Source organism: Streptomyces cyanogenus, assembly GCF_017526105.1.
Lineage (GTDB): Bacteria > Actinomycetota > Actinomycetes > Streptomycetales > Streptomycetaceae > Streptomyces > Streptomyces cyanogenus.
In genome coordinates this window covers 6300001-6415343 of record NZ_CP071839.1, presented here as the reverse complement: position 1 = coordinate 6415343, position 115343 = coordinate 6300001, and the positions used below count along the sequence as shown (strand labels likewise).

Annotated in this window: 90 protein-coding genes, 1 tRNA gene and 2 rRNA genes (2 of these 93 only partly in view); 30 read left to right on the top strand and 63 right to left on the bottom strand. The window is 71.5% G+C overall.

Going from position 1 to position 115343, the window contains the following annotated elements; all coding sequences use genetic code 11:
* The 3 genes from S1361_RS28925 to S1361_RS28915 all read right to left on the bottom strand — a co-directional run.
* A protein-coding gene (locus S1361_RS28925; protein WP_208034834.1) for a sensor histidine kinase crosses the window boundary here: on the bottom strand, nt 1-42 show its start. The gene continues 1110 nt to the left of window position 1, outside the view; the window shows 42 of its 1152 coding nt (coding positions 1-42); it begins with the start codon at nt 40-42; its stop codon lies beyond the left edge, outside the window.
* On the bottom strand, nt 39-560 hold the full coding sequence (locus S1361_RS28920; RefSeq protein WP_208034833.1) for a DUF1453 family protein: 522 nt from the start codon (nt 558-560) through the stop codon (nt 39-41). The genes S1361_RS28925 and S1361_RS28920 overlap by 4 nt, the downstream gene beginning before the upstream one ends.
* A 520-nt stretch (nt 561-1080) precedes the next feature.
* Nucleotides 1081-3204 (bottom strand): DNA gyrase/topoisomerase IV subunit B, encoded by a 2124-nt coding sequence (locus S1361_RS28915; protein ID WP_208034832.1) that lies wholly within the window; start codon nt 3202-3204, stop codon nt 1081-1083.
* Nucleotides 3205-3647: 443 nt separating this feature from the next.
* Between S1361_RS28915 and S1361_RS28910 the strand changes: the two genes are divergently transcribed.
* Entirely contained in the window at nt 3648-3878 is a 231-nt protein-coding gene (locus S1361_RS28910) for a DUF7455 domain-containing protein (RefSeq protein ID WP_030342923.1), read from the top strand.
* A 100-nt stretch (nt 3879-3978) separates the two neighbouring features.
* On the opposite strand, the gene S1361_RS28905 is transcribed toward S1361_RS28910, so the two are convergent.
* The 7 genes from S1361_RS28905 to S1361_RS28875 all read right to left on the bottom strand — a co-directional run bounded on the left by S1361_RS28905 (nt 3979) and on the right by S1361_RS28875 (nt 16049).
* Complete coding sequence (locus S1361_RS28905) at nt 3979-4839, bottom strand: serine protease (protein WP_208034831.1); 861 nt, start codon at nt 4837-4839, stop codon at nt 3979-3981.
* Between the two features lie 121 nt (nt 4840-4960).
* Nucleotides 4961-6502, bottom strand: coding sequence for an RNA polymerase sigma factor (locus S1361_RS28900; protein ID WP_208034830.1), 1542 nt, complete (start codon nt 6500-6502; stop codon nt 4961-4963).
* Nucleotides 6503-6946: 444 nt separating this feature from the next.
* A complete protein-coding gene (locus S1361_RS28895) occupies nt 6947-7834 on the bottom strand; it encodes a FadR/GntR family transcriptional regulator (RefSeq protein WP_208034829.1) in 888 nt (295 codons plus the stop codon).
* Between the two features lie 162 nt (nt 7835-7996).
* Nucleotides 7997-10726 (bottom strand): ABC transporter ATP-binding protein, encoded by a 2730-nt coding sequence (locus tag S1361_RS28890; protein WP_208034828.1) that lies wholly within the window; start codon nt 10724-10726, stop codon nt 7997-7999.
* A 160-nt stretch (nt 10727-10886) separates the two neighbouring features.
* On the bottom strand, nt 10887-11645 hold the full coding sequence (locus S1361_RS28885; protein ID WP_208034827.1) for an NUDIX hydrolase: 759 nt from the start codon (nt 11643-11645) through the stop codon (nt 10887-10889).
* A 151-nt stretch (nt 11646-11796) separates the two neighbouring features.
* On the bottom strand, nt 11797-13992 hold the full coding sequence (locus S1361_RS28880) for a glycogen debranching N-terminal domain-containing protein (protein ID WP_243769330.1): 2196 nt from the start codon (nt 13990-13992) through the stop codon (nt 11797-11799).
* 506 nt (nt 13993-14498) lie between these two features.
* Nucleotides 14499-16049: a DUF4192 domain-containing protein gene (locus S1361_RS28875; RefSeq protein ID WP_208034826.1), complete on the bottom strand. Its 1551-nt coding sequence runs from the start codon at nt 16047-16049 to the stop codon at nt 14499-14501.
* Between the two features lie 142 nt (nt 16050-16191).
* Here S1361_RS28875 and S1361_RS28870 point away from each other — a divergent pair, with 142 nt between their 5' ends.
* Together S1361_RS28870 and S1361_RS28865 are read left to right on the top strand one after the other, a co-directional pair.
* Nucleotides 16192-18357, top strand: a complete 2166-nt coding sequence (locus tag S1361_RS28870; protein WP_208034825.1) for a RecQ family ATP-dependent DNA helicase — start codon at nt 16192-16194, stop codon at nt 18355-18357.
* Nucleotides 18358-18695: 338 nt separating this feature from the next.
* Nucleotides 18696-19316, top strand: a complete 621-nt coding sequence (locus S1361_RS28865) for a hypothetical protein (RefSeq protein WP_208034824.1) — start codon at nt 18696-18698, stop codon at nt 19314-19316.
* Between the two features lie 413 nt (nt 19317-19729).
* Here S1361_RS28865 and S1361_RS28860 read toward each other — a convergent pair whose 3' ends face one another.
* The 3 genes from S1361_RS28860 to S1361_RS28850 all read right to left on the bottom strand — a co-directional run bounded on the left by S1361_RS28860 (nt 19730) and on the right by S1361_RS28850 (nt 21837).
* A complete protein-coding gene (locus tag S1361_RS28860; RefSeq protein ID WP_208034823.1) occupies nt 19730-20362 on the bottom strand; it encodes a hypothetical protein in 633 nt (210 codons plus the stop codon).
* Between the two features lie 68 nt (nt 20363-20430).
* A complete protein-coding gene (locus S1361_RS28855; protein ID WP_208034822.1) occupies nt 20431-21132 on the bottom strand; it encodes a ribonuclease HII in 702 nt (233 codons plus the stop codon).
* An 81-nt stretch (nt 21133-21213) separates the two neighbouring features.
* Complete coding sequence (locus S1361_RS28850) at nt 21214-21837, bottom strand: TetR/AcrR family transcriptional regulator (RefSeq protein ID WP_208034821.1); 624 nt, start codon at nt 21835-21837, stop codon at nt 21214-21216.
* 185 nt (nt 21838-22022) lie between these two features.
* Between S1361_RS28850 and S1361_RS28845 the strand changes: the two genes are divergently transcribed.
* Entirely contained in the window at nt 22023-23573 is a 1551-nt protein-coding gene (locus S1361_RS28845; protein WP_208034820.1) for an MFS transporter, read from the top strand.
* 373 nt (nt 23574-23946) lie between these two features.
* Here S1361_RS28845 and S1361_RS28840 read toward each other — a convergent pair whose 3' ends face one another.
* From S1361_RS28840 to S1361_RS28830, 3 genes are all read right to left on the bottom strand, one after another.
* Nucleotides 23947-24852 (bottom strand): ADP-ribosylglycohydrolase family protein, encoded by a 906-nt coding sequence (locus S1361_RS28840; protein ID WP_208034819.1) that lies wholly within the window; start codon nt 24850-24852, stop codon nt 23947-23949.
* A 12-nt stretch (nt 24853-24864) separates the two neighbouring features.
* The gene (locus S1361_RS28835; protein ID WP_208034818.1) at nt 24865-25524 is read right to left on the bottom strand and encodes a histidine phosphatase family protein; all 660 of its coding nucleotides are present in this window, start codon (nt 25522-25524) and stop codon (nt 24865-24867) included.
* A gap of 148 nt (nt 25525-25672) precedes the next feature.
* Nucleotides 25673-26278, bottom strand: a complete 606-nt coding sequence (locus tag S1361_RS28830) for a YdbC family protein (RefSeq protein ID WP_208034817.1) — start codon at nt 26276-26278, stop codon at nt 25673-25675.
* A gap of 153 nt (nt 26279-26431) precedes the next feature.
* Here S1361_RS28830 and S1361_RS28825 point away from each other — a divergent pair, with 153 nt between their 5' ends.
* Nucleotides 26432-26965: a TerD family protein gene (locus S1361_RS28825; protein ID WP_208034816.1), complete on the top strand. Its 534-nt coding sequence runs from the start codon at nt 26432-26434 to the stop codon at nt 26963-26965.
* A gap of 78 nt (nt 26966-27043) precedes the next feature.
* On the opposite strand, the gene S1361_RS28820 is transcribed toward S1361_RS28825, so the two are convergent.
* Both S1361_RS28820 and nrdR read right to left on the bottom strand, forming a co-directional pair.
* Complete coding sequence (locus S1361_RS28820) at nt 27044-29938, bottom strand: vitamin B12-dependent ribonucleotide reductase (protein WP_208034815.1); 2895 nt, start codon at nt 29936-29938, stop codon at nt 27044-27046.
* A gap of 165 nt (nt 29939-30103) precedes the next feature.
* Nucleotides 30104-30655 carry a transcriptional regulator NrdR gene (gene nrdR, locus S1361_RS28815; RefSeq protein WP_208034814.1) on the bottom strand — a complete coding sequence of 184 codons (552 nt, stop codon included), beginning with the start codon at nt 30653-30655 and terminating at the stop codon, nt 30104-30106.
* A gap of 561 nt (nt 30656-31216) precedes the next feature.
* On the opposite strand from nrdR, the gene lexA reads away from it, so the two are divergent.
* A complete protein-coding gene (gene lexA / locus S1361_RS28810) occupies nt 31217-31996 on the top strand; it encodes a transcriptional repressor LexA (protein WP_030342891.1) in 780 nt (259 codons plus the stop codon).
* A gap of 190 nt (nt 31997-32186) precedes the next feature.
* Here the strand turns inward: lexA and S1361_RS28805 are convergent, their stop codons facing one another.
* From S1361_RS28805 to S1361_RS28790, 4 genes are all read right to left on the bottom strand, one after another.
* Nucleotides 32187-34178, bottom strand: coding sequence for an ATP-dependent DNA helicase (locus S1361_RS28805; RefSeq protein WP_208034813.1), 1992 nt, complete (start codon nt 34176-34178; stop codon nt 32187-32189).
* A gap of 447 nt (nt 34179-34625) precedes the next feature.
* Entirely contained in the window at nt 34626-35396 is a 771-nt protein-coding gene (locus S1361_RS28800) for a GNAT family N-acetyltransferase (protein ID WP_208034812.1), read from the bottom strand.
* Between the two features lie 109 nt (nt 35397-35505).
* The gene (locus S1361_RS28795) at nt 35506-37527 is read right to left on the bottom strand and encodes an IucA/IucC family protein (RefSeq protein ID WP_208034811.1); all 2022 of its coding nucleotides are present in this window, start codon (nt 37525-37527) and stop codon (nt 35506-35508) included.
* Nucleotides 37528-37764: 237 nt separating this feature from the next.
* Nucleotides 37765-39240 (bottom strand): diaminobutyrate--2-oxoglutarate transaminase family protein, encoded by a 1476-nt coding sequence (locus tag S1361_RS28790; protein ID WP_208034810.1) that lies wholly within the window; start codon nt 39238-39240, stop codon nt 37765-37767.
* Nucleotides 39241-39901: 661 nt separating this feature from the next.
* Here S1361_RS28790 and S1361_RS28785 point away from each other — a divergent pair.
* The gene (locus tag S1361_RS28785; protein ID WP_208034809.1) at nt 39902-41125 is read left to right on the top strand and encodes a trypsin-like serine peptidase; all 1224 of its coding nucleotides are present in this window, start codon (nt 39902-39904) and stop codon (nt 41123-41125) included.
* Between the two features lie 91 nt (nt 41126-41216).
* Here S1361_RS28785 and hflX read toward each other — a convergent pair whose 3' ends face one another.
* From hflX to miaA, 6 genes are all read right to left on the bottom strand, one after another.
* A complete protein-coding gene (gene hflX, locus S1361_RS28780; protein ID WP_208034808.1) occupies nt 41217-42707 on the bottom strand; it encodes a GTPase HflX in 1491 nt (496 codons plus the stop codon).
* 163 nt (nt 42708-42870) lie between these two features.
* Complete coding sequence (locus S1361_RS28775) at nt 42871-44400, bottom strand: M1 family metallopeptidase (protein WP_208034807.1); 1530 nt, start codon at nt 44398-44400, stop codon at nt 42871-42873.
* A gap of 82 nt (nt 44401-44482) precedes the next feature.
* A complete protein-coding gene (locus tag S1361_RS28770) occupies nt 44483-46732 on the bottom strand; it encodes a RelA/SpoT family protein (protein WP_208034806.1) in 2250 nt (749 codons plus the stop codon).
* Between the two features lie 187 nt (nt 46733-46919).
* Nucleotides 46920-47789 (bottom strand): diaminopimelate epimerase, encoded by an 870-nt coding sequence (dapF, locus tag S1361_RS28765; RefSeq protein WP_208034805.1) that lies wholly within the window; start codon nt 47787-47789, stop codon nt 46920-46922.
* 47 nt (nt 47790-47836) lie between these two features.
* Complete coding sequence (locus S1361_RS28760; RefSeq protein WP_243769563.1) at nt 47837-48313, bottom strand: hypothetical protein; 477 nt, start codon at nt 48311-48313, stop codon at nt 47837-47839.
* Nucleotides 48314-48669: 356 nt separating this feature from the next.
* Nucleotides 48670-49608, bottom strand: a complete 939-nt coding sequence (miaA, locus tag S1361_RS28755) for a tRNA (adenosine(37)-N6)-dimethylallyltransferase MiaA (protein WP_208034804.1) — start codon at nt 49606-49608, stop codon at nt 48670-48672.
* 183 nt (nt 49609-49791) lie between these two features.
* Between miaA and S1361_RS28750 the strand changes: the two genes are divergently transcribed.
* Entirely contained in the window at nt 49792-50091 is a 300-nt protein-coding gene (locus S1361_RS28750) for a hypothetical protein (RefSeq protein ID WP_208034803.1), read from the top strand.
* A 25-nt stretch (nt 50092-50116) separates the two neighbouring features.
* Entirely contained in the window at nt 50117-50404 is a 288-nt protein-coding gene (locus S1361_RS28745; protein WP_208034802.1) for an antitoxin, read from the top strand.
* A 151-nt stretch (nt 50405-50555) separates the two neighbouring features.
* Here S1361_RS28745 and S1361_RS28740 read toward each other — a convergent pair whose 3' ends face one another.
* The 3 genes from S1361_RS28740 to S1361_RS28730 form a co-directional block, all read right to left on the bottom strand.
* Complete coding sequence (locus tag S1361_RS28740; protein ID WP_208034801.1) at nt 50556-51269, bottom strand: class III extradiol dioxygenase subunit B-like domain-containing protein; 714 nt, start codon at nt 51267-51269, stop codon at nt 50556-50558.
* Nucleotides 51270-51355: 86 nt separating this feature from the next.
* Nucleotides 51356-52882, bottom strand: coding sequence for a tRNA (N6-isopentenyl adenosine(37)-C2)-methylthiotransferase MiaB (miaB, locus tag S1361_RS28735; protein ID WP_208034800.1), 1527 nt, complete (start codon nt 52880-52882; stop codon nt 51356-51358).
* A gap of 285 nt (nt 52883-53167) precedes the next feature.
* The gene (locus tag S1361_RS28730) at nt 53168-54097 is read right to left on the bottom strand and encodes a LysR family transcriptional regulator (protein WP_208034799.1); all 930 of its coding nucleotides are present in this window, start codon (nt 54095-54097) and stop codon (nt 53168-53170) included.
* A gap of 107 nt (nt 54098-54204) precedes the next feature.
* Between S1361_RS28730 and S1361_RS28725 the strand changes: the two genes are divergently transcribed.
* The 3 genes from S1361_RS28725 to S1361_RS28715 all read left to right on the top strand — a co-directional run bounded on the left by S1361_RS28725 (nt 54205) and on the right by S1361_RS28715 (nt 56922).
* Complete coding sequence (locus S1361_RS28725; RefSeq protein ID WP_208034798.1) at nt 54205-55071, top strand: oxidoreductase; 867 nt, start codon at nt 54205-54207, stop codon at nt 55069-55071.
* Between the two features lie 179 nt (nt 55072-55250).
* Nucleotides 55251-55772: a regulator component gene (locus S1361_RS28720; protein ID WP_208034797.1), complete on the top strand. Its 522-nt coding sequence runs from the start codon at nt 55251-55253 to the stop codon at nt 55770-55772.
* On the top strand, nt 55765-56922 hold the full coding sequence (locus tag S1361_RS28715) for an MAB_1171c family putative transporter (protein ID WP_208034796.1): 1158 nt from the start codon (nt 55765-55767) through the stop codon (nt 56920-56922). The genes S1361_RS28720 and S1361_RS28715 overlap by 8 nt, the downstream gene beginning before the upstream one ends.
* 39 nt (nt 56923-56961) lie before the next feature.
* Here the strand turns inward: S1361_RS28715 and S1361_RS28710 are convergent, their stop codons facing one another.
* Nucleotides 56962-57798, bottom strand: a complete 837-nt coding sequence (locus tag S1361_RS28710) for an SDR family NAD(P)-dependent oxidoreductase (RefSeq protein WP_208034795.1) — start codon at nt 57796-57798, stop codon at nt 56962-56964.
* A gap of 509 nt (nt 57799-58307) precedes the next feature.
* On the opposite strand from S1361_RS28710, the gene S1361_RS28705 reads away from it, so the two are divergent.
* Nucleotides 58308-59573 (top strand): cation:proton antiporter, encoded by a 1266-nt coding sequence (locus S1361_RS28705; protein ID WP_208034794.1) that lies wholly within the window; start codon nt 58308-58310, stop codon nt 59571-59573.
* An 18-nt stretch (nt 59574-59591) separates the two neighbouring features.
* On the opposite strand, the gene S1361_RS28700 is transcribed toward S1361_RS28705, so the two are convergent.
* A complete protein-coding gene (locus tag S1361_RS28700) occupies nt 59592-60167 on the bottom strand; it encodes a DUF1697 domain-containing protein (RefSeq protein ID WP_208034793.1) in 576 nt (191 codons plus the stop codon).
* A 120-nt stretch (nt 60168-60287) separates the two neighbouring features.
* On the opposite strand from S1361_RS28700, the gene S1361_RS28695 reads away from it, so the two are divergent.
* From S1361_RS28695 to S1361_RS28685, 3 genes are all read left to right on the top strand, one after another.
* Nucleotides 60288-60647, top strand: coding sequence for a DUF6204 family protein (locus S1361_RS28695; RefSeq protein ID WP_208034792.1), 360 nt, complete (start codon nt 60288-60290; stop codon nt 60645-60647).
* A 61-nt stretch (nt 60648-60708) separates the two neighbouring features.
* Nucleotides 60709-61152, top strand: coding sequence for a MarR family winged helix-turn-helix transcriptional regulator (locus tag S1361_RS28690; RefSeq protein ID WP_208034791.1), 444 nt, complete (start codon nt 60709-60711; stop codon nt 61150-61152).
* Between the two features lie 201 nt (nt 61153-61353).
* Entirely contained in the window at nt 61354-62808 is a 1455-nt protein-coding gene (locus S1361_RS28685; protein ID WP_243769329.1) for a hypothetical protein, read from the top strand.
* Between the two features lie 15 nt (nt 62809-62823).
* On the opposite strand, the gene S1361_RS28680 is transcribed toward S1361_RS28685, so the two are convergent.
* Complete coding sequence (locus S1361_RS28680) at nt 62824-63231, bottom strand: pyrophosphohydrolase domain-containing protein (RefSeq protein WP_208034790.1); 408 nt, start codon at nt 63229-63231, stop codon at nt 62824-62826.
* A gap of 130 nt (nt 63232-63361) precedes the next feature.
* Between S1361_RS28680 and S1361_RS28675 the strand changes: the two genes are divergently transcribed.
* A complete protein-coding gene (locus S1361_RS28675; RefSeq protein WP_208034789.1) occupies nt 63362-64360 on the top strand; it encodes a TAXI family TRAP transporter solute-binding subunit in 999 nt (332 codons plus the stop codon).
* Between the two features lie 194 nt (nt 64361-64554).
* Here S1361_RS28675 and S1361_RS28670 read toward each other — a convergent pair whose 3' ends face one another.
* Nucleotides 64555-65985 (bottom strand): sensor histidine kinase, encoded by a 1431-nt coding sequence (locus S1361_RS28670; RefSeq protein ID WP_208034788.1) that lies wholly within the window; start codon nt 65983-65985, stop codon nt 64555-64557.
* Between the two features lie 9 nt (nt 65986-65994).
* A complete protein-coding gene (locus tag S1361_RS28665) occupies nt 65995-66681 on the bottom strand; it encodes a response regulator transcription factor (RefSeq protein WP_208036810.1) in 687 nt (228 codons plus the stop codon).
* A gap of 296 nt (nt 66682-66977) precedes the next feature.
* On the opposite strand from S1361_RS28665, the gene S1361_RS28660 reads away from it, so the two are divergent.
* From S1361_RS28660 to S1361_RS28645, 4 genes are all read left to right on the top strand, one after another.
* Entirely contained in the window at nt 66978-67754 is a 777-nt protein-coding gene (locus S1361_RS28660; RefSeq protein WP_208034787.1) for an amino acid ABC transporter ATP-binding protein, read from the top strand.
* 75 nt (nt 67755-67829) lie between these two features.
* Nucleotides 67830-68747, top strand: a complete 918-nt coding sequence (locus tag S1361_RS28655; protein ID WP_208034786.1) for a glutamate ABC transporter substrate-binding protein — start codon at nt 67830-67832, stop codon at nt 68745-68747.
* Between the two features lie 165 nt (nt 68748-68912).
* A complete protein-coding gene (locus S1361_RS28650; RefSeq protein ID WP_208034785.1) occupies nt 68913-69560 on the top strand; it encodes an amino acid ABC transporter permease in 648 nt (215 codons plus the stop codon).
* Nucleotides 69557-70495 carry an amino acid ABC transporter permease gene (locus S1361_RS28645; RefSeq protein ID WP_208034784.1) on the top strand — a complete coding sequence of 313 codons (939 nt, stop codon included), beginning with the start codon at nt 69557-69559 and terminating at the stop codon, nt 70493-70495. Before S1361_RS28650 ends, S1361_RS28645 begins: the two co-directional genes overlap by 4 nt.
* Nucleotides 70496-70518: 23 nt before the next feature.
* Here S1361_RS28645 and S1361_RS28640 read toward each other — a convergent pair whose 3' ends face one another.
* The 5 genes from S1361_RS28640 to S1361_RS28620 all read right to left on the bottom strand — a co-directional run bounded on the left by S1361_RS28640 (nt 70519) and on the right by S1361_RS28620 (nt 74381).
* Nucleotides 70519-70986, bottom strand: coding sequence for a S26 family signal peptidase (locus tag S1361_RS28640; RefSeq protein ID WP_208034783.1), 468 nt, complete (start codon nt 70984-70986; stop codon nt 70519-70521).
* Nucleotides 70987-71046: 60 nt separating this feature from the next.
* Nucleotides 71047-72915, bottom strand: a complete 1869-nt coding sequence (locus tag S1361_RS28635; protein WP_208034782.1) for an ABC transporter ATP-binding protein — start codon at nt 72913-72915, stop codon at nt 71047-71049.
* A 25-nt stretch (nt 72916-72940) separates the two neighbouring features.
* Nucleotides 72941-73426 carry a redoxin family protein gene (locus tag S1361_RS28630; RefSeq protein ID WP_208034781.1) on the bottom strand — a complete coding sequence of 162 codons (486 nt, stop codon included), beginning with the start codon at nt 73424-73426 and terminating at the stop codon, nt 72941-72943.
* Between the two features lie 79 nt (nt 73427-73505).
* Nucleotides 73506-74045: a MauE/DoxX family redox-associated membrane protein gene (locus tag S1361_RS28625; RefSeq protein WP_341829353.1), complete on the bottom strand. Its 540-nt coding sequence runs from the start codon at nt 74043-74045 to the stop codon at nt 73506-73508.
* Nucleotides 74046-74153: 108 nt separating this feature from the next.
* A complete protein-coding gene (locus S1361_RS28620; protein WP_208034779.1) occupies nt 74154-74381 on the bottom strand; it encodes a hypothetical protein in 228 nt (75 codons plus the stop codon).
* 474 nt (nt 74382-74855) lie between these two features.
* On the opposite strand from S1361_RS28620, the gene S1361_RS28615 reads away from it, so the two are divergent.
* The 4 genes from S1361_RS28615 (at nt 74856) to S1361_RS28605 (ending at nt 77823) form a co-directional block, all read left to right on the top strand.
* Nucleotides 74856-76487, top strand: a complete 1632-nt coding sequence (locus tag S1361_RS28615) for an FAD-dependent monooxygenase (protein ID WP_208034778.1) — start codon at nt 74856-74858, stop codon at nt 76485-76487.
* A gap of 2 nt (nt 76488-76489) precedes the next feature.
* Complete coding sequence (locus tag S1361_RS40380; RefSeq protein WP_425087450.1) at nt 76490-76750, top strand: putative leader peptide; 261 nt, start codon at nt 76490-76492, stop codon at nt 76748-76750.
* Between the two features lie 63 nt (nt 76751-76813).
* Nucleotides 76814-77365, top strand: coding sequence for a cupin domain-containing protein (locus tag S1361_RS28610; protein ID WP_208034777.1), 552 nt, complete (start codon nt 76814-76816; stop codon nt 77363-77365).
* A 20-nt stretch (nt 77366-77385) separates the two neighbouring features.
* Nucleotides 77386-77823 carry a rhodanese-like domain-containing protein gene (locus S1361_RS28605; RefSeq protein ID WP_243769561.1) on the top strand — a complete coding sequence of 146 codons (438 nt, stop codon included), beginning with the start codon at nt 77386-77388 and terminating at the stop codon, nt 77821-77823.
* An 85-nt stretch (nt 77824-77908) separates the two neighbouring features.
* Here the strand turns inward: S1361_RS28605 and S1361_RS28600 are convergent, their stop codons facing one another.
* The 5 genes from S1361_RS28600 to S1361_RS28580 form a co-directional block, all read right to left on the bottom strand.
* A complete protein-coding gene (locus S1361_RS28600) occupies nt 77909-80437 on the bottom strand; it encodes an ABC transporter permease (RefSeq protein ID WP_208034776.1) in 2529 nt (842 codons plus the stop codon).
* A 218-nt stretch (nt 80438-80655) separates the two neighbouring features.
* Nucleotides 80656-81468 carry a recombination regulator RecX gene (gene recX, locus S1361_RS28595; RefSeq protein WP_208034775.1) on the bottom strand — a complete coding sequence of 271 codons (813 nt, stop codon included), beginning with the start codon at nt 81466-81468 and terminating at the stop codon, nt 80656-80658.
* 3 nt (nt 81469-81471) lie between these two features.
* A complete protein-coding gene (gene recA, locus S1361_RS28590; protein ID WP_208034774.1) occupies nt 81472-82599 on the bottom strand; it encodes a recombinase RecA in 1128 nt (375 codons plus the stop codon).
* Between the two features lie 226 nt (nt 82600-82825).
* The gene (locus tag S1361_RS28585) at nt 82826-83965 is read right to left on the bottom strand and encodes an AI-2E family transporter (protein WP_425088076.1); all 1140 of its coding nucleotides are present in this window, start codon (nt 83963-83965) and stop codon (nt 82826-82828) included.
* Between the two features lie 249 nt (nt 83966-84214).
* Nucleotides 84215-84409 (bottom strand): DUF3046 domain-containing protein, encoded by a 195-nt coding sequence (locus S1361_RS28580; RefSeq protein ID WP_208034773.1) that lies wholly within the window; start codon nt 84407-84409, stop codon nt 84215-84217.
* A gap of 80 nt (nt 84410-84489) precedes the next feature.
* Between S1361_RS28580 and S1361_RS28575 the strand changes: the two genes are divergently transcribed.
* Nucleotides 84490-85434: a hypothetical protein gene (locus S1361_RS28575; RefSeq protein WP_208034772.1), complete on the top strand. Its 945-nt coding sequence runs from the start codon at nt 84490-84492 to the stop codon at nt 85432-85434.
* 42 nt (nt 85435-85476) lie between these two features.
* On the opposite strand, the gene S1361_RS28570 is transcribed toward S1361_RS28575, so the two are convergent.
* From S1361_RS28570 to S1361_RS28560, 3 genes are read right to left on the bottom strand one after another with little or no spacing between them, the layout of a single operon-like run.
* Nucleotides 85477-85785 (bottom strand): AzlD domain-containing protein, encoded by a 309-nt coding sequence (locus tag S1361_RS28570; RefSeq protein ID WP_030342831.1) that lies wholly within the window; start codon nt 85783-85785, stop codon nt 85477-85479.
* Entirely contained in the window at nt 85782-86516 is a 735-nt protein-coding gene (locus S1361_RS28565; RefSeq protein ID WP_208036807.1) for an AzlC family ABC transporter permease, read from the bottom strand. Before S1361_RS28565 ends, S1361_RS28570 begins: the two co-directional genes overlap by 4 nt.
* 44 nt (nt 86517-86560) lie before the next feature.
* Nucleotides 86561-87418, bottom strand: a complete 858-nt coding sequence (locus tag S1361_RS28560; RefSeq protein ID WP_208034771.1) for an AraC family transcriptional regulator — start codon at nt 87416-87418, stop codon at nt 86561-86563.
* A gap of 326 nt (nt 87419-87744) precedes the next feature.
* Here S1361_RS28560 and S1361_RS28555 point away from each other — a divergent pair, with 326 nt between their 5' ends.
* From S1361_RS28555 to S1361_RS28545, 3 genes are all read left to right on the top strand, one after another.
* The gene (locus tag S1361_RS28555; protein WP_208034770.1) at nt 87745-92781 is read left to right on the top strand and encodes an ATP-dependent helicase; all 5037 of its coding nucleotides are present in this window, start codon (nt 87745-87747) and stop codon (nt 92779-92781) included.
* Nucleotides 92782-93100: 319 nt separating this feature from the next.
* On the top strand, nt 93101-93946 hold the full coding sequence (locus tag S1361_RS28550; protein WP_208034769.1) for an Fpg/Nei family DNA glycosylase: 846 nt from the start codon (nt 93101-93103) through the stop codon (nt 93944-93946).
* A 99-nt stretch (nt 93947-94045) separates the two neighbouring features.
* Nucleotides 94046-94810, top strand: coding sequence for an SDR family NAD(P)-dependent oxidoreductase (locus S1361_RS28545; RefSeq protein ID WP_208034768.1), 765 nt, complete (start codon nt 94046-94048; stop codon nt 94808-94810).
* On the opposite strand, the gene S1361_RS28540 is transcribed toward S1361_RS28545, so the two are convergent.
* From S1361_RS28540 to S1361_RS28495, 10 genes are all read right to left on the bottom strand, one after another.
* Nucleotides 94758-95036, bottom strand: coding sequence for a hypothetical protein (locus S1361_RS28540; protein ID WP_208034767.1), 279 nt, complete (start codon nt 95034-95036; stop codon nt 94758-94760). The genes S1361_RS28545 and S1361_RS28540 overlap by 53 nt on opposite strands.
* Nucleotides 95037-95163: 127 nt before the next feature.
* Nucleotides 95164-95634 carry a Dps family protein gene (locus S1361_RS28535; protein ID WP_208036806.1) on the bottom strand — a complete coding sequence of 157 codons (471 nt, stop codon included), beginning with the start codon at nt 95632-95634 and terminating at the stop codon, nt 95164-95166.
* Between the two features lie 182 nt (nt 95635-95816).
* On the bottom strand, nt 95817-96191 hold the full coding sequence (locus tag S1361_RS28530) for a helix-turn-helix domain-containing protein (protein ID WP_014675397.1): 375 nt from the start codon (nt 96189-96191) through the stop codon (nt 95817-95819).
* Between the two features lie 109 nt (nt 96192-96300).
* Nucleotides 96301-96846 carry a CinA family protein gene (locus S1361_RS28525; RefSeq protein ID WP_208034766.1) on the bottom strand — a complete coding sequence of 182 codons (546 nt, stop codon included), beginning with the start codon at nt 96844-96846 and terminating at the stop codon, nt 96301-96303.
* Nucleotides 96843-97610 carry a CDP-diacylglycerol--glycerol-3-phosphate 3-phosphatidyltransferase gene (gene pgsA / locus S1361_RS28520; protein ID WP_208034765.1) on the bottom strand — a complete coding sequence of 256 codons (768 nt, stop codon included), beginning with the start codon at nt 97608-97610 and terminating at the stop codon, nt 96843-96845. The genes S1361_RS28525 and pgsA overlap by 4 nt, the downstream gene beginning before the upstream one ends.
* A complete protein-coding gene (gene rimO, locus S1361_RS28515; protein ID WP_208034764.1) occupies nt 97607-99079 on the bottom strand; it encodes a 30S ribosomal protein S12 methylthiotransferase RimO in 1473 nt (490 codons plus the stop codon). The genes pgsA and rimO overlap by 4 nt, the downstream gene beginning before the upstream one ends.
* A 90-nt stretch (nt 99080-99169) precedes the next feature.
* Nucleotides 99170-100012, bottom strand: coding sequence for a helix-turn-helix domain-containing protein (locus S1361_RS28510; protein WP_208034763.1), 843 nt, complete (start codon nt 100010-100012; stop codon nt 99170-99172).
* A gap of 281 nt (nt 100013-100293) precedes the next feature.
* Complete coding sequence (locus S1361_RS28505; protein ID WP_208034762.1) at nt 100294-103038, bottom strand: DNA translocase FtsK; 2745 nt, start codon at nt 103036-103038, stop codon at nt 100294-100296.
* Between the two features lie 124 nt (nt 103039-103162).
* Nucleotides 103163-103843: a response regulator gene (locus S1361_RS28500; protein ID WP_208034761.1), complete on the bottom strand. Its 681-nt coding sequence runs from the start codon at nt 103841-103843 to the stop codon at nt 103163-103165.
* Between the two features lie 282 nt (nt 103844-104125).
* Nucleotides 104126-109588 carry a HAMP domain-containing protein gene (locus S1361_RS28495; RefSeq protein ID WP_208034760.1) on the bottom strand — a complete coding sequence of 1821 codons (5463 nt, stop codon included), beginning with the start codon at nt 109586-109588 and terminating at the stop codon, nt 104126-104128.
* Between the two features lie 411 nt (nt 109589-109999).
* Here S1361_RS28495 and S1361_RS28490 point away from each other — a divergent pair, with 411 nt between their 5' ends.
* On the top strand, nt 110000-112759 hold the full coding sequence (locus S1361_RS28490) for a SpoIIE family protein phosphatase (RefSeq protein ID WP_208034759.1): 2760 nt from the start codon (nt 110000-110002) through the stop codon (nt 112757-112759).
* Nucleotides 112760-112805: 46 nt separating this feature from the next.
* Here S1361_RS28490 and S1361_RS28485 read toward each other — a convergent pair.
* The 4 genes from S1361_RS28485 to S1361_RS28470 form a co-directional block, all read right to left on the bottom strand.
* A tRNA-Thr gene (locus tag S1361_RS28485) sits at nt 112806-112878 on the bottom strand.
* Between the two features lie 84 nt (nt 112879-112962).
* Nucleotides 112963-113625 (bottom strand): DegT/DnrJ/EryC1/StrS family aminotransferase, encoded by a 663-nt coding sequence (locus S1361_RS28480; protein WP_208036805.1) that lies wholly within the window; start codon nt 113623-113625, stop codon nt 112963-112965.
* A gap of 113 nt (nt 113626-113738) precedes the next feature.
* Nucleotides 113739-113855 (bottom strand): 5S ribosomal RNA (rrf, locus tag S1361_RS28475).
* 70 nt (nt 113856-113925) lie between these two features.
* A 23S ribosomal RNA gene (locus S1361_RS28470) occupies nt 113926-115343 on the bottom strand (it continues 1703 nt past the right edge of the window).

The following is a 115343-nucleotide window of genomic DNA, read 5'->3' as shown; positions in this document are numbered from 1 at the left end:
CGCTTCCCGCGACGGCCAGCGTGTCCAGGCGTTCTCCGTCACACGCGCTCCTTCCAGGCCGACCGCGCGGCGTCACCGTACGCCGGGGTGGGGCGGTCCACGACGCCGGCGGACCGGACCCGCCAGGCCAGGATGCCGTCACGCACCAGCAGGGTGCCGGCGAGGCCCAGCATCAGTGCGGAGCTGTCCTGGCGCAGGCCGAGTGCGGCGCCGAGGGCGAAGACGCCGGCCCGCAGGGCTATGCCCACGGCCCATACGCCGACGCTCGCCTTCGTGCTCTTGGTCCATACGACGCCGTCCGGCGCCGTCCAGATGCGGGTGGTCCAGCCCCAGCCGACGCCGGTTGCCAGCCCGATGAGCAGTTCCACCGCGAGCAGGGCGGCGGAACCGACGCGGTGGTGGGCATCGAGGATGCCGGGCTCGTGCAGCGCGATGGCGGCGAGCACCACGGGCAACAGCCACCAGCGCCGGTCCGTGTCGACCGCCTGGGCGCGGAACTGCCGTGCGATCACCACCGCGGCGACGGCCACGATCACCAGCGCGTTGACGAGCCCGGACATCGGAACCCCCGTGAGCGTGAAGGCGGTGCCGGAAGCGAGTGCTGCCGACGCCTTCGACGCTACGGACATCGGCCGGCCGGGAGATCGGAGCCGGGGTGGATCAAGGGTGGAACCTCGAAGTGGCTGCCCTCCATCCACGGGTGGAGAGATCGTCCGGCCGTGGGCGAGACCCGCTCAGACGGAGGCCCCAGTGCCACGCCCATCCTCAGGGCCCGGTCCGCCCTCGGCCGACGGGCACGACGGCCGGCCCGCTCCCGTGGCACGACGGCCGGCAGTCGGCAGCGAGCGGCCGGCGGCCGGCTGGCACGAGCAGGGCGGCAGGCCCCGGCAGGAAACCGTCGGCAAGCAGCCCGGCTCGCGGCCACCGGGGCGGAACCCGCTCATCCCGGCAGAGACGCGGTCGGCCGTTCTTCCAGGCCCCGCCTCCCCCACCGGCCCTCCGCAACGCCCGCGCACCCGAGGCACGCCTCCCGGCGAGCCCCGGGCCCCCACTCCCGTCGGCCGAGGCCCAGCGCAGCGGCTAGGCGTCGATACGCGACCGGTCCAGCGTCGCCGCCGAGCTGGAGATGAACTCCTTGCGCGGTGCCACGTCGTTGCCCATCAGCAGGTCGAAGACCTGTTCGGCGGCTTCCAGGTCGGACAGGTTGATCCGGCGCAGCGTGCGGTGGCGCGGGTCCATCGTGGTCTCGGCCAGCTGGTCGGCGTCCATCTCGCCCAGACCCTTGTAGCGCTGGATGGAGTCCTTGTACCGGATGCCCTTGCTCTGGAACTCCATGAGCTTGTCGCGCAGCTCGCGGTCCGAGTACGTGTAGACGTACTTGTCCTGGCCCTTCTTCGGCTGGACGATCTCGATCCGGTGCAGCGGCGGCACCGCGGCGAAGACCCGGCCGGCCTCGACCATCGGCCGCATGTAGCGCTGGAACAGCGTGAGCAGCAGGCAGCGGATGTGGGAGCCGTCCACGTCGGCGTCGGTCATCATGATGATCTTGCCGTAGCGGGCCTGGTCGATGTCGAAGGTGCGGCCGGAGCCCGCTCCTATGACCTGGATGATCGCGCCGCACTCGGCGTTCTTGAGCATGTCGGTCACCGACGACCGCTGCACGTTGAGGATCTTGCCGCGGATCGGCAGCAGGGCCTGGAACTCGGAGTTCCGCGCCAGCTTGGCCGTTCCCAGCGCGGAGTCGCCCTCGACGATGAACAGCTCGCTGCGGTCGACGTCATCGCTGCGACAGTCGGCCAGCTTGGCCGGCAGGGACGAGGACTCCAGGGCGGTCTTGCGGCGCTGGGCGTCCTTGTGCTGGCGGGCCGCGACCCGGGTGCGGGCGGCCGCGACCACCTTCTCCATGACGACCCGGGCCTGGGCGGCGGCGTCACGCTTGGTCGCCGTCAGGAACGCCTTCAGTTCCTTGCTGACCACGTTGTTCACGATGCGGCGGGCCGCCGAGGTGCCGAGGACCTCCTTGGTCTGTCCCTCGAACTGCGGCTCGGCCAGACGGACCGTGACGACGGCGGTGAGGCCCTCCAGGGCGTCGTCCTTGACGATGTTGTCCTCGGCCACGCGGAGCATCTTCTTGGCACGGAGCACATCGTTCATCGTCTGGGTGAGCGCCTGCTCGAAGCCGGCGACGTGGGTGCCGCCCTTGGGCGTGGCGATGATGTTGACGAACGACCGGACGGTCGTGTCGTAGCCGGTGCCCCAGCGCAGCGCGACGTCGACGCCCAGCTCACGGGTGACCTCGGTGGGGGTCATCTGGCCGTGCTCGTCCAGGACGGGAACGGTCTCCTTGAAGGTGCCCTTGCCGGAGAAGCGGAGGACGTCGCAGACCGCCTTGTCGTTCGCCAGGTACTCGCAGAACTCGCTGATGCCGCCGTCGAAGCGGAAGGACTCCTCGCCCTTGCTGCCGCCCTCGCCCAGGCCGTACTCGTCGCGCACGACGATCGTCAGGCCCGGCACCAGGAAGGCGGTCTGCCGGGCGCGCTGGTGCAGGTTCTCCAGGGACAGCTTGGCGTCCTTGAGGAAGATCTGCCGGTCTGCCCAGTACCGCACGCGCGTGCCGGTGCGCGTCTTGGGGATCTTCCTGGTCTTGCGCAGACCGCTCTTCGCCTCGAACTTCGCGTCCGCGCCGTCGGCGACGAAGGCGCCGGGCACGCCGCGCCGGAAGCTGATGGCGTGAGTGTGGCCGCCGCGGTCGACCTCGACGTCGAGACGGGCGGACAGGGCGTTGACCACGGAGGCGCCGACGCCGTGCAGACCGCCGGAGGCGGCGTAGGAGCCGCCGCCGAACTTGCCGCCCGCGTGGAGCTTGGTCATGACGACCTCGACGCCGGACAGGCCGGTCTTCGGCTCCACGTCCACGGGGATGCCACGGCCGTTGTCGCGCACCTCGACGGAGCCGTCGTCGTGAAGGACGACCTCGATGTGGTCGCAGTAGCCGCCGAGGGCCTCGTCCACCGAGTTGTCGATGATCTCCCACAGGCAGTGCATCAGACCGCGGCTGTCGGTCGAGCCGATGTACATGCCAGGGCGCTTGCGCACGGCCTCCAGACCCTCGAGGACGAGCAGGTGCCGCGCGGTGTAGTTGGAACCGTCGCGGTCTGCTCCTGCCAGCAGCGCTGTGGACGGCACGGACGTATCGGCGGTCACGCGGTTCGCTCCTCGCTGAATTTCAGGTGGCCCCCTTTTGGGTAAGGGGGCGGCTTCGGTCGCCGCTCAGAGGGTACCGAGCCCTGGTAGAGCCGGTGTAACGCCACCCTCGTCGACGACTCACCCTAGTCCACACTCGCATACACGTTCGATCCCTCGATGGGGTGAAGTACACATCACGTTCCCTTCGAGGCATGAACCATTTAGGCTCCGGGCACGTCCTCATGAACAACCGGCAACCCGGCCGGGAGGACCGAGACAGCAAGACAGCGCGAACCCGTACGCACACAAGAGACGCAATACGGCACATTCGCCGCCAACCGGCAGCAGACAGCCGCGCCCCGGAAAGATTTTTTCGAGGAAAAGCCACGAGCGGGAACGTTTTCGGGCTGGTTGGATGTTGACCCTGGTACGACAGCTCGTCGAGCTAGAGAAGAGGCGACGTGACTACTGTTCTGACCCCCGCGAGCCCGCTGACGGCCGCCGATCGCTGCGACCGCTGCGGCGCCCAGGCATACCTGCGCGTCGTCCTGCTGAGCGGCGGAGAACTGCTCTTCTGCGCCCACCACGGTCGCAAGTTCGAGCCGGAACTCAAGAAGATCGCCGCTGAGATACAGGACGAGACGGAGCGGCTGACCTCCGTTCCGAACACCGTTTCGGAAGAAGAGCGCTGAATCTCGCACCCACGACGAGCCAGCCCCGGCACAGGCCGGTGAACGGGCGGCCGCTCCTCACCAGGGAGCGGCCGCCCGTGCTCATGCCCTCGCACGGCCCTCACGCGTGCGTGGAAGGCCGCGCCCGGGCCGACGTGGCCGGGTGCAGCGCCCGTACGACCTCGGAGACGCGCGTGTAGACGCCCGGGAGCCCCGGCCGTCCGCAGCCGCTCCCCCATGACACGAGGCCGATCAGCCGTCCCTCGGCCACCAGTGGTCCTCCGCTGTCGCCCTGGCAGCCGTCGGGGCCTCCGGCGGGCTCACCGGCGCACAGCATGGTGCGGGCCCGGTAGGTGCCGTCTGGACCACCCGGATAGGCGCGGGCACACAGATCGTCGGGCAGGACGCGCACGCGTGCGGCGCGGAGCCGGCGCGCGTACCGTCCGGCGCCGGTCGTGTCACCCCATCCCGACACCACGGCCTCGGTGCCCGGCGCGTAAGCCGGGTCGCCCGGGCCCGCCATCGCGACCACCGCGCTCTGCGGCAGGGAACCGGCGAGTCCGAGGACCGCGAAGTCGCCCGAGTTGGTCGTGACGTCGTAGGCGGGATTGACCCTGATCTCCCGTACGGCGATCTCCTGGCCCTGTCCCGACAGCAGGTCCGTGCGCCCCGCGATGACCTTGAGGTCGCGGAGACCGTCCGGGGGTGCCCCGAGGACCTCTTCGGCCAGGCAGTGGGCCGCTGTGACCACTGTGCTGCGGCCGATGGCGACAGCGCCGCAGAACTGGCCCGCCCGCGTTCCTCCGAACAGGTCACGACTGGCCAGCGCCACCGTCCACGGAGCCTCGGAAACATCTATCGGAAAGCCTCCGACCACCACGCTGTCGGCGACAGCGGGAGGGGTGCTCCCCAGGGGTATCGCGGTCACGGTGGCTGCCAGGGCCAGCGGCCGGATCAGTGCCCGGGCAATGGAACGGCGCATGCATGCTCCTCACTCGCGGTGCTCGCGGGACACCCAGAGTGATCCACCCGGCGCACGCGCGCAGCACGAAGGCCCGGCCCCCGCCAGGGGGACCGGGCCTTCGCCGTCGTGGACGCGCGACCTAGTCGAGGTAGTCGCGGAGCACCTGCGAACGCGACGGGTGGCGCAGCTTCGACATGGTCTTGGACTCGATCTGGCGGATCCGCTCGCGCGTGACGCCGTACACCTTGCCGATCTCGTCGAGGGTCTTCGGCTGACCGTCGGTGAGACCGAAGCGCATGGAGACGACGCCCGCCTCACGCTCGGACAGGGTGTCCAGAACGGAGTGCAGCTGCTCCTGCAGGAGCGTGAAGCTGACCGCGTCGGCCGGGACGACGGCCTCGGAGTCCTCGATGAGGTCACCGAACTCGCTGTCGCCGTCCTCGCCGAGCGGGGTGTGCAGCGAGATGGGCTCACGGCCGTACTTCTGGACCTCGATGACCTTCTCCGGGGTCATGTCGAGCTCCTTGGCCAGCTCTTCCGGGGTGGGCTCGCGGCCCAGGTCCTGGAGCATCTGGCGCTGCACACGGGCGAGCTTGTTGATGACCTCGACCATGTGCACCGGGATACGGATGGTGCGGGCCTGGTCGGCCATGGCGCGGGTGATCGCCTGACGGATCCACCAGGTGGCGTACGTGGAGAACTTGTAGCCCTTGGTGTAGTCGAACTTCTCGACGGCACGGATCAGGCCGAGGTTGCCTTCCTGGATGAGGTCCAGGAAGAGCATGCCGCGGCCGGTGTAGCGCTTGGCCAGGGAGACCACCAGACGGAGGTTGGCCTCCAGCAGGTGGTTCTTGGCGCGGCGGCCGTCCTCGGCGATGATCTCCAGCTCACGCTTGAGCTTGGGGGCGAGCTTGTCGGAGTTCGCCAGCTTGTCCTCGGCGAACAGACCCGCCTCGATGCGCTTGGCGAGCTCGACCTCCTGCTCGGCGTTGAGCAGGGGGACCTTGCCGATCTGCTTCAGGTAGTCCTTGACCGGGTCGGCGGTGGCGCCGGCCGCGGCGACCTGCTGCGCGGGCGCGTCGTCCTCGTCCTCGTCGGACAGGACGAAGCCGGCGCTCTCGGCACCCTCGGGCTCGTCGGCGACCTTGGTGTCCTCGAGGACCTCTTCCTCGAGGAGCTCGACGTCGTCCTTCTTGGCTGTGGTCTTCTTGGCGGCCGTCTTCTTCGCTACGGCCTTCTTGGCGACCGTCTTCTTCGCGGTCGTCTTCTTGGCGGCGGCCTTCTTGGCGGGTGCGGCTTCCTCGGCGGACTCGGCGACGGCCGGCGTGGCGGGCGCCGCGGGGGCGGCCGTGCTGGCCGTGGCCTTCCTGGTGGTCACCGTCTTCGCCGCGACCGTCTTGGTGGCGGTGCGCTTGGCCGGGCTCTTCGCTGCGACGCTCTTGCGGGTGCGCTTGGGCTCTGCGGCACTGACCATCAGCGTCACACCCTCTTCCTCAAGAATCTGGTTGAGGCTGCGCAGTACGTTCTTCCACTGAGTGGCCGGAATCTGGTCAGCTTCGAAGGCCCGACGCACATCGTCGCCGGCGATCTGCCCCTCAGCCTTTCCCCGCTCAATGAGAGCCATGACAGAGACGGACTCGGCGATCTCCGGCGGGAGCGTACGGGATGTGCTGGCCGACACGAACAACCTCTCGGAACGTTGGAAAACGGCTTCCGGCACCGTCCACTGCGGACAGGAGCCGACCACCGGCCTGGGGATGGGCCGACGGCGCGGGCGGGGGCCGGGAAGATGCACAGCGCCTGGTACGGCGTCCGTATTCCTTCCGCGGCTATCACCTCTTAGGTCATCGCGCTGTCACCACGAGCGTTACGCCCAATCTACGTGGCCCGAGTCACACCCCGTAAGCGGTCAAAAGCGGTCAGACGTGTACAGATAGCAACATCATCGCCCCTATCCCGACGCCAACCACCACCAGGTCCTGTCGTCGCATCGTCGGACCCGCCGGGCCCGCCGGACTCCAGAAGGTCCGGCGGGGTCCGGCGACGGCCGGCACCCGTGGCCCGGCGCCGCCGTGAGCACCACGAGCACACCGCTCACCGGCGACCGCACCGCGCCCTCGCGGGGTCAGTGCTCGCGGGGGGCGGGCACCACACGCTCCACCTCGGGGTGGACCGTGAGCAGCTGGCGCATGGCCGCCTCCGCCGCCGTACCGTCGCCGGTGCCGAGCGCGTCCACGATGCGCGCGTGCTGGGCCAGGGACGCCTCGCTCGGCCGGTCACAGGCCGTGACCGGGCCACCGGAGACCTGGAGGGCCGCCGAGACGATGCCGGAGAGGTGCTCCAGCATGCGGTTGCCCGCGATCTGGATGAGCAGCGCGTGGAACTCGGTGTCGGCGCGCGAGTAGGTGAGCGCGTCGCCCTGCGCCATGGCGTGGCTCATGATCTCGACCATGTCGCACAGGCGCTGCTGCACCTCCTCGCGCCCGTGTCCGGCGGCGAGACGGGCGGCGAGGGGCTCGATCGTCCAGCGCAGCTCGCTCAGCTCCCGGCGCTGGTCGTCGCGCTGCGGCCCGAAGGCCCGCCACTCGATGATGTCCGGATCGAGCAGGTTCCAGTCGCTGACGGGCCGTACGCGGGTGCCGACGTTCGGACGGGCGCTGACCAGGCCCTTGGCCTCGAGGACGCGGAGGGACTCGCGGACGACGGTGCGGGACACCTCGAAACGCTGGCCGATCTCCTCCGGCACCAGCGGGCGGTCCGCCCCCAGGTCGCCGGAGACGATCATCTGCCCCAGCTGCTGTACGAGTTGGCCGTGCAGCCCGCGTCCGCGGCTGCCCGCGGCCCGCCGGCCGACACGGCCCAGCTCAGGCTCCCCGGTGTCCCAGGCGGGTGCGCCGACGCGGTCGGCCACCGGGGCCTCGGCGTAGGGGTAGCGGTCGAGTTCACCCGGGCCGGCCAGACCGGAGTCTGCGGAGCGGGCGGCGGTCATCATGGTGTGCGCAAGGGTACTCACGGATCCTTTGTCGGCGTCGCCTCCAACTCCCTTGAGGTCTTTGGTGAAAAGCACACGAAAGGGTGATCGCTCACGCCGTCGCAATTGACGCCTTATCGGAAAGAAATGGGCTTTCTGCGGGGAGTTGCGTGCACATCGAAACCGAGAGTGTACGGAGGGTAGTCATCGAAGGCGGGCGCGCAGTGCCGTGAGCAGATAGGCGCAGAGCAGCGCCGCGAGCGACAACGCCAGTGCGCCGCCCACGGGTTGGGCGAGGACCCGTGCGGCCGCGAGCAGGTACCGCTCCCCTCCGAACGGCCACTGCAGCAGATGGACCGCCCGCAACCGCACGGGGAAGTCGGCCGCCATCCGCACGGCGGGGCCGCGCAGGGCCTCGTGCACGAGGGGAACGGCGAGGACGGGCACGGCGAGGACGGCGGCCAGTCCGGCCGTCGTGGACCGGAACACCCCGGCCGCCAGTACACCGGCCCAGGCGCAGCCGACAACCAGCCCGAACCAACTCGCGGTGAGCGAAAGCCAGTCCGCGGGAACTTTCGCCAGTTCCCGTCCGTATACGACATAGAGCACTTCGGCGTCGCAGCCCACGGTGAGGAAGGCCAGCAGTACCGCGGTGGCTCCGGAGACGAGCAGTTTCGCGGTGAGCAGCCCCAGCCGGCGGGGGACGGTGCCGCGGTCCGCCGCCAGGGCGGGGTGGCGGAACTCGTCCCCGAAGGCCAGTGCGCCGAGCAGCCCTGCCGCGAGCGCCGCGGGCGGCAGGGGCAGCTCCCGCGGCCATGCCGCGAACAGCCGCTCCTGCGGGGTGTGCCCGAACCGCGCCAGGAGTACGGCGGTGAGCGCGGACATCACCAGCACGGCACCGCAGGTGAGGAAGCCGGTGCCGATTCCGGTGGCGCGCCGGATCTCGTAGCGAAAGGGGCGCAGGGGGCTGCGGGCGGGGCGGACGGAGATAGGGGGTGGGAGGGGGGAGGGAGCGGCGAGCAGGCGGACACCGTCGGGGCGGGCGGCTCCGGCCTGCGCCTGCCGGGCGTCGGGGTTTCTGGCTCCGGGGAGGAGAGTGCGGGTGCCGGTGACGGTGTCGGCCGGGGTGCGGGCACTGCCGGCCTGCGACTGGGAGGCTGTCACCACTGCACCGGGGCCGGTGTCCGGACTGGTCGACGGGTCACCGGACCGGTGGGTGACGGCCCTGGCGGGCCTCAGTCCAGGGCCGCCAGCGGTCCTGCCCTTCTCACCGGGCGCGGTCGCGCTGTGCGACGTGCCGTCCTCCGGCGAGGCTGTCGCGGCCGGTGAGGCGTCGCGGGCCGGCGCGCCGGAGTGGGCCAGCGGACGGTCCGGCGCGGTCCCCCGATCAACGGCTTGGCCTGGTGCGGACCACTCCCTGTCGGCGGTCCGCACGCGCACCGGCGCGGAAAGGCCGGTTCCCGGTCCCGCCTCGCCGGCCGGGGCGAGGCTGGCCGCGGACCGGTCGGATTCCGGCGCCGACCGGTCGGCCGGAGTGCGGTCCCGCCGTCCCCGCACACGCTCGGAGGCTGTGGCGTTCCATGCCGGGAGTCCCGGCGCCGGGGTGTCCGGATCCGGCGCGGACCGGTCGAGGGCAGCGGTACGGGCTTCGGCCGCTGCCGGGCCGTGCGTCATGGCGCCGGATTCCGCTGTCCGCCTCGCGGTGTGCGCTTCCGCCACCGCAGAGCCAGCCGTCGTGGGCTCCTGCGCCACCTCCGGCCTTGCATGAGCGGGTGACGGCGGGAAGTCGTCCACGGCCCGGCCCGGGTCCACCGGTGAGCCGCCGAACGCTGCCGGGCCGGATTCCGCCGCGGAGACACGGGGTGCCATGCGTTCGCCACCCGCCCGCGTGCGGCCGGCCGGGGCGTGCTCCGGCTCGGCGCGCGGGTTGTCGAGAGCTGCCGGATCGCGTTCCGCCGGGTCGCCTTCCGGAGAGGCGGCACGGTCCGCCGGCGCGTCATGGGCGGACTGCCGGGGCTCGGCGGAGCACTTCCCGTCGTCACCCTCGGCACCGGCGCCCGGCCCCATGTCACCCACCTCGTCGGCCAGTTGGTGGACGAGGATGCCGTGGCGGAACGCGATCTCGCCGACGTCGGCGGTCGTCGTGCCGTACACCGACAGGCGGTTGCCGCCCTCGCGCACGACTTCGACAGACCGGCGGGTGGTGCGGGCGTCCTTGGTGAGCAGGGCCGCGAGGCGGGCGGCGTGGGGGCTGCGGACGGCCACGCGCGGGCGCAGCCGGGTGCGGGCGAAGGCCCTGGCCTCCTGGTCGGCGACGACCCTGCCGCCGTCGAGCGTGACGACCCGGTCGGCGATGCGTGCAGCCTCCTTGGGGTCGGCCGTGGTGAAGAGCACCGTGCCGCCCTGGGCGGCGTGCGCCCGCAGCATGCTGTGCAGCCATTGGGCCTCACGGACGGAGAGACCGTCCGTGGGTTCGTCCAGGACGAGCGTGTGCGGGTCGGGCAGCAGTGCGCAGGCCAGGCCGAGTCTGCGATCCATGCCACGGGACAGCGTGCCGAGGCGCTCTTCACGGAGGCTGACGAGACCGACGACTTCGAGGACCTCGTCTGCGCGTCGGGCGGAAACTCCCGCCGCGGCGCACAGCATGCGCAGGTGCCCGCGGACCGTGCGGGCCCGGTGTCCCGGCACGTCACCGAGGAGTACGCCGACTTCCCGCGAAGGATGCGCGATCAGGTGCAGGGGCCGGCCTTTGAAGTAGGTGATGCCGCGCCCTGGCTGGAGCTCAAGCATCAGTTTGAGCGCCGTCGTCTTGCCCGCGCCGGCGCTCCCGAGGAGCGCGGTGACATGACCGGCGCGCGCTTCGAAGGAGACGTCGTCGACGGCGGGCGGATGCGCCTTGCGGGGGTTGCTGGTCAGTCCGAAGGCCTGGATCACCTGCAGCAAGATAGCGCGACATATCCGGTTTTTCCGGTATAAGGCGCTTTACGAACATATGCCGCGCGGTCTGTCACCTCATCTGTCCGCCGTTCGATGGAGCTCGCGCCCGGCAGGGGTGACCGCCCGCCGGTCGTGCGGCAGGCTCGCCGCTGGTCTCTCAGACCTCGGGGCGCAGCATCGGCGGGTTCAGCAGGGTGGCGCCGCCGGCACGGAAGAGCTGGGCCGGCCTGCCGCCCTGGCGGGTGGTCGTACCGCCCGTGGGGACGAGGAACCCGGGCGTCCCCGTGACCTTGCGGTGGAAGTTGCGCGGGTCGAGTGCCACGCCCCACACCGCCTCGTACACCCGGCGCAGCTCTCCGACGGTGAACTCCGGCGGGCAGAAGGCGGTGGCCAGCGAGGAGTACTCGATCTTGGAGCGGGCGCGTTCCACTCCGTCGGCCAGGATCTGGGCGTGGTCGAAGGCGAGCGGTGCGACCGGCTCGCCGTCCCGGCCGTAACCACCCTGTTGGAGCAACTCCTCGACCGGGGCCCAGCGGGCGTTGCTGGCGTCGCCTCCGGCTCGCGGTGCGGGCAGGTCGGGGGCGAGCGCGAGGTGCGCGACGCTGACCACGCGCATGCGCGGGTCGCGCTTGGGGTCGCCGTAGGTGGCCAGCTGCTCCAGGTGGGCCCCGTTGTCCTGGGCCGGGACCGAGGGGTCGTGGGCGCACAGCCCGGTCTCCTCGGCCAGCTCGCGCGCCGCCGCCTGGGACAGGTCCTCGTCGGCCCGTACGAAGCCGCCGGGCAGCGCCCAGCGCCCCTGGAAGGGAGGCTCGCCCCGGCGGACCGCCAGCGCGCACAGGGCATGGCGGCGCACGGTCAGCACGACCAGGTCCACGGTGACGGCGAAGGGCGGAAAGGCTGACGGGTCGTAGGGCATGCCGCGATCATAGTCGTCTTCCTGACGATAAACACGCCCTTCACCGGCCGCACCGGTGGTGGTTCCGCTTCGTTCCGGTATGGCGCGCAGGACCGGCTCCCGGTGGGCCGGTCCGGTGGTGTCGTTCGAGGTCACCAGCCCGGCGGGGAGGTCACGTGCCCAGCTGCAGGCCGTCCGCCGCCTCCTCCACCATGGCCAGTCCCAGTCGGTTGATCCGCACGGCGAAGGGGGCGCCCGCGACGCGCAGTCCGCTGAGGCCGAGTTCGCCTAGCGGGGCGCTCCGCATGGGCCGCAGGGTGACCGTACGGGCCGGGACGTCGGGGCGAATACCGGCCAGGGCGGTGAGCAGCAGGATCACGGAGGCCGCGGCGGTGGCCGCCGGGCGGCAGGCGGCGGGGTGCGGGAGGGGCGCGGTGCCGGCGGACCGCTGTGCGCCGGCGAACATCTCCGGCAGCCGGTGACCGAAGTGTTCCGCCGCTTCCAGCAGCCCTTTCAGCAGGCCTGCCGCCTCCTTCTCGTAGCCGGCCGCCGCCAGTCCCGCGACGGCGAGTGCGGTCTCATGGACCCGCACGGCTCCGGTCCGGTGTCCGAACGGGTTGTGTCCCGCCTCCTTGGCACCCAGGCCGCGCAGTCCCCAGCCCGCGTCCATGGCGGGGGTGCCGAGCAGCCGGGCGAGGTGTTCGGTGTGCACCTTGTCGAGCAGGCCGGTGGCCGGTCGGCCCCCGCCGAGCAGGCCGGTGTCGAGGAGGTGGACGGCGGTGGCGGCCAGATGGGGCACGGGTCGGCCGTCGGGGGCCAGGGCCGCGGCCGGGCGCCCACCACCGGGGTCCTCCACCCAGAAATCGGCTTGGAAGGCCGTCCGCAGGGACTGTGCCCACTGGTGCAATTCCGTGGCGCCCGGTCTGCCATAGGCGTCGAGGAGGTCGGCGCCTATCAGGGCGGCACGATGGGCGTGGGCCTGTGTTTCGCAGCGGGCCGGGCCCGCGGGGTGCGGGTCGGTGAGGTAGGTGCTGTCGCCGACGGTGGTGCGCAGCCAGGTCAGGCAGCGCTCCGCCGCGGGCAGCAGTTCCTCTGTCTGCTGGTCGGGCAGCCCCCACCGGCGGGCTTCGGCGAGCAGGACGGGGAAGAGCAGGGTGGCCTCCGTTCCGCTGCAGCTCGGCGGGAGGTGCGGGCCGGCATCGCGCCGGGGTCCCGGGATCATTCCGGCCTGGGGGCCCGGGCCCCGGAGCTGGGTACGGGCCAGGGCGCGCAGGGTGCCCGCGGCTAGGCGGGTGCCAAGTGGGAGCGTCATGCGGGCGGCGGCGAGCGCCTCGGCGGGGGCCAGTCCGCAGCGCCAAGGGGCGCCTGCGGCCAGATAGGTGTCGGAGGGGTGTGCCGGGTCGCGCAGGAGCAGTGCCCGGAGGTCGGCGACGGCCGAGTGCAGCAGCGGGGCCACCCGGGGGTCGTCGCCCGCCGCCCGCGCGGGGGCCAGGGGGCTGGTGGCCGCGTGTCCCGCTGGTCGCAGGGGTCCTGTTCCTTCGGGCCGCACCCGCAGTTCCACCGTTACGGTCCCGGCCGGTGGTAGATCCAGTTCCCAGCGCAGCAGTCCTGCGGATGCCAGGGCGTCGGCGGGCGGTGGGTCCGCGGTGACGCAGGCGGCTGCTTCGGCCGTGGCCCAGCGCAGGCCCGAGTCGTGCACGGTGGCCAGGAGTTCGGGTGTTGCGGTGCCGGCGGCGATGGTGGCGAGCTCCGCCAGGTCGGTGCCGAGGGCGACCTCGACGGGCAGGCGCAGTGGGCGCAGGGCGGCGTTGCGAAGCGTGATGCGTTCGGTGCCGTGGGCGTGGCGGGTTCGTTCGACGACGACATCGGGGTCGGGGCCGACGGCCGGGGAAGAGCGCAGCGTCCCCACGAAGCGGGCACTGTCGGCTCCGCTCATCCTGGCCTGCACGGGCAGCGGTTCGCGGCCCGCCACGCGGATCTGGCACCGGGAGAGCAGCCGCCTGCCGCCTCGGTAGAACCCGTCCAGGCCCTGGCCGGTCAGCTGGCCCAGCTCGCCGGAGACGACGAGGCCGGGCAGAGCCACACAGATCAGCGCGGTGTGTGTGGGCGGCAGCTCGGGCGCCGGGCGGCCGGCAGGGGGTGTGCGTGGCGTCGGGGCCGTGGCGGGACGGCGAGGCCGGGTGTTGGTGAGGGACGGACGGCTCCCCCGGGTGACCGGGGAGGGACGTGGGTCCGCGGACGACGGCGATGGTGGATCCGTGGCCGCCGCCGGTGTGCCGGGGCGGGCGCCTGCTGTCGGGAACGGCTCGTGCCCGCTCCAGGGCGGACGTTCGCCGGCGGTGGAGGGCGGAGTCGGCTGTTGGTGCATGGGGTCGCTTCTTCTGCGCTCGGTGCGCCTCGGACGTGCTGGGCGGCTGGTGGGTCGCCCCAGAGGGCAGGGGGTGTGCGGCGGCAGGGCCCGTCCAGGCGTTCCGCCACTCAGGTGAACGGAAGCGGACTTCTCCGGGTCACGGCTCGCCTGGCGGATGCCGACCGAATGGCGGTGTGACCGGTCGGCTGGGACTGCTGTCGAGGGGCGCCCCTCCTGTCGGCCCCGGCTCCGCACCGGGAGCGCACTGCGCTGACGTGCGGTGCCGCCTCCGATGTCCGCCGCTGGTGTGATGGCCGTTCCGGTGAGGGACGACGCCTGTCCGGGCACGCACCGCCGACGCTCATCCGTCCCCCTCGGGCCACGGGAGCCGGCCGACCGACAAGGCACCACCGGCCCGTCTGCGTGCTCGTGAGGCTCGGGCCGCGAACCCCCGGCCCGGCGGCATCGACCGGTGACGGCCGTTCCGGTGAGGGCCCGCGTCTGCCGGAGGTACAGGCCATCGCTCATCCGTCCGCCTCGGACTGCCGGCTGTCCGACGGGACGCCGCCGCGCGTGGCGTCGCCTGGGGCCGCCGCACGCGTGCGCGTGCCGGCTGGGCCGCGGGTGCCGGGCCCGGTGGGGTCTGTCATGGGCGTTCGGGGGCGGGAATCGGCCGGCCTGCGTCGGTCTCGCTTCGCCCGGGCCGTGTGACGCCCGTCTTCCTCGTCGCTGCGTGCACGGCGCCGTCGCTGCCCGCCCTTCCGGGGACCGGGTTCCGCACGCTGGTCGCTCTTCTGGGGGTGGGACCCAGGACGCAGAGACGGGGTCTGCTGGGGCGGGGCGAGAGCGGTCCGAGGTGCCGGTGTTGCCCGTTCCGCCGGCTGTGCCGGCGTACGCCCCACCCTTTCCGCGCGCAGGCAGCGGCGGACCGCCTCGGGGTCGAGTCCTTCGTTGCAGGCCTGGTGCAGCAGGCGGGCGAAGAGGTAGTCGGGGTCTGCGGCCAGCGCCATGGCCAGGGCCTCCCGCGCCTCCAGTTCGTCCCCCGTGGACCAGGCGACCCAGCCCGCGAGAGTCAGCGGTGCGGCGGCGTGCTCGCCGTAGGGTCCGACACAGCGGCGGGCCAGGGCACGCCAGAGGCGGAGCGCCGGACCGGCCTCGTCCCCTTCCATCCAGGCGGCGGCCTTGTCACGGGTCGTGCGGTCCTGGAGCCCGAGGATCAGGGTCGCCGCCTCGTCGTCCGCGAGGAGGTCGTCGTCGCGTACGTCCGCGGGGTGGGTGCCGGTGACCGGTGCCGCCGTGGCGTAGCGGCGGATGATCCGCTCGGCGAGGGCGATGGTCTCCTCCGCCACCTCCAGACGGCCCGTGGCGTCCAGCATCCGGGGCACCAGGTTCATGCCGACCGTGTCCAGGGCGATCTCCTGTTCCAGTGCCGCGCTGGTCTCCCAGGGCTGCAGCCTGGCGCGCAGTTCCCGCAGGGTGCCGCGCACCTGGATGCCGGCGTAGGTGGCCGCCGCCGCGAGCACGGAGGTACCGGGAAGGCCCATCGGCGAGCCGTCCTCGGGGCAGCAGCCCTCGACCGGGCAGCAGTACGACCAGAAACGGCCGTCCGAGATGCACAGGGCCTCGATGACCGGCACGTCGAGGTTGCCGCACTCGGTGCGCATCAGCTGAGCCAGCCTCTCCAGCCGCCGTTTGACGTCCCGGCCGGACTCCCCGGGGCCCGGCTCCTGGCAGACGTAGGCCACCATGCGCTCGGGCCGGCCGTCGCGCCGCTCGCTGCCGGTCACCAGCCCACGGGCCAGCTGCCGGGCGGCGGCCTCCCAGTCCTCGGCGTTCGCGGGGATGCCGAGCCGGGCCCGGCCGCCGAACCTGCCGCGGCCTGCGTGGTCGTGCAGGGCGACGAGGACCATGCTGTCCTCGGGTCGGTAGCCGAGCAGGTAGGGGAGGGCGTCGGCCAGCTCGGCCGGGGTGCGCAGAGTGACCTGCGTGGCGTGCTCGGTCGGTCCGGTCGGCGGCTCCTGCCCCGAGATGTCGTTGCTTTCGAAGGGTCCGGTGGTTTCGCTGTGATTCGTCATGCGCCGACGATCTCGCGGATCTTGCGGTTCCGGTTGAGCCTGTGGATAAGTCGAATCAGGGACACGACAAGACCGTTGTCGTTGTCCACAGTCCCTGCCCGGGCCCACCCGGTTGTCGGTCCCGTCCTGTTGTATGGGACGCATGGAGCACACGAGCAACGCGGAACTCCGCACGCAGGCCGACGCCGTCCTCGCCCGTCTCGTCGGGGATGCCACCGGCGCCGCCCGGCTGCGCGAGGACCAGTGGCGGGCGATCGAGGCCCTGGTCGCCGAGCGGCGCCGGGCCCTGGTCGTGCAGCGCACCGGATGGGGCAAGTCCGCGGTGTACTTCGTGGCGACGTCGCTGCTGCGGGCCAGAGGAAGCGGGCCCACGGTGATCGTCTCACCGCTGCTCGCGCTCATGCGGAACCAGGTGGAGGCCGCGGGCCGGGCCGGCATCCACGCCCGGACGATCAACTCCGCCAACACCGAGGAGTGGGAGGCCGTCCAGGCCGAGATCACGGCGGGCGACGTCGACGTGCTGCTCGTCTCGCCGGAGCGGCTGAACAACCCCGACTTCCGTGACCAGGTACTGCCCGAGCTGTCCGCCGCCACCGGCCTGCTGGTCGTGGACGAGGCGCACTGCATCTCCGACTGGGGCCACGACTTCCGCCCCGACTACCGCCGCCTGCGCACGATGCTCGGCGACCTCCCGCCCGGCGTCCCCGTGCTGGCCACCACCGCCACGGCCAACGCGCGGGTGACGGCGGACGTCGCCGAGCAGCTCGGTACGGGCGGCACCTCCGACGCGCTCGTCCTGCGCGGGCCCCTCGACCGGGAGAGTCTGAGCCTCGGCGTGCTGCGCCTGCCGGACGCCGCGCACCGGATGGCCTGGCTCGCGGACCATCTCGACGACCTGCCGGGCTCCGGCATCGTCTACACGCTCACCGTCGCCGCCGCCGAGGAGGTCACCGCGTTCCTGCGGCAGCGCGGGCACTCCGTCGCCTCGTACACGGGCAAGACGGAGAACGCCGACCGGCAGCAGGCGGAGGACGACCTGATCGCCAACCGTGTCAAAGCCCTCGTCGCCACCTCCGCGCTCGGCATGGGCTTCGACAAGCCGGATCTCGGCTTCGTGGTCCATCTCGGTTCGCCCTCCTCCCCCATCGCCTACTACCAGCAGGTCGGCAGGGCCGGCCGCGGCGTCGACCACGCCGAGGTACTGCTGCTGCCGGGCAAGGAGGACGAGGCGATCTGGGAGTACTTCGCCTCGCTGGCCTTCCCCTCCGAGGACCTCGTGCGGCGCACGCTGGACGTCCTCGCCCGGGCGGACAGACCCCTGTCGCTGCCCGCCCTGGAACCGCTGGTCGAGCTGCGCCGCTCCCGTCTGGAGACCATGCTGAAGGTCCTCGACGTGGACGGAGCGGTGCGCCGCGTCAAGGGCGGCTGGATCGCGACCGGACAGCCATGGACGTACGACGCCGAGCGCTACGCGTGGGTGGCTCGGCAGCGCGCGGTCGAGCAGCAGGCGATGCGCGAGTACGCGACCACCACCGACTGCCGGATGGAGTTCCTGCAGCGCCACCTGGACGACGAGGGTGCCAAGCCCTGTGGCCGCTGCGACAACTGCGCGACCCCCCGCTTCACCTCCGGTCTGTCCACGGCGGCGCTGGACGCGGCGCGGAGCGACCTGGGGCGCGCGGGGGTGGAGGTCGAGCCCCGCCGCATGTGGCCGACCGGCCTCCCGGCCATCGGCATCGACCTCAAGGGACGAATCCCGGCCGGGGAACAGGCCTCACCGGGGCGGGCTCTGGGGCGCCTGTCGGACATCGGCTGGGGCAACCGGCTGCGACCGCTGCTCGCGCCCCAGGCACCGGACACCGCGGTGCCGGACGACGTGGCGCAAGCCGTGGTCGGTGTCCTCGCCGACTGGGCCCGGGGTCCCGGCGGCTGGGCCTCCGGTGCCTCCGACGCCCCGCCCCGGCCGGTGGGCGTGGTCACCGTGGCCTCGCACAGCCGGCCCCGGCTGATCCACTCCCTCGGTGCGCGGATCGCCGAGATCGGCCGGCTCCCGCTGCTGGGCTCGGTGGAGTACGCCGGAGACGCGCCCCGTTCGCCGCGCAGCAACAGCGCGCAGCGGCTGAAGGCCCTCGACGGCGCGTTGGCGGTGCCGCCCGCCCTGGCGTCGGCGCTCGCCGAGGCGCAGGGCCCGGTGCTGCTGGTCGACGACTTCACGGAGACGGGCTGGACCCTTGCCATCGCCGCACGCCTGCTCCGGAAGTCCGGCGCGAGCGGCGTGTTGCCTCTCGTCCTCGCCGTTCAGGGGTGACCGGCACGTCGAAACTGCGCCGCCCGGGACCGAGCCGTGTGTTGCGGCTGGTCCTCGCAGGTTCGGCGTTGACCGCGCGGCCGCTCGCGGCGGGCCGCCGGAGGCTGACGGGACACCCAGGCGTCGTCAACCGACCCTTTGGGTAGGGATATAAGCCACGCACCACCTGATAACAGTCGGTGGCCCCAATTGCTCGTTGCCGCAACCAAGTTCGCCAGGAAGAATTGAGATCCGCTCCCCGCACGGCTCGTCCGTGATCCGGTTGGGCTCCGCTGCGGTGCGCGCTCCCCCGAATCCGACCTCGCCCGCAGTATGGGCGCGTAGCCGAAGGGAGGAACGTGACCTTCGGATTCGCCGCGTCCTCGGCGGCCTCGTTGTCGACGTCCGCATCCGCCGCTTCCGCCAGCCGCCTGCTCGAGCCGGCCGAGTGGGCCGCCGCCGGAATCCCTCTGCTGCGCAACCCCCGTGAGGTCGTCAGCGGGCTGCACGCCCGCCACCACCCGAAGCCGCTCACGGCGATCGTGGCGGTCCTCGACCCGGACGAGCGGCTGCGGGCCAGTGCCTCGTTCAGGCGCCGTCCGGCCCCGGCCGACGGCTGGATGTTCCGCAACGCGCTGCTGGCCCAGCTGCGCCGGGTGATCCCCCACGACCTGCGTCGCCGCACCCCTGTGCGCACGGCCGTCCTGCTCTACTGCCGGGAGGGCGACGCGCATTGGACCGAGGAGGACGGCGCCTGGATGTGGGGGCTGCGCGATGCCTGCACACTGCACGGCCTGCGGTGCGGGGCGTACATCACGCTGACGCACGAAGGCTGGCAGGTGCTCGGCGAGGGCCGCGGCGGACGCCGGCCCAACGCGCACTCGGCACCGGAGCCCGTCGCCACCGCCGAGGCTCCGCCGCTCGTGCCGCGCACCGGCGGCCCGGTCTCCGACGTGCTGCGCCGGGCGGCGGCACGCTGACGGGAGTGGGAGCGGCGCCACGACGGACTCGTGCCGCCCGTCAGCGGCAACGAGCGGCGTACTGGCCGACGGGCGGTGCCTGGAACGAGCCGGACGGGCCCGTGTCACCGCGCCGACGAGCACAGACTCACGGCTGAAGTTCCGGCCCCAGGTCGGCTCCGCACGCGCCCCGGCGCGGTCGTCCGGAGCACGACTGCCAGGCCGGCCGCAGACTCGGTCCTGGGATGCGCCACCCCGGCGAGCTGGATCAGGGCCGTCGGACCGCACCCGCACCGCTCCCCCAGGCATCCAGGGGGCAGCTTCACCACCGACACGACAGCCGCCCGTCATCCGGGCATGCCAAAAGCCGCACCGTGCGGATTCCGCCGGAGCGGCTCCTTCGGCACCCCGATGTCCCGAGGGCCGGGCCCGGCTCAGACGCCGGCGCCCAGCACCGAGTTGATCTGCTGCGGGTCGCCGCAGACGATCAGCAGTGCACCGGCTCGGGAGTGCGCCAGCGGAAGGGCGGTGGCAGCGGCGGAAGCGGGACCTCCGTTGACGGCCACGACGACCACCGGGCGCGAAGCGGCGCGGGAGGCGACGGCGGCGTCCGCATAGAACACGTCGTCACCGGCGTCGTGCTGCGCCCAGTAGGAGGTGTCACCGAAGGACAGCTCGTGCTCGGCCCACGGGTGCTGCGCACCAGTGGTGATCACCAGCACGTCGCCGGGGGCACGGCCCGAGTCCAGGAGCAGGTCCACCGCCTCTTCGGCGGCATCGAGCGCACCCTCGGCCGAGGCCGGGATCAGCTGGATCTGCGGGCTCGCCGCGGTGGCGGTGGGAGCGGCCTGGCCGGAGGGGCCGGGCTTGGCCGGAGCCACGTCACGCGGCGTGCGCTGCACCGGCGGCGTGGGCCGCAGAGGGCCGGGACGACCGGGGCGGGACGGAGCCGCGGGGCGGGGGCCGGGTACGGGGCGGGGGGTCGGCGCGGTACGGCCGCTGGCCGGAGTGGCGCGGGGACCCTGGGCACTCTCGTGAATCTGAGGCTCCTCGGGAATGAGAGGCATGAGCTGATATTTATCAAACGTTGGTGCGGCGCGGATGACCGGGTGGCACATCAGTGCGAGCGGAACCGTCAGAAATCGAAGCCGAGCTGACCCTCAATTTCCGGAACGCTTCCGTCCGCCCAGCTGCGGACCTTCTTGAGGTGCCGCCACTGAGGCAACGCATCAAGATACGCCCACGACAAGCGGTGGTGAGGGGTGGGCCCCCACTCCGCCAGTGCGGCCTTGTGCACGGGCGACGGATACCCGGCGTTGTCCGCAAACCCGAAGTGTGCATGGTCGATACCCAGTTCGGCCATCATTTTGTCGCGCTGAACCTTGGCGATCACCGACGCCGCCGCCACGGCCACGCACGACCGGTCACCCTTGATCACCGTGCGCACCTGCCAGGGGGCACCGAGGTAGTTGTGCTTCCCGTCGAGGATCACGGCTTCGGGACGGACCGGCAGAGCGTCCAGCGCACGGACCGCGGCCAGCCGCAGCGCGGCCGTCATCCCCAGGTCGTCGATCTCCTCGGGGGAAGCATGCCCCAGCGCGTAGGCCGTCACCCACGACTGCAGGGTCCGGGCGAGTTCCGTACGCCGCTTGAGGGTCAGCAGCTTGGAGTCGGTCAGCCCCTCGGGCGGGCGGCGCAGTCCGGTGATCGCCGCGCAGACGGTGACGGGCCCGGCCCAGGCGCCGCGCCCCACCTCGTCGACACCGGCAATGACCTTCGCTCCGGTCGTGGCGCGCAGGGAGCGCTCGACGGTGTGAGTAGGTGGTTCGTACGGCATGGCGCCCTTAGCGTACGCCGACGGTATCGCCGCGCGACACCCCGGTCACCCGCCTCACGCGAGGAGCGCCGGCGCGGGCGATCAGGCGCCCTGGGGCCGCAGCAGCGGGAGCATCAGCTGGTCGATCATCTCCGCGAGATCCTGGTCGCTCCATTCGCTGGCGCACATTTTCGATCGGTACATCATCATGGCCGGGATGACGTCGAAGACGTATCCGTTGGCCGCGTCCGAGCGGACCTCTCCGCGCTCTATTCCACGGCTGATGACCTCGCGAAGCAGCTCGACGGTCGGCTCCACGACGCTCCCGAAGATGACCTTTTCAAAACGCGCAACCTGCACGTGATCGCATTCGTGAATGACTGAACGGAGTGCGACGCCGGGGCGCGAGTACATGATCTCCCGCACTTGCCGGCACAGGACGAGCAGGTCTTCGCGCACGCTGCCGAGGTCCGGGGCCTTCTCCACCCGGGGCAGTCCGGACACCAGGGCATCCGCAACGAGATCCTCTTTGGAGGGCCAGCGGCGATAGACCGCGGCCTTTCCGGTCTGGGCGCCGGCCGCGACGCCCTCCATGGTCAGCCCCTTCCAGCCGACCGTACTGAGTTGCTCCAGCGCGGCGTTCAGGATCGCGCGCTCCAGCACCGCACCGCGCCGACGAGGGGAAGCCGTGCGAGCGGGCGCGGCCGTCCAGCGCGAGGTAGCCATCTATGTTTCTCCAGCATGCAGGGGAAGCGGGGATTCCGGGGCCAGTGGCGCCGCGCTGCAGCAAAGGGGGGACGCAGGGCGCGACGCACTATTAAGTGAACGCTTGCGTTCACTGTTGGGGACTCACTACCGTGGACGCGACAGTGAACGCAAGCGTTCACTAATGCCTTTATGGGGGACCCATAGTGACGACCTCTCAGCTGCTCAAGGACGATCGAAAACCGGGCGTTGCCCGCCGGGAGGGGCATCCCGGCATCGCACTCACCGTCATCGCGGCCTGCCAACTCATGGTGGTACTCGACGCGACGATTGTGAATATCGCACTCCCGCACATTCAAGACGCTCTCAAGTTCAGCACCACCGACCTGACTTGGGTGGTCAGCGCCTACACGCTCACCTTCGGCGGCCTGCTGCTGCTCGGTGCGCGGGCCGGTGACATCCTCGGCCGCCGCCGGGTGTTCATGGCCGGCATCCTGCTGTTCACCTTCGCCTCCCTGCTGGGCGGTCTGGCCCAGGAACCCTGGCAGCTGCTGGCCGCACGGGCCCTGCAGGGCGTGGGTGGCGCGATCGCGTCGCCCACGTCGCTGGCACTGATCACCACCACCTTCCCCGAAGGCCCGGAACGCAACCGCGCCTTCGGGGTGTTCGCCGCCGTGTCCGCGGGCGGCGGTGCCATCGGCCTCCTTGCGGGGGGCATGCTCACCGACTGGCTCGACTGGCGCTGGGTGCTGTTCGTCAACGTACCCATCGGTGTGCTGATCGCTTCGCTCGCGCCGCTGTACATCAACGAGTCCGAGCGGCACCCGGGTCGCTTCGACATCACCGGCGCCCTGACCTCCACCGTCGGCATGGCCTCGCTGGTGTACGGCTTCATCCGCGCCGCCGAGGAGGGCTGGCGGGACGGGCTCACCCTCGGCTCCTTCGGGGCTGCCGTGGTGCTGCTGTTCGCGTTCGTCGTCACCGAGATGCGGGCGAAGGAGCCGATCACCCCGCTCAGCATGTTCACCGACCGCAACCGCTGGGGCACGTACGCCATCATGCTGTGCCTGGCCGCGGCGATGTTCGGCATGTTCTTCTACATCGTGCTGTTCGTGCAGAACGTGCTCGGCTACAGCGCCATCGAGGCCGGTGTCGCCTTCCTTCCCGTGACCGTCGCGATCGCGGTGGGTGCGGGTCTGTCGCAGCGCTTCCTGCCCGTGCTCGGCCCCAAGCCGTTCATGATGGGCGGCTCGGCGCTCGTGGTGATCGGGCTGGTGTGGCAGACGTTCATCCGGCCGGACAGCACCTACGTGGGCGGAGTACTGGGCCCCATGCTGGTGTTCGGCTTCGGCATGGGCCTGAACTTCGTCACGGCCACCGTCACCGCCGTGTCCGGTGTCGCCCAGCACGAGGCGGGCGCGGCTTCCGGGTTGCTCAACGCCATGCAGCAGGTCGGGGGTTCGCTCGGGCTGTCCATCCTGACGACCGTCTTCGGTTCGGCCAGCACGGACGAGGCGAAGAAGCAGCTGCCGAAGTTCCTCGCCGGCGCCTCGCCGGAACAGAAGGCGCGGTTCGCCGAGACGCACCAGCTGCCCGCGCCCTGGGGGCACGAGGTGCTCGCCCATGGCATCTCCACCGCCTTCATACCGGCCGCCGCCATGGCCGCTCTCGCCTTCCTCACCGCCTGGCTCGTGCTGAGGGTCCGCAAGAGCGACCTCGACTCCCTCTCGGGCACGGCGGGTCCGCACCTCGGCTGATCCAGACCGGGCCGCGCGGAGCCACGGCCGGCCGGACCGCTGCCGGGGGACGGACGGCGCACGCGGCGGTCCGGTCGGCCGTACCACGGCCACCAGCGCGCACGACAGAGCGAGGAACAAGGCCAGGAACAGGGCCGGGGCCAGGCGTGGCACCGGTGCCGACGCAGGCACAGGAAGACGCACGGGCGAGAACATCGCCATCTCGCACCCTCCGTCCCTCGTCGCTGCCGGCTCCGCCTTCGGCCCTCGCCCCATGGGCGCGAAGCACGGCGGATACGGGAAGAACGGGCGGCGGTCACGCACAGTTCCCGGTGCGCACGCAGAGTTTTGGACTCGTCCGGGCGCAGGTCCGTCGCCGGGCCGGCGGAAGCCGTCAGGCGCCCGTGGGCACCCAGTCCGGCAGCGCCTCGGTGCGCCGCACCCACTCGGCGGGCGGTGTCCCGGCCTTGCCGGCGGCGAGCACGCCGCCCACGATGGCGCAGGTGGTGTCGACGTCCCCGCCCACCTGTGCGGTCGTCCAGAACGCCCTCTCGTAGTCGTCGAGGGCCCGCGCGGCGGACCAGAGGGCGAAGGGCACGGTGTCGTGGGCCGTCGTACGACGTCCGCAGCCGAGGACGGCCGCGACGGTGGCCGGGTCGTCGTAGTCGAGCATGTCCCGGGCGCGGCGCAGGCCCTGACCGACCGCGCTCTTCGGTACGAGTGCGACGACGCCGTCGAGGAGAGCCTCGGGGGTGGGCGGGCCGTCCGGCGAGCCGGCCAGTGCCGCCGCGGCGGCCACGGCCATGGCCCCGACCACGGCTTCCCGGTGCTGGTGGGTGGGGTAGGCCGAGATCTCCGCCTGGTGGGTCGCCTGCTCGGGATCGTCCGCGTACCAGGCGCCCAGGGGCGCGATCCGCATGGCGGCGCCGTTGCCCCAGGACCCCTGTCCCTTGAAGAGGCCGGCGGCCAGCTCCCGCCAGTCCCCGCCCTCCCGGACCAGGCGCAGCAGCCGGTTGACCGCGGGGCCGTAGCCTCGGTCGAAGTCGTGGTGCTCGGCGAAGGAGCGGGCGAGCGCGTCCTGGTCGATGCGGTGGTGGGCGGCGAGGACGGCGACCACGGAGCAGGCCATCTCGGTGTCGTCCGTCCACTGCCAGGGGCCCGCGGGCAGCTCACGGCGCTTGAGCAGGGGGTAGTGCACCGGAACGAAGAACTGGGAGCCCAGCGCGTCCCCCACGGCCAGGCCACGCAGGCTCGTCAGCGCGCGCTCCAGGCGCCCGAGGGAAGAGGAGTCAGCGGTCATCGCCCTGCCACTCTATCCGGTCACCCAGTACGGGTCAGGCTCCCGCCAGCGCTCGAAGGGCCGGTCGAGCGTGTACTTGCCGTCGTCTCCCAGAACGAGCACCCGCATCTCGGCGTTCCCGGGGTTGGACAGGGACTCGAATTCCGCGACCGTCCAGTGGAACCAGCGCATGCAGAACAGCCGCATCGCGAGCCCGTGCGTCACCAGCAGGACGTTCGGCGGGTGGTCCGGCGCCTCGAAGCTGCGGAACAGGCTCTCCAGGAAGCCCCCGACCCGGTCGTACACGTCGGCGCCGGACTCGCCCTGGGGGAACCTGAAGAAGAAGTGGCCGTACGCGTCGCGGTAGGCCTTCTGCAGGCGTACGTCGTCGCGGTCCTGCCAGTTGCCCCAGTCCTGCTCGCGCAGTCGGGGTTCCTCCCGGACGCGTATGAGGTCGGGGTCGAGGTGGAAGGCGCGGAGCGTCTCGTGGGTGCGGCGGTACGGGGAGACGTACACGCTCACGCGTTCCCGGCCGAAGAGCTCGCGGAGCCGCTCGCCGGTCTCCTCGGCCTGCCGCCGGCCGCGCTCGGTCAGCGCGAGGGCGTGGTCGGGCTCGCGTTCGTACACGGAGTCGTCGACGTTGCCCGTTGACTCGCCGTGTCGGACAAGGACGATGCGCCGTGGTCGTGCCATGCCAAAACCCTAGATCGAACGGCGGGAAGTCGAGCACTCGTACGGCCCCTATACCGCGTAGGTCACATGTTTCACGGATCCGGAACCGTCCGGGCCTGCCGTGCGACGGCTCATCCCAGTGCGTCCTTTCTTCACGCCAAGGGACCGCTCAGACCGTCCAGGACGGCTCCAGATCCACGATGTCACCGGAGAGCGCCGCGACGTCCGCCTCGGTCTGGGCACGCAGCGCGAGGCGTTCCACACGCTCCGTGCGGTACTTGCCGTGCTCGGCCGCCGACCGCCACATGGACAGGATCAGGAACTCCTGCTCGGGTGCCTCGGCGAACATGCCGCGGATCATGCCGGGCGAGCCGGCCATCGCGGGGTTCCAGACCTTCTCCTGCATGAGCGTGAAGTGCTCGACGCGCTCCGGGTGGATGCGGCACAGGGCCACGCGGATCAGATCGGCGTCGGTGAACCGCGGCTCGAAGCCCGTCTTCACGTCGAAGCGGTACTCGAACAGTCGGGCCTGGGCGTCCTTGAAAGTGCCGGACTGGGCGGTGGCCAGACGGTCGTGGGAACGGGCCATGAAGGAGTCGTAGAAGGCACGGCTCTCCCAGAAGGCGAAGACGTGCGCCACCCCCGGTCGCTGCCGGCTCCAGCCCCCGCCCTGTCCCCGAAAACCCGGCTCCCCCAGAAGCCCCGCCCATTTCCGCTGCCCCCGCTCGAACCCGCGGCGGTCCACCACGGTGCAGCGAATCCACTTGACCAGCACCGCGCCATCGTAAGGCCACGGGGCGTGGCGTCGGTCACGCTCCGGCGGAGATCACCCGCGCATGCGCCCCCGCGCGCGTGGCACGATGGGCAAGGAACCCCGACGGATGGGGAGTTGGGGTCGTGCGAGCCGCAGGGGGAAGGGAAGAGCCTGGTGACCGGCTTCAGCAAGGGAATCCGCAAGGTCGAGGTCGCGCTCAAGTGGGACCCCAGTCCGGCAGGTCGGCCACCGACCGATCTCGACATCGTCGCCGCCACCTTCTTGTCCGGTGCGCCGTACGGGGCACCGGCCTATCTGGTGCACTTCGACAGCCGTTCGCCGGACGGCACGATCCTCCTCAACCGTGACAGCACCGACGGCAGGGGTTTCGGCTGGGACGAGGTGATGACGCTCGAACTGGACCGCCTGAACGACCGCTACGCGCGCGTGGTGGTGGGTGTCGTCATCCAGCAGCGGTCCGGACCCCGGACGTTCGCCCACGTGCTCAATCCCGCCGTACGCGTCCGTGAGGGCTACACCGTGCTCGCCGAGGACGACTTCGGCTCGGTCCTCGGGTCGACGGCCGCCACGATCGCCGAGTTCGTCCGGGACGACTCCGCCGACTGGACCTTCCGTCCCGGCGTGCGCGGCTTCGACGAGGACCCGGCGACCTTCACACAGGTGATGGGCCGGGCGCACCGGTCCTGACGTCTTTCTCCGGTACGGGTTACGAGTAAGGGGCGCCGGCAATGGGCCGGCGCCCCTTACTTCACGAACGGCGTGTCATCAGCTGCAGCCGCTGGTCGAGCCGCAGCCCTCGCAGATGTAGCAGGAACCGGCCCGCTGCATCTTCGTACCGCACGAGAAGCACAGCGGGGCGTCCGCCTGGATGCCCAGCTGCATCTCCACCAGCTCGGCGCTGGTGTGCGCCTGCCGCGGGGCGGGCTTGGCCGTCTCGGACTCGGCCTTCGGCGTGGCGACGGCCTTCAGCTCCTGGGCCCGCGGGGCCGACTGGGCCAGCCCCTCGACGTCGACCTCGTCCTCAGCCGGCTCGTAGGAGCCGGTCTCCAGGTGACGCTGGCGCTCTTCGGCGGAGTGGATGCCGAGCGCGGAGCGGGTCTCGAAGGGCAGGAAGTCCAGCGCCAGGCGGCGGAAGATGTAGTCGACGATCGACTGCGCCATCCGCACGTCCGGGTCGTCCGTCATACCGGCCGGCTCGAAGCGCATGTTGGTGAACTTCGAGACGTAGGTCTCCAGCGGAACGCCGTACTGCAGACCGACGGAGACGGCGATGGAGAAGGCGTCCATCATGCCCGCGAGGGTGGAGCCCTGCTTCGACATCTTCAGGAAGACCTCGCCGAGACCGTCGTCCGGGTAGGAGTTGGCGGTCATGTAGCCCTCGGCGCCGCCGACCGTGAAGGACGTCGTGATGCCGGGGCGGCCCTTCGGGAGCCGCTTGCGGACCGGGCGGTACTCGATGACCTTCTCGACCGTCTCGCGGATGGTCGCCTCGGCCTTCTCGGTGACCTCGGCCTTCTCCTTCTCCTTGGTCTTGGCGGAGAGCGGCTGGCCGACCTTGCAGTTGTCGCGGTAGATCGCGAGCGCCTTGACGCCCAGCTTCCAGGCCTCGAAGTAGATCTCCTCGACCTCCTCGACGGTCGCCGTCTCCGGCATGTTGACCGTCTTGGAGATGGCGCCGGAGATCCACGGCTGGATCGCGGCCATCATGCGGACGTGGCCCATCGGGGAGATGGCGCGCTCGCCCATGGCGCAGTCGAACACCTCGTAGTGCTCGTGCTTGAGGCCGGGGGCGTCGATCACGTTGCCGTGCTCGGCGATGTGGGCGACGATCGCCTCGATCTGCTCCTCCTGGTAGCCCAGGCGGCGCAGGGCCTGCGGGACGGTGCCGTTGACGATCTGCATCGAGCCGCCGCCGACCAGCTTCTTGAACTTCACCAGCGCCAGGTCGGGCTCGACACCGGTGGTGTCGCAGGACATCGCGAGGCCGATGGTGCCGGTCGGCGCGAGGACGGACGCCTGCGAGTTACGGAAACCGTTCTTCTCGCCGAGGCGGACGACGTCCTGCCAGGCCTCCGTGGCCGCGGCCCACACCGGGGTGTCCAGGTCGTCCATGCGGACGGCCTTCCCGTTGGCGTCGGCGTGCTGCTTCATGACGCGGTTGTGGGCGTCGGCGTTGCGGGCGTAGCCGTCGTAGGTGCCGACGACCGCGGCCAGCTCGGCGGAGCGGCGGTAGGCCGTGCCCGTCATCAGGGACGTGATGGCGCCGGCCAGGGCGCGGCCGCCGTCGGAGTCGTAGGCGTGGCCGGTGGCCATCAGCAGGGCGCCGAGGTTGGCGTAGCCGATGCCGAGCTGGCGGAACGCGCGCGTGTTCTCGCCGATCTTCTGGGTCGGGAAGTCCGCGAAGCAGATCGAGATGTCCATCGCGGTGATGACCAGCTCGACGACCTTCTGGAAGCGCTCGGTCTCGAAGGACTGGTTGCCCTTGCCGTCGTCCTTCAGGAACTTCATCAGGTTCAGCGAGGCCAGGTTGCAGGACGTGTTGTCCAGGTGCATGTACTCGCTGCACGGGTTCGACGCGGTGATCCGGCCGGACTCGGGGCAGGTGTGCCAGTTGTTGATGGTGTCGTCGTACTGGATGCCCGGGTCGGCGCAGGCCCAGGCGGCCTCGGCGATCTTGCGGAAGAGGGCCTTCGCCTCGACCTCCTCGATCACCTCGCCGGTCATCCGGGCGCGCAGGCCGAACTTGCCGCCGTTCTCGACCGCCTTCATGAACTCGTCGTTCACACGGACCGAGTTGTTGGCGTTCTGGTACTGGACGGACGTGATGTCGTCGCCGCCCAGGTCCATGTCGAAGCCCGCGTCACGCAGGACGCGGATCTTCTCCTCCTCCTTGACCTTGGTCTCGATGAAGTCCTCGATGTCGGGGTGGTCGACGTCGAGCACGACCATCTTGGCGGCGCGGCGGGTGGCACCACCGGACTTGATGGTGCCGGCGGAGGCGTCGGCGCCACGCATGAAGGAGACCGGGCCGGAGGCGTTGCCGCCGGAGGAGAGCAGCTCCTTGGAGGAGCGGATGCGGGAGAGGTTCAGGCCGGCGCCGGAGCCGCCCTTGAAGATCATGCCCTCTTCCTTGTACCAGTCGAGGATCGACTCCATGGAGTCGTCGACGGACAGGATGAAGCAGGCGGAGACCTGCTGGGGCTGCGGGGTGCCGACGTTGAACCAGACCGGGCTGTTGAAGCTGAAGATCTGGTGCAGGAGGGCGTACGCCAGCTCGTGCTCGAAGATCTCGGCGTCGGCGGGCGAGGCGAAGTACTTGTAGTCCTCACCGGCCTTCCGGTACGTCTTCACGATGCGGTCGATCAGCTGCTTGAGGCTGGTCTCGCGCTGCGGGGTGCCGACGGCACCGCGGAAGTACTTGCTGGTGACGATGTTGACCGCGTTCACCGACCAGAAGTCGGGGAACTCGACGCCACGCTGCTCGAAGTTGACCGAGCCGTCGCGCCAGTTGGTCATGACGACGTCACGGCGCTCCCACGACACCTCGTCATACGGGTGTGCGCCGGGGGTGGTGTGGATGCGCTCGACACGCAGCCCCTTGGTGGTCTTGGCGCCCTTGGCTCGGGAACCTCGTGCCGGACCGCTCGCCGTCTCTGTCATGCCGCCTCCCTGTACGGGCAAAAACGCCCTGAAGTGCCCATTTGTTCCGGTGGACACGTGTTTCTGTCTTGCGTCGCGGGCACCCTCAGCTGCCGCCCGCAACAGGTCTTCGTTCGCCGCCTCCCGACCGGAACCCGGGTCTCCTCCCGGATTCCGGCCCGCCGGTCAGTCGGCGGCGCGAGCGGACACGGGGACCTGAGTGGTCCCGCCGGGCCCGCGGTCGTCTTCCTGGCTCCCCGCCCCCGCGTCGTCCTCGTCCACGGCGGGGCCCCGCGTCGTTTCCCGCAGCTCCGCGATGGCGGCCTCGAAGTCCTCGAGCGAGTCGAACGCCCGGTAGACGGAGGCGAACCGCAGATACGCGACGAGGTCGAGCTCCTGCAACGGGCCGAGTATCGCCAGACCCACGTCGTGGGTGGTCAGCTCGGCGCTTCCGGTCGCGCGCACCGCCTCCTCGACCCGCTGGCCGAGCTGCGCGAGCGCGTCCTCGGTGACAGGCCGCCCCTGGCATGCCTTGCGCACACCGTTGATGACCTTGGTACGGCTGAAAGGCTCGGTGACTCCGGACCGCTTCACCACCATGAGCGAGCACGTCTCCACGGTCGTGAAACGACGGGAGCAGTCAGGGCACTGGCGGCGCCTGCGGATGGACGTGCCATCGTCGGTCGTACGACTGTCGACCACACGGCTGTCGGGGTGCCTGCAGAAGGGGCAGTGCATGTTCTCCAACCCTCCTCACAGCAGACTCATCGGCCCCACGGAACCCAAGGGCCCCGCGAAGCAGCCCTAAGCATAGGCGATCGTGGAGCCGTCTCGGACCCGGGGGACCACAACTTCTGGGCTGCTGCGGCCATCCAACCACTACATCTGGGGCTTGGCCCATACACCTGGGCAGACGCGCGTGTCGCGCGGAGACAGCGGGCCCGAGCACCGACACCGACCAGCGAGGACACGCGGGTGCCGAGCGGTGTCGCCGCGGTGCTTGCGGGGATACCGTGGGCGCCACAGGGAGGAGGCGTGGCACTCCCGCGCAGAAGGGACCCGGATCCCGGACTCGGGGATTCCGGATGGCAGACTGGGGCGCAGCCCACGAGGCGAAGAGTCCCGGCGGTGAAGAGTACAGCAATGGGTGCTTTTGCCCGCCGAGTGTCGCGTCAGCCATACACCCCGACATGGGATCGCGTCAGGCGAAACGCACTTTTTCACTCGAACGTGTGTTTGGCGCAACCTTTCGAAAGCAACTACCGTTGTGCAGCAGGGAGACCATCGAGAGGGGCCGACGTGACCACCACCGCAGACAGTGCCACCATCACTGCCCAGGACCGCTCCCAGGGCCGAGTCGAGCCGGTACACGCGATGAACGAAGCCACGAATCCCGAGGCACACAAGCGCTCCCTGCCGGGGCGACCTCCAGGCATCCGGGCGGACAGCTCCGGGCTCACCGACCGGCAGCGCCGGGTGATCGAGGTCATCAGGGACTCCGTACAGCGGCGCGGCTACCCGCCGTCGATGCGGGAGATCGGCCAGGCCGTGGGCCTGTCCAGCACCTCCTCGGTCGCCCACCAGTTGATGGCGCTGGAGCGCAAGGGATTCCTGCGCCGCGACCCCCACCGCCCGCGCGCGTACGAGGTCCGCGGATCCGACCAGGCCGTCACCGTGCAGCCGACGGACACCGCCGGCAAGCCCGCCGCGTCGTACGTCCCGCTGGTCGGCCGTATCGCGGCCGGTGGCCCGATCCTCGCGGAGGAGTCCGTCGAGGACGTCTTCCCCCTCCCCCGCCAGCTCGTCGGCGACGGCGAACTGTTCGTCCTCAAGGTCGTCGGCGATTCCATGATCGAGGCCGCCATCTGTGACGGCGACTGGGTCACCGTGCGCCGCCAGCCGGTCGCCGAGAACGGCGACATCGTCGCCGCCATGCTCGACGGCGAAGCCACCGTCAAGCGCTTCAAGCGCGAGGACGGCCACGTGTGGCTCCTCCCCCACAACGCGGCCTACGAGCCGATTCCCGGCGACGACGCGACCATCCTCGGCAAGGTCGTCGCGGTGCTGCGCCGCGTGTGACGCCCGCGGCGGGCGGGCGGCCGCTCGCTCCCTGACCGGGCCCCGGAACCCCTGCGCCGGTTCCGGGGCCCTGCACGTGCCTGGCGGACTGCGGGTGTCCAGCGTCCTGGGTGTGTCCGGGGCACCAGGGGTGGCGCCGGGGCCGATTCCACGCGGGTGCCCGGGCGACGCCGGTCGAGCTATCCCGGGATCACTTCGCCCCCGCCGCCTGCGACTCCGCCTGCTTGGCCGCCGCGTCGATCGCCGCGAGCGACTTGCGGACCTGGTTACGGTCCGTCGTGTACCAGAAGTCCGGCAGTGACGCCTTCAGATAGCCGCCGTACCGCGCGGTGGCCAGCCGCTGGTCCAGTACGGCGACCACGCCGCGGTCGCCGGACGCCCGGACGAGACGGCCTGCGCCCTGGGCCATGAGGAGGGCCGCATGGGTGGCGGCCACCGCCATGAAGCCGTTGCCGCCGGCGTCCTCCACCGCCTTCTGGCGTGCGCTCATCAGCGGATCGTCCGGCCGCGGGAACGGGATCTTGTCCATGACGACCAGCTGGCAGCTGGGGCCCGGGACGTCTACGCCCTGCCACAGCGACAGCGTGCCGAACAGGCAGGTCTTCGGATCTGCCGCGAAGTTCTTGATCAGTTCGCCGAGCGTCTCCTCACCCTGGAGCAGGATCGGGAACTCGGGGATCCGGGTGCGCAGCTCCTCGGCGGCGAGCTGGGCGGCCCGCATGGACGAGAACAGACCGAGCGTGCGCCCGCCCGCCGCCTGGATCAGCTCGGTCAGCTCGTCCAGCATGTCGGCGCGCTCACCGTCACGCGCGGGACGCGCCAGGTGCTTCGCGACGTAGAGGATGCCCTGCTTGCGGTAGTCGAAGGGCGAGCCGACGTCGACGCCCTTCCACTGCGGCAGGTCCTCGCCCTCCGTGCCCTCGGGGCCCAGCCCGAGGGAGGCGCCGACTCCGTTGAAGTCGCCGCCCAGCTTGAGCGTCGCCGAGGTGAGGACGACGGCCCGGTCGGCGAACAGCTTCTCCCTGAGCAGGCCGGAGACCGACATGGGGGCGACCCGGAGGGACGCGCCGAAGCGGTCGTGCCGTTCGTACCAGACGACGTCCCACTCCGAGCCGTTCAGGACCCGCTCGGCCACGTCGTGCACCGTCTCCACCGAGGCCAGCGCCTGCTTGCGGACCGCGTCCTCGTCCTGGACGGACTTGTCGCGGGTCGAGCCGATCGCAGTGATCACCGTGCGGGCGGCGTCCCGCAGCGCCATCAGGGCGTAGGCGAGGTCTTCCGGGATCTCCTCCAGGCGGCCCGGCAGCGCGAGCTCCATGAGCCGCTCGAAGCCCTCGGCGGCGGTCTGGAGCTGATCGGCGGCCTTCTCGTTGACCAGCTTGGCGGCCCGGCGCACGGCACGGTTGACCTGCCCGGACGTGAGTTCGCCGGTGGCGACGCCGGTGACCCGTGAGACCAGTTCGTGCGCCTCGTCCACGATCAGCACCTCGTGCTGAGGCAGCACCGGGGCGCCCTCGATGGCGTCGATGGCCAACAGGGCGTGGTTGGTGACCACGACTTCGGCGAGCTTGGCCCGCTCCCGTGCCATCTCGGCGAAGCACTCGGCGCCGTACGCGCACTTCGACGCGCCCAGGCACTCCCGGGACGACACCGACACCTGCGCCCAGGCACGGTCCGAGACGCCCGGGGTGAGATCGTCGCGGTCGCCGCTCTCCGTCTCGTCCGCCCAGTCCCGCAGCCTCAGCAGGTCCTGGCCCAGCTTGCTGGTGGGCGCGGCGGCCTCGAACTGGTCGAACAGGCCCTCCTCCTCGTCCTGCGGCATGCCCTCGTGCAGGCGGTGCAGGCACAAGTAGTTCGACCGGCCCTTGAGCATCGCGAACTCCGGGCGGCGGCGCAGCAGCGGGTGCAGGGCGTCGACCGTGCGCGGCAGGTCCCGCTCCACGAGCTGGCGTTGCAGGGCGAGCGTGGCCGTCGCGACGACCACCCGTTCTCCGTGCGCGAGCGCGGGCACGAGATAGCCGAGCGACTTTCCGGTGCCGGTGCCGGCCTGGACCAGCAGGTGGGATCCGTCGTCGATCGCCTCGGCGACCGCTTCGGCCATGGTCACCTGGCCGGGGCGCTCCGTGCCGCCGACGGCCGAGACGGCGGCATGCAGGAGTTCGGAGAGTGAGGGCTTCGTCATAGCCAGACCACCCTACGGCCCTGCACTGACAAACGGGTGGTCACGGCGGAGGCAGGGGGCGGGATCACGGGGCGGGGCTCCTGGGCGGGATGGGCTGGGGCAGGGGACCGGGGGGCGGGGCTGGACCGGGCCTGGATCAGGGCAGCGCCTGGGCGGCGGGCGACAGTGGTGACGGGCGAGGGCGGGCGGCGGGTGACAGCAGTGAATCGGCGAGGGTAGGGAGCGCCTGGGCGGCGGGTGACACCGGTGACGGGCGGCGGGTGCCGTGGCAGTGCCGGCGCCATGGCAGTGCCGGCCTCGTTGCGGTACCGGCACCGCGGCAGTGCCGGCCCCGGGTCTTCGGCGCGCGCGACGAGCGCGCCGGATGTCCGTCGAACTTTTTTCTTGAGCCGGGAACACCGCAGGCACGCCGTTCGTATCTCATTGTGAGCGCCCGATCACTTGGCGCTACAGAACATCGCGCAGGACTCGGTCCCGGATGACGAGGGCGGCCCGCTTGCCGGGCAGGTCGACCTCCGCCGCGTACCGGAAGCCGGCGCTCAGGAACGCGGCGACGGAGGGGGTGTTGCGAAGATCGGGTTCTGACACGACACGTGCGCACGTGGGACACCGGTCGAGGATCAGGTCGGCCACGGCTCGGAGCAGGGCGGACCCCAGCCCTCGCCCCCGGTCCGCGGCGTCACCGATGAGGAGGTGGATGCCGGTGTCGTGCGGACGGGCCGGGTAGTGGCGGGCCAGCGGATCCAGGTCGGCCCGGTAGATCTCCCAGTAGCTCATCGGGGTGCCGTCGAGCACGCCGAGACACGGCACGCTGCGCCCGTCGCCGTGGAGTTGCGCCCGCAGGTGGTCCTCCGTCCGGTTCCGGGGCCCGGCCAGTTCCCAGAACTCCGCGACGACGGGGTCGTTCATCCACCGGTGGACGAGCGGCAGGTCCTGATCGATGCGTACGGGGACGAGTTGGAAGGAGCCGGCGGGGGTTGTGACCGGACCCCATGTGGCGAGTCGGCTGAGGAGGCCGCCCGGCGCCTCGGCGTAGAGGGCGATGAAGTGGGCCGGCAGGCACAGATCCAGTGTGTCCTCGCTGCCCGGGTCGTCGTCCTCGACGGTGAGCCGGCCGAACCGAGAAAGCTGCGGGCTCGCCGTGTCCGTTCGGCGGCCGGCGCTGTCCGGGTGGGCGGTGACGGGGCCGGTTCCGGCGCTCGCGTCGGTGGGAGGCACGGTGCGCTCCTCTCAGGAGACGAGGTGGGTCATGTTCCTCGGATATGCGGGAGACGGTGCGGCTCGCTGACGGTGCGGTCCGCTCAGGCGGTACGCGAAGGTGCGTCGCTCAGGAAAGAAGGGGGTTGGCGATGGTGACGTAGACGGACTGGGTGTCGACCGGGCCGACTAGTTCGTCGAGGCCGTGCAGCCGGGTCAGCAGGTTGGCCTTGCAGCGCAGGACGGGTGAGTCGAGCAGCCGGCCGGGCAGGGAGGTGCGCAGCGGGGCGGGCCCCGAGGCGAGGTCGGTGAGGAAACGGCGGAAGGCCGCGAGGAGCAGCCGCTCGTCGGCGAGGCGCTGGGAGCCGAAGGCGCCGATCAGGCCGAGCACGTTGTTGACGGCGAGGTAGTAGGCGAAGCGTTCGTCGGTGACCTCGTCCGTGACGAAGGTGTCGCTGTGCTCGCCGATGCCGGGCAGCCGGGCGTCCAGTTCGGCTCGCCGGGACTCGCGGAAGTAGTAGCCCTGGTTGTCCCGGTAACGGCCCCCGGCGGGCCACCCGTCGCCGTCCAGCAGGAGCAGCGTGTTCTGCTGGTGGGCTTCGAGAGCGATGCCGGCCTCGCTGTCCAGCCAGAGGACGGGCCGGACGACCTGCTCCAGGTAGCGCAGGAACCACTCGGCGGCGACGGCTCCGACCGGCCGGCCGGTGCGTGTGGCGAGGCGTCCGACGAGCCGGGCCAGGCGGGACCGCATCGGCCGAGCGACGTGGTGTGGTGGGGTGCTGACGGTCGGCTCGGCGAGCGGGCGGGGTGAGACGAGTCCGGCCACGCAGCCGACGTCGTCGGTCGGGGCGAACGGGTTGTGCCGGATCACCACGTCGAGTCCAGGCACGGGCAGGCCTTCCGGGTCGTCGACGGCGAGCCAGGCCGGATCCCGGACGATGTCGAAGCCGGGGTGTGCCGCCTGCCACTGACGGGCCAGGCCGGTGCGGAGCAGTCGGTGCACCTCGACTCCGCGGTGGAGTTCCTTGCGGAGGTTCTCGCGGCGGGAGTTGGTGATGCACAGGGCCAGCGAGAGCTTGAGCATCGCGGGGGCGCCGGATCGGTGGACGGTTCGTACGGAGGAGGTGGGGTGCCAGGGAGTGCCGAGGGGGCCGAGGTCGCGGAGGAGTCCGGAGTCGGCCAGTGCGCTGACGGATGCGCGGTGGCGTACCTCGCGTGCCTGCCAGGGGTGCAGCGGCAGGGCGGTGTAACCGTCGGGCAGGGGAAGTTCGGCTCCGGCGAGCCGTCGGATGAGGTGGCCTGCGGGAACGGGACGACCGCGCTCGGTCCAGGCCGAGTCGGTCGCGAGGAGAGAGGGGGCGACTGCCAGCCAGTGCAGTGGAAAGGCGCCGCGCAATTCCGGTGAATACCGGTCGGCTTCGGCCTCGGTCAGTCCCTCCCGGCTCTTCGGGATCGGGTGCAGGGGGTGTCCGAGGAGGAGGGCCTGTTCGGCGCTGAGGAAGAGGTCCGGCGGGTCGGCGGGGTGTTCGCGCCGGTGCCGGACGAAGGCCGCGGAACGGCGGAGCGAGTCGGCCACCCTGGCCACGAGGTCGGCGCTGCCGCTGGGGTCGGGGGCGGTGCCGGGGCCGGTGCCGGGGCCGGCAGCGGTGCCGTCGCCGGTGTCGTGGCGGCGCTCGGCGGTGGTGTGCTCCGAGGAGTGGTCGGTGCTGTCCGGATTGCCGGCGGACTCTCTGGCGAGGAGCGCCGCGAGGGTGACGGCGTCGACAGGGGGTGCCGTGTCGGGGGCGCAGGCGAGACGTGGTGGGCCGAAGCGGTGCCAGCCGGTCGGGGACCAGTAGCGAACCGGTGCGATGAGGGCGGTGCCGCTGGCGGGCAGTGGGATGGGGAGGCTGCCGGTCGTGGGAGCGGCGAGGCCGGTCTCGCGGACCCAGCAGCGCAGGAGGTTCTCGACGGCGGCGGCCTGGGCCACGACGCGGGGATCGGGGTCCTCCAGCGGGTCGGCGCCGGGTGCTGTCCGCCGGGCGGGGTCCGTCTCCCGCTTCTTCTGCTGCGGGACCGGCTCGGTGAGGGGTACGGCAGCGGACGGGGCGCCGGAGGCTCCCCGGTCGTCGGGGGCGCCGGAGCGGCCGTCGGGGCTGGGGGCGGCGTTCATGACGGCTCCTCTGGGGGCTGGTGCGGGCTCGGTCCGTCGTCCGCTCTCGCCCGGTCGCCGTCGGTTCGTGACCGAGCGAGAGCGGGGCGGGGACGGTGGAGACGGAAGAGATGTGCGGTTGTCGCCGGCGGTGGGTGTCGGCTCGGGTGCCCGGAAGGGGGCGGAGTGGGGATGGACTGGGGTGTCGGCCTGCAGGCGGGTGCCGGTGCGAGGAGTCGGGTGGGGCGTGTGCGGGGTTCAGCCCGTGCGCTGGGCAGGGTCGGGGTGTCGTTGCTGGTGTGCGCCGTGGGCCTGGTGGTGGCGGGCCACCGCTGTCACCGCGTCGGCCAGGCGGTCGAGTACGGCGGTCGTCTGTTCGTCGCTGATCGTCAGGGGCGGAAGCAGCCGCACCACGGACGTGTGACGGCCGCCGAGTTCGACGATCAGGCCGCGCTGGAGGCACTCCCGCTGCACGGCGGCGGCCAGGTCGGGTGCGGCCGGGCGCGGCGTGCGGGTGGGTTCCGGCGCGGCGGCCGGTACGGCATCGGCGTGGCCGGCCGGGGGTGGCGTGCCGAAGGTGGCGGGGTCGGCGTCCGGGTCCACCAGTTCGATCCCGATCATCAGTCCGCGCCCCCGTACGTCTCCCACGCAGGGGAAGTGGTGGGTGAGTTCCGTGAGTTGGGAGAGCATGCGGGTGCCGAGGGTGGCGGCGCGTTCGGCGAGGGCGTTCTCGCGGACGTGGGCGAGGGTGGCGGTGCCCGCGGCCATGGCGAGCTGGTTGCCGCGGAAGGTGCCGGCGTGGGCGCCGGGTTGCCAGACGTCGAGGTCGTCGCGGTAGACGATCACGGCCAGCGGAAGGCTGCCGCCGATGGCCTTGGACAGGACCATGACGTCGGGGGTGATACCGCTGTGGTCGACGGCCCAGAAGGCGCCTGTGCGGCCGACTCCGGTCTGGACCTCGTCGGCGATCAGCGGGATGGACCGGTCCGCCGTGAGCCGGCGCATACGGCGCAGCCAGTCGTCCGGTGCAGGGATCACGCCGCCTTCGCCCTGGACGGGTTCGAGGATCATGCCGGCCGGCTGGGGTACCCCGGACTTGGGGTCGTCGAGCAGGGACTCGGTCCAGCGGGCGGCGAGTTCTGCGCCGGTCGGGCCGCCGATGCCGAAGGGGCAGCGGTAGTCCTGCGGGTAGGGCAGGCGGGCGACCTGGATGTCGCGGGCGCTGCCGGAGGCGGCCAGGGCGCCGGCGGTCATGCCGTGGTAGGCGCCGGTGAAGGCGAGGATGCCGGAGCGGCCGGTCGCCGCGCGGACCAGTTTGAGGGCGGCCTCGACCGCGTCGGTGCCGGCCGGTCCGCAGAACTGGACGCGGGCATGGTCGGCGAGGCCGGGCGGGAGGGTGTGGAACAGCTCGGTGATGAAGGCGTCCTTGACGGGGGTCGCGAGGTCGAGGACGGAGAGGGGGGCGCCGGAGTCGAGGACGCCGCGGATGGCTTCCAGCACGACCGGGTGGTTGTGGCCGAGAGCGAGGGTGCCGGCGCCGGAGAGGCAGTCCAGGTAGCGGCGGCCGTCGGCGCCCTCGATGGTGAGCCCGCGCGCCCGGACGGGCACGATGGGCAGGGCCCGGGCATAGGTGCGCGCCGAGGACTCCCGCGCCGACTGGCGTCTCAGGATGCCCTCGTGCACGGCCCGCGCGTCCCCGGGCGTGCCTCCTGCGATCGACTCCTTGACGGCCACTGCGCGTTGTCCTCCCGGCTGCTCAAGGGCGAGTTGATCGAGTTGATCCTCGGGGACCGGACACCGACAGCTGGCCCCACCGGCTACAACCGCGGACCGTTCGGGCGGTTACGGGGTCGCCTCGAGTTCCTTGGCGGGACGGTGTGGGGGACGCGTCCCGCGGTCCGGCCGGACGGCACCACCGCACGCCCGGCCGGCAGGGGTCCGCCCGAGCGGCGCACCCGTCAGCGCGGCCTCTCCGGCCGGGGTTCGGGCAGCGGACGCCACGGTTCGCCCGGACGCGCGCGGCCGGCGGAGCACGCGGGGCTCACAGGGAGCCGCCGTCACCGCGCCGGGCGCGCGGGTTCCACCAACCGCTCATGTCGGCAACGGATTTGCGCGGCGGACTCCGACACCCGCACCCCGAGTGCCGGCAGGCCCCGCACGGCCGCCCCCGCGGCACGCCCGGTTCATGTGCCGCACGGCGGCTCGCGCCGCACGCCCCGTTCATGTGCCCTGTGACGGAACCGTTGCCCTCCCGTCAGAACTCCCCCACGGCGACGGCATAGTGTGTGATGCCGTTCCCAGAAGGTCGTGAGACCGGCATGAACCTTCCATGAGTTCGCCGCCGGTGTCGGGGCCGAAGCGCCGAGTGCCTTTCACAGCAAGGGGAGTCAAGAACATGCGATCCATACGGCCGTCGTTCACCGCTCGGCGAGGGAGGGGCGGTCGTCGCACCTCGACCTCGCTGACGGCGGTCGCCCTCGTGTCGGCGCTGGCGCTGACCGCCACCGCCTGCAACGGGGACGGTGACGACAACGCCGACGGCAAGCCGACCGCCACCGCGGCGGGCACCGGCGACGGAAAGATCACGATCCCGGACGACCTCAAGAAGAGGCTCAAGGACCACGGGTTCGACGTCGACAAGTGGAAGAACGGCGCCTGGAAGAACTGGAACAGGCAGGACTGGCTGCGCGAGGCCAACGACTTCATCAACCCGATCATCAAGGGCCTGTGGGACCCGGACCGGATGCGTCACGCCGACGACCCGGACCAGGGCGTCGACGACAACGACATCTCCGGTGACCAGGGCGTGACGGACCCCACGCCGCAGCCGGTGAAGGCGCAGGCGGTCACGCCGCCGTATCACACCAGTGCGGCCACCTCGGGCAAGCTGCTCTTCGACGCCCCCGAGGGCACCATGGTCTGCTCGGCGACGGTCGTGACGGACCCGGCGCACCCGGGCAAGTCCAACCTCGTGTGGACTGCGGGGCACTGTGTGCACGCCGGCAAGAAGGGCGGCTGGTACCGGAACCTCGCCTTCGTGCCGTCGTACAACAACCAGGGCAAGTCGGCGGCCGAGCTGCAGAACGCCAGCCGGGCCGAGGTGGCCCCGTACGGCGTGTGGTGGGCCGACGCGGCGAAGACCTCGCAGCAGTGGATCAGTGAGGGCGGCCAGACGGGCGGCAACGGTGCCTCGTACGACTTCGCCGTCATCCATGTGACGCCGGAGCAGGGCAGCGGCGGCAAGTCGCTGGAGGAGACCGTCGGCGGGGCGCTGCCGGTGAAGTTCGATGCGCCGGCCGTGCCGCAGGTCAAGAGCATCACGGCGTCCGGCTACCCGGCGGCGGCGCCGTACGACGGCCAGCTGCTCTACCAGTGCCAGGACAAGCCGGGCCGGCTCTCCATCGAGCACTCCGACCCGACGATGTACCGGATCGGCTGCACGATGACCGGTGGTTCCTCCGGTGGCGGCTGGGTGGAGACGGGCACCGACGGCAAGCCCGCGCTGGTGTCCAACACGTCCATCGGCCCGGTGAGCGCGGGCTGGCTGGCCGGTCCCCGGCTGGGTGAGGTGGCCAAGGGCGTGTACGAGTCGGTGAGCAAGCAGTTCGCCGGGCGGTGAGCCGGCGATGAGCCGGAGGTCCGCCTGACGCGGTGAGCATGACGGAGGCCCGTCACCCCAGAGGGGTGGCGGGCCTTCGTCGTGGGGCGGTTCAGGCCGCGGAGGCCGGGGTGTACGGCGCCAGGTCCGCCGCCAGCTCCTCGTGCACCCGGACCTTGAGCAGGGTGCCCTCCGCGGTGTGCTCCTCGGAGATCACCTCGCCCTCGGTGTGGGCGCGGGCGACGAGCTTGCCGTGGGTGTACGGCACGAGCGCCTCGATCTCGACCGAGGGGCGGGGCAGCTCGTTGTCGATCAGGGCGAGCAGCTCGTCGAGGCCCTGGCCGGTGCGGGCCGAGACGGCGATCGAACGCTTCTCGACGCGCAGCAGCCGCTGCAGGACCAGCGGGTCGGCCGCGTCCGCCTTGTTGATCACGACGATCTCGGGCACGTCGGTGGCGCCGACGTCCCGGATCACCTCGCGTACGGCGGCGAGCTGCTCCTCCGGGGTGGGGTGCGAGCCGTCCACCACGTGGAGGATCAGGTCGGAGTCGCCGACCTCCTCCATGGTGGAGCGGAACGCCTCGACCAGGTGGTGCGGCAGGTGCCGGACGAAGCCGACGGTGTCCGCCAGCGTGTACAGGCGGCCGGTCGGGGTCTCGGCCCGGCGGACGGTCGGGTCCAGGGTCGCGAACAGGGCGTTCTCGACCAGGACGCCCGCGCCCGTGAGGCGGTTGAGCAGGGAGGACTTGCCGGCGTTGGTGTAGCCCGCGATGGCGACGGACGGCACCTTGTTGCGCCGGCGCTCCTGGCGCTTGATCTCGCGGCCGGTCTTCATGTCCGCGATCTCCCGGCGCATCTTCGCCATCTTCTCGCGGATCCGTCGCCGGTCCGTCTCGATCTTGGTCTCACCGGGGCCACGCGTGGCGAGGCCGCCGCGACCGCCACCCATCTGCCGGGACAGCGACTGACCCCAGCCCCGCAGCCGCGGCAGCATGTACTGCATCTGCGCGAGCGCGACCTGCGCCTTGCCCTCGCGGGACTTGGCGTGCTGGGCGAAGATGTCGAGGATCAGGGCCGTACGGTCGATGACCTTGACCTTGACGATGTCCTCCAGCTGGATCAGCTGGCCGGGGCTCAGCTCACCGTCGCAGATGACGGTGTCCGCGCCCGTTTCGAGGACGATGTCGCGCAGCTCGTTGGCCTTGCCGGAGCCGATGTAGGTGGCCGCGTCGGGCTTGTCGCGGCGCTGGATGACGCCGTCGAGCACGAGCGCGCCCGCGGTCTCCGCGAGGGCGGCCAGCTCCGCGAGGGAGTTCTCGGCGTCCTGGGCGGTGCCGGTGGTCCACACGCCGACGAGCACGACCCGCTCCAGGCGGAGCTGGCGGTACTCGACCTCGGTGACGTCCTCCAGCTCGGTGGAGAGGCCCACGACGCGGCGCAGGGCCGCGCGCTCGGAGCGGTCGAACTGGTCGCCGTCCCGCTCGCCGTCGATCTCGTAGCTCCAGGCGACGTCCTCTTCCATCAGGGCATCGGCCCGAAGACCCTCGGGATAGGTGTGCGCGAGGCGCTTGGTGTCCTGGGAAGGGGAAGAAGAGGAGGTCATTGGATCCTTACGTCGATGGGACTGCCGTTGCGGCGTCGGTACGGCGGTCCGTCGCCCGGGCCGCTCGTCGTGTTCAACGTACGAGTACCCCGGGAGATTCCCGTGTCCCGTGCGTGTGCCGACCCCTAGATGGTCGCACGGTACGACACGTCTCGTCACCGGGTTATCGCCGGGTCAGGGGCGGGGCGGCCTTGTCCTCGGGCAGCTGCTTCCAGCCGGGGTGGCCGGGCATCGGCGGGGTCTTCTCGCCGTACAGCCAGGCCGCGAGGAAGCCGGTGAGGTCGCGGCCGGCCACGGCAGTGGCCAGGCGGACGAAATCGCCGGTGGTGGCGGTGGAGTCACGGTGTTCCTGGACCCACATCCGCTCCAGCCGCTCGAAGGCCGGCCGGCCGATCTCCTGCCGCAGGGCGTAGAGCACGAGGGCGGCGCCCTCGTAGATGTTGGGCCGGAAGATGCCGATCTTCTGGCCGGGTGCGGGCGGCTTGGGCCGGGCGGGCGGGCCGCCGGCCTCGCGCCAGCGGTCGGAGGAGCCGTAGGCGGCCTTCATCCGCTCCTCCATGGACCGGTGCGCCGTCTCCTCGGCGTACAGATCCTCGTACCAGGTGGCGTGGCCCTCGTTCAGCCAGACGTCGGACCAGCTGCGCGGGCTGACGCTGTCCCCGAACCACTGGTGGGCCAGCTCGTGCACCATGACCGACTCGACGTACCACTTCGGGTAGACGCGCCCGGTGAACAGGCTCTTCTCGAAGAGCGAGAGGGTCTGGGTCTCCAGCTCGAAGCCGGTGTCGGCCTGTGCCATGAGCACGCCGTAGGTCTCGAACGGATAGCGGCCGACCTTGCTCTCCATCCAGGCGATCTGGTCGGGTGTCTTCGCGAGCCACGGTTCGAGGGCACGGCGGTCACGGGCGGGCACGACGTCGCGCACGGGCAGCCCGTGCGGGCCCTGGCGGCGCACCACGGCGGAGCGGCCGATGGACACCTGGGCGAGTTCGGTGGCCATGGGGTGCTGGGTGCGGTAGGTCCAGGTGGTGGTGCGGCCGACCCGGTCGGCGCCGTCGGGCAAGCCGTTGGCCACGGCCGTGTAGCTGTTCGGCGCGGTGATCCGGAAGGTGAACATCGCCTTGTCGGACGGGTGGTCGTTGCACGGGAACACCAGGTGGGCGACGTCGGCCTGGTTCGCCATGGCGAGGCCGTCGGAGGTGCGCACCCAGCCGCCCTGCTGGTTCCTGCCGTAGACGGGGTCGCTGGTGTGCCGCACGGTGATCGTCGTCCGGCTGCCCTCGCCGAGGGGGCGCTCGGGGGTGACGACCAGGTCCTCGCCGGCGCTGGTGAAGCCCGCGGGACGTCCGTCGACCTCGACCGACCGGACGGTGCCGTGCGCGAAGTCGAGGTTCAGCCGTTCCAGGTCGTCGGTGGTCCGGGCATCGATGGTGGTGACCGCCTGCAGCGGCCTGTCGTTGGCGCCCGGGTAGGTGAGGGAGATGTCGTACGAGGTGACGTCGTAGCCGGGGTTGCCCAGGTACGGGTAGAGCCGGTCGCCGACGCCGAGCGGCTCGGCCGGAGCCGCGGCGGCGACGAGGCAGACGGAGACGGCGGAGGCGAGCAGGGCCGCCGTCCGGTGCCGGGAGAGCGTGCGCCGCGTCCGGCGCCGGGACGGCGCAGGTTCGGGCCGGGGGCAGGGGGTGAGCAGCATGGACCACCGCTACCAGTGCGGGCCCGCTCTGCGGCGGCGACGCGCACCCGGACCACCCGAACGGGTAAGCCGGGCGCCACCGTCAGGAGGCCGGTGCCTGGTGCTGCGCGCGGCTCACGTCGTACACCCCGGGGACGTCCCGCATGGCGCGCATCAGGGCCGGCAGGTGGGCCGCGTCGGGGAGCTGGAGGGTGTAGGTGTGCCGGACCCGCTGCTGGCTGGGCGGTTCGACGGTGGCGGAGACGATCTCGGCGCCCTGGAGGGCGATCGCCTCGGTGAGGTCGGCCAGGAGATGGGGGCGCCCGAACGATTCGGCGACGAGGGTGACCCGGCATTCGGTGGAGTCCCCCCAGCGCACTCCGATCTCCGCGCGCCCCCTGCTCTTCATGTGTGCCACCGCGGAGCACTCCGCGCGGTGGACGGTCACCACTCCCCCGCGTACCGCGAACCCGGTGATCTCGTCGGGCGGTACGGGCGTACAGCACCCGGCGAGGCGTGCGGCGGCGCCGGGCCGGTCCGCGAGGACGTCGGCGCGCCGCGGGTACGGGGCGGGGGCGCCGTCCGAGGGGCGCGCGGCGGCGGGGGCGGTTCCGGGCTCGGGGGAGGCGGCGTCCCCGTCCCGGGCCGGAGCCGGGTGGGCGGAGCCGGTGGGGGTGCCCGGCTCGGTGGTGCCGGTGCCGCCGCCGGGGTGGGCCGCCAGCCAGCGCTGGATGGCGATGCGGGCGGCCGCCGTATGGGCGTGCTCCAGCCACTCCCGGGAGGGCTCGGAAGCAGGGTCCTGACCCATCAGGAGCTGGACGGTGTCACCGTCGCGCAGGACCGTGCTGAGGGTGGCCAGCCGGCCGTTGACGCGGGCGCCGATGCAGGCGTGGGCGTCCTCGCCGTACTGCGCGTAGGCCGCGTCCACGCAGGTCGCGCCCTCGGGCAGGCCGAGGGTGCCGCCGTCGGGGCGGAAGACGGTGATCTCGCGGTCCTGGGCGAGGTCCTCGCGCAGGGTGGACCAGAAGGTGTCGGGGTCGGGGGCGGCCTGCTGCCAGTCGAGGAGGCGGGAGAGCCAGCCGGGACGCGTGGGGTCGGCGCGCTCGCCGTCGGCCGGGGCGTCGGAGGCGGCGGAGTCGGGGGCGGGGGCGTCGGGGGCGGGGGCGTACGGGTTGCCGAGGGCCACGACACCCGCCTCGGCGACCTTGTGCATCTGGTGGGTGCGGATGAGGACCTCGACGACCTGGCCGTCGGGGCGGGCGACGGCGGTGTGCAGGGACTGGTAGAGGTTGAACTTCGGTACGGCGATGAAGTCCTTGAACTCCGAGACCACCGGCGTCATGCAGGTGTGCAGTTCGCCGAGGACGCCGTAGCAGTCCGCGTCCTCGTTCACCAGCACCAGCAGGCGGCCGAAGTCGGTGCCGCGCAGCTGCCCGCGTTTGCGGGACACGCGGTGGACGGAGACGAAGTGCCGCGGGCGGATGAGGACTTCGGCGGGGATGCCGGCCTCGCGCAGCACCCCGCGCGTCTCTTCGGCGACCTCGGCGAGGGGGTCACCGGGGCGGGCGGCGTTCTCCGCGATGAGTTCTCTGGTGTGCTCGTACTCCTCGGGGTGGAGGATGGCGAAGACCAGGTCCTCCAGCTCGGTCTTCAGGGCCTGCACGCCGAGGCGTTCGGCGAGCGGGATGAGGACGTCGCGGGTGACCTTGGCGATCCGCGCCTGTTTCTCGGGGCGCATCACGCCGAGGGTGCGCATGTTGTGCAAGCGGTCGGCGAGCTTGATCGACATCACGCGCACGTCGTTGCCGGTGGCGACGAGCATCTTGCGGAAGGTCTCCGGTTCGGCGGCGGCTCCGTAGTCGACCTTCTCCAGTTTCGTGACGCCGTCGACCAGATAACGAACCTCCTCGCCGAACTGTTCCCGTACCTGATCCAGTGTCACCTCGGTGTCCTCGACGGTGTCGTGCAGCAGAGAGGCCGTCAAGGTCGTGGTCTCGGCGCCGAGTTCGGCGAGGATCAGGGTGACGGCGAGCGGGTGCGTGATGTACGGCTCGCCGCTCTTGCGCATCTGCCCGCGGTGCGAGGACTCCGCCAGGACGTAGGCGCGGCGCAGGGGTTCGAGGTCGGCGTCGGGGTGGTGGGCCCGGTGCGCCTCCACGACGTGGCTGATCGCGTCGGGCAGTCTGTCGCGGCCGGCTGGGCCGAGCAGCGCTGCCCGGCCCAGCCGGCGCAGGTCGATCCGCGGCCGGGACTTCCTGCGCACCGCCGCGGGCGCCACGGACGCTGTGAGCGCTTGTGGCACTGGGGGCGCTACCGGGCCAGCGGTCGCAGGGTTCGTGGCCTCCGCACTCATGGGCACCTCCGGCTCGTGGACCGGCGGACGGAGCCCCAGGGCATACGCGGCTCAGGGAATGGCGACGTTCCCCCGTCCGTGCCGGTGCTTGATGCTATCGAGCCCGACCCGCGCGACAGACCGCCTCTCGCCGAGCGTGAAACGGATCACCCATTCGAGCGACGGATTCGAGGTTTAGGTTTTCGATTCAGCCGCGCGCGCGGGCCAGCCAGTCGGCGTCGATCTCGCCCTCGGCGACGATGACGGCGGGCCCGGTCATCTCGATCTCGCCGTCGGGCCGCTCGGTGATGACGAGGCGCCCGCCGGGCAGGTCGACGGTGTACGTAGCCGGGGTGCCGGTGACGGCCGGGTCGGTGCCGTCGCGCCGGGCGGTGGCCACGGCGACGGCGCACGCGCCCGTGCCGCAGGAGCGGGTTTCGCCGGAGCCGCGCTCGTGCACGCGCATGGCGACGTGGCGGGGGCCGCGGTCGACGACGAACTCGACGTTCACCCCGTCCGGGTAGGCGGCCGCCGGGCCGACCGGCGGGGCGGTGAACAGGTCGCCGGCGTGCGCGAGGTCGGCGACGAAGGCCACCGCGTGCGGGTTGCCCATGTTCACGTTGCGCGCGGGCCAGCTGCGCTCGCCGACGGTCACCGTGACCTCTCCCTCGGGGAGGCGGGCGCGGCCCATGCCGACGGTGACGTCGCCGTTCTTGGCGAGGTGGACGGTCCTCACGCCCGCGCGCGTGGCGATCGCGAGGTCGCCTCCGGCCACATGTCCGGCGTACTGGAGGTAGCGCGCGAACACACGGACGCCGTTGCCGCACATCTCGGCGATCGAGCCGTCGCCGTTGCGGTAGTCCATGAACCACTCTGCCTCGGCGGCCATCTCCCGGGCCTCCGGGTGTGCCGCGGACCGCACGACGTGCAGCACGCCGTCGCCTCCGATGCCCGCCCGGCGGTCGCACAGGGCGGCGACGGCGGCCGGGGACAGGTCGAGGGCGTTCTCGGGGTCCGGGACGATCACGAAGTCGTTCTCGGTGCCGTGCCCCTTGAGGAAGGCGATCCGTGTGCTCATTCCTCGATCGTACGGCGTGGGTACGACAGTGCCCGTCCCGGCGGGCTCTAGCGGAGCCGGGCCACGCGCCACACCGCTAGCACGACCGCCACGGCGACCAGCAGGACGTAACCGAGGACGACGCGCCAGTCGGGGCGACGGCCGGAGCCGCGCGGGGGCAGGCCGGGCCAGGTGTAGCCCACCCGGCGGGCGGCCATCATGCCCCAGCCCGCCGCGCAGAAGCAGATCAGCAGGCCGAGCATGGCGATGACCGCGCCGCTGTCGCCGAAGTCGAAGGCGAGCGGGAAGGCGAACATCAGGGAGCCGACGGCGGCGAGGCCCACGATGGGGGCGAGCTGCCAGATGCGCAGCCGGCGCTGCGGGCGCAGTTCGACCTCGACCTCGGGGCCGCCCGGGTACATCTCCTCCGGCTCCGGCCCGTCGGCGGTCACCCCGCCCGCGGTGTCGTCGGGACCGTCGTCGGTGAGCCGGTCCCCGGGCAGGGAGTCGTCGGACAGCGAGTCGGACAGCGAGCCGTCGGACAGGGAGTGGCCGACCAGAGGATCATCGGACAAACGGTCGTCGGACAGCGGGCGTCCGGCCAGAAGGCCGTCGGACGGACGCGCGTCGGCCAGGGCGCCGCCGGTCGGGCCGTGGCCGTGCGGACCGCCGTCGGGCAGACCGTTCACCCGCGGACGGTCCTCGCCGGAGCAGAGCTCGTCGCGGCCAGGTTCGTCACCCTCGGTAATGGGGTGCTCGGCACTTTGTGCGGTGTCGCGAGGGCCGGCCTCCATCGCCACGCGCCCTCCCAACTAGGCTCCACTTGGTCGATCGAAGCTCGATGATGGCACGGCACCGCAGGCCGCGATGACAGGCGGCGCATCCCGATGCCATGACGTGATCAGGCTGTAACCGGTCGTTCGACCAACGTCAGGGCCTGCTGCGGAAGTTCCCCGCGGTCCGCGGCGGCCCCGCTCAACCAGTGCACCCGGGGATCGCGCCTGAACCACGAATCCTGGCGGCGCGCGAAGCGCTTGGTGGCCCGCACGGTCTCGGCCCGCGCTTCCGCTTCGCTGCACTCCCCGGCGAGCGCCGCGAGCACCTGCTGGTAGCCGAGCGCGCGCGACGCCGTGCGCCCCTTGCGCAGCCCCTGCGCCTCCAGGGCGCGCACCTCCTCCACGAGGCCCGCGTCCCACATGCGGTCGACGCGCCGCGCGATGCGCTCGTCCAGTTCCGGCCGAGCCACGTCGACACCGATCTGGACGGTGTCGTAGACGGAGTCGTGGCCGGGCAGGTTGGCCGTGAAGGGCTGGCCGGTGATCTCGATCACTTCCAGGGCCCGGACGATACGGCGGCCGTTGCTCGGCAGGATGGCGCGGGCGGCCTCGGGGTCGGCGGCGGCCAGCCGGGCGTGCAGCGCGCCCGAGCCGCGCAGCGCCAGCTCCTCCTCCAGCCGGGCCCGGACCTCCGGGTCGGTGCCGGGGAACTCCAGATTGTCGACGGCACCGCGGACGTACAGCCCGGAGCCGCCGACCAGGATCGGCCAGCGGCCGTCGGCGAGCAGGGCGTCGATCCGTGCGCGGGCCAGCTTCTGGTACTCGGCGACCGAGGCGGTGACCGTCACGTCCCAGATGTCCAGCAGGTGGTGCGGGACGCCGCCGCGCTCCTCGGGCGTCAGCTTGGCGGTACCGATGTCCATCCCTCGGTACAGCTGCATGGAGTCGGCGTTGACGACCTCGCCGCCGAGTTGCTGGGCCAGGAAGACGCCGAGATCGGACTTTCCGGCCGCGGTGGGTCCGACGACGGCGATGACGCGGGGGGCGGGGGGTGCACTGCTCACCGCACCAGTCTCGCAAACCTCCCGGCGAGGTCTCGAACGAGTTACGTGACGGTGCGCTCGCCAGGTCGTTGCCCGTGGCGAGGTGCCGCCCGCCGGGGTGCCCGAGGCGGCGCCCCGGGCGGCGCAACCGTACGCACCGGGCGACGCGGGATTTCGCCCGCACGAGTACCGTATGGAGTGGATATGGGCGTAATTGCACGGCTTTTCGGCAGGTCGAAGGCGGCTCCGGAGAGTTCGGTCGCAGCGGCGGACTCCGGCGCGCGGCCGGAAGGAGCCGGGGCGGAGCAGGACGAGGCGGCGGAGGCGGCGACGGCGCGGGCCGGAACGGCGGGGGCGCAGGACGCGTCCGGGGCCGGGTCCGAGGGCGAGGCCGTACGGTCGGACTCCGGTACGGACGACGCGTCCGAGGGTGCCGGGATCCCCCGGCAGCAGTCCGCCGGCGAGGCCGCCGACAGCGAGGCCGGCGAGGGCGCCCGCAGATGAACTGTCCCGTGAGGGAAGGTGGACCATGGGTCTGATGGACAACATGAAGGCCAAGCTCGGCCCGGCCAAGGACAAGGTGTCGGACCTCGCGCGGCAGCACGGGGGAAAGGTCCAGCACGGGATCGACAAGGCCGCGAAGGCCGTCGACGACCGTACCAAGCACAAGTACAGCGACAAGATCCAGGCGGGCACGGGCAAGGCCAAGCAGGCGATGGACCGCCTCGCGCACAAGAGCGACCCGGGAGCGGCGCCCCACGACGCGCCGACCCCGACCCGCCCGGCTCCTCCGGAGGGCCCCCCACCGACTTCGTGAGGGCGCACCGGCTTCGGGAGGATGCGCCGGCTTCGGCAGAGTCCGCCGGCTTCGTGAGGAGCCGGCGGCCGTTCCGGTGGCTGCGTGCGTGGAGCGTCCCGGGGGTCCGCGGGGCGCCCGGCGATCGTACGGAGAGCCGGGGGTACAGGGCTCAGGACCAGGTCGCGACCATATAGCCCACGCCGTACGGTGCGTCCTCGTACAGCAGGCCGCCGGTGAGGTGCGCGTCCTCGGCCGCGCCGGCCAGGATCTGCCAGGGCGCGCGGCCGGCCGCCTTCAGCTCGCGGGCCGGCCCGGGGTCCAGTGCCCGCAGGGCCGCCGCGTCCGCCGCGCCGAGGGCCCGCGCGACCTCCGCGTCGAAGGGCGCCGCCCGCTCGTCCAGGTAACCCGGTGCCTTCAGCGAGCGGCAGGCGCTGCCGTCCGCCATCACCAGCAGCGCCACCCGCCCGGCCCGGCCGGCCAGCTCCCGCCCGGTCTCCGCGCACTGCTCCGGGTCCAGCGTCTCCGCGACGCCGAGCCCCTCGATCGGGGCGGAGGCCCAGCCGGTCCGCTCCAGCAGCCAGGCCCCGACGGCCAGCGAGGCCGGCAGCTCCCGCTCCGGGGCGGGGTGGGCGGCGGGCCCGAGGCGTACGTCGAGGTCGACCCCGAAGCCGCGGAAGGTGCCCGGGCTGCCCTGCGGGAACACGCCGCGCCGGCCCTGCTCGGCGGTGCCGACGACCACCAGCAGGTCGGGGCGGGCGGCGGCGAGCACGCCGAGCGCGTCCGTGCACGCCGCGCGCGCGGCGTCCAGTTCCGGTGCGGCACCGGCGGCGACCTCGGGTACGAGCAGGGGCGGGCAGGGGCACACGGCGGAGGCGACAAGCATGATCGGCAGGGTAACCCGCCGCGGGCGGGCCCCGGCTCACTCGTCGACCGGCACGTGCTCCTCCCGCTCCGCAGTGTGCCGGGACCTCAGTCGCAGCCGCAGGCGCTCGCCGCCGCCGGCAGCGGGGCCGGGACGCCGATCTTCGGCAGGCCGAGCATGACACCGGCCGGCTTGGCGGCCGCCGCGGCGTTGCGCTTCTCCCAGGCGTCGCCCGCGCGCGTGCGGCGCACACCGAGGACGGAGCCCTCGGCGAGGAGGTGGTGCGGTGCCGCGTACGTCACCTCGACGGTCACGACGTCGCCCGGGCGCACCTCCTGCTCCGGCTTGGTGAAGTGGACCAGGCGGTTGTCGGGAGCGCGGCCGGAGAGGCGGTGGGTGGCGCCGTCCTTGCGGCCCTCGCCCTCGGCGACCATCAGCTCCAGCGTGCGGCCGACCTGCTTCTTGTTCTCCTCCCAGGAGATCTCCTCCTGGAGGGCGACCAGCCGCTCGTAGCGCGCCTGCACGACCTCCTTGGGGATCTGGTCGTCCATGGTCGCGGCCGGGGTGCCGGGGCGCTTGGAGTACTGGAAGGTGAAGGCCTGCGCGAAGCGGGCCTCGCGGACGACGTGCAGGGTCTGCTCGAAGTCCTCCTCGGTCTCGCCGGGGAAGCCCACGATGATGTCCGTGGTGATCGCGGCGTGCGGGATGGCGGCCCGCACCTTCTCGATGATCCCGAGATAGCGGTCCTGCCGGTAGGAGCGGCGCATCGCCTTCAGGACGGTGTCCGAGCCGGACTGCAGCGGCATGTGCAGCTGGGGCATCACGTTGGGCGTCTCGGCCATGGCGGCGATCACGTCGTCGGTGAAGTCGCGGGGGTGCGGGGAGGTGAAGCGGACCCGCTCCAGGCCCTCGATGGTGCCGCAGGCGCGCAGCAGCTTGCTGAAGGCCTCGCGGTCGCCGATGTCACTGCCGTACGCGTTGACGTTCTGGCCGAGCAGGGTGATCTCGGAGACGCCCTCGGCGACCAGGGCCTCGACCTCGGCGAGGATGTCGCCGGGGCGGCGGTCCTTCTCCTTGCCGCGCAGGGCCGGGACGATGCAGAAGGTGCAGGTGTTGTTGCAGCCGACGGAGATCGACACCCAGGCCGCGTACGCGCTCTCGCGCCGGGTCGGCAGCGTGGAGGGGAAGGCCTCCAGGGACTCGGCGATCTCGACCTGCGCCTCCTCCTGGACGCGGGCGCGCTCCAGCAGGACGGGCAGCTTGCCGATGTTGTGCGTGCCGAAGACGACGTCCACCCAGGGCGCCTTCTTCACGATCGTGTCGCGGTCCTTCTGCGCGAGACAGCCGCCGACCGCGATCTGCATGCCGGGACGGCCGGCCTTCTTCGGGGCGAGCCGGCCGAGGTTGCCGTAGAGGCGGTTGTCGGCGTTCTCCCGGACCGCGCAGGTGTTGAAGACGACGACGTCCGCGTCGCCGTCCGAGCCCTCGGGGGCCCGCACGTATCCGGCCTCCTCGAGCAGCCCGGCCAACCGCTCGGAGTCGTGGACGTTCATCTGGCACCCGTAGGTGCGGATCTCGTAACTCTTGGGGGCGGGAACGTCCACTGCCGTGCTCCGGTCGCTGCTGCTGGTCATTCCTCAAGGGTAGGCGCTCCGCGGAAGACCCTGTCCCCGGTTTCCGTGCGGCGGACGCCTCCCGGCGCCTCACCGGCCGCGGCGACTCGGCGAGCCGTCCTCCGTCCGCAGACGGCGGTCTCCGCGGCGGGGCCACGGCCACCCGATGCCGTCGCGCTCCGTGCGTGTGCGAACCGCCGGCCGCGGCGCCCGTCTGCCCGGCCGCCCGGGCGCCCCGGTGTCCATCCGCCCGGCCGCCCGGCTGCCCCGAGAGCACACGCAACCGGTGAGCGTCGGCCTGCGTGGTCACCGCGCTGTGCCCGTGCCCGTGTCCGCGACGTCCGCGACGTCCGCGACGTCCGCGACGAGGTCTCGTACGGTGTCCGCGAACCCCCGGACCAGATCGGTCTCCTCGCCCCGGACCCAGGCCATCGCGACCCGCATGGGCTCGACGTCCAGCAGGGGGACCCAGACGAGGTCGGGACGGGCGTAGTACCGGGCCGTGCCGGCCGGGGCGAAGCAGATGGCCTCCCCGGACGCGACGTGCTCCAGCATCTCCTCGACGTTGTTGTTGACCGGGCCCCAGCGCGGCGACGAACCGTCGGGCCTCGGGTTCACCGCCCACCAGTCCACCCAGGCGCGGGGAGCCCGCTCCGTCCAGGTGAGGGGTTCGTCCTTGACGTCGGCGAGGGTCACCCCGGCGCGCGCGGCCAGCCGGTGCCCCCGGGGCAGGCCGACGACCCTGGGCTCGCAGTGGATCACCTCGGTGTGCAGGTCGGTGAGATCGGCCGGCAGCCAGATGAAGGCGACATCGGCCCGGCCGTCGCGCAGTGCCGTCACCTCCTCGCCCCAGTCGAACCGTCTGGGGTCGACCCGGACGCCGGGCCGGCGACGCGCGAACTCGCTGCGGGCGCGCGTGGTGAGCTCACCGGCGCCACTGGCCTCGAAACCCACACGCAGCACCTGGCTGTGCGACGGCCGGTGGCGCTCGGCGGCCACCCGGATGCGGTCGGCCTGGCGCAGCGTGCGGCGGGCCTCCGCCACGATGTCGTGGCCCGCCGCGGTGGCCGTCACCCCGCCGGCATGCCGGTCGAAGAGCCGTACGCCGAGCTCGGACTCCAAGGCCTTGAGGGCGTAGGAGAGGGAGGGCTGGGTCACATACAGCGTTGCGGCCGCACGCCTCAGGTTCCCCTCGTCCGCGATCGCCACGAGATAGCGCAGCTGACGTAACTCCACCCAGCGATCATAAATCGTCTCTATCGAGTAAGTGATCTTCTGTCTTGGACAGGACACCCCGGCGGCTGACACAACTGGGAGGCGTACCCACCGACTTGGAGGATGTAGTGACCACCGATACCCCTTCGCCCACCCATCGCGCCGAGGGCCGCGTCTGGCTGATCACCGGTGCGTCGTCCGGCTTCGGACAGGCCATTGCGGAGGCCGCGCTGGCGGCGGGGGACACCGTCGTCGCCACCGCCCGCCGGACGGAGACGCTCGACGACCTGATCGCCGCCCACCCGGACCGCGCGGTGGCGGTCCGACTGGACGTCACGGACGACAGCCGTATCGCCGCTGTGGTCGCCGACGCCGTCCGCCGGTACGGACGGATCGACGTACTGGTCAACAACGCGGGCCGCGGCCAGGTGGGCGCGGTCGAGGAAACCACCGACCGCGAGCTGCGCGACCTGATGGACGTGCACTTCTTCGGCCCCACCGCGCTGGTCCGCGCCGTACTGCCGCACATGCGGCGGCAGAAGTCGGGCGCCATCGTGCAGATGAGCAGCTACGGCGGGCAGCTGTCCGTCGCGGGATTCGGCGCCTACTCGGCGACCAAGTTCGCTCTTGAGGGGCTGTCCGAAGCGCTCGCCCAGGAAGTGGCCCCGCTCGGCATCAAGGTGCTCATCGTCGAACCCGGTGCCTTCCGCACCCGGTTCTTCGGCGACGCCCTGCACGAGTCGGTGTCCCTTCCGGCGTACGAGGCGACCGTCGGCCCCACCCGCGCCGGGATCGGCGATGCCCACGGCACGCAGCCCGGCGATCCCGCCAAGGCCGCCGCGGCCATTCTGCGCGCCCTGGACAGCGACAGGACGCCGCTGCGCCTGCCGCTGGGCAGCGATTCCGTGGACGCGCTCAAGGGTCACCTGGACAGCGTCCGCGACGAACTGCTGACCTGGGAGCCGGTCAGCCGGGAGGTCGGCTTCGACGAGTGATCCCCGGACGTCCGTCACCGGTTCACCGGCCCGTCCGCAGGAGGAGGTTTTTTCGCCAAAGGGCGACCGAAAGCCCGGGCAGGCGTGGGCAAGGGGGCGGGCGACCTGCTTAGGTGTGACCCACGGCTTGTCCGCTGGAGCGGGAAGTGCTTTCTCGCCCGAACGGGGTGACACGGCAGGTGAGGAGAACGGGCGAGTACGCCGCGCTACGGCGCCGATGCGCCGCGATTCTGCGCGACCTCGGGGTGCAGCGGTCGCTGTCCCTGGACGCCGTCCGGGCGCGGGTGGAGGAACTCAGAGGCCGTCCGCTCGTACTGAGGGAGCTGCCCGAGGAGGCCGCGGCCACCGGAGCCTGCGGGCTGTGGCTGGGCACCGCCAAAGCCGACTACGTCTTCTACGAGGCCCGGACCGCCCCGCTGCACCGCGAGCACATCATCCTCCACGAGATCGGCCATGTGCTGTGCGACCACCACCGCAGCCTCATGGAGGACGGCGAACAGCCGGACGGCGACCTCCTGGTCGGCCTCCAGCCCCATCTCGTGGCGCGGATGATGGCCAGGACCAGTTACACGAACACCGAGGAACAGGAAGCCGAGATGATCGCCACCCTGATCCAGAGCGCCGGGACGACCGGCCGGGTGGCCGGCCCCCTGGGACGGCTCGGCGCGTTTCTCGGGGTGACGGCGGACGCCGGTGAGTGAGCTGGCGGCGCAGGTCGGACTCGCCAGCGTCCTGGCCCTGTGGTTCGCCCTGGTCTGGCGGGCCCGGTCCGCGCTGCGCCAGCCCCACCTGCGAGGGCTGTGGCTCACCGTGCTGGCCGCGACCACCGCCATCACCCTGTTCCAGCCCCGGATCGTCGGCCGGCTCGCGTCCGCCGGGATCGACGTCCACTCGGTGTCCCTGGCCCGCAACCTGATCGGCGTCCTGAGCGCGGGACTGGTCCTCCTCTTCGTGATCGACTCCAGCCGCACTCCGCGGCTGCGCCTGTCCGTGGCGGCCGGGCTGACCGCGGCCCTGGTCTCGCTGCTCGTCCTGGACCTGCTCCAGGTGGACCAGGCGAGCGGAGGGACGGCGTCCGCGCAGCGGCCCGCGTCCGCGTCGTCCGCCTACTGGCTGATCCTCATCGGCTCCCACCTCGCCGGTGACGCCGTCGCCGTGGTGGTCTGCTGGGCCTACAGCCGGCGCACGACGGAGCGCGACCTCGTCTGGTCACTGCGGCTGTTCGCGGCGGGCAGCGTGCTCGCGCTCGTCTTCTGGTCCGGTTACCTGTTCCATCTCTACGACCCCGACCCGCAACTGCTGCCCTACCTGTCCGTGATCATCGGCGTGCACGGCTTCCTGCGGGCGGCGTCCCTGCTGGTCCCCACCGCGAGCGCCCTGGCCCGGTCGGCCGGCGCGCTGCGCACCATCTGGCGGTTGTGGCCGCTGTGGCGCGACCTGGTGACGGCGGTGCCCCATGTGGCCCTCGCCAGGCCCCGGCGGACCCGGCTCCTGGAGCTGCTCCGGCCGCGCCATCCGCTGGCGCTGCAGGCGCACCGGCAGACCATCGAGACGTACGACGCCCTTCTGACACTCCAGCAGTACGTGCGGCCGGACGCCTACGACAGGGCGCACCGGTACGCCCGGCAGGCGGGGGTGCGCGAGGACCGGCTGGCGTCCGCGGCGCTTGCCGGCGCCGTCGACGAGGCCCGGCGGGCCGTCCTGAGCGGAGCGGAACCGTCCGACCCGCACCCGCTGCCCGGGGTGACGCACGGCAGTCCCGAGACACTGCTGGGCATCGCCCGGATGTGGCCCGCCATGACCGGCGTACTCCCCTGCCCCGACCGGACGTCGCCGGCGCGGCCGCGCTGACGCCCGGTCAGCGCCGGCCCGGCCGCTGCCGAGGCCCGGTCAGCGGGGAGCGACGGAGCCGTTCTCGTCGCCGCGGGGCGCGATGTGGTAGTCGAAGGCCAGGGTCCCGGGATCGAGGGCGGTGGCCCCGCCGTCGACGGTGAGCACGGCCCCGTTGACGTACGACGCCGCCGGGGACAGCAGCCAGCTGATGGCCTCGGCGATCTCGCGCGGCTCACCGGGGCGTCCCTGGGGCAGCAGGCGGGTGGCCTCCTCGTAGGCGGCTTCCATCCCGCCGCCGGGCAGCTGCGCCTCCTCGGCGAAGCGGGCCATGCGCCGGTCGGCCATCTCGGTGCGCACCCAGCCGGGACACACGATGTTCGCGCGCACGCCCTGCCGCCCGTAGTCGACGGCGACGGAGCGGCACAGCTGGAGCAGGGCCGCCTTGGAGGTGGCGTAGGGGGCGTTGCTCGTGCCGTTGCGCAGCGCGGACACCGAGGCGACGGCGACCACGGCGCCCTGGGACTCCAACAGGTGCGGGATGGCGGCGCGGAGCAGGAGCAGCGGACCGGTCAGGTTGGTGCGCATCACCTCGTCCCAGTCCCGCAGGGACATGTCGCCGACGGCTCCGCCGCGTCCGATGCCCGCGTTCAGCACCAGTCCGTCGAGCCGTCCGTAGGCGGCCAGGGCGGCCTGGACGAGCCCCTCGGCCGCGTCGGGGTCCCCGACGTCGGAGGGGTGCGCCAGCGCTCCCGTCTCCTGCGCGAGGCGTTCCAGGGGCTCGGCACGCCGGCCGGAGACGACCACGTGGTGACCCTCCTCGCCCAGCAGCCGGGCCGTGGCCTGCCCGATACCCGAGCCGCCACCGGTCACGACGACAACGCGCTTGTCCTCCACCGCAGTTCAGGCCCCTTCACCGAGATCACCGACTTCGCCTGGGTCGCCAGACGCCTCCGAGCTTAGAGCCCGTTGATCCACTGCAGACGACTTCCGGCCAGCGTCCGCACCGGCCAACCGGGCCGGTCGGCGCGGCCGTCCTGGAACGGCGGCTTCCGGGCCACTCCCGCCGTCCGCCTCCGGTGCCGGTTCCCCCGCGGACCCGGGAGCGCCGCGGACCCGGCGGCCCCCGCCGACGGCGGCCGGAAAGGTACGGGCGGTGGCGGTCAGGGCGGTGACGCGCGCCGGACGGTCACCGGCGTTCTTCCGCGATCACCATATGCGCCCGGTATCCGACTCCGCCGACACATTCCATGTCAAGAGCATTTCCGGCCCCTTATGAGATTCCTGCGTCCGCAAGGTCGCCGTTGACAAGGACCATCTGTACAACGAAGCATGGCGAAGGCACGTCGGCGGCACCTCATGGAATTCCGGGCAACGCCCGCAAAACGACAAAAAGGCAGGGACCGGTGGCCACGAACCAATTGTTCGCGCTCTTTTCCGACCTGGCCCTCATACTCGTCCTCGCGCAGCTCCTGGGTGCCGTGGCACGCAGATTCTCCCAACCCGCGGTCATCGGCGAAGTACTGGCGGGCATCATGCTCGGCCCGACCTTACTGGGGCACAGGGTGTCCGAATTCCTCTTCCCGACCGATATCCGGCCGATGCTCACCGCACTCGCCGACGTCGGAATGGCCGTATTCATGTTCATCGTGGGCCTGGAGCTGGACCGGAAAATCCTGCGCGGCACCGGACGACTGGCGGCCACCGTGTCGCTGTCCTCCATTCTCCTGCCGTTCGCACTCGGCGCTCTGCTCGCCCTGCTGCTGGCCGAGGACAATGCCCCGGATCACCGACTCGGTTTCGTGCTCTTCATGGGCACGGCGATGTCGGTGACCGCCTTTCCGGTGCTGGCCCGCATTCTCACGGACCGGAAGATGCAGCACACCCCGGTCGGCGGCCTGGCACTGGCCTGCGCCGCGATCGGGGACGTGCTCGCCTGGTGCATGCTCGCCGCCGTGGTCGCGCTGGCCGGCGGGGGCGGCAGCCACCAGTGGTATCTGGTGCTGCTCCTGCCGTACACCGGCGTGATGCTCTGGGTCGTGCGCCCGCTGCTGCGCAGGCTGCTCGCCGCGGGTGACGGCACCTCCCGGCTGAGTCCCGCGGCGCTGACGGCCGTGCTCGCCGGTCTGCTCGTGTCGGGCGCGGTCACCGAGAAGATGGGCCTGCACTTCATTTTCGGCGCGTTCTTCTTCGGTGTGGTGATGCCCAAGGAATCCACCGAGCAGCTGCGTGCCGACATCACCGACCGGGTCGGGCATGTCAGCAGTCACCTGCTGCTGCCGGTTTTCTTCATCAGCGTGGGCCTGAAAGTCGACCTGTCGGATCTGGGGCGGTCCGGATGGCTGGACTTCGCCCTCATTCTGCTGGTCGCCGTCAGTGGCAAGTTCCTCGGCGCGTTCCTGAGCGCCCGGGCGCACGGTGTCACGGCACGCCAGTCGGCGGTTCTGGCCACCCTCATGAACACCAGGGGCCTGACCGAGCTGATCATCCTGACCGCCGGTCTGCAACTCGGCGTCCTCAACGAGCGGTTGTACTCCCTGATGGTCGCCATGGCCGTCGTGACCACGGCGATGGCCGGACCGCTCCTGTCGGTGCTCCAGCCGCGTCCCCTCGCCGACCACCACCTCGTCCGGCCGGCCCGCGACGCCCGGCCGCCCGCCGCCAAACGCTGACCCCCGCCGGGTTCCGGCTCAGTCCCCGGCGGCCAGTTCGTGCAGCGCGGTGACCGTCTTCCAGTTGCGGGTGGTGGCCCGCATGCCGAGGCGGCGCTCGATGAAGGCGTTGTTCAGTCTGGTCCTGCCGTACCCGTCGGGGACGTGCAGATGGATCTCGTCGCCGACCAGCGTGAACACGGCCGTCTCCCCGGCCGGCAGCTCCAGGCGGGCGGCCTCCTCGGCGGTCGGCTCCCGGGCGAGGAAGGTGACGTGCAGCTTGGCCGGGTCGTCGTCCCGGCCGGTGTACGGGTTCGCGGCGAGGGTGCGGGCCAGCGAGTCGCCGGTGCGCAGCAGGACCGTGCAGGAGACGCCGAGGTCGTCGGCGATCCGCTTCTCGATGCCCGCGGCGAGGCCGGCGGGGCGCCGCGTGCCCGGGGCGGCGGGGCCGGCGGTGTCCGGGGCGGGGGCGCGGAACACGACGTTCCCGCTCTGCAGATACGTCCGGACGTCCTCGAACCCCATGCCGGCGAACAGCGTACGCAGGTCCTTCATGGCGATCCTGGCGCTGCCGCCGACATTGATCCCGCGCAGCAGCGCGATGTACGTCGTCATGGCTTCAACCTCTCACAGCCGCCGTGCACGGCCACTCCGCCTCGGCGATCCGCGCCCCCGCTCCCTGCAGCCCCGGAAACCCGGTGGAGGACGAAACCCCGCTGTGCCTAGGGTCACGGAATGAGTACACGAACCTTCCGTATCACCGTCCGCGGCGCCTTCGACGCCCTCACCGACGCCCAGCGCGCCGCCCTGCTGGCCGACGCCGCCGAACACGACGTGCTGCGCGCGGCCTTCACTCCCGAGGGGACCCTGACCTACGACATCGCCGCCCGGCCCGCCTTCGTCTTCCGCTTCTCCGCGACGGGAGAGAAGGAGGAGGACATCCTGGAGGCGACGGAGCGGGCCGAGGGGGCGGCGAAGGCCTGGCTGACCGAGCGCGGCTACAGCTTCAAGCACCTTCGGACCACCGCCGAGGACCTTTCCCAGGCACCCCTGGGCAAGCGACAGCGCCGCGCCGCCCGCGGCGCCGGCGCATGAAACCCGCGCATAAACTTGAGTAGTCAAGGACAACTCAAGGGATGGGGAGGAGGCGAGGCGAGTGAGTGACGCCCTGGACACGGCGCTGCGGCTGGTACGGGCCCAGACGGCGCTCGTACGGCGCTTCGACGCCCGGCTGAGCGGGCTGCACGGCGTCAGCCTCGCCGACTTCACCCTGCTGCTCCGGCTCGGGCAGGCGCCCGGCGGCCGGATGCGCCGGGTCGACCTCGCCGAGGCGCTGGGGCTGACCGCCTCCGGGGTCACCCGCGGGCTGGCGCCGCTGGAGCGGATCGGACTGGTGACCCGGGAGCCGGACGCCCGGGACGCGCGCGTGGCGTACGCGGCGCTGACCGCGACGGGCCGGCGGCGGCTGACGGAGATGCTGGCCACGGCGGAGGAGACCGCCGCCGAGATCTTCGCCGGCCCGGCCTGGCCGGCGACGGACGTCGCCGGTCTCGCGGCGCTGCTGACGCGCCTCGGCGGTACGGGGCTGTCCGGACGCTGACCCCTGGCGCGTCGGCCACCACGGCAACTCCCCGTGGCACAGCTCACGTTGGGGGGTGGCCGGATTGTGTGCGGCCTGTGCGCATGCCGTGGCATGCTCATGCTCGTCTCCGAGCTACCGACCGGTTCTACTCACCAGTAGCACCGAGGCCGGTACCTCCCAGCCACCCCCCATCCCACAGGACCCACCTTGCGCAGACGCATGAGGCACAGGCGTGCCCTGCTGCCCGCCTTCGCCGTGACCTCGCTGTTCCTGGCCGCGGCCTGTTCCTCGCCCGCACCGCAGGCCGCCCAGCGGGCGGCCGCCGGACAGGAACAGCAGATCCGGGCCACCCAGCCCGCCGCCGAGGGCACGGACCACTCGCTCACCGTCGCCGCCGCTCCCACCGCCACCGCGACCGCCGTGGCGAGCCCGCGCGGCGGCTCCGGGCAGCGCGCACACAGGACGACGCTCACCGTCAGCTCGTACGACGGCCGCACCCGGCGGGCCGTCATCTCCGAGCACTCCAACGGGAGTTCACCGCACTCGCCCACACCGACCGCGCCGTCCACACCGACCGCGCCGTCCGCACCGTCCACCGGTTCCTCCGCCGCACCGCACCGGACCGCCGTGGGCGACGTGATCGCCAGTGCGCCCGCGCCCGGTGCCCCGCGCGGACTGCTCGCCAAGGTCACCAAGGTGATCGGCGAGACGGACGGCGGCACCGAGGTGCAGACCGAACCGGCCACGCTCAACGCGCTGCTCGGCGACGCGACGGCGAAGGGTGACGTGCCGGTCGACCCGTCGTCCTTCACCGTCGACAAGCTGCTGCCCGACGTGAAGGTGTCCTGGTCGAAAACCGGTGACGTGCACGCCGGCCCCAAGGGCGCGACGGTGCCGCTCGGCAGCCTCCGGCTGGACGTCGGCGCCGAGGTGCCCACCACCGGGGGCTCCGGCGCGTCGGCCACCGCCTCCGTGCACGGCTTCGTCCAGGTCGCCCCGCAGGTCGACTTCGCCTACGGCGGCACCGGCAGCGACGCCCCGCCCGGCTCGGCGTACCTCGGCGTGTCCGGCGACTGGACCTCCGGCTGGGCGGTCAAGGGCCGGGCCGCGGCGGCCACCGGCACCCCGCTGCGCATCCCGTTCGCCAAGCTGCACGCCGACCCCGTCCTGCAGGTCGGCCCGGTGCCCGTCGTCGTCAACCTCGATCTGACCTGCTACCTCCAGATCAGCGCCGAGGGCCGGGCCACGGTCGACGTCGAGCAGAGCCTGAAGGGCGACTTCAAGGCGGGCGGCACCTTCGGCCTGAGCCACGGGTGGACGCCGGTGAGCGCCTCGCACATGACCAGCACCCCCGTGCGCGCCTCCGTCGCCACCGCCGGCAGCGTGAAGACGGCGCTCGGTGCCGAGGCCACGGTCGGCCTCTACGGCACCGTGGGCGTCACCGCCGACCTGGCCCCGTACCTGCGCGGCGAGGCCACCGGCACGCTCACCGCCGCCTCCGACGGCAGTACACCGAAGGCGACGGGTACCTGGGGTGTCTACGGCGGCGTGGACCTGTCCGGCACCCTGCGGCTCCAGCTGTCCGTCTTCGGCACCCCCGTCATCCAGCGGAGCATCCCGCTGGGTGCGCTGCACCGCGAGTGGAAGCTGGCGGGCGGCTCCCTGTCCTCGTAGGCCCGCGCCGAGGCGTCAGGCCGCCCCGCCCGGTATCCAGCCCTGGCGGCGCAGTACGGCCGAGACGTCCGGCGCCCGGTAGTGCTCCCCCTTGAGCACCTTGCCGTCGGCCCGGCGGGCCACCGTCCCGTCCGGGCCGAGCTTGCTCATGTTGGCGCGGTGGATCTCGGCGATCACCTCGTCGAGGTCGATGCCGTGCACCAGGGCCGTGCCGTAGGCGACGTACACCACGTCGGCCAGCTCGTGCGCGAGCCGGTCCAGCGGCCCCTCCACCGCGACCTCGGCGACCTCCGCGGCCTCCTCGGCGAGCAGTTCGCCCCGGTGGGCGGCCAACCGCGGGTCCACCTCGGTCGGCGTGGTGCGGGCGTCGAGGCCGAAGGCGCGGTGGAACTCACGGACGAGGCGGGCGGGCGAAGAGCTCATACGGCGACTCTAACGGCCGCCACCGACAGCGCCCGTCGCCCCGGGCGGACCCCCAGCGTCCGCTTCGCCGCTCCCCGGGAGTGACCCCGGCCCTGGTCAGGGGCGCGCGTCGCCTGGCAGGATCGCCCGCATGTCCAAGGTGTTCCCCCGGCTCGGCAGGCGCCGAGCGCTGCAGGGCGCGGCCGTCGGTGCCGTCGTCCTCGGGCTGCTGCTGTGGTGGCTGCTGCCCCTGGGCGAGAAGCCGCCGAGCGGGACGATCGTGTTCAGCACCGGTACCTCTCGCGGCGTCTACCAGGAGTACGGCGAGCGGCTCCGGACCGAGCTGGGCAGGGACATGCCGGGCCTGAAGGTGAAGCTGCTCAACAGCGCCGGTTCCCAGGAGAACGTCCAGCGGGTGGCGACCGGGCAGGCCGACTTCACCATCGCGGCGGCCGACGCGGTGGCGACCTACGAGCTGCGGCACGGCAGCGGCGCCGGGCGGCTGCGCGGTGTGGCCCGCCTCTACGACGACTACGTGCATCTCGTCGTACCCAGCGACTCGGACATCAGGACCGTCGCCGACCTCAAGCACAAGCGGGTGGCGACCGGGCTGCCCGACTCCGGGGTGCGGCTGATCGCCGACCGGGTGCTGCGGGCCGCCGGCATCGACCCGCGCAAGGACATCACGCCGGTGGCCGACGGCATCGACACCGGACCGGCGCAGCTGCAGAAGGGGAAGATCGACGCCTTCTTCTGGTCCGGCGGACTGCCCACGAAGGGGCTGGTCGCGCTGGCGCAGAAGCGTGACTTCCGGTTCGTGCCGATCGACGAGGACCTCATCACCCGGCTGCACGACCAGGGCGAGGGCGCGCGCTACTACCGGGCCACCAACATCCCCGAGTCGGCGTACCCGAACGTCCAGCAGGGTCTCCAGGTGCCGACGATCGCCGTGTCCAACGTGCTGATGACCCGTACGGACGTCGATCCCCGGCTGACCGAGTGGGTGACCCGCACGGTGATCAAGAGCCGCGACGACATCGGCGCCCACGTCCACTCCGCCCAGCTGGTCGACCTGCGCACCGCCATCTTCACCGACCCCCTCCCCCTCCAGGAGGGCGCCCGGCGCTACTACCGGTCGGTGAAGCCCTAGAGCACGCGGCCAGAGCCCGACCAGGGGGCGGGGCCGGCCGTCTGCACCGTGCCGGGCTCACGGGGCCCCGGCACCGCGCCTCACCGCGTTGTCGCCGGCTTGCCACGACTCCGCCAGGGCGCCCTCCTTCGCGTGGCGCTGCAGGCCCCGAGCCCCACTCGCCGCTCCGGCCCGGTCCGGAAGAAAGCCCCTGGCTAGGAGACGGCGTCCCCGGTGTCCCCGGCGGCCTCCGCATGCCGCGGCACCCGCACCGTCACCCGGAGCCCCCGCGGCTCGTGGTGGGCGTACTCGATCGCGCCGCCGCCCGCTGCGAGCAGGGCACGGCTGATGGACAGGCCCAGACCCGACCCGTTCACGTTCTGGTGCCGGCCGCTGCGCCAGAAACGGTCGCCCACGCGCGCGAGTTCCTCGTCGGTGAGGCCGGGGCCGGTGTCCGTGACGACGACCGTGGTGGTGTCGCCGTCGACGCAGACGGAGACCTCGACCGTGCCGTCCTCGGGGGTGAACTTCACGGCGTTGTCGATCACCGCGTCCAGGGCACTGGACAGGGCGATCGGGTCGGCCCAGGCGGTGGTGGGCGGACACGCGCCGGTCAGCCGCACACCCTTGGCCCGGGCGGCCGGTGCCCACGCGGCCACCCGCTCCTCGGCCAGGGCTCCGATGTCGGTCAGCCGGAGGTCGGCCTCGGCGTGCTCGGCCAGCGCCAGGTCGAGCAGGTCGTCCAGGACCTGTGCGAGGCGCTTGCCCTCGGTGCGGACCGAGGCGATCTCCTCGTTGTCCACCGGCAGTTCGAGGGCGAGCAGTTCGATGCGCAGCAGCAGCGCCGCGAGCGGGTTGCGCAGCTGGTGCGAGGCGTCGGCGACGAAGGCGCGCTGCTGCTCCAGTACGGCCTCGACGTTGTCCGCCATCTCGTTGAACGAGCGGGCCAGCCGTCTGAGTTCCGGCGGCCCGCCCGCGGCCGCGACCCGTGACTTCAGCCGGCCGGTGGCGATGTCGTGGGTGGTGGCGTCCAGGACCCGGACGGGTCTGAGCACCCAGCCGGTCAGCCTGAGCGCGGCGCCGACGGCGAGCAGCATGGCCGCGATCTCGCCGGCCCCGATGAACAGCCAGCCGCGCAGGATCCGGGACCGCAGCTGTCCGGTGGGCGAGTCGGTGACCACGACCGCGACGACGTCCCCGTCCCGGATCACCGGCGAGGCGACGACGAGCCGGCCGCGCTGCCAGGGCCACACCTGACGCGGGTCATGGCTGCGCCGGCTGAGCAGCGCCTCGTCGAACGCCCTGCGGACCTCGCCCGTCTGCGGTACGAACCAGTCGTCGGGCGCGTTGGCCATCGCCGAGCCGTTGCGGTAGAAGACGCCCGCGCTGATGCCGTAGACGCCGTGGTAGCTCTCCAGCTCGCTGCGCAGGCTCGCCCGGCGCTCGTCCGTGGCGGTCTGGCGGGAGCCGCCGGGCGCGTCGGTGACGAACTGGGCGAGCGCCGCGAAGCGTGCCGTGTCGTCGATCCGGTCGACGACGACCCGCTGCTGCTGGGCGGCGGCCACGCTGACGGCCAGCGGGATGCCGAGCGCGAGCAGGACGGCCGCCAGCAGGACGATGAGCAGCGGGAGGAGGCGTGTGCGCACCCGTCCCCGCTAGGCAGCCGGGGCGACGAGCCGGTAGCCGACGCCGCGTACGGTCTCGATCAGCGCGGGCATGCGCAGTTTGGCGCGCAGGGAGGCCACGTGCACCTCCAGGGTGCGGCCGGTCCCCTCCCAGCTGGTGCGCCAGACCTCGCTGATGATCTGTTCGCGCCGGAAGACCACCCCGGGCCGCTGCGCGAGCAGCGCGAGCAGGTCGAACTCCTTGCGGGTCAGCTGGATGACCGCGCCGTCCACGGTGACCTGGCGGGTGGGCAGTTCGATGCGGACCGGGCCGAGGAGCAGCGTGTCCTCGCCGCCGGTCGTGGGGTCCTCGTGGGCGGTGCGCCGGCTGACGGCGTGGATCCGGGCGAGCAGTTCCCCGGTGTCGTACGGCTTGACGACGTAGTCGTCGGCGCCCATGTTGAGCCCGTGGATGCGGGAGCGGACGTCGGAGCGCGCGGTCACCATGATCACCGGGGTGCTGGTGCGCTTGCGGATCTTGCCGCAGACCTCGTAGCCGTCCTGGTCGGGCAGACCGAGGTCGAGCAGGACGACACCGAAGCCGTTGCCCTCGGGGACGAGCGCCTGGAGGGCCTCCTCGCCGCTGCGCGCGTGGGTGACGTGGAAGCCGTGCCGCGCGAGCACGGCCGACAGGGCCGCGGCGACATGGTTGTCGTCCTCGACGAGCAGCAGTCTCATCCCGGCCCCCTCCGGTTCAGCGGTCGTACGGTCTCGGTTTTCGGCGGACTTGTAGATCGCGCCCACGCGCGCGTGCACCATGGCAGTGACGCTGATGGTTAAGGACGGCGTCAAGAGCGTTCGGGTTGCCTGCCACTTCCGTTACCCGGCCGATACGCACGGCGGGCGCATGTACTACGACACGTGTCCGATTGCTATCGGATCGTGATGCTCAGATCTCCCTCAGATGTGATGACGCAGGTCACAGCCCCTCATTACTGTCCTCGGAAACCCGAGGAGGACGGAGCCTGAGAGCGATGACCAAAGTAACGGTGGCCAAGGAGGACGCGGCCACGTCCGACGAACTGGTCGTCCTGAAGAGCGTCAACAAGCACTTCGGCGCGTTGCACGTGCTCCAGGACATCGACCTGACGATCGCCCGCGGCGAGGTCGTCGTGGTCATCGGGCCCTCCGGGTCCGGAAAGTCGACGCTGTGCCGCACCATCAACCGCCTGGAGACGATCGACTCGGGCACGATCACGATCGACGGCAAGCCGCTGCCGCACGAGGGCCGCGAACTGGCCCGGCTGCGCGCCGACGTCGGGATGGTCTTCCAGTCGTTCAACCTCTTCGCGCACAAGACCGTGCTCGAGAACGTGATGCTGGGCCAGGTCAAGGTCCGCAGGGCGGACAAGAAGCAGGCCGAGGAAAAGGCGCGGGCCCTGCTGGACCGGGTCGGCGTGGGCACCCAGGCCGACAAGTACCCCGCCCAGCTGTCCGGCGGCCAGCAGCAGCGCGTCGCGATCGCGCGGGCGCTCGCCATGGGCCCCAAGGTCATGCTGTTCGACGAGCCGACCTCCGCCCTCGACCCCGAGATGATCAACGAGGTCCTGGAGGTCATGCAGCAGCTCGCACGCGAGGGTATGACGATGATCGTGGTCACCCACGAGATGGGCTTCGCGCGATCGGCGGCGAACCGGGTCGTCTTCATGGCGGACGGCCGCATAGTCGAACAGGCGACGCCCGAACAGTTCTTCAGCAACCCGCGCAGCGACCGCGCCAGAGAGTTCCTCTCGAAGATCCTTCATCACTGACCCCGCCGCCGGCGCCCGCCCCGCGAGTGTCCGGTCCGTGCACCACCGAACCCGCCGACTCCAAGGATGTCCACGATGAAGCTCCGCATGGCTGCCTCCGCGGCAGTTCTCACCACCCTGGCCCTGGCCCTGACCGCCTGTGGCGGCGAATCCGGCAACGCCGGGGACCAGACCGCGGGCGACGGCACCCAGAAGAACGCGCCGAAGCTGCCGACGTACTCCGTCGCCACGGGCGTGAAGATCGACTCGTCCACGCTGAAGAAGGCGCAGCAGGCCGGCAAGCTCGTCATCGGCGCCAAGAACGACCAGCCGTACCTCGGCTTCGAGGACACCACCGGCAAGCGGTCCGGCTTCGACATCGAGATCGCCAAGATGGTCGCCGCCGACCTCGGCTTCAAGCCCGAGCAGATCGAGTTCAAGACCGTCGACTCCAACGTCCGTGAGACCACGATCTCCAAGGGAGAGGTGGACCTCTACGTCGGCACGTACACGATCAACGACGAGCGCAAGAAGCAGGTCGGTTTCGCGGGGCCGTACTTCAAGGCCGGCGCGGACCTGCTCGTCCGCAAGGACGAGAAGGGCATCACCGGTCCCGACTCGCTCAAGGGCAAGACGGTCTGCTCCATCAAGGGTTCGACTCCTCTCCAGGAGATCAAGAAGTCCAAGTACGGTGCGAAGACCGTCGAGCTGTCGAAGTACTCCGAGTGCGTCCAGCAGCTGCTCAACAACGAGGTCGACGCCGTCACCACGGACGACGCGATCCTCAAGGGCTACGCGGCCCAGCGCCCCACCAAGCTGAAGGTGGTCGGCAAGCCGTTCACCGAGGAGCCGTACGGCGTGGGCATGAACAAGGACGACAAGGCCCTGCGTGACGCCGTCAACGACGCCTTGGAGAAGCACGAGAAGAACGGCGACTACAAGAAGGCGTACGAGGCGACCCTCGGCCTTTCCGGCTCCCCGTACTCGGAGCCGCCGGCCGTCAACCGTTACTGACGTGCCGCTGAGGCGTCGCCCGCGCGACGCCGCGTGAGCCGACCGCCGCCGACCCCGGTGCCCTGCGGGTCGGCGGCCGCCGGACGGTCCGTCCCGGCGCCGCCGTCCCGCGCACCGCCCCGGGAACGGACTTCCCTGCCCGTACACCGCCACGAGGACCTCCCCGTGAACGTATTGCTCGACCATCTCGCGGACTTCCGCGAGGGGTTCATAGGCACCGTCCTGCTGACCCTCGCCAGCGGGCTCCTCGCGATGATCCTGGGTGTCGTCATCGCCGGGTTCCGCGTCTCCCCGGTACCTCCGCTCAGGATGTTCGGCACCGCGTGGGTCACCCTGTTCCGGAACACCCCTCTGACCCTGCTCTTCCTCATCGCGTGGTTCGTCGTCCCGGTCATCTTCGTGCCCGGTCTGAGCCCCTGGACGAAGGCGCTGCTCGCCCTGGGCTTCTACACCTCGGCCTTCGTCTGCGAGGCGGTGCGCTCGGGTATCAACACGGTTCCCATGGGCCAGGCGGAGGCCGCCCGCTCCCTGGGCATGACCTTCTCGCAGACCCTGCGGCTGATCGTCCTGCCGCAGGCGACGCGCGCCGTGATCGCGCCGCTCAGCTCCATCTTCATCGCGTTGACCAAGAACTCGGCGATCGCGGGCGCGTTCAGCGTCACCGAGCTGTTCGGGGTGCAGAAGCTGCTGAGTGACAAGGGCTTCCCCATCGCGTGGATCTTCCTGTGGGTGGCTCTTGGCTATCTCGTCGTCACGTTCTCGATCAGCGGTCTGTTCCGGCTGCTGGAGCGGCGCCTGGGGGTTGCCCGATGACTGCAAGCGTTCTGTACGACGCTCCGGGCCCGAAGGCCCGCGTGCGCAACCGCATCTACTCGGTGCTCGGCTCACTGGCACTGATCGCCCTGCTCGCCTTCGCCGTGTACCGTCTCGACGCCAAGGGTCAGTTGGATCCGAAGGTCTGGGACATCTTCAACAACGCCGGCGTGCGCACGAACATCCGCGACGGCGTGCTGACCACCCTGAAGGTGTTCGCCGTGGCGGGGGCGCTGTCCCTGGTCCTCGGGCTGCTGCTCGCCGTCGCGCGGCTGTCGGAGCACCGGCCGGTCCGCTGGCTGGCGACCGGCTTCATCGAGCTGTTCCGTGCCGTCCCGCTGCTCATCACGATCTACGCCCTGTGGGTGCTGTTCCTCACCTACAAGACCGACCTCGGCGTGATCGGTGACTACACCGCGTTCTGGGGTCTCGTCATCGGGCTCACCGTCTACAACGGCTCGGTCCAGGCCGAGGTGTTCCGCGCGGGCATCAACGCCGTGCCGAAGGGACAGGTGGAGGCCGCCTACGCGCTCGGCATGCGCAAGTACCAAGTGATGACGATGCTCCTGCTGCCGCAGGCGATCCGCTCCATGCTGCCGACGATGATCAGCCAGCTGGTGGTCACGCTGAAGGACACCTCGCTCGGTTACGTCATCACCTACACGGAGCTTCTGTTCGCCACCCGGACGATGGCCAACAACATCATCGTCAACGGGGACAACCCGTTCACGGCGGTCACCATCGTCGTCGGCGCGATCTACATCGCGATGTGCCTCGCCCTGTCCTCGCTCGCGACCTGGATCGAACGACGAGGGCGCCGTGCGAAGACCGGTGTCGCTGTCGCGGCAGCGGCCGAGCCCGCCGAAGCACCGGGAGTGCTCGACGCTTCAAAGGGGCCGCTGGGTCCCACGACCGACCGTGAGACCCAGGCCTGACGGGGCCGCCGACCAGGACGTCATCATCCCTGAAGGCGCCGCGGAAGCCTGCGGACGACGACGCCCAGCACCTGGTGAGCGGGGCACGGACCGTGCTGCTTCGAGTCCACGCTCACCGGGTTGTCGCCGATCACCATGAGGTGGCCGGCCGGTACCACACCGTCGGCAGGTGCCTGAGATGGATAGCGGTCGCCCCCCAGGGCGACCGCTCGCTTGATGTACCAACGGCTCGAATCCACGTCGCGGCTGATCAGCGGTGTCGTGCCCCAGCCGTTCCTGCGGTCCGGCCGGGCCACCACCACGATGCGGTCTCTGCGCAGCCCTCCCGTGCCCCGTCGGACGAGCACCCGGTCACCCGTGGTGAACGTCGGGCTCATGCTGAGGCCGTTCACCGTCACCGCCACGAGGTTTCGCCGGGCCCAGAAGATGGCCATCGCGACTGCGAATACACCCAGGACAGCAAGCGTCATCAGCCACAGCACCCGCACCACCGCCAGAAACTCGTCGAAAAAGAGGATGAACGGAAGAGGCCGGAGAGCCGACGTCTCCTGTCATTCGGAACTGCCGACGGCGTCCACATAACTCGACGCCTGGAGTGAATACAGCCGCGCGTATTCCCCGTCCTTCCGCAGCAGCTGGCCGTGGGTTCCCTCCTCGACCACCCGTCCGTGCCGCAGGACGACTATGCGGTCGGCCTGCCGGACCGCCCCCAGCCGGTGGGAGATGAGCACGCTGGTGGCGTCGGAGCGGTAGTCCCGCAACGAGTCGTGCACCTCCCGCTCCGCCGCCGGGTCCAGGCCGGAGCTGGGCTCGTCGAGGATGAGCAGATCCCTTCCGGTGCGGACGAAGGCACGAGCGAGCGCGATGCGCTGCCACTGTCCGCCGGACAGGGTCACGCCGTGCTCCGACTCCCCGGACTCGCCCTCCTGGTAGAAGATCCTGGACAGCATGGACCGGTAGCCCCGGGGGAGTTTCTCCACCACGGGGTGGATGCCGGCCTGCTCGGCGGCGGCACGCACCTTCCCCAGGTCGTCCAGGACACGGACGTCACCGATGCCGATGTTCTCCTGCACGGTCAGGTCGTAGGCGGTGAAGTCCTGGAACACCGCGGTGATGCGCTCCCGAAGGTCCGCGACGGCCACCTCCCGGATGTCGACGCCATCCCAGAGGATGCGGCCCTTCGTCGGGTCGTACATGCGGCAGAGCAGTTTCACCAGGGTGCTCTTGCCGGCTCCGTTCAGTCCCACCAGAGCGAGGGAACCACCGAACGGGATGGTCAGTGTGACCCCCCGCAGCACCCACGGGCCTTCGTCCGTGTAGCGGAACCAGACGTCCTCCAGGTGGATGCCGTGCCGCAGCCGGGCCAGGCCGCGCGGCCGGGCGGGCTCCGGCAGGTCGGGTTCCGCGCGGATGACGTCGCGGTAGTGACCGAACAGCAGCAGGGCCTGGTACGCGCTCGTCGCATCGGCCACTGCGCCACCGAGCGAGCCCTGCACACCGGCCACCGCAGCGATGAACGCGGCGACGTCGCCGATGCTGAGTCGGCCCTCGGTCGCCTCGACGACGATCCAGACGAGGCCACCCGCCGCGACCAGGGCACCCAGCACGGAGAGCGGTCCATGGCGTACGACGGTCCGGCGGTCGAGTGCCTCCTCCGCGCGGTTGATCTCCTCGGTCTCCACGCGCATGCGCTCGAGCAGGAACCGGCCCGTCCCGAACAGGCGCGTCTCCTTCACCGCGTCGAGGTCGAACAGCATCCTCTGGTAGAAGAGCTGCCGCCTGCTGCGCGGGCTCATCTCCCACATCATGTCGGACAGCTGACGGCTCATGGACAGCTGGACGAACAGGGCGGGCACGACGGCCGCCACGGTGACGACCGCCATGAGCGGACTGATCGAGACGAGGACGCCCAGGAAGCTGGACACCGTCAACCCGGCCTGGAGCAGCCCGAAACACGAGGCGACCACCTGTTCGGGCGCGGTCGTGGCTGCCTGCTGCGCCATCCGCAACCGGTCGAGGAACTCCGGGCGCTCGAAGCGGGCAAGCCCCTGCAAGCGGCTCACCGCCGAGTACAGCCGGTACTGCACCAAGAGGCTCACACCGCGCTGAAGCCGGGACTTCCAGAACTCCCTGAGGGGCGGAAGCGCCGCCAGGACGGCGCTCAGCACGCCGATCCAGACGACCGCCTGCAAGGGGGTGAGGCCAGGCGCCGCGGGCTTGTCCGGAGCGTCGGCCGAGCCCGCGGCGCCCAGCTGTATGCCGTCGATGAGCCATTTGGTCAGCAAGGCCACAGCCGCGGGCAGGGTGCCTTCCGCCACCGTGATCAACAGGTAGAGGGAAGCGGTGACCGGCCCCGCCTGCCAGGTGAGTCTGAGTGCCTCCAGGCCACGGCGGACCATTTCGCCGGGACCGTTGTGCATGCGTGCGGACACCGTCCTCCGCCCGTCAGATCCCTGAGGTCAGAACACCGCGCGCGGTGCCCGAGCGCACCACGGTGCCGCCGCTGTCGACCTGGACGAACGCCGGGATGCCGGAGATCGAGAACGCCGACGCGACCGGACCGAGCGTGTCCTCCACGATCACCGTGGCCACGCCGTCCAGTTCGGCGGCGTACACGTCGGCCGCCGCTCGGTCGCCTCCCACCACCGCGATGACCTGGTCAGGCTTCAGGCCCTTGCCCTGGGCGTAGCCGATGAGCTGAGGAATGGTCGTCTTGCACGCCGAGCAGCCGGTGTCGTAGAACGCGAAGATCGAGTCCGTTCCCGCCACCGTGTGGGCGGTGACGGGTGTTCCGGAAATGGATTCCCCGTGGAAATCGGGGAGCCGGCTACCGGGTGGAAGTTCCGGGAGATCCGGCTCGGCCAGGTCGGGAGCATTCTGTTTGAGCCGACGGATCACCGCCATAGTGAGGAACAGGTTGAACACGGCCAACGCGCCGATGAGGGCGACGACCGGGACGAGGAATACCATTACAGCATTACTCCAGATTCCGTCGTGCGCGGGCGGCAGATCACCAGTTGCCGCTGAGCAGGTCTGCTATCTCGTCGTAATAGAAGGTGAGAAGCGTGACGACGGCCGCCGCAGTCACCGCCACGCCGGTCCCGCCGGTGTCCCAGGTCCCGCTCCCGGCCTCGGGCAGGAGGAACAGTGCCGAGGCGCCGATGGCGAGCAGGGCGAGGTTGCGCCAGACGTGGCGCCGGCCCAGTGGCGCGCCGGCACGGCCGAAGCAGGCGCAGACGAGCGCGAGCTGTCTGCGCGAGGTGACGACCGCCAGCGCGGTGAACCCCATGAGCAGGCCGATCGCCGCAAGCAGGCCGAGCGCGGTGGTGGCGTCGGAGCCGGGGACGACGAGTGCGAGGCCGGTCGCCACCTCGGTGACGACGAGCGCGCGGGCGGCGGGCCCGGCCCAGTTCTTCCGGGCCGGCCAGAAGGTGCCGAAGAGGCTCTTGCACATCAGAACCGCACCGTCGATGGCACGCGCTTTCGCCAGCCCGGACACAAGGAAAACGCCCGCGAGTGACAGCCTCAATGAAAGGTGCAGATAGGTCATCGTAACGGGCCCTGTTTCACAGAAAAGGCATGACAGGCTGGTCCGGCCGGCCCGTGTTCCCCTCGCCGGGCCGACCGGACCGGGTCAATCAGATGTGATCAGCCGTGCTTACCAGCAGCAGCCGAGCCTCTCCCACGGGCCCTTGCTCGGACCGCCGGTGCTCTCCGCGCACACCTGCCGACGGAACCGGGTGAGACGCGATGCGCCGCCACAGTACGGGAAGGTGCACTTGTACTCCCAGGTGCACTCGAACTGGTCGGCATCCGCGGTGGTGCTGGGAACGAGGCGGCCGAGAAGTCGGTCGCCCAGCTTGTTCGTCATTTCCTTGAGGAGCATGTGCTTCTCCTTTTGGTGTCCGGATGGTCTGTCCGGAAGGCTCGGCCCCGCGTGGTCGAATAGGCAGGGAAGAGCCACCCCGTAGTAGGAACGTCGCGCGACTTCGACCTACTGCGAGTGATCCTATGTAGCAGCTAGAGACATGGCAATGACTTTCTAATGTGCGCACACTCAGCGGACAGGCTCACAACGTTTGCAAACGTTATGTCGAAATGTGGAACGGAAGGGCGGACAGGCCCTCTCCTTACAATCGGTAAGAGAAACGGAATATGACGTACCCTGGGAATTCGCGGACCGCGCCGGACAACGGCCCTGGCCCGCGTCGTCGCCGAACGGTCACACACCGCCCCGCACGCCTCGCTTGACGGAGGCCCCGGCAATAGGTTGCATACGTTCTGTGATCGTTCGCCCTGCTCCCCTAGTGTGTTCACACCAGTCCGTCAAGGCATCGCCGCGAGCAGGGAGCGCCACCTCGTGGACCCGGTGATCATCGTCGGAGCGGGGCCCGTCGGGCTCACGCTCGCCCTGGCGCTGGCGCGTCAGGAGGTGCCGACCGTCGTCCTGGACGAGGGACCCGGCAAGGACGAACCCCGCCCGGCGCGCACCGTCGTCCTGCGCGAGGAGACGGCCGCCCTGCTGGAGCGGCTGACCGGCGTCGCGCTCGCTGAGCACGGCGTGCGCTGGGCCGGATGGCGGTCCCTGCGGCGCCGGCAGGTGGTGAGCGAGATCGTCTTCGACGCGTCCGGACCCGCCCCGCTGCACATCGCGCAGCACTTCCTCACGGGTCTCCTGCGCGGGGCCATCGCCGGGGAGCCCCTCGTGAAGACGGCGGTGGACAGCCGCCTGGACACGATCGAGCAGGACCGTTCCGGCATCACCGCGCACACCCGTGGCCCGAGGGGCACCTGGTGGCGCGGCAGTTACCTGGTCGGCTGCGACGGCCCCCGCTCGACCGTGCGCAAACTCCAGGACATCCGCTTCCCGGGCCGGACGGCGGTGGAACGGCACGCGGTCGCGGCGCTGCGCGTGGAACTTCCGTGGGAGGGCCAGGCGTTGCTCCATCGGATGCCGCCGTGGCGGTCGTCCGGGCCCTCGGCCGGGGAGGTGACCGCCCGCCCCCTCCCGGACGGCGCCTGGCGCCTGGACTGGCTGCTGCCGCCGGGCAAGGACCTGGTCACGCCCGAGGACCTGCTGACCCTGATCCGCGAGACCCTCACGGGCTGGTCGGACGGGCCCACACCGACGTACGACCTGCTCGACACCGGTGTCCACACGGTGCACCACCGCCTCGCCCGCCGGTGGCGCGCCGGCCGGGTCTTCCTCGCCGGGGACGCGGCCCACCTGCTCGGCGCGCTCGGCACCCAGGGGCTCGACGAGGGGCTCAGGGACGCCGAGAACCTGGCCTGGAAGCTGGCCGCGGCCTGGCACCACGGCCCGCACGAGACCCTGCTGGACAGCTACCAGACCGAGCGGCGCGCGGTGGTCGCCGCCCGGCTGCGCGCCGCCGACCAGGTGCTGCCGGTGCTGCGCGGCGGGGGCGGGCTGCGCCAGATCCTGCCGGGCGCGGCCCGCAACCACGACACGCTGCTCAGCGACGGTCACCTGGGACGCGGCCCGCTGGGCGCGCCCGGCACGTACGCCGACTCACCGCTCGCGCCCCGGCAGCTGGAGGCGGAGATCGCGGTCGACACCCCGGCCGGCGCACCGGTGACCGACGTCCGGGTCACGGCGGAGGACGGTTCCTTCGTCCAGTTGCGCGACCGGCTCGGCCGCGACGCGCTGCTCGTCGTGCTGATCGCGCCCGGTACGGGTGTCTGGGACCGCAAGCACTGGGTGTCCGCCGGGGTGATGCCCCGGCTCGCGGCGGCCGTGACCGCGTTGCCGCACCCTGCCGAGCTGTTGGTCGCCGAGAGCTACCCGGGCGCGCCGGCCCACAGCGTGCTGCTCGTGCGCCCCGACGGCCACCTGGTCACCGCGCTCAGCGGGGTTCGCCCGGCAGACCTGTACGCGGCGGCCGAGGCCACGCTGGGCGGCGCGGTAGGGGTGGAGCAGGAGCAACCGCGGGAGGAGCAGGCGGCGGCGCGGGCCGGTTCGGGCGCACGCTGACCGTGCGCCGGGGCGTGCGATCAGGCCGTGTCGCCACTCGATTCGACGCACGTCGGTCGTGCGCCGACCGTGCGCGCGGAGACGGCCGGCGCACGCCGGAACGTATCCCTCCGCCCCTCCGTCCACAGGGTGACACTCGGTTGACCGGGCTGCGGCAGCATGCTGTACTCCGGATCGTGACCGACACCTGTGTGCGCCTGTGGCGGAGGGTCCACATGGACCTCGTCCGCTACGCGGGCTGCGTGTGTCGCCCGTCCTGCTGAATTCGCATCCCTTCCTTTCCGGGCGCCGTCGTGCGCCCGTTTCCGCGAACGCTTTTCAGGACGGTGCACGTGTCTGTCCCCTCTCCTTCCCTGTCCTCGTCCGCGTCCCCGGCCGCCGGATCGGCGCCCACCCAGGCGGACCTCCTCGACTTCGTCCGGCGTACGGCGGCCGACGCCGAGCTGATCGCCTCCCTGCCACTCGACCCGGAGGGCCGCACCTGGGTGCGGCTGAAGGGTCCCGGTGGCAGCGAGGCCTGGCTGATCGGCTGGCCGCCCGGTGCCGGTACCGGCTGGCACGACCACGCCGACTCGGTCGGCGCCTTCCTGACCGCCTCGGGGGAACTCACGGAGTACTCCCTCGCCGCCCGGCTGCCCACCGACGGCTGGAAGACCCTGGAACTCACCGAGGGCGTGGACCGGGTACGCCGGCTGCCCGCCGGACAGAGCCGCGCCTTCGGCCGCCACCATGTGCACGAGGTGCTCAACGAGTCCCGTGAGCGACACGCGATCTCGGTGCACGCCTACTACCCGCCGTTGCCGCAGATCCGCCGTTACAGTCGCACGGGCCAGGTACTGCGCCTGGAGCAGGTCGAACGCCCGGAGGACTGGCAGTGAGCGGCACCAGCGAGCGGCATGTGGTGCCCCGTGGGACCGCTGTGCCGACGAGCGCGCCCGGGGCGCGGCCGCTCGGCATCGACGAGTTGCTGGAGCGGGTGCGGGCGGGCTACCAGCGCATCGAGGCACGCCAGGCGCACGAGGCGGCGCGGTCCGGTGAGGCGTTGCTGGTCGACATCCGGTACGCCGCCCTGCGCGAGCGGGACGGGCTCATCCCCGGCGCCGTCGTGGTCGAGCGCAACGAACTCGAGTGGCGCCTCGACCCCCAGGGCAGTCACCGCCTCCCCGAGGCCACCGGGCACGACCTGCGCGTCGTGGTGATCTGCAACGAGGGTTACGCCTCCAGCCTCGCCGCCGCCTCCCTCCACCAACTGGGCCTGCACCGGGCGACGGACCTGGTGGGCGGCTTCCAGGCATGGCGCGCCCAGGGGCTGCCGGTGGAGCCGGCGACGGCCTGAGCCCGTCGGCTGCGAAAAGCGGTGAACCCCGGGACCCGCCCCGGGGTTCACCGCGGCGCGGACGCGCCCACCGACGGTACCGGTGCTACTCCTTCGCCGTGGCGACCGTCACCGCCCGCACCCGGAGCGCCGCGCGCCCGGGCACGGCACTGGCCACGAGGGCCAGGAGGCCGGCGACCGCGACCACGCCCACGTAGAGCAGCGGGGTGACCGCCGGTGCGACCCGGCCCGTCATGCCGACGCTGAACGCGGTGAGCACGGCCAGCGCGATACCGGTGCCGACCGAGGTGGCGAGGAACAGGACGGCCAGCGCCTCGGTGCGCAGCATGCGCAGCACCTGACGGCGGGTCGCACCGGCCAGGCGGAGCAGCGCGAACTCCCGGACACGCTCGGCGACCGACATGGCCAGCGTGTTGACGACGGCAATGGCGGTGAAGGCCAGGACGAGTCCCATGGCGAGGTAGTTGACCTCGGCGTTCTTCTGCTGCCGGTCGGACTGAAGGGCGTCGGCGTCGGACGGCGAAAGAATCCGCAGTCCCGGGAACTCACGGAGCGTAGTCGCGAGTTGTGTCTGTGTACGGGTCGTGCCGACGAGGACGGAGGAGGCGAGCGGGTTGTCGACGTGGTGGGCCACGAGGTCGTGGGCGAAGGTGAGGTCGCCGAAGCCGAGACCCCGGGCGTAGACGGCGGCGACGGTGAGCGTGGCGGGCGTGCCGTCGCCGAGCGTGAGTTCGAGGGTGCTTCCCGGCCTCAGATGCTGCTGGTCGGCGGCCACTTCGCTGACGGCGACCGTGCCGGGGCCGAGCCGGTCGAGGGAGCCTGCGGTGACCTCCGGGTCCCAGGTGCGAGTGAGGCCGGCGGGGGTGACGCCCTGTGCGGGGTACTTGTCGAGGCCGACGCGGACGGTCGTGCGGACCACCTCGGTGACGGTGTCGTGCTGTGCGCGCAGCCGTTCGGCGGCCTCGCCGGGGACGCCCGGTCCCTGGGCGGCGACCACCCAGTCGGCCCTGACACCTTCGTGTACCTGGGTGCGGGCGGCGTTCCCGAGGGTGTCCTGGACGAACAGGACGGTGCAGGTCATGCCGACGAGCAGAGTGAGGGGGGTGACGACGGAGGCCATGCGGGCGGCGTTGCCGCGCAGGTTGGCGGTGGCGAGCCGGCCGCCGTGACCGGTGAGCCGGAGCGGGCCGGCGAGCAGCAGCACGGCGGCCCGGACCAGGAGGGGACCGAGCAGGGCGACGGAGGTGGACAGGACGACGACAGCGAGGAAGGTCACGGGGGTCGAGGCGGGCTCGGTGCGCAGGAAGGTGAGCACGACGACGAGGACGACTCCGCCGGCGAGCAGCAGGAGCCCGGCGGCGATGCGGCCCCAGGCGGGCCGGGTGCGCTCGGTCCTCGCTTCGGCCAGGGCCTCGGCCGGGCGGATCCGGGCGACCCTGCGTGAGGCGATGCGGGCCGCCGCCCAGGCGCCCAGCAGGGTGGCGGCGAGAGCGACCAGCGGCGGGAAGACACTGACGGTGTGTTCGAGCGTGTCGGGTACGGCGCCGAGGGCGACGAACCGGGAGTGCAGCCAGCCGCCCAGCGGCAACCCGAGCAGTGCGCCGGCGGTGCCCGCTGCGGCACCGACGATCAGCGCCTCCCGGCCGAGCAGACTGCGGATCTGTCCGGAGGTGGCGGCGATGGCCCGGAGCAGGGCGAGTTCGCGGTGGCGCTGTTGGACGGTGAGCGCGAAGGTGCCGACGACCACCAGCACCGCCACCAGCAGTGAGGTGCCGCCCATGGCGCCGCCCATGCTGACCAGCCGGGTGCGGGCGGCGGCCGCCTCCAGGAATTCGACGGGTCCGCGTGCGTCGCCGCTGCTGATCTGCGCCGTCGTGCCGTGCAGCGCTCGCTCCACCGCCCGGCGCACCCGCTCGGGGTCCGCCCCCTTGGCCGGCAGCACACCGAACGCGGTGACCTTGCCCGTGTGTCCGGCCAGTCGGCGGGCTTCGGCGGTGGAGAAGAACAGGGGCGTCTGGTGGCGTACAGCGGTGGCCGGGGTGGCGATACCGGTGATCCGGTAGCCGCGCGGGGCTTGCGTGGACTGCACGGTGAGCCGGTCGCCGGGACGCAGCCGGGCCCGCGCGGCGAGGTCACCGTCGATCACGAGGTCGTCCGCGGCGGTGGGGGCGCGGCCGGCGGTCAGCCGGTAGGGGGTGAGCGCGGCGGAGTCCCAGGCATGGCCGTAGGCGGTACGGCCGCCGGTGCCGGACGGGGTGAACGGCTGGGCAGGGAAGGTGAGTTCGGGGATCACCCGGGCCACGCCGGGGGTGTGGGCGAGCGTGCCGCGCAGGTCCCCGGCTAGCCAGGCGCGTTCGGCGATGGGTTTCGCCTTGTGCTTGACCTTGGTCTTGCCCTTCTTGTGCTTGACGGTGGTCCGGTGCACGTACTGGTCGGCGGAGACCACGATGGGAGCGGCGGCGTAGCGCTCGGTGCGGATGGTGCCGCGCAGGCCGGTGTCGAGGAGGGTGCCGCACGCGGTGATCAGAGCCGCCGCGCACATCAGGGCGAGGAAGGCGCCGAGAAACCCCGCTTTGCGGGCGCGGACTGTCTGCAGGGCGTAACGCAGCATCATGGGGACGGGGCTCTCTTCTGTTGTACGCGTCGGCTGGGTCGCGCGCTGGGCGCCCCTACAGACTCGCCGGTGCGGGGCGGGAGAGCACTGCGGTGCCCCGGTGTCCTGCGAGGGGGGTCAACCCGCCCGTCCGCCACGGGGGTTAACCCCACCCGCGCACCGGTCCGCACCGGCCGCCCCGAGCGGACCGTGCCGGAAGGACGCGTAGGAGAACCCCGTCAGAAGTCCCCGTCCCCCAGGAACTCCGTGTCCTCGCCCTCCTCTTCCAAGGCCTGGCGGACGACGCGGAGCGCCATGCCCTCGGAGTAACCCTTGCGGGCGAGCATGCCGGCGAGCCGGCGGATGCGCTTGTCGCGGTCGAGCCCGCGGGTGGCGCGCAGCTTGCGGGCGACGAGTTCGCGGGCGGTCGCCTCTTCCTGCTCGGGGTCGAGCTGGGCGACGGCGTCGTCGATCAGCGCCGAGTCGACCCCCTTGGTGCGCAGTTCCCGGGCGAGGGCGCGGCGGGCGAGTCCCCGGCCGTGGTGCCGCGACTCCACCCAGGCGTCCGCGAAGGCGCCGTCGTCGATGAGCCCGACCTCTTGGAACCGCTCCAGAACCTCGTCGGCGACGTCCTCGGGGATCTCCCGCTTGCGCAGGGCGTCCGCGAGCTGTTTGCGGGTGCGCGGGGTCCCGGTGAGCAGGCGCAGGCAGATCGCCCGGGCCCGCTCAGCCGGGTCCCCTGAAGACTCCCCCTGCTCGTCCCTCGCCGAGGAAGGGGCGCCTCCGTCCTCACCGGGCGCGTCCCCGAACCCGCGCCGCCGCCGGCCGCCCCGGCCACCGCTCCGGGCGCCACCGGGCCCCCCGGAGCCACGGCCACCGAGCGAACCGCCCCCGTACGGCTCACCGCTCGCGTTGCCGTCACGCCCGTACCCGTCGTCCCGGTGTCCGTCGTCCCCGTCCGGGGCGGAGTCCGGGTAGCCCCCGGTGCCCCTCCCCCGTGGGGCACCGGGGGTGGCGTACTCGTACTCGGCCCAGTCGGTTCGTCGTGTCACGGGTCAGCTCTTGGCAGCGGCGGCCTTGGGCTTGGTGGCCTTGGCGGCTGCCGGGGCGGGTGCCGTCTTGGCGTCGTCGGCCGCCGCGGGGGTGACCGCAGCGTCGGTGCCCGGCTCGGCGGCGGGCTCCTCCGGCCGGACTCCCACGCCCAGCTTCTCCTTGATCTTCTTCTCGATCTCGTTGGCCAGGTCGGGGTTGTCCTTGAGGAAGTTGCGCGCGTTCTCCTTGCCCTGGCCGAGCTGGTCGCCCTCGTACGTGTACCAGGCGCCGGCCTTGCGGACGAAGCCGTGCTCCACGCCCATGTCGATCAGGCCGCCCTCGCGGCTGATGCCCTGACCGTAGAGGATGTCGAACTCGGCCTGCTTGAAGGGCGGCGCGACCTTGTTCTTGACGACCTTGCAGCGGGTCCGGTTGCCGACCGCCTCGGTGCCGTCCTTCAGGGTCTCGATGCGGCGGATGTCGATGCGCACAGAAGCGTAGAACTTCAGCGCGCGGCCACCGGTCGTGGTCTCCGGGGAGCCGAACATCACGCCGATCTTCTCGCGGAGCTGGTTGATGAAGATCGCGGTGGTCTTGGACTGGTTGAGCGCGCTGGTGATCTTCCGCAGTGCCTGGCTCATCAGACGGGCCTGCAGACCGACGTGGCTGTCGCCCATCTCGCCCTCGATCTCCGCGCGCGGGACGAGCGCGGCGACGGAGTCGATGACGATCAGGTCGAGGGCACCGGAGCGGACCAGCATGTCCACGATCTCCAGGGCCTGCTCGCCGTTGTCGGGCTGGGAGAGGATCAGGTTGTCGATGTCGACGCCGAGCTTGCGCGCGTACTCGGGGTCGAGGGCGTGCTCGGCGTCCACGAAGGCGACCTGGCCGCCGGCCTTCTGGGCGTTGGCCACGGCGTGCAAGGTCAGCGTGGTCTTACCGGAGGACTCCGGTCCGTAGATCTCCACGACACGGCCGCGCGGCAGGCCACCGACGCCGAGGGCGACGTCGAGCGCGGTCGACCCGGTCGGGATGACCTCGATGGGCTCCTTCGACCGCTCGCCCATGCGCATGACCGCGCCCTTGCCGAATTGCCGTTCAATCTGCGCGAGCGCGGCGTCGAGCGCCTTCTCGCGGTCGGTTCCTGCCATGGGTTCCACCCGGTTTGCTTGAGTCGATCGCTTCACGTCAAAGACGCTAACGCCTGCCACTGACAATGCGCCCCGACGCAGGCCCAGCCTGTGGATAACCGAGGGACATCACCCGCGAATCGGGACGAAATCCCCAACCGAAAGCCTCGCCTGAGCCTCCATGAGAATGGATGTTCGATTTTTGTGTCAAGCGCACCACGCGGCACACGGCCGCCCCGCAGGGGACCTACGGCCGCTGCTGTCCGCCGGGGCGGCGGCCGGCCCAGAGGCGTCGTGCGCGCATGAACATCCCGGGACCACCCGCGCCCCGGCCGCGGTGCCCGTGCACCCGGGGGTCGTCCGTCACGGCGTACCGCTTCACGTACGCCCCCAGGAACGCCTGCAGGGTGGCCACCGCCGGGATGGCGATCAGCGCGCCGACCGCGCCCAGCAGCGCGGTGCCCGCGACCACCGAGCCGAAGGCGACCGCCGGGTGGATGTCGACCGTCTTGGAGGTCAGCTTGGGCTGGAGCATGTAGTTCTCGAACTGCTGGTAGATCACGACGAAGACCAGCACCCACACCGCGTACCAGGGGTTCACGGTGAACGCGATCAGCATCGGCAGCGCGCCCGCGAGGTACGTGCCGATGGTCGGGATGAACTGCGAGACCAGGCCCACCCAGACACCGAGAACCGGCGCGTACGGCACACCGAGGGCCTCAAGCAGGATGTAGTGCGCGATCCCGGAGATGAGCGCCATGAGGCCGCGTGAGTACAGATAGCCGCCCGTCTTGTCGACGGCTATCTCCCAGGCGCGCAGCACCTCGGCCTGGCGCGCGGGCGGCAGCACGGAGCACAGGGCGCGGCGCAGCCGGGGGCCGTCGGCGGCGAAGTAGAACGAGAACAGCGCGATCGTCAGCAGCTGGAAGAGCCCGCCGAGTACCTGGGCGGACACGTCGAGGACGCCGGTCGCGCTGTTCTGCACGTACTTGCGCAGCCAGTCGGAGTGGAGCAGGCCCTTCTGGATGTCGACCCGTCTGAGCTCCGTGTGGAAGGTGTGGTTGATCCAGTTGATCAGCGAGTCGAGGTAGCCCGGGAAACCCTCGACCATCTTGATGATCTGGCCGGCCAGCATCGACCCGAGCAGCGTGACGAACCCGGCGGCCGCGACGGTCAGGCCGAGGAAGACCAGGAAGGTGGCGAGGCCCCTGCGCATGCCACGGGCCGACATCCGGCTCACCGCGGGCTCGACCGCCAGGGCCAGGAAGAACGCGATCAAGATGTTGATCAGGAGCCCGGTCAGCTGGTGGAAGGCCCAGCTGCCCAGCTGGAACGCGGCGATCAGGGCGAGCGCGAGCACCATGGCGCGTGGCAGCCAGCGCGGCATCCGGCCGTCCGGAGTGGCGGCGCCGGAGGCCGGGGACCGGCCGGGCGGGGTCGCCGCGGCCGGTGCTGCCTGCCGGGGGGACGGCTCGCCGTCCTCGGCGGTGGGTGCCAGGGGGTGCTCGTCAGTCGGTGCCACTCGCCCAGTCTCGCCCACGCCACCGACATCCGGACCCCGCCGGCGATCTTCGTGACAGATCAGTGCCGTATCGTCGACTCCTTCTGCGGCAAGCCCGGCATTTCGGTCGCCCGGTCAGCGCTTCTCGCCCGGCACGTTCATGACCGTGCAGACCACGCGCCACACGTCCTTGGCCGCCCATCCGGCGTCCAGCGCCTCGTTCACCGTGCGTCCGCCCAGCTCCGACATGACGTGATCGCGCGCGAAGGTGTCGGCGTACCCCGGACCGAAGTGTTCCGCCATCCGCTGCCAGAAGACCGTCAACCGCATGACTCCAGTATCCCGCCCCTGGGGGTGGGCCCTGCCCGGGAGCACCTGCCGAGACCGCTTTCCGCCCTACGGTCTGACGCATGGCCGAAACAGGAGCTCCCCCACTCCCCTCCACGCCCCCGGCGCGTTCCCCGCTCTTCCGCGCCGAACAGTTCGTGTGGCTCACCGCGCGCGTGCTGGAGCAGCATCTCTTCGCGTACCACTTCCTGCACGGCAGCCCGGAGGCGGTGGAAGCGGCACTGGACGCCTACCGCAACGACGACGGCGGGTACGGGCACGCCCTGGAGCCCGATCTGCGCGGACCTGTCAGCCAGCCCCTGCACGCCGCGCACGCCCTGCGCGTGCTGGACGCCGTCGGGCGCTGCGGCGGGCAGCGCGTGGAGCGGGTGTGCCGCTATCTGACGTCCGTCTCGGCCCCGGACGGCGCCCTGCCGGTGATCCACCCCAGCCAGCGCGGGTATCCGACGGCACCGTTCGTCCCGGTCGTGGACGACCCTCCCAGCGAGCTGCTGGCCACCGGGCCGGTGGTCGGGCTGCTGCACCGCAACGAGGTGTGGCACGCCTGGCTGTTCCGGGCCACCGACTTCTGCTGGCAGGCGGTGGAGTCCCTGGAGAGGTCCCACCCCTACGAGGTGCAGGCCGCCGTCACCTTCCTGGACTCCGCTCCCGACCGCCCGCGCGCGGAGGCCGCCGCCGACCGGCTGGGCCGCCTGGTGCGCGAGCAGCGGCTCGCCGCGCTGGACCCGGACCGTCTCGACGCGTTCCCGGTCGCTCCCGGCTACGCCCCGGGCGAGCACCACTTCCCGCACGACTTCGCCCGGAGCCCGGACTCGCTCGCGCGCGCGTGGTTCACGGACGACGAGATCACGCGCTCGCTCGACCACCTGGCCGCAGGGCAGCAGGAGGACGGTGGATGGCCGGTCCGGTGGCGCCGGTGGGCCCCCGCCCCGGCGCTGGAGGCCCGCCCGCTGGTGACGATCGAGGCGCTGCGCACCCTGAGGGCCTACGGCCGCTTCGTGGGCTGAGCCGCCCCCGCGCGCGAGGTCGGCCCATCCCGTCGGCGGGTCTCACCCGCCGACGGCCCGCACGCCCGCCGTCACCACCACGGCCGCCGCCACGACCAGCAGGAACGGCGCGCGCAGCACCAGCGCCACGGCCGCCGCACCGAGCCCTGCGGCCCGCGCGTCCAGCACCAGCGCGTGCCCGTCGGCGAACGTCTGCTGGGCGGTGAGCGCGGCCAGGAGGGCGACCGGCAGCAGGGCGGCCAGCCGGCGCACGTACGGCCGCTCGACGGTGTGCGCCGGCACGAGCAGGCCGGCGAGCTTGACGGCGTAACAGCCGAGTGCGGTCACGCCGATCGCGATCCAGGTGTTCACCGGTCCTCCTCCGAGCCCGCCTGTTCCTCCTGCCGGGTACCGTCCCTGCGCCGCCCCTCCACGAAGAGAGCGAGCGGGGCCGCCAGGGCCGCCACCAGGACCGGCACGCCGACCGGCAGCACGGGCAGCAGGCCGAGGCCCAGCAGGACGGCGAGGGCCGCCACCGCACGCTCGGTGACCGTCTTCAGCATGGGCGCGAGGAGCGCCAGGAACACCGCGGGTCCCGCCGCGTCGAGGCCCCACGCGCGCGTGTCGCCGATCGCCCGGGCGCCCAGCGCGCCGAGCAGCGTGGTGAGGTTCCACAACAGGTAGAGGCTGAGGCCGGTGACGGTGAAGCCGAGGCGCGCGGGCCGCCGGGTCGGCTGCGCCAGGGTCACCGCCGTGGTCTCGTCGATCACCCACTGGGCGGCGAACGGCCGTAGCGCGCGCGGGAGGGCGAGCAGCTGCGACAGCCGCAGCCCGTAGAAGGCGTTGCGTACGCCCAGGAAGAAGGCGCCGGCGGCGGCCGTGAACGGGTTGCCGCCGGCGGCGAGCGCCCCGACCAGCGCGAACTGGGAGGCGCCGGTGAACACCAGAAGGCTGAGCGCGCAGGTCTGGAGGAGTCCGAGTCCGCTGCCGGCCGAGGTCACCCCGAAGGCGAATCCGGACAGGCCCACGGCGACACCGACTCCCAGAGCGTCCCGTACGACGGCCGAGTCCGGCTTGTCCGCTCCTTCGGCGGTCTGGTCCATGAGAGCTATGTGCTGTGCCACGTTCCGGACGGTACGGGCGGCTCTCAGCCCTCGTCTTGTACGTTCTTGCGCTCGCCCGCGCCGGTGCGCTCGCGCTGGTACGCCCCTGGGGGCACCCCGACGATCCGGGCGAAGTGCCGGTTGAGGTGGGGCTGGTCGGTGAAGCCGACGGCGACGGCCGCCTCGGCCGGGGCCGTTCCCGCGTCCAGCAGCAACCGGGCGCGGCGCACGCGGGCGTCCGTCAGCCAGGTGTGCGGCGGCATGCCGTAGGCGTCGCGGAACGCCCGCAGCAGGGCGAACGGGCTGGTGCCGAGGTCCGAGGCCAGCCGTTGCAGGGTCGGCGGCTCGGCCATCCGTTCCTCCAGCACCGCACGCGCGCGTACCGCGATGCTCGCGCCGGCCGTCCGGCTCCGCCGCTGGGGCAGCGGGCCGCCGTTCAGCCGCAGCAGCCTGGTCACGGCGACCCGCAGGAGCGTGTCGGCGGCCAGCGCGTTGCCCTCGTCGGCGGCGCGCAGCACCTGGTGGACCAGACGGACGGTGTAGGGGTCGTCCAGGACCGGGCTGACGAAACCCGGTGTGCCGCGCAGGGTGGTGGTCTCGGCGGCGATCGCGGCGACCACGTCGGGCGACGGGTAGAGCGCGCCGTACCGCCAGCCCTCGGGTACTCCGGCCCGGCCCGTGTGCGGGGTGTCCGGATTGACCAGGGCGAGCGCTCCCGCGCCGGCGGAGACGTCGGAGCCGCGGTGGTGGAAGACCTCGACGCCGTCGGCGATGGCCGCGATCACGAAGTTCTCGTGGGTGTGCCGGGTGAAGGTCTTGCGTATGTACCGGGCCCGCAGCAGGTCGACACCGGGTAGCTCCGCGTACTGCCAGTGCCGCGCCCGTTCCCCTGAACCCGCCATACGCCCATTGTCCGCTGTGACCGAACCAGGCCGGCACCGCATCTCCGATTCCGGCACCCCTACCGGCGGACACCCCCGCCACCACCGTGTTTCCGCGCCCGGCACCGCACCGGACGGACGCTCCCGCCGCCGCATCCGCCCCGGACCGCACCGGACGGACACCCGGCCCCAGGCTCATCGGCCCCCGGCGACTCGCACCCCGCACTGCCACCAGGCCCGGGCCCGCGTCGGCCGGTGTCGCCGCGGAGCCTCCCCGTCCGCGCAGGTCGGCCTCCGTGTTTGTGCAGGTCACGGCGATTGTCAGTGGGCGGGTGCAGGATGGACGCATGGTCAGCTCCGCACACCGAGCCCTCGACGGCTTCTCCCCCGCGACCCGCGGCTGGTTCACGGGGGCGTTCTCCGCGCCCACCGCGGCCCAGGCGGGCGCGTGGAATGCCATCGGGGCGGGCTCGGACGTGCTGGTCGTCGCACCGACCGGCTCGGGCAAGACGCTGGCCGCGTTCCTCGCCGCCCTGGACCAGCTGGCGTCGACCCCACCCCCGGCCGACCCGAGGAAGCGCTGCCGGGTGCTGTACGTGTCGCCGCTGAAAGCCCTGGCGGTCGACGTCGAGCGCAATCTGCGCAGCCCGCTGACCGGTATCCGCCAGGAGTCGGTCCGCCTGGGCCTGCCCGAGCCGGAGGTCAGGGTCGGCATCCGCTCCGGCGACACCCCGGCGGCCGAGCGCCGTGCCCTGTCCACCCGGCCGCCGGACATCCTGATCACCACCCCCGAATCGCTGTTCCTGATGCTGACGTCGGCCACGCGCGACGCGCTCACGGGCGTGGAGACGGTGATCCTGGACGAGGTCCACGCGGTCGCGGGCACCAAGCGCGGCGCGCATCTCGCGCTCTCCCTGGAGCGGCTGGACGAGCTGCTGCCGAAGCCCGCCCGCCGGATCGGCCTGTCGGCGACCGTGCGCCCGGTGGACGAGGTGGCCCGGTACCTGTCCCCGCGCCGCAAGGTGGAGATCGTCCAGCCGGAGTCCGGCAAGGAGTTCGACCTCTCCGTCGTCGTCCCGGTCGAGGACATGGGCGAGCTGGGCGGCTCCCCGGCCGCCGACGCCGCCGAGGGCGGGGAGCGGCCGTCGATCTGGCCGCACGTTGAGGAGCGGATCGCCGACCTGGTCCAGGCCCACCGGTCCACGATCGTCTTCGCCAACTCCCGCCGCCTCGCGGAGCGGCTGTGCAACCGGCTCAACGAGATCGCGTACGAGCGGGCGACCGGCGAGACCCTGGAGGAGCACCACTCCCCGGCCCAGCTGATGGGCGGCTCGGGCGCCGCCCAGGGCGCGCCCCCGGTGATCGCCCGCGCGCACCACGGCTCGGTCTCCAAGGAGCAGCGCGCCCTGGTGGAGGAGGACCTGAAGGCGGGCCGGCTGCCCGCGGTGGTCGCCACCTCCAGCCTCGAACTCGGCATCGACATGGGTGCCGTGGACCTCGTCGTCCAGGTCGAGTCCCCGCCCTCGGTGGCCTCGGGCCTGCAGCGGGTGGGCCGCGCGGGGCACCAGGTCGGCGCCGTCTCCACCGGCGTCGTCTTCCCCAAGTACCGCGGTGACCTCGTCCAGGCGGCCGTGGTCACCGAGCGGATGCGTACCGGCTCCATCGAGTCCCTGAAGGTGCCCGCGAACCCGCTGGACGTGCTCGCGCAGCAGCTGGTCGCCATGACGGCGCTGGACACCTGGCAGTTCGACGACCTGCTCGCCGTGGTCCGCCGCGCGGCCCCGTTCGCGTCGCTGCCCGAGTCGGCGTTCACGGCGGTCCTCGACATGCTCGCGGGCCGCTACCCGTCGGACGCGTTCGCGGAGCTGCGCCCGCGCGTGGTGTGGGACCGCGTGACCGGCGAGATCACCGGCCGCCCGGGCGCCCAGCGCCTCGCCGTCACCTCCGGCGGCACGATCCCGGACCGCGGTCTGTTCGGCGTCTTCCTCGCCGGTTCCGACCCGAAGAAGGGCGGCGGCCGGGTCGGCGAGCTGGACGAGGAGATGGTCTACGAGTCCCGCGTCGGCGATGTCTTCACATTGGGCACGAGTTCCTGGCGGATCGAGGACATCACGCGCGACCGCGTCCTGGTCTCGCCGGCGCCGGGCGTGCCCGGCCGGCTGCCCTTCTGGAAGGGCGACCAGCTGGGCCGCCCGCTGGAGCTGGGCCGCGCGGTGGGCGCGTTCCTGCGCGAGGTCGGCTCGTTGTCCCGGGACGACGCGCGGCTGCGGCTGCTGGCGGCGGGCCTGGACGCGTGGGCGGCGGACAACGTGCTGTCGTACCTGGACGAGCAGCGCGAGGCCTGCGGCCACGTCCCGGACGACCGCACGATCGTCGTGGAGCGGTTCCGGGACGAGCTGGGCGACTGGCGGGTGGTCGTCCACTCTCCCTTCGGCGCCCAGGTCCACGCCCCCTGGGCCCTCGCCCTCGGCGCCCGCCTGTCCGAGCGGTACGGGATGGACGCGCAGGTCATGCACGCCGACGACGGCATCGTGCTGCGCCTGCCCGACGCCGACCTGATGGGCCTGGACCTGCTCGACCAGGAGCCGGTGAAGGCCGGCACCGAGTACGACAGCGAGCAGGCTCCGGTCGGCGCGGCCGACGTCGTCTTCGACAAGGGCGAGGTCGACCAGATCGTCACCGACCAGGTCGGCGGCTCGGCGTTGTTCGCCTCCCGGTTCCGCGAGTGCGCCGCCCGCGCGCTGCTGCTGCCGCGCCGCAACCCCGGCAAGCGCACCCCGCTGTGGCAGCAGCGCCAGCGGGCGGCCCAGCTGCTCCAGGTGGCGAGCGAGTTCGGCTCGTTCCCGATCGTCCTGGAGGCGGTCCGCGAATGCCTCCAGGACGTCTTCGACGTCCCCGGGCTGGTCGAGCTGATGGGCGACATCGAGTCCCGCAAGGTCCGTCTGGTCGAGGTCACCACTCCGCAGCCGTCCCCGTTCGCCCGCTCCCTGCTCTTCGGCTACGTCGCCCAGTTCCTGTACGAGGGCGACTCCCCGCTGGCCGAGCGGCGCGCCGCCGCGCTGTCCCTGGACTCGCGGCTGCTGGCCGAGCTGCTGGGCCAGGCGGAGCTGCGCGAACTGCTCGACGCCGAGGTGCTGACCGAGCTGGAGCGCGAGCTGCAGTGGCTCACCGAGGACCGGCGGGTCAAGGACGTGGAGGGCGTCGCCGATGTGCTGCGGCTGCTCGGCCCGCTGACCGACGCCGAGCTGGTCGCGCGGGGCGCGGACCCCCACTGGGCGAGGGAGCTGGCCGGGGCCCGGCGGGCGATCAAGGTGCGGATCGCGGGGACCGACCACTGGGCGGCCGTCGAGGACGCGGGCCGGCTGCGCGACGCGCTCGGCACGGCGCTGCCGGTCGGGGTGCCCGAGGCGTTCACCGAGCCGGTCAAGGACCCGCTGGGCGACCTCCTGGCGCGGTACGCCCGTACTCACGGCCCGTTCACCTCGGCCACCGCGGCGGCCCGCTTCGGCCTGGGCGTGGCGGTCACCGAGGGCGCCCTGCAGCGGCTGGCCGCGGCCGGCCGGGTCGTACAGGGCGAGTTCCACCCGGCGGGCATCGGCCAGGAGTGGTGCGACGCGGCCGTACTGCGCCGGCTGCGCCGCCGTTCCCTGGCGGCCCTGCGGCACGAGCTGGAGCCGGTGCCGCCCGCCGCGCTCGCCCAGTTCCTGCCGCAGTGGCAGCACATCGGCAAGGGTCATGGGCTGCGGGGGATCGACGGGCTGGTGCGCGCGATCGAGCAGTTGCAGGGCGCGTCCGTGCCGGCCTCCGCGTTGGAGAAGCTGGTGCTGCCCTCCCGCGTCGCCGGCTACACGCCCTCCCTGCTCGACGAGCTGACCGCCGCCGGCGAGGTGGTGTGGGCCGGCGCGGGCGCCCTGCCCGGCAAGGACGGCTGGGTCTCCCTCTACCTGGCGGACGCGGCACCGCTGCTGCTGCCGGCACCACACCCACTGGAGCTGACCGCGCTCCACCAGTCCGTCCTCGACACCCTCTCCGGGGGCTACGGCCTGTTCTTCCGGCAGATCGCCGACCAGGTCCGGGCGACCACGCACCCCGAGGTCACGGATCCCCAACTGGCGGACGCTCTGTGGGACCTGGCCTGGTCCGGCCGGCTCACCAACGACACGCTGGCGCCGATGCGCGCCCTTCTGGGCTCGGGTCGTACGGCGGGCTCGACCGCGCACCGCGCCAAGCGTGCCGTCCCGCGCGGTCGCTACGGCTCCCTCACCGCGGCCGCACGCACCGCCTCCCGCACCGGCCCGCCGACCGTGGCCGGCCGCTGGTCCCTGCTGCCCGCGGCCGAGCCCGACGCCACCGTGCGCGCGCACGCCCTGGCCCGCACTCTCCTGGACCGGCACGGCGTGGTCACCCGCGGCGCGGTCGCAGCCGAGGGTGTCGAGGGCGGCTTCTCCGCGGTGTACCGGGTGCTGTCGGTCTTCGAGGAGAGCGGTCAGGCCCGGCGCGGTTACGTGGTCGAGGGGCTGGGCGCGGCGCAGTTCGCCATGGACGGCGCCGTGGACCGCCTCCGCGCGGTGGCTAACGCCCGCGAGCGGGCCGAGGGCCTGCCCGCACCGGCCGGCCGGAACGGCTTCGGCGCACCGGGCGCCGCGAACGGTTTCACCGAGCCGGCCTTCCCGAACCCGTTCGACGACACGGACGGTACTCCGCACGGCCACGCCTCCCCCGGCGCCTTCGACGCGGCCGACGCCGGTTTCGCCCACCCCGGCCTGGACGGCGACTTCACCTGGCCGCCGGAGGACCACTCCCCCACCCAGGACGGCCACGCCTCCCCCCGCGAGCTAGCCGACCCGTTCGCCTCCCCCGGCTACGGCGGCCCCCGCGGCGGCGGCTCCACCCGCCAAGGCTCGTCGGCCTCCTACGGCTCGTCCGCCCCCTACGGCCCGGCGGCCTCCTACGGAACGGCCCCGCACCGCGGCTACGGCAACGGCCGCACGGGCGCCCTCGCCTCCGACCCCCGCGCCGTGGTCCTCGCCGCGGCCGACCCCGCGAACGCCTACGGCTCCGCGCTGCCCTGGCCCGAGCCGCCGACCGGAGCCGGGCACAAGCCGGGCCGCAAGGCCGGTTCGCTCGTCGTCCTGGTGGAGGGTGAGCTGACGCTGTACATGGAGCGCGGCGGCAAGACCCTGCTGGCCTGGCCCGCCGCACCGGACGACCCCCGCCTGCGTACGGCAGCCGAGGCGCTGGCCGCGGCGGCCCGCGCGGGCTCGCTCGGCACGGTCACGGTCGAGCGGATCAACGGCACCCAGGCCCTGACCTCCCCCATAGGCACCCTCCTGGAGGCAGCGGGCTTCGTGGCAACACCACGCGGCCTCCGACTGAGAGCATGACCGGCACCGCCACCACCACCCGGTCACCCACCTCGGCCCCCGGGTCCGGCACACCGACCGCCGGCTGCCCCACCGGACGCCGCGCCCACCGCCCGGCACACCCAACCCTGCCGCGCCAGACAGGGCGTCCACCGCCCGCCACGACCAACCCTGCCTCACCCGCCCCGGCACACCGACCCCCGCCCGCGCCACCACCCCCATCCCACCCGACACCGCATCCACCGCCCGGGCAGCCCCCGGATCCGCTGCCCCCTGCCCTACCCCACCGGCCATCCCAACCGCCCCACCCCGCCCGACCCCGTCGTGGCACCCTTGACGCATGCCCGAAGGTGACACGGTCTGGCAGGCCGCGCGGCGGCTGCACGAGGCGCTCGCGGGCAAGCCGCTGACCCGTAGCGACTTCCGCGTGCCGAAGTACGCGACGGTCGACCTCACCGGCCGCAGGGTGCTGAACACGATCCCGCGTGGCAAGCACCTGCTCACCCGGTTCGAGGGCGGCCTGACCCTCCACACCCATCTGCGCATGGAGGGCACGTGGAAGGTGTACGGCGTCGGCGAACGCTGGCGGGGCGGGCCGACGCACCAGATCCGGGCGGTCCTCGGCACCGTCGACCGGACGGCCGTCGGCTACCGCCTGCAGGTCCTGGAGTTGCTGCGCTCCACCGAGGAGGAACGGGTCGTCGGCCACCTGGGCCCCGACCTCCTCGGCCCCGACTGGGACCCCGAGCGTGCCCTGGCCAACATCCTCGCCGACCCCGGCCGCCAGCTCGGCGAGGCCCTGCTGGACCAGCGCAATCTGGCGGGCATCGGCAACATCTACAAGAGCGAACTGTGCTTCCTGCTCGGCGTGACCCCGTGGTTGCCGGCCGGCGCGCTGCCCGCGGACCGCGCCGAGAAGCTGCCCGGTCTGGCCAAGCGGCTCCTGGAGGCGAACCGTGACCGCCCGGTCCGGCAGACCACCGGCCTGCACCGGCACGACCTGTTCGTCTACGGCCGGGCGCCCCGCCCGTGCCTGCGCTGCCACACCCCCGTCCGGGTCGCCGACCAGGGCGACGGCTCCCAGGAGCGCCCGACCTACTGGTGCCCCGCCTGCCAGACGGGCCCCGCTCCGGCACCGGGCTCACCACAGCGCTGGCGGGACAAGTACCCCCGCCGCACCGGCTGACCGCCCGACACCCGCCGCCCGCCGGCTTCCCCACGCTCCAGGCTCCTGGCTCCTCCGCCTAATTGACGACCCGTCAGAAATGCTCGTACCGTCGCCTGCATGGCCCTCAGCGCGTACGACCTCAGCGGACGCACCGCCTTCGTCACCGGAGCCGCCGGCGGGATCGGGCGGGCCTGCGCGGTGCTGCTCGCCGAGGCGGGCGCGACGGTGCACTGCGCCGACCGGGACCCGGACGGCCTGGACGGCACGGCCGCGCTGATCGACGGGCACGGCGGCACGGCCCACGTCCACGTCCTCGACGTCACCGACCGGGCCCGGCTCGGCGAGGCGGTCCGGTCCTGCGAGCGGCTGGACGTGCTGGCGGCGATCGCGGGGATCATGCACAGCAGCCCGGTACTGGAAACCAGGGACGAGGACCTCGACCGGGTGCTGGACGTCAACTTCAAGGGCGTGCTGTACGCCTGCCAGGAGGCGGCCCGTGTGATGCTCGCCCACGGGACCCGCGGCAGCATCGTCACCATGGCCTCGGGCGCGGTCGACACCGGCGGCGCCGGGCTGCTCTGCTACGGCGCGGCCAAGGCGGCCGTGGTGCAGCTGACCAGGACACTGGCCACCGAGGTCGGCCCGCACGGCATCCGGGTCAACGCCGTCGCGCCGGGCTGGATCCGCACCCCCATGACCGACCGCCACGACCGGGAGGCGCAGGCGCACACGGAGGCCGCGATGACCCGCCTGACACCGCTCGGCCGGGTCGGCGAACCGGACGACGTCGCACACGCGGTGCTGTACCTGGCGTCGGACGCGTCGGCCTTCACGACGGGTCAGATACTTCGTCCGAACGGGGGTGCGGCGATGCCCTGGTGACGTCACCGGCCCGCCAGGCGGCCACCCAGCGCCCCGCCGGCACGGCCCCGGTCGCGCGCTCCTCGGGCACACAGTGCACGGGCAGCAGGCTCAGCCCCCACCCGCCGGCGACGACGGCGCCTTCCAGCAGGCCCGAGCCGCCGCCCGCGGCGAGCCGCAGCACGGCCCACCACCACACCGCCCCGAGTCCGAGCGCCACCACCCAGCGCACTATCCGCCCCGCCATGCCCGCCACCACCTCCAGCCGGACGCTAGACCGCCACCCCGACCGCCCGGGAGGCGCATCGAGGGCTCACTGATGCAGCGCCGGGAGGAGAACAGCCCGTCCGGCGTGGGAGGACGAGGCCGGCCGCTTACGCGTTCTCCGCCTGGAACATCCAGTGGTGCTTCTCCAGGTCGGCCGTGATCCCGATGAAGATGTCCTGGGTCACCGCGTCGGGCGCCCCGGTCGCCTGGACCCGCTCCCGCATCCGGGTGATCACCGCGCCCAGCGCGTCCACCATCGCCCCGACCGCGGCCGCGTCCTTGATCCATCCGGCGGGAGTGGTCTCGATGCCGCTGCCGGAGGCCACCGTGGCGGCGCGCCCGTCGGGCGGGATGCCCAGCGCCGAGGCCCGCTCGGCCACCGTGTCCATGTGGGTGCGGGCGGAGTCGACCACCTCGTCCAGCTGGAGGTGGACGGAGCGGAAGCGGGGGCCGACGACGTTCCAGTGGATCTGCTTGGCGACCAGGGCGAGGTCCACCAGGTCGACCAGGGCACCCTGCAGCGCCTCGGACACGGTCTTCAGATCCGCGTCGGCCAACGGGCTCTTCACGACGTACATCCGCTTCCTCCGGTGCTCGGGCGCCGTCACGTCCCTCCACGATGACCGCACCGCACAACCCCGGCAAACCGACGCTCAACGGGTGAAGGGCGACGAAAAGCCCCGGCCGGCTCCCCAGGTCTCCCTGGAGCAGCCGGCCGGGGCTTCACACGTCTCGGGTCGCTAGGCCGTGCACACGAACCTCACGCGGCGACCACGTCCACGGCCTCCGCGGGTGCCTTGATGGTCACCCGTTCCGGTGGCACACCGGTCACCGACACCGAACCCAGCATCGGACGGACCGGCGTGGGCACGGGCTCGGTGGCCCGGGCGGACTGGGCCAGTTCGGCGAGCGCCAGCTCGTCGCTCACTTCCCGCATGAGTTCCGACATCCGTACGTCCAGCGCGTCGCAGATGGCGGCGAGCAGCTCGGAGGAAGCCTCCTTCTGCCCCCGCTCCACCTCGGAGAGATAGCCGAGTGAGACTCGGGCGGACGAGGAGACTTCGCGCAGAGTACGGCCCTGGCGTTGGCGCTGCCGACGCAGCACGTCACCCAGCAGGCGACGGAGCAGAATCATCGGTGGCTCCCTCCTCGGACCGCGTAGCCGCATCCTTCTCGCCCCACCGTACCGCCTTGCGCCGCGGCCGTGCGGGGAGCGATGTCGTGTTCACTCAGGGCTGCAAACATCAAAACCCCCCGTTCCGTTCCGTATCCTGTGCCCGCTCATTCCCAGTCTGTTCGCCCGCAAGCTGCTCCAGGAGCACTGCGAGTACGCTCCGTACACTCTCCATACGAATTTCCGCACGGCCGCCGTTCAACCGCAGAGCCTCGACTTTTCCGCCACCGGCAGAACCCACCCGGTCGGTGAGGGGTCCGTCGACGGCCACGAAGACCGTTCCGACGGGCTGTCCGTCCTGTGGATCGGGGCCGGCGACCCCGGTCGTGGCGATGCCCCAGTCGGTCCCCAGGGCCTTGCGCACACCGGCCGCCATCTGGCCCGCCACCTGCGGATCCACCGCTCCGCGCTGGGCCAGCAGAGTGGCGTCGACGCCCAGCAGCCGGTGCTTCAGCTCGGTGGCGTAGGCAGTGATCGATCCCCGGAACACCCGGGAGGCCCCGGGCACCCCGGTGATCTCCGCCGCTACCAGGCCACCGGTCAGCGACTCGGCGACGGCAAGGGTCTCGCCCCTCACGGTCAGTAGTCGCACCAGTTCGGTGGCCGCGGAACTCACGCTTCCTTCTCCTCCAACGCCGCGGCGCGCTCGGCGATTCCCCGTCGGCGCAGCACAATGGCTTGTCTCACGTAGTCGAGGCCGGTAACGACCGTCAGGACGACCGCCACGGCCATCACCCAGAACCTCAGGGTGGCCAGCCACCCCGTCAGTGCCAGGACGTACATCCCGACGGCCACGCCCTGGGTGAGCGTCTTCAGCTTGCCGCCCCGGCTGGCGGGGATCACGCCGTAGCGAATGACCAGAAAACGCAGCAGCGTGATGCCGAGTTCCCGGCCGAGGATCACGGCCGTCACCCACCACGGCAGATCGCCCAGGGCGGACAGGCAGATCAGCGCCGCACCCATGATCGCCTTGTCGGCGATGGGGTCGGCGATCTTCCCGAAGTCGGTGACGAGGTTGTAGGTGCGCGCCAGATGACCGTCGAACAGGTCGGTGATCATGGCGATGGCGAAGGCGGCCCAGGCCACGGAGCGCCAGGCCGGGTCGTAGCCGCCGCCGGTCAGCATCAGCGCCACGAAGGCGGGCACCAGGAGCAGGCGGAGCATGGTCAGCAGATTGGCGACGTTCCAGACGCTCGCCTGGTTGACGGCCGCGGCCGCGATCTTCCCGCCGCGCGCGGGCCTGCCGCCCTCGGGAGCCGTGGCCGGGCCGGCAGCGGAACCGGAGATCTCGGACCGGGCGGCGTCGGCAGCGGCGGCGGACCCCCGGGCGCCCTGCGCGCCGGAGGAGCCGCCCGCGGCGGATGCCGGGACTCCGGTCATCTGCCGGCCTCCTCACTACACGCGAGCGAACCGGTCAGCGGCTCGGCCACCAGGTCGACACCTTCCGTACCGACCACCTTTACCTCGACCATACGTCCGACACTCAGACCGGCGCCGCTCGTGAGCAGGACCTGGCCGTCGGTCTCCGGCGCCTGGTGCGCGGCCCGGCCGTAGACGCCCTCCTCCTCGTCCACGGACTCCACCAGGACCCGCAGGGTCTCGCCGACGCGCTCCTCGGCGCGCTGCGAGACGAGTTCCTCGGCGAGCCGGGAGATGTGGGCCAGGCGCTCGGCGACGACGTCCTGGTCCAGCTTGTTGTCGTAGGTCGCCGCTTCCGTGCCCTCCTCGTCGGAGTAGCCGAAGACGCCGATGGCGTCCAGCCTGGCGCCGTTCAGGAAGCGCTGCAGTTCGGCCAGGTCCGACTCGGTCTCGCCGGGGAAGCCGACGATGAAGTTGGAGCGCACGCCGGCCTCGGGCGCCTTGCTGCGGATGGTGTCGAGCAGCTCCAGGAAGCGGTCGGTGTCGCCGAAGCGGCGCATGGCGCGCAGCACGCCGGGCGCGGAGTGCTGGAAGGACAGGTCGAAGTAGGGGGCGACCTTGGGGGTGGAGGTCAGGACGTCGATGAGGCCCGGACGCATCTCGGCCGGCTGGAGGTAGCTGACCCGCACCCGCTCGATGCCGTCGACCTCGGCCAGCTCGGGCAGCAGGGACTCCAGCAGGCGGATGTCGCCGAGGTCCTTGCCGTAGGAGGTGTTGTTCTCGGAGACCAGCATGATCTCCTTCACGCCCTGCTCGGCCAGCCAGCGGGTCTCGTTCAGGACGTCGCTGGGGCGGCGGGAGATGAAGGAGCCGCGGAAGGACGGGATGGCGCAGAAGGAGCAGCGCCGGTCGCAGCCGGAGGCCAGCTTGACCGAGGCGACCGGGGAGCCGTCCAGGCGGCGGCGCAGGGGCGCGCGGGGGCCGGAGGCGGGCGCGACGCCCTCCGGGAGGTCGGTGGGGCCGTGCCCGGGCAGGGCGACCGCGGCGGCCGACTCCTGGCGCTCGGCCGGGCTGATCGGCAGCAGCTTGCGCCGGTCGCGCGGGGTGTGGGAGGCGTGGATGCCGCCGGACAGGATGGTCTGCAGGCGGTCGGAGATGTCCGTGTAGTCGTCGAAGCCGAGCACGCCGTCGGCCTCGGGCAGCGCCTCGGCCAGTTCCTTGCCGTACCGCTCGGCCATGCACCCCACCGCCACGACGGCCTGGGTTCTTCCATGGCTCTTGAGGTCGTTGGCCTCCAGGAGGGCGTCGACGGAGTCCTTCTTCGCGGCCTCCACGAAGCCACAGGTGTTGACCACGGCGACGTCGGCGTCCGCTGCGTCCTCGACGAGCTGCCAGCCGTCCGCCTCCAAACGGCCTGCGAGCTCTTCGGAGTCCACCTCGTTACGAGCGCAGCCGAGAGTGACGAGTGCGACGGTACGGCGTTCAGGCATGGGCTCAAGACTACTTTGTCTCACTGACAGCCCACGTCGACGGGGTTGGCCGATTGTGGCCGACTCCGTCACATCCGCCGCGCCCGGCCGTCAGCCCGCCACCGGGTCGCCCTTGGTGTAGGTGAGCCGCTCCACCGCGCCGGGCCGGAAGGTGTCCTCGATCTTCTTGCCGTTGACGTACAGCTCGATCGCGCCGGCGTCCCCGAGGATCAGGTTGATCTTGGAGCTGTCCTGGAAGGTCTTGTGCTGGCCCTTCTTCAGCAGCCCGTCGAAGAGCATCCGGCCGTTGTGGTCCTTGACCGAGATCCAGCTGCGTCCGTTGGGGGCGCTGACCTGGACGGTCACCTTGTCCTGGGGGGCGGCGGCGATGGCGCTGTCGGAGGGCTCGCCGGTCGGCTCGGCGGGCTTGGGCTTCTTCGTCTTCGGCGGGGCGGACTTCACCGTGGCGGCCGTGGCGCCCTCGGCGACCTGCGCCTTGGAGTCGCCGGAGCTGTCGCCGCCCTTGAACGCGGTGAACCCGACGAACCCGATCACGACGACGATCGCGGCGACCATCGCCGCGGTCCAGTTCGGGCCGCGCCGCTCCGGCCGGATCCGCTCCGCCTCGAACAGGGGTGCGGCGGGGGTGGGCGCGGGCCGGCCGCCGTGCTCGGCGTCGTACTGGGCGATCAGCGGCTCGGGGTCGAGGTGGACGGCCCTGGCCAGCGTGCGGATGTGCCCACGGGCGTACACGGCGCCGCCGCAGGGGGCGAAGTCGTCCGCCTCGATGGCGTGCACGATGGCGATACGGACACGAGTGGCACTGCTGACGTCGTCCACGGTGAGCCCGGCCGCGATCCGCGCCTGCTGCAGTGCGCGGCCCACGGAGGGTCGGGCTTCCTGGGACTCGTCTCGGAACGGACGCTCGTCTTCAGGGGAGTTGCCGATGGACACGGGGGCGCCTTTCGAGCGTGTAGCCACCTGTGCTGGAAGCTCAGTCTAGGGGGGGTACGAAAGGGTGGGGCAACCGGGCGGTGGGACTTTGTACGCCATCGGAATGGCCCGACATTCCGAGGACGTGACAGGCAGATACCCCAGGATCCGGGCCCTACCTGTCCTCTCGCTCAACTTGACGTACGACAAAGGGAAACGGTTGCTCACCGACATCTAACAGGTGGATCACGGCGATCCGGCCGGCCGACGTAACCCACTTCCGCCGAACGGCCCTTCGTCACTCACCCTTCGGACTCCCCGCGAATCACGGCGAGCACACCGTCCAGCTCGTCGGGTTTCACCAGGACGTCACGCGCCTTGGAGCCCTCGCTCGGTCCCACGATGTTGCGGGACTCCATGAGGTCCATGAGCCGTCCGGCCTTGGCGAAGCCGACGCGCAGCTTGCGCTGGAGCATCGAGGTCGACCCGAACTGGGTGGAGACGACCAGCTCGGCCGCCTGGCACAGCAGGTCCAGGTCGTCGCCGATGTCCTCGTCGATCTCCTTCTTCTGCTTGGTGCCCACGGTGACGTCGTCCCGGAAGACGGGCGCCATCTGCTCCTTGCAGTGCCGGACGACGGCCGCGACCTCCTCCTCGGTCACGAAGGCGCCCTGCATACGGGTCGGCTTGTTCGCGCCCATCGGCAGGAACAGGCCGTCGCCCTTGCCGATCAGCTTCTCGGCGCCGGGCTGGTCGAGGATCACCCGGGAGTCGGCGAGCGAGGAGGTGGCGAAGGCGAGCCGGGAGGGCACGTTGGCCTTGATCAGACCCGTGACCACGTCGACCGACGGACGCTGGGTGGCGAGGACCAGGTGGATGCCGGCCGCGCGCGCGAGCTGCGTGATGCGCACGATCGCGTCCTCGACGTCACGCGGGGCCACCATCATCAGGTCCGCCAGCTCGTCCACGATCACCAGCAGGTACGGGTACGGCTGCAGCTCCCGCTCGCTGCCCTCGGGCGGCTTGACCTTGCCCTCGCGCACCGCGCGGTTGAAGTCGTCGATGTGCCGGTACCCGTAGGCGGCCAGGTCGTCGTACCTGAGGTCCATCTCCCGGACCACCCACTGCAGCGCCTCGGCGGCCCGCTTGGGGTTGGTGATGATCGGCGTGATCAGGTGCGGGATGCCCTCGTAGGCGGTCAGCTCGACCCGCTTGGGGTCGACCAGGATCATCCGGACGTCCTCCGGCGTCGCCCGCATCATGACCGAGGTGATCAGGCAGTTGATGCAGGACGACTTGCCGGAGCCGGTGGCGCCGGCGACCAGCATGTGCGGCATCTTCGCCAGCGAGTGCATGACGTACCCGCCCTCGACGTCCTTGCCGAAGGCCACCAGCATCGGGTCGTCGTCCTCGGCGGACTCCGCCAGACGCAGCACGTCGCCGAGGTTGACCATCTCCCGGTCGGTGTTCGGGATCTCGATGCCCACCGCGGACTTGCCGGGGATGGGGCTGATGATCCGCACGTCCGGGCTGGCGACGGCGTAGGCGATGTTCTTGGTCAGCGCGGTGATCCGCTCGACCTTCACGGCGGGGCCCAGCTCGACCTCGTAACGGGTGACCGTCGGGCCGCGGGTGAAGCCGGTGACGGCCGCGTCGACCTTGAACTCGGTGAAGACCTGGGTGAGCGAGGCGACGACGGCGTCGTTGGCGGCGCTGCGCGCCTTGCCCGGGCCGCCGCGGGTCAGCAGGTCCAGCGAGGGCAGCGCGTAGGTGATGTCGCCGGACAGCTGGAGCTGCTCCGCGCGCGCGGGCAGGTCGCGGGGCTCGTCGGGGGCCTTCTTGGTGAGGTCGGGGACGCTGCCGGTGCTGAGTTTCTCCTGCCTGGGGCGGGCGGCCGGGACCGCCGCCGGTGCGGGCGTGGGCGCGGGCGCCGGTGTGGGCACCGGGGTGGTGTCCTCGCGTTCGCCCACGCTCACCCCCTGGGTGAGGTCGGCGACGAGCGGGGACGGTGGCATGCCGTGCTGCACGGCACCGTCGAGCGCGGCTGCCGCGGCGGCGGCGACGTCCACGGCGTCCAGCTGCCGCTGCGGGTCCGGCTGTGGCACCGCGGAGCGCCTGGGCCGCCCGCGGCGCTGCGTGAGGGCCTCCTCCTCGGCGCGCTCCGGGTCGTACGCCCGAGGTGCGCCTGCGCGCCTGCGCGGGCGCGCGGGCGTCGTCTCGCGCCACTGCTCGTCGTAGCCCTCGTCGTCCAGGACGAGCCGGTCCGCCTCGGGATCGTGCAGCACTCCCAGGTGCACACCGAGCGTGCGCAGCCGCTGCGGGACGGCGTTGACCGGGGTGGCGGTCACCACGAGCAGTCCGAAGACCGTCAGCAGCACCAGCAGGGGTACGGCGAGTACCTCGCTCATGGTGTAGGTCAGCGGGGTGGCCGCCGCCCAGCCGATGAGGCCGCCGGCGTCCCTTATGCCCTGCATGCCGGCGCTGCGCGCGGGCGAGCCGCAGGCGATGTGGACCTGGCCGAGCACGCCGATGACGAGCGCGGACAGGCCGATCACGATCCGCCCGTTGGCCTCCGGCTTCTCCGGGTGCCGCACGAACCGTACGGCGATCACCGCGAGCAGTATCGGCACCAGCAGGTCGAGCCGGCCGAAGGCGCCGGTGACCAGGATCTCGACCAGGTCGCCGACGGGGCCGCGCAGGTCCGCCCAGGTACCGGCGGCGACGATCAGCGCGACAGCGAACAGCAGCAGCGCGACGCCGTCCTTGCGGTGGGCCGGGTCCAGGTTCTTCGCGCCCTGCCCTATGCCGCGGAAGACGGCGCCGACGGCGTGCGCGAGGCCGAGCCAGAGGGCGCGCACCAGCCGGTACACGCCCCCGGTGGGGCTGGGTGCCGGCTTCGCGGGCGCGGCCTTCTTCACCGCGGCCTTCCTGGCGGGCGCCTTCTTTGCCGGGACCCTCTTCGCGGCGGCCTTCTTCGCCGGAGCCTTCACGGGAGCAGCCGCCTTCTTGGCGGGCTGCTTCTTGGCTGCGGAGGGACGTGAGGCCATGGATGTGAGATTACCGGGGGAGACGGCGGCGGACACGTGTGCCCACAGCTTCACCCGTTCGTGTCGTGCTTGCCGGGGCCCGGAACTGACGCACACTCATCCGCAACTGCGGTCGGGGCGTGGGTCAGTTCTGCGAGGGCACCGAGGCACCCGCGCCGTCCGAGCCCGGCTCCAGCGCGTCGAGAGCGCGGCGCAGCCCGGTGAGCTTGCGCTCCAGATGAGCCGCCGTGGCCACCGCCGCCGCGTCCGCGGAGTCGTCGTCCAGCTGCTTGGACAGCGCCTCCGCCTGCTCCTCGACGGCCGCGAGCCGCGCGGACAGCTCGGCGAGCAGCCCGGCCGACTCCTTGCCGGCGGCCCCGCCCTTGCCGCCGCCCTCCAACTGCAGGCGCAGGAGCGCCGCCTGCTCTCGGAGCTGGCAGTTCTTCATGTACAGCTCGACGAAGACCGAGACCTTCGCGCGCAGCACCCACGGGTCGAACGGCTTGGAGATGTAGTCCACCGCGCCCGCCGCATAGCCCCGGAAGGTGTGGTGCGGGCCGTGGTTGATCGCCGTCAGGAAGATGATCGGGATGTCCCGGGTCCGCTCGCGCCGCTTGATGTGCGCGGCGGTCTCGAACCCGTCCATGCCCGGCATCTGGACATCCAGCAGAATGACCGCGAAATCGTCCGTGAGCAGTGCTTTGAGCGCTTCCTCCCCGCTCGATGCCCGAACCAGCGTCTGATCGAGCGCAGAGAGGATGGCCTCCAGCGCCAGCAGATTCTCCGGCCGGTCATCGACCAGGAGGATCTTGGCCTTCTGCACCATGGCCCGCCCTCCTCGCCCCGGCGGTACACCGGGCGCCGCCCCAGGGGACGACTCCCTTTCGCCGCCCGTCCTTGTGCCGGTCATCGTAGCCGCACCCCGCCTGTCGCCACACCCTGTCACCGCGATGTCACTGTGCACGTACCGGAAACGCGGCCGAGCCCCGGACAGTTCCCGGAATCCGGCCTTCCGCGCGCTTCCGGCCTTCATCATGCAGCAACTCCCGGCACCCGCCGGAGGTTCCCCCGGCATGTGCCGCATGCCCGGCCGCGCCGCCGGCCATGCTCACTCCGCACTCATCCACTGGCGCATCACCGCCAGCAGGTGGTCCGGGTCGACCGGCTTGGTGACGTAGTCGGACGCCCCCGACTCGATCGCCTTCTCCCGGTCGCCCTTCATCGCCTTCGCCGTGAGCGCGATGATCGGCAGCCCCGCGAACTGCGGCATCCTGCGGATCGCGGTGGTCGTCGCGTACCCGTCCATCTCGGGCATCATGATGTCCATCAGGACGACCGCCACGTCGTCGTGCTGCTCCAGCACCTCGATGCCCTCGCGGCCGTTCTCGGCGTACAGCACCGACAGGCCGTGCTGTTCCAGGACACTGGTGAGCGCGAACACGTTGCGGATGTCGTCGTCGACGATCAGCACCTTCTCGCCGCCGAACCGCACCGCGCGGCCCTGCTGCGGCGCACGCTCCTGCTCCGGGACGGCCGTCCACTGCTCGGACCGCTGCGTCTCCTGCGGCAGAGTCCGCCGCCGGCGCCTGAAGAGCGCGGCGGGACCGTTCTGCGTCTCCTGGTACGACTTCACCTCCGCCGGCGTCTCGATCTCCGCCGCGGACAGCTCGGAGGACAGGCGCGCCTCGGTGGCGGCGACCAGGTCGCCGGCCTCCAGCGCGGGCACGGACTGCTGGTAGCCCTGCGGCGGCAGTTCGCTCGGGTGCAGCGGCAGGTACAGCGTGAACGTCGAACCGCGGCCCGGTTCGCTCTGCGCGTGGATCTCGCCGCCGAGCAGCTGCGCGATCTCCCTGGAGATCGACAGGCCGAGGCCGGTGCCGCCGTACTTGCGGCTCGTGGTGCCGTCCGCCTGCTTGAACGCCTCGAAGATCACCCGCATCTTGCTGGCCGCGATGCCGATACCGGTGTCCGTCACCGAGAACGCGATCAGCGGCCCGTCCGGATCGGTCAGCGAACCGGCCTCCAGCAGCTGCTCGCGGATGCCCGCCGGCACGGCCGCGCCGGCCGGCCGGATCACCAGCTCCACCGACCCGGAGTCGGTGAACTTCACCGCGTTCGACAGCAGGTTGCGCAGCACCTGCAACAGCCGCTGCTCGTCGGTGTGCAGGGTGGCCGGCAGCTCCGGGGAGACCCGTACGGACAGGTCCAGGCCCTTCTCCGCGGTCAGCGGACGGAAGGTGGCCTCGACGTAGTCCACGAGCTGGACGAGCGCGATGCGCGTCGGCGAGACGTCCATCTTGCCCGCCTCGACCTTCGACAGGTCCAGGATGTCGTTGATCAGCTGGAGCAGGTCGGAACCGGCGCCGTGGATCGTCTCGGCGAACTCCACCTGCTTCGGCGAGAGGTTGCCCTCGGCGTTGTCCGCGAGCAGCTTCGCCAGGATGAGCAGCGAGTTGAGCGGGGTGCGCAGCTCGTGCGACATGTTGGCGAGGAACTCGCTCTTGTAGCGCATGGAGACCGCGAGCTGCTCGGCGCGCTCCTCCAGGACCTGCCGGGCCTCCTCGATCTCGGTGTTCTTCACCTCGATGTCCCGGTTCTGCCGGGCCAGCAGCTCGGCCTTCTCCTCCAGCTCCGCGTTGGAGGCCTGCAGCGCCTTCTGCCGGTTCTCCAGCTCGGCCGACCGCTCCCGGAGCTGCTCGGTCAGCTCCTGCGACTGCTTGAGCAGCTGTTCGGTCTTGGTGTTGACCGAGATGGTGTTGACGCTGGTCGCGATCATCTCGGCGATCTGGTTGAGGAAGTCCTTCTGGATCTGCGTGAACGGCGTGAAGGACGCCAGCTCGATCACGCCGAGCACCTTGCCCTCGAACAGCACCGGCAGCACGATCACCTGCGCCGGCGGCGCCTCGCCGAGCCCGGAGGAGATCTTCAGGTAGCCGCTGGGCGCCCGGTCCACGAGGATCGTGCGCTTCTCCTGGGCGGCCGTGCCGATCAGCGCCTCACCGGGCCGGAACGACGTCGGCATGGAGCCCATCGAGTAGCCGTACGAGCCCAGCATCCGCAGCTCGTAGTCGTCCTCGCCGTTGCCGACGTCCTTGCCGTCCATCAGGGGCATCGCCAGGAAGAACGCGCCGTGCTGCGCGGACACCACCGGCGTCAGCTCGCTCATGATCAGCGAGGCCACGTCCTCCAGGTCCCGGCGGCCCTGCATGAGGGCGGAGATGCGGGCCAGGTTGCCCTTGAGCCAGTCCTGCTCCTTGTTGGCGATCGTGGTGTCCCGCAGGTTGGCGATCATCTTGTTGATGTAGTCCTGCAGCTCCTGGATCTCGCCGGACGCGTCCACGTCGATCTTCAGGTTCAGGTCACCACGGGTCACCGCGGTCGCCACGCGCGCGATGGCACGCACCTGCCGGGTCAGGTTCCCGGCCATCTCGTTCACGGACTCGGTCAGGTCGCGCCAGGTGCCGTCGACGTCCCGCACGCGGGCCTGACCGCCCAGCTGGCCTTCCGTGCCCACCTCACGGGCCACTCGCGTGACCTCTTCGGCGAAGCTCGACAGCTGGTCAACCATCGTGTTGATCGTCGTCTTCAGCTCAAGGATCTCACCGCGGGCGTCAATGTCGATCTTCTTGGTCAGGTCACCCTTGGCGATCGCCGTGGTGACCATGGCAATGTTCCGCACCTGACCGGTCAGGTTGGACGCCATCTGGTTCACCGACTCGGTGAGGTCCTTCCAGGTACCGGCCACACCGGGCACATGCGCCTGACCGCCCAGGATGCCGTCCGTACCCACCTCGCGGGCCACCTTGGTGACCTGGTCGGCGAACGAACTCAGCGTCTTCACCATGGTGTTGATGGTGTCGGCGAGCTGCGCGACCTCGCCGCGCGCCTCGATCGTCACCTGCCGCGTGAGGTCACCGTTGGCGACCGCCGCGGCCACCTGGGAGATGTTCCGCACCTGCATGGTCAGGTTGTTGGCCATCAGGTTGACGTTGTTGCTGAGGTCCTTCCAGATACCGGTCACGCCCGGCACGTGCGCCTGACCGCCCAGGATGCCCTCGGTACCCACCTCACGGGCCACCCGGGTCACCTGCTCGGCGAAGCTCGACAGCTGATCAACCATGGTGTTGACCGTCGTGACGAGCTCAAGGATCTCACCCTTGGCGTCAACAGTGATCTTCTTCGACAGGTCACCCTTGGCGACCGCCGTCGTCACCTCGGCGATGTTGCGCACCTGGATGGTCAGGTTGTTCGCCATGAAGTTCACGGACTGCGTGAGGTCCTTCCAGGTGCCGGAGACACCCTGCACCTCGGCCTGACCGCCGAGGATGCCCTCCGTACCCACCTCACGGGCCACCCGCGTGACCTCCTGGGCGAACGACGACAGCTGGTCGACCATCGTGTTCAGGGTGTTCTTCAGCTCCAGGATCTCCCCGCGCGCGTCCACGGTGATCTTCTGCGAGAGGTCACCACGCGCCACGGCCGTGGCGACCTGCGCGATGTTGCGCACCTGGGCCGTCAGGTTGCCGGCCATGCCGTTCACGGAATCCGTCAGGTCCCGCCACACACCCGCGACACCCGGCACCTGCGCCTGACCGCCGAGGCGGCCCTCCGTACCCACGTCCCGGGCGACCCGGGTCACCTGGTCGGCGAAGGCGGACAGCTGATCGACCATCGTGTTGATCGTGTTCTTCAGCTCGAGGATCTCGCCGCGCGCGTCGACATCGATCTTCTGCGACAGGTCACCGCGCGCCACCGCCGTCGTCACCTGGGCGATCTGCCGCACCTGGGACGTCAGGTTGCCGGCCATGAAGTTGACGGAGTCCGTCAACTCCTTCCACGTACCGGAGACGCCGTCCACCCGCGCCTGACCGCCGAGGCGGCCCTCCGTACCCACGTCCCGGGCCATCCGCGTCACCTGGTCCGCGAAGCTCGACAGCTGGTCCACCATCGTGTTCACGGTGTTCTTCAGCTGGAGCATCTCACCGGACACGTCCACGGTGACCTTCTGCGACAGGTCGCCGTTGGCCACCGCCGTCGTCACCTGGGCGATGTTGCGCACCTGCCCGGTGAGGTTGCGGAACGCGGTGTTGACGGAGTCCGTCAAGTCCTTCCAGGTACCGGCCGCCCCCGGCACCTGCGCCTGGCCGCCCAGCTCACCCTCGACACCGATCTCCCGCGCGACCCGCGTCACCTCGGCACCGAACGCCGACAGCTGGTCCACCATCCCGTTGACGGTGTTCTTCAGCTCCAGCATCTCGCCCGCCACGTCGACGGTGACCTTCTGCGACAGGTCACCACTGGCGACCGCGGTCGTCACGGCGGCGATGTCCCGCACCTGCGTGGTCAGGTTCCGGAAGACCGTGTTGACGGAGTCCGTCAGGTCCTTCCAGGTCCCGGCCGCCCCCGGCACGTTCGCCTGCCCGCCGAGCCGGCCCTCCGCGCCGACCTCGTTCGCCACCCGGGTGACCTCGTCCGCGAAGATCCGCAGCGTCTCGGTCATCTGGTTGATGGTCTCGGCGAGCTGCGCGACCTCCCCGCGCGCGGGGACGGTCACCTTCTGCGACAGGTCACCGTTCGCGACCGCCGTCGTGACCTGAGAGATCCCGCGCACCTGCGCGGTGAGGTTCCCCGCCATCGTGTTGACGGAGTCGGTCAGCTCCTTCCACACGCCGGCGACCTCGGGCACCTGCGCCCGGCCGCCCAGGATGCCCTCGGTACCCACCTCCCGGGCCACTCGCGTGACCTCGGAGGAGAAGGCCGACAGCTGGTCCACCATCGTGTTGACGGTGTTCTTCAGCTCCAGCATCTCGCCGGCGACATGGACGGTCACCTTCCGGGACAGATCACCCTTGGCGACCGCCGTGGTCACCAGCGCGATGTCGCGCACCTGGGCGGTCAGCCGGTCCGCCATCGTGTTGACGGACTCGGTCAGGTCCTTCCACGAACCGGACATACCGCGCACCCGGGCCTGACCGCCGAGCTTGCCCTCGGTGCCGACCTCGCTGGCCACGCGCGTGACCTCGTCCGTGAACGTCGACAACTGGTCGACCAGGTTGTTGACGGTGCGGCCGACCTTCAGGAACTCACCCCGCAGCGGATGGCCCGCGCCGTCGTCCGGCGCCTGCGTCCGCAGCTCCATCCGGGGCGACAGATCGCCCTCGGCGACCGCCGTGAGCACCCGGCTGACCTCGGACACCGGCCAGACCAGATCGTCCACCAGCGCGTTGGAGTGGTCGATGGCCGCCGCCCACGAGCCCTCGCAGGCCCCCGTCTCCAGCCGCTCCGTGAGCTTTCCCTCACGTCCCACCATGCGCCGCACCCGCGCCAGCTCACCGGTCAGATGCAGATTCCGGTCGGCCACCTCGTTGAAGACGGCCGCGATCTCCGACATCACACCGTCGCCGGACACCGTGAGCCGCTTGCGGAAGTTCCCGTCCCGCATCGACACCAGAGCCGCCAGCAGCCGGTTCAGGGCAGCCGTGTCCACGGCGGTGGTGCCGCCGCTCCTGCCCAGGGACGGTCCGCCTTTCGCGCGCGTCTTCGTGCCTCGCGTCGCCGCGCCAGACTCCACTGTGTCCCTCCCGGAGGGGTAGACCGTTACTGCTGTGCTCGGCCGCTTCGGCCCCGGCGTGCCGGTCATCGGCATACCGGTTACTTCCGCGTACCGGTTACTGCTGCGTATATCTGCCAGACGGGATCCGGCCACACCAGGCTCTGCTGCCCGCCGTACACGGAACACACGCAGCCCGACCCGACCTCCATCAGAAGCCTGCCCAGTGTTTCACCCCGGCCGAACCAGGCCATAACAGTTCGGCACCTTCGCACATCGTCCGCACACCCTGGGGGCGTAAACACCTCCGACCGGCATCCGCTCGGACGGCGAAGGTAAGTAACCTTGCATGCGGCTGTCCAGCCGCACCGGTCCGACCGGCCTGGGCGGTGGCACGAGTACGAGCGGGCATCGGAGGGGCGGCCGGACACCATGACCACCGGACTGATCCCCGGGGGACAGCCCCCGGAGCCACAGCCGACGGGCGAGCCGATGCCGCAGCAGCGGCGCGAGCCGGCCGGCCCCGCAGCCCTGCATGTCGACAACCGGCCGAGGAGTTCTGTGATCACCGCGCGCGCGGCTGCCAGTTTCGAGCCCGTCGGACGATCGGTCGCGACCGCCCGGTCCTTCGTCCGCGACACCCTCCAGGGCTGGGGCTTCGCCGACATCGTCGACGACGCGGTCGTCCTCACCAGCGAACTGGTGACCAACGCCGTCGTCCACGCGGGCACGCACGCGGACCTGCTGTGCCTGCGCACCGAGGACGGCGTGCGCATCGAGGTCTCCGACCGCTACCCCGAGCGCGAGGTCCCGCTCCAGGGCTCCCCCGCCACCATGGGCAGCCCCGACCGGGAGGGCGGCCGCGGCCTCCAGCTCTGCGCGGCCCTGGCCACCCGCTGGGGCGTGGACTACACCCCCACCCACAAGAACGTCTGGTTCCACCTCGACCTGCCCGAACGCCCGGTCGGCACCCGCACCGCCGGACCGGCCCTGCCCGCCGACCTCCTCCCCCTGGCCGACGGCCGGGTCCGCGTCGCCGTCCTCCAGGTCGACCGGAAGGGCGGCATCAGCGCCTGGAACGAGGACGCGGAGGAACTGTTCGGCTACCCGGCGGCCGCCGTCATCGGCAAACCCCTCACCGAGCTGGCCGCCTGGCCGCACACGCCGGGCACCGGCACCGGCATCGCCGAGGCCCTCCAGCTCTCCCGCTGGGAGGGCACCTACGGCATCCGTGGCGCCGACGGCCGGGTGGCCCAGGTGTACGCCTCCCACCTCCGGGTCCGTGACACCGGCGGCGAACCCTCCACCGTCTGCCTCCTGGTCCGGGACCACGAACGCGCCGTCCTGCAGACGCCGTCCCGCGTCCCGGCCACCGACCAGTCCCCGGCCTCCGACGGGCAGAACGCCGACCCCTTCGAGGTGTTCATCGGCTCCCCCGCCCCGGACGACCTCGACGGCCTCCTCCAGCGCACGGTGGAACGCGCCCGCGACATGCTCGACGGCGACTCCGCGTTCCTGCTGCTCGCCACCGACGACGAGACGGAGCTAGAGGTCCGCGCCTCCACCGGCCTGCCCTCCGCCCGCCAGCGCTTCGCGCGTGTGCCCGTCGAGGCGGGCCCCGGCCGCTACGGCTCCGCCCGCATGCCCGCCGTCCACGACGACCTCGCCGCCGTCCCCGGCGCCGTACCCCTGCTCGCCGGCACCGGCATGCGCTCGGTCGTCACGGTCCCGCTGAAGGTCGAGGGCCGCCTCACCGGCTCCCTCGGCGTCGCCGCCGAGGCGCCCGGCCGGTACACCAACGAGGAGGCGCTGCGCCTGCAGTTCGCCGCCGACCGCATCGCCCTGGCCGTCGAGTCCGCCCGCCTCGGCGAGCTGGAACGGCTGCGCCGCGGCTCCCTCAGCTTCCTCGTCGAGGCCTCCGACCTGCTGGCCGGCACCCTGGACCGGGACCAGACGCTGGCCCTGATGGCCCAGATGACGGTCCCGACGCTGGCCACCTGGTGCGCGGTGTACACCATCGCCGACCAGGCATCCGAGCCCTACCTGTCCTACGTCCTGCACGAGGACGAGGAACTCATCGACGGCATCAAGTCGTTGCTGTCGAAGATCCCCCCGCCGGACCCGGTACCGACGCCCGGCGCCCGCGTGTGGACCGCTCCCGCCGAGGTCGCCCACCAGGCGGCCCTGCGCAGTTCCATGCGCAGCCTCGGCCTGGCCGGCGGCCCCACGCACCGGGTCTCCTCCGGCATCGGCCCGACGCTCGCCACTGCCTCCGCGGTCGGCGGCGAGACGGTCGTCCTGCCGCTCGTCGCCCGCAACCGCGTCATCGGGATGCTGACCCTCGGCAAGCCCACCGACGAGCACTTCCGGCAGGAGATCCTGGAACTGGCCGAGGACCTGAGCCGCCGGGCCGCCCTCGCCCTGGACAACGCCCGCCTCTACTCCGAGCGCACGGCCATCAGCCAGTCCCTCCAGCGCAGCCTGCTCCCGCCGGGCCTGCCGCAGATCGACGGCGTGGAGGTCGAGGTCATCTACCGTGCGGCCGGCGAGGGCAACGAGGTCGGCGGTGACTTCTACGACCTCTTCCCCATCGGCAACGGCGCGTACGGCTTCGCCATCGGCGACGTCTGCGGTACGGGCCCCAACGCGGCGGCCGTCACCGGCCTGGCCCGGCACGCCCTGCGCCTGCTGGCCCGCGAGGGCCTGTCCGGCCCGGCCGTGCTGGAGCGCCTGAACTCCGCGATCCTCGACGAGGGCGACCGCAGCCGCTTCCTGACCCTGCTCTACGGCGAGCTGCGCCCGCAGGAGGACGGCAGCGCCGAGCTGAAGGTGGTCTGCGCCGGCCATCCGCTCCCGCTGCGCCTGCGCCAGGACGGCACGGTGACGGCGGCGGCCGAACCGCAGCCGCTGCTGGGCGTCATCGAAGACCTGGAGCTGTACGAGGAGACGGTCAGCCTCGACCCGGGTGACGTCCTGCTCTGCGTCACGGACGGCGTCACCGAACGGCGGGAGGGCACGCGCATGCTGGGCGACGACGGCCTCGCCGACGTCCTCACGACGTGCACGGGTCTGACGGCGGGCGCGGTCGCGGCCCGCATCATGCGCGCGGTCGAGCGCTTCGCCTCGGACGCCCCCTCAGATGACATGGCCATTCTGGCGATGCGGGTTCCGGGCATCCACAAGGAGGCGTGAGGAAGCACGAAAAGGCCCCACCCGAAAGGGTGGGGCCTTTTGTCGGAGCCCCCAAACGGAATCGAACCGTTGACCTTCTCCTTACCATGGAGACGCTCTGCCGACTGAGCTATAGGGGCCTGTCGTTTTCGAGGTTTCCCTCGCGGCGACGAAGAAACTGTACCCCGAGCGGGCCTCAGTTCCCAAATTCGTTCGGTGCCCGGTCAGAAGGCGGGCTGAAGCAGACCGCCCAGGGCGTTGCAGGCGGACACGACACGGTGCATCTCCCGCTTGGTGAGCGCGGCGTCCACGGGCAGCGCCAGCGTCTCGTCGGCGGCCGCCTCGGTCTCCGGCAGCGACACGTACCGACGGAACTCCGGCAGCCGGTGCACGGGCGTCTTCACCGGCACCCGGCACTCGACTCCCCTGGCCCGCAGGGCCCGTGCGAAGGCGTCCCGGTCCGGCCGGCCGTTGCCCGGCACCCGCACGACGTACTGCTGATAGGTGTGCCCGGCCCCGCCGTCGGGCGTCCGTACGCCCTTCAACTTGGCGTCGAGATAGGCGGCCCGCTGCCTGCGCTGCGCTATCTCGTCGTACGGCGCCTCGGACTCGCCCTGCTCCAGGACCAGCAGCCCGTGCCGCTGCCCGAGCGCGTGCAACCGCCCGATGTCGGCACGCCGGCCGAAGCGGTGTACGGCAACGACCGCCGCCGTACGGGACGTTACGGCCGCCTCGACCGCGTCCGCGTCCAGGCAGTAGGTCACCGGGTCTATGTCGGCGAACACCGGGAGCGCACCGGTCAGGGTCACGGCCTCGGCGACCTCGACGTTCCCGAAGGCCGGTACGACGACCTCGTCACCGGCTCCGACGCCGGCGGCCCTGAGCATTGCTGCAGTTCCCATGTCTGGGATGCTGGGCGCGCAACGTGAACTTCACGTTACGCACAACAGAAAAAGGCCGGACCCCGAACCGAAGTTCAGGATCCGACCTTTCAAAAATTGTTCGGCGGCGTCCTACTCTCCCACAGGGTCCCCCCTGCAGTACCATCGGCGCTGTGAGGCTTAGCTTCCGGGTTCGGTATGTAACCGGGCGTTTCCCTCACGCTATGACCACCGAAACACTATGAAACAATCAACAACCGTTGGCTGTTCGTGGTTTCAGAACCAACACAGTGGACGCGAGCAACTGAGGACAAGCCCTCGGCCTATTAGTACCGGTCACCTCCACACGTTACCGTGCTTCCAGATCCGGCCTATCAACCCAGTCGTCTACTGGGAGCCTTACCCCATCAAGTGGGTGGGAGTCCTCATCTCGAAGCAGGCTTCCCGCTTAGATGCTTTCAGCGGTTATCCCTCCCGAACGTAGCCAACCAGCCATGCCCTTGGCAGAACAACTGGCACACCAGAGGTTCGTCCGTCCCGGTCCTCTCGTACTAGGGACAGCCCTTCTCAAGACTCCTACGCGCACAGCGGATAGGGACCGAACTGTCTCACGACGTTCTAAACCCAGCTCGCGTACCGCTTTAATGGGCGAACAGCCCAACCCTTGGGACCGACTCCAGCCCCAGGATGCGACGAGCCGACATCGAGGTGCCAAACCATCCCGTCGATATGGACTCTTGGGGAAGATCAGCCTGTTATCCCCGGGGTACCTTTTATCCGTTGAGCGACGGCGCTTCCACAAGCCACCGCCGGATCACTAGTCCCGACTTTCGTCCCTGCTCGACCCGTCGGTCTCACAGTCAAGCTCCCTTGTGCACTTACACTCAACACCTGATTGCCAACCAGGCTGAGGGAACCTTTGGGCGCCTCCGTTACCCTTTAGGAGGCAACCGCCCCAGTTAAACTACCCATCAGACACTGTCCCTGATCCGGATCACGGACCCAGGTTAGACATCCAGCACGACCAGACTGGTATTTCAACGACGACTCCACAAACACTGGCGTGCCTGCTTCACAGTCTCCCAGCTATCCTACACAAGCCGAACCGAACACCAATATCAAACTGTAGTAAAGGTCCCGGGGTCTTTCCGTCCTGCTGCGCGAAACGAGCATCTTTACTCGTAGTGCAATTTCACCGGGCCTATGGTTGAGACAGTCGAGAAGTCGTTACGCCATTCGTGCAGGTCGGAACTTACCCGACAAGGAATTTCGCTACCTTAGGATGGTTATAGTTACCACCGCCGTTTACTGGCGCTTAAGTTCTCAGCTTCGCCCACCCGAAAGTGAGCTAACCGGTCCCCTTAACGTTCCAGCACCGGGCAGGCGTCAGTCCGTATACATCGCCTTACGGCTTCGCACGGACCTGTGTTTTTAGTAAACAGTCGCTTCTCGCTGGTCTCTGCGGCCACCCCCAGCTCACGGAGTAAATCCGATCACCAGGCGTGGCCCCCCTTCTCCCGAAGTTACGGGGGCATTTTGCCGAGTTCCTTAACCATAGTTCACCCGAACGCCTCGGTATTCTCTACCTGACCACCTGAGTCGGTTTAGGGTACGGGCCGCCATGAAACTCGCTAGAGGCTTTTCTCGACAGCATAGGATCATCCACTTCACCACAATCGGCTCGGCATCAGGTCTCAGACTATTGCCAGGCGGATTTACCTACC

Bases quoted from the DNA above. Each gene is read 5' to 3' on its own strand.
- S1361_RS28575 (WP_208034772.1), top strand. From the start codon at position 84,490: ATGGCCGAAACAGGAGCTCCCCCACTCCCCTCCACGCCCCCGGCGCGT.
- S1361_RS28805 (WP_208034813.1), bottom strand. From the start codon at position 34,178: ATGACGAAGCCCTCACTCTCCGAACTCCTGCATGCCGCCGTCTCGGCC.
- S1361_RS28905 (WP_208034831.1), bottom strand. From the start codon at position 4,839: ATGCGCCGTTCCATTGCCCGGGCACTGATCCGGCCGCTGGCCCTGGCA.
- S1361_RS28685 (WP_243769329.1), top strand. From the start codon at position 61,354: ATGAGGCACAGGCGTGCCCTGCTGCCCGCCTTCGCCGTGACCTCGCTG.
- miaB (WP_208034800.1), bottom strand. From the start codon at position 52,882: ATGACCAGCAGCAGCGACCGGAGCACGGCAGTGGACGTTCCCGCCCCC.
- S1361_RS28880 (WP_243769330.1), bottom strand. From the start codon at position 13,992: ATGCACCAACAGCCGACTCCGCCCTCCACCGCCGGCGAACGTCCGCCC.
- dapF (WP_208034805.1), bottom strand. From the start codon at position 47,789: ATGAGCACACGGATCGCCTTCCTCAAGGGGCACGGCACCGAGAACGAC.
- S1361_RS28850 (WP_208034821.1), bottom strand. From the start codon at position 21,837: ATGGCTACCTCGCGCTGGACGGCCGCGCCCGCTCGCACGGCTTCCCCT.
- S1361_RS28545 (WP_208034768.1), top strand. From the start codon at position 94,046: ATGGCCCTCAGCGCGTACGACCTCAGCGGACGCACCGCCTTCGTCACC.
- S1361_RS28745 (WP_208034802.1), top strand. From the start codon at position 50,117: ATGGGTCTGATGGACAACATGAAGGCCAAGCTCGGCCCGGCCAAGGAC.
- S1361_RS28535 (WP_208036806.1), bottom strand. From the start codon at position 95,634: ATGTACGTCGTGAAGAGCCCGTTGGCCGACGCGGATCTGAAGACCGTG.
- S1361_RS28680 (WP_208034790.1), bottom strand. From the start codon at position 63,231: ATGAGCTCTTCGCCCGCCCGCCTCGTCCGTGAGTTCCACCGCGCCTTC.
- nrdR (WP_208034814.1), bottom strand. From the start codon at position 30,655: ATGCACTGCCCCTTCTGCAGGCACCCCGACAGCCGTGTGGTCGACAGT.
- S1361_RS28775 (WP_208034807.1), bottom strand. From the start codon at position 44,400: ATGCTGCTCACCCCCTGCCCCCGGCCCGAACCTGCGCCGTCCCGGCGC.
- recA (WP_208034774.1), bottom strand. From the start codon at position 82,599: ATGGCAGGAACCGACCGCGAGAAGGCGCTCGACGCCGCGCTCGCGCAG.
- S1361_RS28820 (WP_208034815.1), bottom strand. From the start codon at position 29,938: ATGACAGAGACGGCGAGCGGTCCGGCACGAGGTTCCCGAGCCAAGGGC.
- S1361_RS28580 (WP_208034773.1), bottom strand. From the start codon at position 84,409: ATGCGGTTGACGGTCTTCTGGCAGCGGATGGCGGAACACTTCGGTCCG.
- S1361_RS28785 (WP_208034809.1), top strand. From the start codon at position 39,902: ATGCGATCCATACGGCCGTCGTTCACCGCTCGGCGAGGGAGGGGCGGT.
- S1361_RS28555 (WP_208034770.1), top strand. From the start codon at position 87,745: ATGGTCAGCTCCGCACACCGAGCCCTCGACGGCTTCTCCCCCGCGACC.
- S1361_RS28875 (WP_208034826.1), bottom strand. From the start codon at position 16,049: ATGACGAATCACAGCGAAACCACCGGACCCTTCGAAAGCAACGACATC.
- S1361_RS28625 (WP_341829353.1), bottom strand. From the start codon at position 74,045: ATGACCTATCTGCACCTTTCATTGAGGCTGTCACTCGCGGGCGTTTTC.
- pgsA (WP_208034765.1), bottom strand. From the start codon at position 97,610: ATGACCGGAGTCCCGGCATCCGCCGCGGGCGGCTCCTCCGGCGCGCAG.
- S1361_RS28645 (WP_208034784.1), top strand. From the start codon at position 69,557: ATGACTGCAAGCGTTCTGTACGACGCTCCGGGCCCGAAGGCCCGCGTG.
- S1361_RS28770 (WP_208034806.1), bottom strand. From the start codon at position 46,732: ATGAGTGCGGAGGCCACGAACCCTGCGACCGCTGGCCCGGTAGCGCCC.
- S1361_RS28550 (WP_208034769.1), top strand. From the start codon at position 93,101: ATGCCCGAAGGTGACACGGTCTGGCAGGCCGCGCGGCGGCTGCACGAG.
- S1361_RS28660 (WP_208034787.1), top strand. From the start codon at position 66,978: ATGACCAAAGTAACGGTGGCCAAGGAGGACGCGGCCACGTCCGACGAA.
- S1361_RS28620 (WP_208034779.1), bottom strand. From the start codon at position 74,381: ATGCTCCTCAAGGAAATGACGAACAAGCTGGGCGACCGACTTCTCGGC.
- S1361_RS28560 (WP_208034771.1), bottom strand. From the start codon at position 87,418: ATGGCGGGTTCAGGGGAACGGGCGCGGCACTGGCAGTACGCGGAGCTA.
- S1361_RS28795 (WP_208034811.1), bottom strand. From the start codon at position 37,527: ATGAACGCCGCCCCCAGCCCCGACGGCCGCTCCGGCGCCCCCGACGAC.
- rimO (WP_208034764.1), bottom strand. From the start codon at position 99,079: ATGCCTGAACGCCGTACCGTCGCACTCGTCACTCTCGGCTGCGCTCGT.
- S1361_RS28860 (WP_208034823.1), bottom strand. From the start codon at position 20,362: ATGCCTCTCATTCCCGAGGAGCCTCAGATTCACGAGAGTGCCCAGGGT.
- S1361_RS28695 (WP_208034792.1), top strand. From the start codon at position 60,288: ATGAGTACACGAACCTTCCGTATCACCGTCCGCGGCGCCTTCGACGCC.
- S1361_RS28500 (WP_208034761.1), bottom strand. From the start codon at position 103,843: ATGGTGCAGAAGGCCAAGATCCTCCTGGTCGATGACCGGCCGGAGAAT.
- S1361_RS28920 (WP_208034833.1), bottom strand. From the start codon at position 560: ATGTCCGGGCTCGTCAACGCGCTGGTGATCGTGGCCGTCGCCGCGGTG.
- S1361_RS28740 (WP_208034801.1), bottom strand. From the start codon at position 51,269: ATGCTTGTCGCCTCCGCCGTGTGCCCCTGCCCGCCCCTGCTCGTACCC.
- S1361_RS28600 (WP_208034776.1), bottom strand. From the start codon at position 80,437: ATGATGCTGCGTTACGCCCTGCAGACAGTCCGCGCCCGCAAAGCGGGG.
- S1361_RS28480 (WP_208036805.1), bottom strand. From the start codon at position 113,625: ATGCTCAGGGCCGCCGGCGTCGGAGCCGGTGACGAGGTCGTCGTACCG.
- S1361_RS28565 (WP_208036807.1), bottom strand. From the start codon at position 86,516: ATGGACCAGACCGCCGAAGGAGCGGACAAGCCGGACTCGGCCGTCGTA.
- S1361_RS28655 (WP_208034786.1), top strand. From the start codon at position 67,830: ATGAAGCTCCGCATGGCTGCCTCCGCGGCAGTTCTCACCACCCTGGCC.
- hflX (WP_208034808.1), bottom strand. From the start codon at position 42,707: ATGACCTCCTCTTCTTCCCCTTCCCAGGACACCAAGCGCCTCGCGCAC.
- S1361_RS28585 (WP_425088076.1), bottom strand. From the start codon at position 83,965: ATGCCGCGCTGGCTGCCACGCGCCATGGTGCTCGCGCTCGCCCTGATC.
- S1361_RS28635 (WP_208034782.1), bottom strand. From the start codon at position 72,915: ATGCACAACGGTCCCGGCGAAATGGTCCGCCGTGGCCTGGAGGCACTC.
- S1361_RS28750 (WP_208034803.1), top strand. From the start codon at position 49,792: ATGGGCGTAATTGCACGGCTTTTCGGCAGGTCGAAGGCGGCTCCGGAG.
- S1361_RS28840 (WP_208034819.1), bottom strand. From the start codon at position 24,852: ATGACCGCTGACTCCTCTTCCCTCGGGCGCCTGGAGCGCGCGCTGACG.
- S1361_RS28855 (WP_208034822.1), bottom strand. From the start codon at position 21,132: ATGCCGTACGAACCACCTACTCACACCGTCGAGCGCTCCCTGCGCGCC.
- S1361_RS28675 (WP_208034789.1), top strand. From the start codon at position 63,362: ATGTCCAAGGTGTTCCCCCGGCTCGGCAGGCGCCGAGCGCTGCAGGGC.
- S1361_RS28700 (WP_208034793.1), bottom strand. From the start codon at position 60,167: ATGACGACGTACATCGCGCTGCTGCGCGGGATCAATGTCGGCGGCAGC.
- S1361_RS28530 (WP_014675397.1), bottom strand. From the start codon at position 96,191: ATGATTCTGCTCCGTCGCCTGCTGGGTGACGTGCTGCGTCGGCAGCGC.
- S1361_RS28490 (WP_208034759.1), top strand. From the start codon at position 110,000: ATGACCACCGGACTGATCCCCGGGGGACAGCCCCCGGAGCCACAGCCG.
- S1361_RS28885 (WP_208034827.1), bottom strand. From the start codon at position 11,645: ATGCCCTACGACCCGTCAGCCTTTCCGCCCTTCGCCGTCACCGTGGAC.
- S1361_RS28835 (WP_208034818.1), bottom strand. From the start codon at position 25,524: ATGGCACGACCACGGCGCATCGTCCTTGTCCGACACGGCGAGTCAACG.
- S1361_RS28540 (WP_208034767.1), bottom strand. From the start codon at position 95,036: ATGGCGGGGCGGATAGTGCGCTGGGTGGTGGCGCTCGGACTCGGGGCG.
- S1361_RS28505 (WP_208034762.1), bottom strand. From the start codon at position 103,038: ATGGCCTCACGTCCCTCCGCAGCCAAGAAGCAGCCCGCCAAGAAGGCG.
- S1361_RS28665 (WP_208036810.1), bottom strand. From the start codon at position 66,681: ATGAGACTGCTGCTCGTCGAGGACGACAACCATGTCGCCGCGGCCCTG.
- S1361_RS28870 (WP_208034825.1), top strand. From the start codon at position 16,192: ATGGAGCACACGAGCAACGCGGAACTCCGCACGCAGGCCGACGCCGTC.